Annotated in this window: 99 protein-coding genes, 1 rRNA gene and 1 other RNA gene (1 of these 101 running past the window's edge); 64 read left to right on the forward strand and 37 right to left on the reverse strand. The window is 47.0% G+C overall.

The annotated features are described in order from the left end of the window. The first annotated feature begins 80 nt into the window (after positions 1-80). Positions 81-196, forward strand: a 5S ribosomal RNA gene (gene rrf / locus Q4Q54_RS12005). A gap of 310 nt (positions 197-506) precedes the next feature. After that, positions 507-1,781, forward strand: a complete 1,275-nt coding sequence (locus tag Q4Q54_RS12010) for a CinA family nicotinamide mononucleotide deamidase-related protein (protein WP_311988541.1) — start codon at positions 507-509, stop codon at positions 1,779-1,781. 123 nt (positions 1,782-1,904) lie between these two features. Here Q4Q54_RS12010 and Q4Q54_RS12015 read toward each other — a convergent pair whose 3' ends face one another. Together Q4Q54_RS12015 and ppc are read right to left on the reverse strand one after the other, a co-directional pair. Next, positions 1,905-2,450 (reverse strand): DUF1439 domain-containing protein, encoded by a 546-nt coding sequence (locus Q4Q54_RS12015; protein WP_261273266.1) that lies wholly within the window; start codon positions 2,448-2,450, stop codon positions 1,905-1,907. After that, complete coding sequence (ppc, locus tag Q4Q54_RS12020; protein ID WP_311891933.1) at positions 2,450-5,119, reverse strand: phosphoenolpyruvate carboxylase; 2,670 nt, start codon at positions 5,117-5,119, stop codon at positions 2,450-2,452. The genes Q4Q54_RS12015 and ppc overlap by 1 nt, the downstream gene beginning before the upstream one ends. A gap of 620 nt (positions 5,120-5,739) precedes the next feature. Between ppc and argC the strand changes: the two genes are divergently transcribed. The 5 genes from argC (at position 5,740) to argH (ending at position 11,228) form a co-directional block, all read left to right on the forward strand. Continuing rightward, the gene (gene argC / locus Q4Q54_RS12025; RefSeq protein ID WP_107402874.1) at positions 5,740-6,720 is read left to right on the forward strand and encodes an N-acetyl-gamma-glutamyl-phosphate reductase; all 981 of its coding nucleotides are present in this window, start codon (positions 5,740-5,742) and stop codon (positions 6,718-6,720) included. A 31-nt stretch (positions 6,721-6,751) separates the two neighbouring features. After that, positions 6,752-7,534, forward strand: coding sequence for an acetylglutamate kinase (gene argB, locus Q4Q54_RS12030; protein ID WP_106649098.1), 783 nt, complete (start codon positions 6,752-6,754; stop codon positions 7,532-7,534). 12 nt (positions 7,535-7,546) lie between these two features. Continuing rightward, positions 7,547-8,452: an ornithine carbamoyltransferase gene (locus Q4Q54_RS12035; protein ID WP_311988542.1), complete on the forward strand. Its 906-nt coding sequence runs from the start codon at positions 7,547-7,549 to the stop codon at positions 8,450-8,452. Positions 8,453-8,512: 60 nt separating this feature from the next. Further along, a complete protein-coding gene (locus tag Q4Q54_RS12040) occupies positions 8,513-9,751 on the forward strand; it encodes an argininosuccinate synthase (protein ID WP_311988543.1) in 1,239 nt (412 codons plus the stop codon). A 109-nt stretch (positions 9,752-9,860) separates the two neighbouring features. Then, the gene (gene argH, locus Q4Q54_RS12045; protein WP_311988544.1) at positions 9,861-11,228 is read left to right on the forward strand and encodes an argininosuccinate lyase; all 1,368 of its coding nucleotides are present in this window, start codon (positions 9,861-9,863) and stop codon (positions 11,226-11,228) included. Between the two features lie 100 nt (positions 11,229-11,328). On the opposite strand, the gene Q4Q54_RS12050 is transcribed toward argH, so the two are convergent. Continuing rightward, entirely contained in the window at positions 11,329-13,863 is a 2,535-nt protein-coding gene (locus Q4Q54_RS12050; RefSeq protein WP_311988545.1) for a PBP1A family penicillin-binding protein, read from the reverse strand. A gap of 188 nt (positions 13,864-14,051) precedes the next feature. On the opposite strand from Q4Q54_RS12050, the gene Q4Q54_RS12055 reads away from it, so the two are divergent. From Q4Q54_RS12055 to Q4Q54_RS12095, 9 genes are all read left to right on the forward strand, one after another. After that, on the forward strand, positions 14,052-15,131 hold the full coding sequence (locus Q4Q54_RS12055) for a pilus assembly protein PilM (protein ID WP_106651741.1): 1,080 nt from the start codon (positions 14,052-14,054) through the stop codon (positions 15,129-15,131). Next, entirely contained in the window at positions 15,119-15,703 is a 585-nt protein-coding gene (locus Q4Q54_RS12060; protein WP_106649103.1) for a PilN domain-containing protein, read from the forward strand. Before Q4Q54_RS12055 ends, Q4Q54_RS12060 begins: the two co-directional genes overlap by 13 nt. Next, complete coding sequence (locus tag Q4Q54_RS12065; protein ID WP_311988546.1) at positions 15,700-16,323, forward strand: type 4a pilus biogenesis protein PilO; 624 nt, start codon at positions 15,700-15,702, stop codon at positions 16,321-16,323. The genes Q4Q54_RS12060 and Q4Q54_RS12065 overlap by 4 nt, the downstream gene beginning before the upstream one ends. After that, on the forward strand, positions 16,323-16,838 hold the full coding sequence (locus Q4Q54_RS12070; RefSeq protein WP_106649105.1) for a pilus assembly protein PilP: 516 nt from the start codon (positions 16,323-16,325) through the stop codon (positions 16,836-16,838). Before Q4Q54_RS12065 ends, Q4Q54_RS12070 begins: the two co-directional genes overlap by 1 nt. A gap of 21 nt (positions 16,839-16,859) precedes the next feature. After that, positions 16,860-18,911, forward strand: coding sequence for a type IV pilus secretin PilQ family protein (locus tag Q4Q54_RS12075; RefSeq protein WP_311988547.1), 2,052 nt, complete (start codon positions 16,860-16,862; stop codon positions 18,909-18,911). Positions 18,912-19,127: 216 nt separating this feature from the next. Further along, positions 19,128-19,643, forward strand: a complete 516-nt coding sequence (aroK, locus tag Q4Q54_RS12080; RefSeq protein ID WP_006083542.1) for a shikimate kinase AroK — start codon at positions 19,128-19,130, stop codon at positions 19,641-19,643. A gap of 9 nt (positions 19,644-19,652) precedes the next feature. After that, positions 19,653-20,729, forward strand: coding sequence for a 3-dehydroquinate synthase (gene aroB, locus Q4Q54_RS12085; protein ID WP_311988548.1), 1,077 nt, complete (start codon positions 19,653-19,655; stop codon positions 20,727-20,729). Between the two features lie 18 nt (positions 20,730-20,747). Then, on the forward strand, positions 20,748-22,196 hold the full coding sequence (locus tag Q4Q54_RS12090; RefSeq protein ID WP_311988549.1) for an AAA family ATPase: 1,449 nt from the start codon (positions 20,748-20,750) through the stop codon (positions 22,194-22,196). Positions 22,197-22,244: 48 nt separating this feature from the next. After that, complete coding sequence (locus tag Q4Q54_RS12095; protein WP_220776799.1) at positions 22,245-23,084, forward strand: Dam family site-specific DNA-(adenine-N6)-methyltransferase; 840 nt, start codon at positions 22,245-22,247, stop codon at positions 23,082-23,084. A gap of 18 nt (positions 23,085-23,102) precedes the next feature. Here Q4Q54_RS12095 and Q4Q54_RS12100 read toward each other — a convergent pair whose 3' ends face one another. Next, positions 23,103-23,288: a DUF2970 domain-containing protein gene (locus Q4Q54_RS12100; protein WP_220591367.1), complete on the reverse strand. Its 186-nt coding sequence runs from the start codon at positions 23,286-23,288 to the stop codon at positions 23,103-23,105. Next, a complete protein-coding gene (locus tag Q4Q54_RS12105) occupies positions 23,288-23,653 on the reverse strand; it encodes a hypothetical protein (protein ID WP_311906219.1) in 366 nt (121 codons plus the stop codon). Before Q4Q54_RS12105 ends, Q4Q54_RS12100 begins: the two co-directional genes overlap by 1 nt. A gap of 276 nt (positions 23,654-23,929) precedes the next feature. Between Q4Q54_RS12105 and rpe the strand changes: the two genes are divergently transcribed. From rpe to trpS, 3 genes are all read left to right on the forward strand, one after another. Then, positions 23,930-24,604, forward strand: coding sequence for a ribulose-phosphate 3-epimerase (gene rpe / locus Q4Q54_RS12110; protein ID WP_311988550.1), 675 nt, complete (start codon positions 23,930-23,932; stop codon positions 24,602-24,604). A 2-nt stretch (positions 24,605-24,606) separates the two neighbouring features. Further along, complete coding sequence (locus tag Q4Q54_RS12115) at positions 24,607-25,284, forward strand: phosphoglycolate phosphatase (protein ID WP_311988551.1); 678 nt, start codon at positions 24,607-24,609, stop codon at positions 25,282-25,284. Positions 25,285-25,353: 69 nt separating this feature from the next. Further along, positions 25,354-26,352, forward strand: a complete 999-nt coding sequence (gene trpS / locus Q4Q54_RS12120; protein ID WP_311988552.1) for a tryptophan--tRNA ligase — start codon at positions 25,354-25,356, stop codon at positions 26,350-26,352. A 63-nt stretch (positions 26,353-26,415) separates the two neighbouring features. On the opposite strand, the gene Q4Q54_RS12125 is transcribed toward trpS, so the two are convergent. Next, positions 26,416-27,288 carry a LysR substrate-binding domain-containing protein gene (locus tag Q4Q54_RS12125; RefSeq protein WP_006084499.1) on the reverse strand — a complete coding sequence of 291 codons (873 nt, stop codon included), beginning with the start codon at positions 27,286-27,288 and terminating at the stop codon, positions 26,416-26,418. Between the two features lie 120 nt (positions 27,289-27,408). Here Q4Q54_RS12125 and Q4Q54_RS12130 point away from each other — a divergent pair, with 120 nt between their 5' ends. Continuing rightward, positions 27,409-28,293, forward strand: a complete 885-nt coding sequence (locus tag Q4Q54_RS12130; RefSeq protein WP_261273279.1) for a DMT family transporter — start codon at positions 27,409-27,411, stop codon at positions 28,291-28,293. A 92-nt stretch (positions 28,294-28,385) separates the two neighbouring features. Here Q4Q54_RS12130 and dolP read toward each other — a convergent pair whose 3' ends face one another. The 4 genes from dolP to Q4Q54_RS12150 form a co-directional block, all read right to left on the reverse strand. Then, positions 28,386-28,952 (reverse strand): division/outer membrane stress-associated lipid-binding lipoprotein, encoded by a 567-nt coding sequence (gene dolP, locus Q4Q54_RS12135; RefSeq protein ID WP_106649115.1) that lies wholly within the window; start codon positions 28,950-28,952, stop codon positions 28,386-28,388. Further along, entirely contained in the window at positions 28,949-29,542 is a 594-nt protein-coding gene (locus tag Q4Q54_RS12140) for a phosphoheptose isomerase (RefSeq protein ID WP_006083530.1), read from the reverse strand. The genes dolP and Q4Q54_RS12140 overlap by 4 nt, the downstream gene beginning before the upstream one ends. A 109-nt stretch (positions 29,543-29,651) precedes the next feature. Next, positions 29,652-29,978: a YraN family protein gene (locus Q4Q54_RS12145; RefSeq protein WP_006084496.1), complete on the reverse strand. Its 327-nt coding sequence runs from the start codon at positions 29,976-29,978 to the stop codon at positions 29,652-29,654. Further along, entirely contained in the window at positions 29,975-31,879 is a 1,905-nt protein-coding gene (locus Q4Q54_RS12150) for a penicillin-binding protein activator (protein WP_311988553.1), read from the reverse strand. The genes Q4Q54_RS12145 and Q4Q54_RS12150 overlap by 4 nt, the downstream gene beginning before the upstream one ends. An 88-nt stretch (positions 31,880-31,967) precedes the next feature. Here Q4Q54_RS12150 and rsmI point away from each other — a divergent pair, with 88 nt between their 5' ends. Together rsmI and rnpB are read left to right on the forward strand one after the other, a co-directional pair. Beyond that, positions 31,968-32,810, forward strand: a complete 843-nt coding sequence (rsmI, locus tag Q4Q54_RS12155) for a 16S rRNA (cytidine(1402)-2'-O)-methyltransferase (RefSeq protein ID WP_220591361.1) — start codon at positions 31,968-31,970, stop codon at positions 32,808-32,810. 65 nt (positions 32,811-32,875) lie between these two features. Further along, positions 32,876-33,227: RNase P RNA component class A (gene rnpB / locus Q4Q54_RS12160), an RNA gene on the forward strand. 45 nt (positions 33,228-33,272) lie between these two features. Here rnpB and Q4Q54_RS12165 read toward each other — a convergent pair. Then, on the reverse strand, positions 33,273-34,301 hold the full coding sequence (locus tag Q4Q54_RS12165) for an AraC family transcriptional regulator ligand-binding domain-containing protein (protein WP_311988554.1): 1,029 nt from the start codon (positions 34,299-34,301) through the stop codon (positions 33,273-33,275). Positions 34,302-34,505: 204 nt separating this feature from the next. On the opposite strand from Q4Q54_RS12165, the gene Q4Q54_RS12170 reads away from it, so the two are divergent. The 6 genes from Q4Q54_RS12170 (at position 34,506) to Q4Q54_RS12195 (ending at position 40,618) form a co-directional block, all read left to right on the forward strand. Beyond that, positions 34,506-36,242, forward strand: a complete 1,737-nt coding sequence (locus Q4Q54_RS12170; protein WP_311988555.1) for an amidohydrolase family protein — start codon at positions 34,506-34,508, stop codon at positions 36,240-36,242. 182 nt (positions 36,243-36,424) lie between these two features. Beyond that, positions 36,425-37,963, forward strand: coding sequence for an arylsulfatase (locus Q4Q54_RS12175; protein ID WP_409438290.1), 1,539 nt, complete (start codon positions 36,425-36,427; stop codon positions 37,961-37,963). Positions 37,964-38,056: 93 nt separating this feature from the next. Continuing rightward, entirely contained in the window at positions 38,057-39,340 is a 1,284-nt protein-coding gene (locus tag Q4Q54_RS12180; RefSeq protein WP_311988557.1) for an anaerobic sulfatase maturase, read from the forward strand. Between the two features lie 193 nt (positions 39,341-39,533). After that, the gene (locus Q4Q54_RS12185) at positions 39,534-39,857 is read left to right on the forward strand and encodes a DUF883 C-terminal domain-containing protein (protein WP_311988558.1); all 324 of its coding nucleotides are present in this window, start codon (positions 39,534-39,536) and stop codon (positions 39,855-39,857) included. Between the two features lie 9 nt (positions 39,858-39,866). Beyond that, complete coding sequence (locus tag Q4Q54_RS12190; RefSeq protein ID WP_311988560.1) at positions 39,867-40,376, forward strand: hypothetical protein; 510 nt, start codon at positions 39,867-39,869, stop codon at positions 40,374-40,376. Further along, positions 40,370-40,618, forward strand: a complete 249-nt coding sequence (locus Q4Q54_RS12195) for a hypothetical protein (protein ID WP_011848121.1) — start codon at positions 40,370-40,372, stop codon at positions 40,616-40,618. Before Q4Q54_RS12190 ends, Q4Q54_RS12195 begins: the two co-directional genes overlap by 7 nt. A 130-nt stretch (positions 40,619-40,748) precedes the next feature. Here Q4Q54_RS12195 and Q4Q54_RS12200 read toward each other — a convergent pair whose 3' ends face one another. Continuing rightward, a complete protein-coding gene (locus tag Q4Q54_RS12200) occupies positions 40,749-42,395 on the reverse strand; it encodes a hypothetical protein (RefSeq protein WP_311988561.1) in 1,647 nt (548 codons plus the stop codon). A gap of 180 nt (positions 42,396-42,575) precedes the next feature. Further along, entirely contained in the window at positions 42,576-43,796 is a 1,221-nt protein-coding gene (locus Q4Q54_RS12205; RefSeq protein WP_311988562.1) for a threonine/serine exporter family protein, read from the reverse strand. Positions 43,797-43,953: 157 nt separating this feature from the next. Here Q4Q54_RS12205 and Q4Q54_RS12210 point away from each other — a divergent pair, with 157 nt between their 5' ends. The 3 genes from Q4Q54_RS12210 to gntR all read left to right on the forward strand — a co-directional run bounded on the left by Q4Q54_RS12210 (position 43,954) and on the right by gntR (position 48,431). Then, positions 43,954-44,364 (forward strand): MAPEG family protein, encoded by a 411-nt coding sequence (locus tag Q4Q54_RS12210; protein ID WP_006084485.1) that lies wholly within the window; start codon positions 43,954-43,956, stop codon positions 44,362-44,364. A 216-nt stretch (positions 44,365-44,580) separates the two neighbouring features. Continuing rightward, on the forward strand, positions 44,581-47,031 hold the full coding sequence (locus tag Q4Q54_RS12215; RefSeq protein ID WP_311988563.1) for a YgiQ family radical SAM protein: 2,451 nt from the start codon (positions 44,581-44,583) through the stop codon (positions 47,029-47,031). 401 nt (positions 47,032-47,432) lie between these two features. Beyond that, entirely contained in the window at positions 47,433-48,431 is a 999-nt protein-coding gene (gene gntR, locus Q4Q54_RS12220) for a gluconate operon transcriptional repressor GntR (protein WP_311988564.1), read from the forward strand. Positions 48,432-48,491: 60 nt separating this feature from the next. On the opposite strand, the gene gntU is transcribed toward gntR, so the two are convergent. Continuing rightward, complete coding sequence (gene gntU, locus Q4Q54_RS12225) at positions 48,492-49,835, reverse strand: gluconate transporter (protein ID WP_311988565.1); 1,344 nt, start codon at positions 49,833-49,835, stop codon at positions 48,492-48,494. A 70-nt stretch (positions 49,836-49,905) separates the two neighbouring features. On the opposite strand from gntU, the gene Q4Q54_RS12230 reads away from it, so the two are divergent. Then, entirely contained in the window at positions 49,906-50,481 is a 576-nt protein-coding gene (locus Q4Q54_RS12230) for a gluconokinase (RefSeq protein ID WP_409438291.1), read from the forward strand. Positions 50,482-50,964: 483 nt separating this feature from the next. Here Q4Q54_RS12230 and Q4Q54_RS12235 read toward each other — a convergent pair whose 3' ends face one another. The 4 genes from Q4Q54_RS12235 to speFL form a co-directional block, all read right to left on the reverse strand. Next, positions 50,965-52,119 (reverse strand): porin, encoded by a 1,155-nt coding sequence (locus Q4Q54_RS12235; RefSeq protein ID WP_311988567.1) that lies wholly within the window; start codon positions 52,117-52,119, stop codon positions 50,965-50,967. A 118-nt stretch (positions 52,120-52,237) separates the two neighbouring features. Next, positions 52,238-53,557 (reverse strand): putrescine-ornithine antiporter, encoded by a 1,320-nt coding sequence (gene potE / locus Q4Q54_RS12240; protein WP_311988568.1) that lies wholly within the window; start codon positions 53,555-53,557, stop codon positions 52,238-52,240. A gap of 86 nt (positions 53,558-53,643) precedes the next feature. Further along, complete coding sequence (gene speF / locus Q4Q54_RS12245) at positions 53,644-55,806, reverse strand: ornithine decarboxylase SpeF (RefSeq protein WP_311988569.1); 2,163 nt, start codon at positions 55,804-55,806, stop codon at positions 53,644-53,646. 320 nt (positions 55,807-56,126) lie between these two features. Beyond that, the gene (gene speFL / locus Q4Q54_RS21660) at positions 56,127-56,243 is read right to left on the reverse strand and encodes a leader peptide SpeFL (RefSeq protein ID WP_100199882.1); all 117 of its coding nucleotides are present in this window, start codon (positions 56,241-56,243) and stop codon (positions 56,127-56,129) included. Positions 56,244-56,712: 469 nt separating this feature from the next. Here speFL and Q4Q54_RS12250 point away from each other — a divergent pair, with 469 nt between their 5' ends. The 7 genes from Q4Q54_RS12250 to Q4Q54_RS12280 all read left to right on the forward strand — a co-directional run bounded on the left by Q4Q54_RS12250 (position 56,713) and on the right by Q4Q54_RS12280 (position 63,130). Then, on the forward strand, positions 56,713-57,252 hold the full coding sequence (locus Q4Q54_RS12250; RefSeq protein WP_311988570.1) for a YbhB/YbcL family Raf kinase inhibitor-like protein: 540 nt from the start codon (positions 56,713-56,715) through the stop codon (positions 57,250-57,252). Positions 57,253-57,276: 24 nt separating this feature from the next. After that, positions 57,277-58,035 carry an AraC family transcriptional regulator gene (locus Q4Q54_RS12255; protein ID WP_311988571.1) on the forward strand — a complete coding sequence of 253 codons (759 nt, stop codon included), beginning with the start codon at positions 57,277-57,279 and terminating at the stop codon, positions 58,033-58,035. 49 nt (positions 58,036-58,084) lie between these two features. Then, positions 58,085-58,435, forward strand: coding sequence for a YkvA family protein (locus Q4Q54_RS12260; protein ID WP_006083509.1), 351 nt, complete (start codon positions 58,085-58,087; stop codon positions 58,433-58,435). A 193-nt stretch (positions 58,436-58,628) separates the two neighbouring features. Then, a complete protein-coding gene (locus Q4Q54_RS12265) occupies positions 58,629-60,026 on the forward strand; it encodes a hypothetical protein (RefSeq protein WP_311988572.1) in 1,398 nt (465 codons plus the stop codon). Between the two features lie 2 nt (positions 60,027-60,028). Continuing rightward, the gene (locus Q4Q54_RS12270) at positions 60,029-61,066 is read left to right on the forward strand and encodes an acyltransferase (RefSeq protein WP_311988573.1); all 1,038 of its coding nucleotides are present in this window, start codon (positions 60,029-60,031) and stop codon (positions 61,064-61,066) included. A gap of 94 nt (positions 61,067-61,160) precedes the next feature. After that, complete coding sequence (locus Q4Q54_RS12275) at positions 61,161-61,766, forward strand: hypothetical protein (protein ID WP_311988603.1); 606 nt, start codon at positions 61,161-61,163, stop codon at positions 61,764-61,766. 227 nt (positions 61,767-61,993) lie between these two features. Then, the gene (locus Q4Q54_RS12280; RefSeq protein WP_311988574.1) at positions 61,994-63,130 is read left to right on the forward strand and encodes a GGDEF domain-containing protein; all 1,137 of its coding nucleotides are present in this window, start codon (positions 61,994-61,996) and stop codon (positions 63,128-63,130) included. Between the two features lie 196 nt (positions 63,131-63,326). Here Q4Q54_RS12280 and Q4Q54_RS12285 read toward each other — a convergent pair whose 3' ends face one another. The 4 genes from Q4Q54_RS12285 to Q4Q54_RS12300 form a co-directional block, all read right to left on the reverse strand. After that, complete coding sequence (locus tag Q4Q54_RS12285) at positions 63,327-63,911, reverse strand: YSC84-related protein (RefSeq protein WP_006083498.1); 585 nt, start codon at positions 63,909-63,911, stop codon at positions 63,327-63,329. Positions 63,912-64,063: 152 nt separating this feature from the next. Then, entirely contained in the window at positions 64,064-64,978 is a 915-nt protein-coding gene (locus tag Q4Q54_RS12290) for a hypothetical protein (RefSeq protein ID WP_311988575.1), read from the reverse strand. A gap of 57 nt (positions 64,979-65,035) precedes the next feature. Next, a complete protein-coding gene (locus tag Q4Q54_RS12295) occupies positions 65,036-65,434 on the reverse strand; it encodes a nitrous oxide-stimulated promoter family protein (RefSeq protein ID WP_012090453.1) in 399 nt (132 codons plus the stop codon). A 146-nt stretch (positions 65,435-65,580) separates the two neighbouring features. Next, positions 65,581-65,940 (reverse strand): DsrE/DsrF/TusD sulfur relay family protein, encoded by a 360-nt coding sequence (locus Q4Q54_RS12300; protein WP_006084469.1) that lies wholly within the window; start codon positions 65,938-65,940, stop codon positions 65,581-65,583. Positions 65,941-66,214: 274 nt separating this feature from the next. On the opposite strand from Q4Q54_RS12300, the gene Q4Q54_RS12305 reads away from it, so the two are divergent. The 7 genes from Q4Q54_RS12305 to Q4Q54_RS12335 all read left to right on the forward strand — a co-directional run bounded on the left by Q4Q54_RS12305 (position 66,215) and on the right by Q4Q54_RS12335 (position 71,812). After that, positions 66,215-67,063: a hypothetical protein gene (locus Q4Q54_RS12305; RefSeq protein ID WP_311988576.1), complete on the forward strand. Its 849-nt coding sequence runs from the start codon at positions 66,215-66,217 to the stop codon at positions 67,061-67,063. Between the two features lie 144 nt (positions 67,064-67,207). Further along, positions 67,208-67,519 carry a hypothetical protein gene (locus tag Q4Q54_RS12310; RefSeq protein WP_012090451.1) on the forward strand — a complete coding sequence of 104 codons (312 nt, stop codon included), beginning with the start codon at positions 67,208-67,210 and terminating at the stop codon, positions 67,517-67,519. A gap of 9 nt (positions 67,520-67,528) precedes the next feature. After that, positions 67,529-68,983 carry a protein adenylyltransferase SelO family protein gene (locus Q4Q54_RS12315; RefSeq protein ID WP_311988577.1) on the forward strand — a complete coding sequence of 485 codons (1,455 nt, stop codon included), beginning with the start codon at positions 67,529-67,531 and terminating at the stop codon, positions 68,981-68,983. 13 nt (positions 68,984-68,996) lie between these two features. Next, positions 68,997-69,329, forward strand: coding sequence for a DUF3630 family protein (locus tag Q4Q54_RS12320; protein WP_311988578.1), 333 nt, complete (start codon positions 68,997-68,999; stop codon positions 69,327-69,329). Between the two features lie 2 nt (positions 69,330-69,331). Then, entirely contained in the window at positions 69,332-70,354 is a 1,023-nt protein-coding gene (locus tag Q4Q54_RS12325) for a serine/threonine protein kinase (RefSeq protein WP_263147576.1), read from the forward strand. A gap of 129 nt (positions 70,355-70,483) precedes the next feature. Further along, positions 70,484-71,092, forward strand: coding sequence for a thiol:disulfide interchange protein DsbA/DsbL (locus tag Q4Q54_RS12330; RefSeq protein ID WP_311988579.1), 609 nt, complete (start codon positions 70,484-70,486; stop codon positions 71,090-71,092). A gap of 507 nt (positions 71,093-71,599) precedes the next feature. Continuing rightward, positions 71,600-71,812 (forward strand): DUF1107 domain-containing protein, encoded by a 213-nt coding sequence (locus Q4Q54_RS12335; protein WP_106649149.1) that lies wholly within the window; start codon positions 71,600-71,602, stop codon positions 71,810-71,812. Here Q4Q54_RS12335 and Q4Q54_RS12340 read toward each other — a convergent pair. Next, positions 71,809-72,030 (reverse strand): cell division protein ZapB, encoded by a 222-nt coding sequence (locus Q4Q54_RS12340; RefSeq protein WP_006083484.1) that lies wholly within the window; start codon positions 72,028-72,030, stop codon positions 71,809-71,811. The two genes, Q4Q54_RS12335 and Q4Q54_RS12340, sit on opposite strands and share 4 nt — an antisense overlap. A 179-nt stretch (positions 72,031-72,209) precedes the next feature. Here Q4Q54_RS12340 and Q4Q54_RS12345 point away from each other — a divergent pair, with 179 nt between their 5' ends. Then, positions 72,210-73,703 carry a Na+/H+ antiporter NhaC family protein gene (locus Q4Q54_RS12345; protein WP_311988580.1) on the forward strand — a complete coding sequence of 498 codons (1,494 nt, stop codon included), beginning with the start codon at positions 72,210-72,212 and terminating at the stop codon, positions 73,701-73,703. Between the two features lie 80 nt (positions 73,704-73,783). Continuing rightward, positions 73,784-74,134: a RidA family protein gene (locus Q4Q54_RS12350; protein WP_311988581.1), complete on the forward strand. Its 351-nt coding sequence runs from the start codon at positions 73,784-73,786 to the stop codon at positions 74,132-74,134. Positions 74,135-74,178: 44 nt separating this feature from the next. Here the strand turns inward: Q4Q54_RS12350 and Q4Q54_RS12355 are convergent, their stop codons facing one another. Next, positions 74,179-74,451 carry a Rho-binding antiterminator gene (locus Q4Q54_RS12355; RefSeq protein ID WP_311988582.1) on the reverse strand — a complete coding sequence of 91 codons (273 nt, stop codon included), beginning with the start codon at positions 74,449-74,451 and terminating at the stop codon, positions 74,179-74,181. A 130-nt stretch (positions 74,452-74,581) separates the two neighbouring features. Between Q4Q54_RS12355 and Q4Q54_RS12360 the strand changes: the two genes are divergently transcribed. After that, entirely contained in the window at positions 74,582-75,673 is a 1,092-nt protein-coding gene (locus tag Q4Q54_RS12360) for a branched-chain amino acid aminotransferase (protein WP_006083479.1), read from the forward strand. 72 nt (positions 75,674-75,745) lie between these two features. On the opposite strand, the gene Q4Q54_RS12365 is transcribed toward Q4Q54_RS12360, so the two are convergent. From Q4Q54_RS12365 to Q4Q54_RS12390, 6 genes are all read right to left on the reverse strand, one after another. Continuing rightward, positions 75,746-80,272, reverse strand: a complete 4,527-nt coding sequence (locus tag Q4Q54_RS12365) for an EAL domain-containing protein (protein ID WP_311988583.1) — start codon at positions 80,270-80,272, stop codon at positions 75,746-75,748. Between the two features lie 372 nt (positions 80,273-80,644). Then, positions 80,645-81,850 (reverse strand): 2-methylaconitate cis-trans isomerase PrpF, encoded by a 1,206-nt coding sequence (gene prpF / locus Q4Q54_RS12370; RefSeq protein WP_311988584.1) that lies wholly within the window; start codon positions 81,848-81,850, stop codon positions 80,645-80,647. A 139-nt stretch (positions 81,851-81,989) separates the two neighbouring features. Continuing rightward, positions 81,990-84,593, reverse strand: a complete 2,604-nt coding sequence (gene acnD / locus Q4Q54_RS12375) for a Fe/S-dependent 2-methylisocitrate dehydratase AcnD (RefSeq protein WP_311988585.1) — start codon at positions 84,591-84,593, stop codon at positions 81,990-81,992. A gap of 95 nt (positions 84,594-84,688) precedes the next feature. After that, complete coding sequence (gene prpC / locus Q4Q54_RS12380; RefSeq protein WP_311988586.1) at positions 84,689-85,816, reverse strand: 2-methylcitrate synthase; 1,128 nt, start codon at positions 85,814-85,816, stop codon at positions 84,689-84,691. A 275-nt stretch (positions 85,817-86,091) separates the two neighbouring features. Further along, entirely contained in the window at positions 86,092-86,970 is an 879-nt protein-coding gene (gene prpB / locus Q4Q54_RS12385; protein ID WP_311988587.1) for a methylisocitrate lyase, read from the reverse strand. 57 nt (positions 86,971-87,027) lie between these two features. Further along, on the reverse strand, positions 87,028-87,795 hold the full coding sequence (locus Q4Q54_RS12390) for a GntR family transcriptional regulator (protein ID WP_012090443.1): 768 nt from the start codon (positions 87,793-87,795) through the stop codon (positions 87,028-87,030). Between the two features lie 300 nt (positions 87,796-88,095). Here Q4Q54_RS12390 and Q4Q54_RS12395 point away from each other — a divergent pair, with 300 nt between their 5' ends. Next, positions 88,096-88,566, forward strand: a complete 471-nt coding sequence (locus Q4Q54_RS12395) for a DUF523 domain-containing protein (protein WP_311988588.1) — start codon at positions 88,096-88,098, stop codon at positions 88,564-88,566. Between the two features lie 31 nt (positions 88,567-88,597). Here Q4Q54_RS12395 and Q4Q54_RS12400 read toward each other — a convergent pair whose 3' ends face one another. From Q4Q54_RS12400 to Q4Q54_RS12410, 3 genes are all read right to left on the reverse strand, one after another. After that, positions 88,598-89,542 carry an acyltransferase gene (locus Q4Q54_RS12400; RefSeq protein ID WP_311988589.1) on the reverse strand — a complete coding sequence of 315 codons (945 nt, stop codon included), beginning with the start codon at positions 89,540-89,542 and terminating at the stop codon, positions 88,598-88,600. A gap of 13 nt (positions 89,543-89,555) precedes the next feature. Then, on the reverse strand, positions 89,556-90,452 hold the full coding sequence (locus Q4Q54_RS12405; protein ID WP_311988590.1) for an acyltransferase: 897 nt from the start codon (positions 90,450-90,452) through the stop codon (positions 89,556-89,558). 109 nt (positions 90,453-90,561) lie between these two features. After that, positions 90,562-92,088, reverse strand: coding sequence for a YifB family Mg chelatase-like AAA ATPase (locus Q4Q54_RS12410; protein WP_311988591.1), 1,527 nt, complete (start codon positions 92,086-92,088; stop codon positions 90,562-90,564). Between the two features lie 214 nt (positions 92,089-92,302). Between Q4Q54_RS12410 and Q4Q54_RS12415 the strand changes: the two genes are divergently transcribed. The 4 genes from Q4Q54_RS12415 (at position 92,303) to Q4Q54_RS12430 (ending at position 99,115) form a co-directional block, all read left to right on the forward strand. Next, positions 92,303-93,448 (forward strand): DUF1963 domain-containing protein, encoded by a 1,146-nt coding sequence (locus tag Q4Q54_RS12415; RefSeq protein ID WP_311988604.1) that lies wholly within the window; start codon positions 92,303-92,305, stop codon positions 93,446-93,448. A gap of 737 nt (positions 93,449-94,185) precedes the next feature. Next, on the forward strand, positions 94,186-95,214 hold the full coding sequence (locus Q4Q54_RS12420; protein WP_311988592.1) for an ABC transporter substrate-binding protein: 1,029 nt from the start codon (positions 94,186-94,188) through the stop codon (positions 95,212-95,214). A 45-nt stretch (positions 95,215-95,259) separates the two neighbouring features. Then, the gene (locus Q4Q54_RS12425; RefSeq protein ID WP_311988605.1) at positions 95,260-97,044 is read left to right on the forward strand and encodes a GGDEF domain-containing protein; all 1,785 of its coding nucleotides are present in this window, start codon (positions 95,260-95,262) and stop codon (positions 97,042-97,044) included. A gap of 754 nt (positions 97,045-97,798) precedes the next feature. Beyond that, positions 97,799-99,115 carry a hemolysin family protein gene (locus tag Q4Q54_RS12430; RefSeq protein ID WP_107946304.1) on the forward strand — a complete coding sequence of 439 codons (1,317 nt, stop codon included), beginning with the start codon at positions 97,799-97,801 and terminating at the stop codon, positions 99,113-99,115. Here Q4Q54_RS12430 and ilvY read toward each other — a convergent pair. Further along, entirely contained in the window at positions 99,112-99,984 is an 873-nt protein-coding gene (gene ilvY, locus Q4Q54_RS12435; protein ID WP_259583266.1) for an HTH-type transcriptional activator IlvY, read from the reverse strand. The two genes, Q4Q54_RS12430 and ilvY, sit on opposite strands and share 4 nt — an antisense overlap. A 261-nt stretch (positions 99,985-100,245) precedes the next feature. Between ilvY and ilvC the strand changes: the two genes are divergently transcribed. The 7 genes from ilvC to Q4Q54_RS12470 all read left to right on the forward strand — a co-directional run bounded on the left by ilvC (position 100,246) and on the right by Q4Q54_RS12470 (position 109,657). Continuing rightward, a complete protein-coding gene (gene ilvC, locus Q4Q54_RS12440) occupies positions 100,246-101,724 on the forward strand; it encodes a ketol-acid reductoisomerase (RefSeq protein ID WP_011848076.1) in 1,479 nt (492 codons plus the stop codon). 735 nt (positions 101,725-102,459) lie between these two features. Further along, on the forward strand, positions 102,460-104,133 hold the full coding sequence (ilvG, locus tag Q4Q54_RS12445) for an acetolactate synthase 2 catalytic subunit (RefSeq protein WP_006083460.1): 1,674 nt from the start codon (positions 102,460-102,462) through the stop codon (positions 104,131-104,133). Continuing rightward, the gene (gene ilvM / locus Q4Q54_RS12450) at positions 104,130-104,387 is read left to right on the forward strand and encodes an acetolactate synthase 2 small subunit (protein ID WP_006083459.1); all 258 of its coding nucleotides are present in this window, start codon (positions 104,130-104,132) and stop codon (positions 104,385-104,387) included. Before ilvG ends, ilvM begins: the two co-directional genes overlap by 4 nt. A 136-nt stretch (positions 104,388-104,523) precedes the next feature. Continuing rightward, entirely contained in the window at positions 104,524-106,398 is a 1,875-nt protein-coding gene (ilvD, locus tag Q4Q54_RS12455) for a dihydroxy-acid dehydratase (RefSeq protein WP_311988593.1), read from the forward strand. 1 nt (position 106,399) lies between these two features. Beyond that, positions 106,400-107,995, forward strand: coding sequence for a threonine ammonia-lyase, biosynthetic (gene ilvA, locus Q4Q54_RS12460; RefSeq protein WP_311988594.1), 1,596 nt, complete (start codon positions 106,400-106,402; stop codon positions 107,993-107,995). A 266-nt stretch (positions 107,996-108,261) separates the two neighbouring features. Next, complete coding sequence (locus tag Q4Q54_RS12465; RefSeq protein WP_259583270.1) at positions 108,262-109,395, forward strand: pyridoxal-phosphate-dependent aminotransferase family protein; 1,134 nt, start codon at positions 108,262-108,264, stop codon at positions 109,393-109,395. Position 109,396: 1 nt separating this feature from the next. Then, positions 109,397-109,657, forward strand: a complete 261-nt coding sequence (locus Q4Q54_RS12470; protein WP_115336048.1) for a hypothetical protein — start codon at positions 109,397-109,399, stop codon at positions 109,655-109,657. Positions 109,658-109,715: 58 nt separating this feature from the next. On the opposite strand, the gene Q4Q54_RS12475 is transcribed toward Q4Q54_RS12470, so the two are convergent. Then, a complete protein-coding gene (locus Q4Q54_RS12475) occupies positions 109,716-109,844 on the reverse strand; it encodes a hypothetical protein (protein ID WP_012090428.1) in 129 nt (42 codons plus the stop codon). A 201-nt stretch (positions 109,845-110,045) separates the two neighbouring features. On the opposite strand from Q4Q54_RS12475, the gene Q4Q54_RS12480 reads away from it, so the two are divergent. Both Q4Q54_RS12480 and Q4Q54_RS12485 read left to right on the forward strand, forming a co-directional pair. Beyond that, a complete protein-coding gene (locus tag Q4Q54_RS12480) occupies positions 110,046-110,963 on the forward strand; it encodes a DUF2971 domain-containing protein (protein ID WP_259586190.1) in 918 nt (305 codons plus the stop codon). Between the two features lie 509 nt (positions 110,964-111,472). After that, on the forward strand, positions 111,473-112,336 hold the full coding sequence (locus tag Q4Q54_RS12485) for a TIM44-like domain-containing protein (protein WP_311988595.1): 864 nt from the start codon (positions 111,473-111,475) through the stop codon (positions 112,334-112,336). Between the two features lie 237 nt (positions 112,337-112,573). On the opposite strand, the gene Q4Q54_RS12490 is transcribed toward Q4Q54_RS12485, so the two are convergent. Both Q4Q54_RS12490 and Q4Q54_RS12495 read right to left on the reverse strand, forming a co-directional pair. Further along, positions 112,574-113,938 carry a sodium-dependent transporter gene (locus Q4Q54_RS12490; protein WP_311988596.1) on the reverse strand — a complete coding sequence of 455 codons (1,365 nt, stop codon included), beginning with the start codon at positions 113,936-113,938 and terminating at the stop codon, positions 112,574-112,576. A 368-nt stretch (positions 113,939-114,306) separates the two neighbouring features. Continuing rightward, positions 114,307-114,807 (reverse strand): Lrp/AsnC family transcriptional regulator, encoded by a 501-nt coding sequence (locus Q4Q54_RS12495; RefSeq protein ID WP_006083449.1) that lies wholly within the window; start codon positions 114,805-114,807, stop codon positions 114,307-114,309. Positions 114,808-114,997: 190 nt separating this feature from the next. Here Q4Q54_RS12495 and Q4Q54_RS12500 point away from each other — a divergent pair, with 190 nt between their 5' ends. Continuing rightward, on the forward strand, positions 114,998-115,343 hold the 5' end (the start) of the coding sequence (locus Q4Q54_RS12500) for a transporter substrate-binding domain-containing protein (protein ID WP_311988597.1). The gene runs 380 nt beyond the window's last position; only the first 346 of its 726 coding nucleotides appear in the window; its start codon is at positions 114,998-115,000; the stop codon falls past the right edge of the window.

A 115,343-nucleotide genomic window follows, 5' to 3' on the forward strand; every position in this document is an offset into this window, starting at 1 on the left:
CTAACTCAAACAAAGAAAATCAGCTTTCCGAATTATTATTAACGTGTTTCAGCGATGGACACGGTAATAAACAGAATTTGCTTGGTGACAATAGCCTTGTGGAACCACCTGATCCCATCCCGAACTCAGAAGTGAAACGCAAACGCGCCGATGGTAGTGTGGGGTCTCCCCATGTGAGAGTAGGTCATCGCCAAGCGCCTAATTATCTCATTGAGATGTAACGAAGCCAGCTGAATAAGCTGGCTTTTTTGCATCTGAAATTTGTGAAATCAGCCTAGTTTGATTTCAATTTATAAATTTCTCTCCTATTTTTTTTCCAAAACTCCCTCTTTCACGCTCCACGACATTAATAATCCATGCCGTTTGGATTTTATTTCAGCCGTTATTCTGACAATGCTCCGATTTCGCTACAGTGATCTGAGTTCTAGATCGATCCTCGCTATTGCTATTAGTTAAGCGGTTACTTACCTTATGTTTTAATTTGTTGGGGTATATAAGGATCTGAGATGAAGTTAGAGATGATTTGTACTGGAGAAGAGGTGCTGGCGGGGCAGATTGTTGATACCAACGCCGCTTGGTTTGCCAGTACTATGATGGAGCATGGTGTCGAGATCCAGCGTCGAGTGACTGTCGGCGATCGCCTCGAGGATCTGATTGCGGTGTTCCAAGAACGTAGCTTACATGCTGATGTTATTCTCGTTAATGGTGGCCTCGGGCCGACGAGTGATGATATGTCTGCTTTAGCGATGGCGAAGGCGAAGGGCGAACCTCTGGTCGAGAATGCGCAGTGGCGTGAGCGTTTAGAAGACTGGTTTACCCGCAATAACCGTGAAATGCCCTTAAGTAATCTGAAGCAAGCCATGCTGCCAGCCTCGGCTGTGATGGTTGATAACCCAGTGGGAACCGCTTGTGGTTTTAGAGTTAAGCTTAACCGCGCTTGGTTATTCTTTACACCGGGTGTGCCTTTTGAGCTGAAGCACATGGTTACAGAGCAGTTTGTGCCTTTTATCCGCGATGAGTTTAACCTTGATGCTAAGGTTGCCTTAAAGAAACTATTGACCATAGGCCAAGGCGAGTCGGCGTTGGCAGATAAGTTAGAACCGCTAGAGCTGCCAGAAGGCATTACCATTGGTTACCGCTCTTCTATGCCGCATATTGAGATTAAGATTTTTGCCCGTGGCGAGAAGGCGATTGCGGTATTACCTCGGGTCGCTGGGCACATCAAAATGGTGCTGGGTACTGCGGTTGTTGCGGAAGATAAAGCCACTCTTGCCGAAGAAATTCATTATAAGTTACTTAACTCTGGCTTGACCTTAAGTGTTGCCGAGTCCTGCACTGGCGGCATGATCACCAGTCAGTTGGTTGATTTCCCTGGTAGTTCATCTTACTTGCAGCACGGATTAGTGACTTACAGTAATGAATCTAAAGTGCGCGTTTTAGGCGTCAATCCTTCTACCTTAGATGATCATGGCGCAGTCTCGATTGCGACTGTGGAAGAAATGGCAAAGGGGGCAAGGCAAATATTGGACAGTGATTATGCGCTGGCAACCAGTGGTATTGCGGGACCCGATGGTGGCACAGATGAGAAACCTGTTGGGACTGTGGCGATCGCTTTAGCAACTCGCGGCGGTGTTTATAGTCAGATGATTAAACTACCGAGACGTTCACGGGATCTGGTACGCAGTTTAAGTGCTGCTGTAGCTTACGATATGCTAAGACGTGAGCTTTTAGCTGAAGCTGTGATCGTCGATTATCAGTCGATTGCTCGATTCAGTAAGTAACTTTTTATACAAGCTTGAAGATTATACAAGCTTGAAGATTTATTGGTTTACGGCTGTTTAAACGTATTAACAAAAATGCTCCCGAGGGAGCATTTTTTATGGAGTGTGATCCCGAAAAATCAGTTATTTAGTGAACTTAAGCACTAATTTGCCAGGGGCAACTTGAATGCTTTCGGTCATTTTTGCCATCAGTGCTTGGTTACTGTCCTTAGTATCCAGCACATATACAGGCTGGTTTTCTAAGAATTGTCTTAGATAGCCCATTACCTGCGGCGTGGCACTGCTGATGGCTTTTTCAATATCTTTTGGTGTTGACTCCACTTTGACTAATTCGAGCTGGCGCAGATAGACACTGTGCGTTGCGCTGTCATACCAAGGCTTGGCTTCGAAAGTCGTAGTGAGTTTTGCACTCAATGGAAAGATTGGATTCTTAATTGATACTTGCGTTGCGGCACTTACGCTCATAGTGTCAGGTTTTGCACCTAGTCTGACATTGATGTCGTTAATGCGCACTTCTGCGCCAACTAATTGATTGCCTTGTTTTATCTCAAAATGGATCTCTTTACTGAGGTACTGCTCCATTTCGTGCTCGCTGATACTGTACTGCGAGACGCAGCCGCCAAGCAGTACAGTGATCCCTAAGCAAATCGTGCGGGAAAGTTTTTTCATTAACCAGTGTTTCTCATTCCCGCTGCCACACCTGCAATAGTCAGCATTAGCGCTAGCTGCACATGTTCAGACGCGGGAGTTTCGGTTGTTTCCTTACGTGTCCGCGCTAATAGCTCGGTTTGTAAGAAGTTTAATGGGTCGATATACGGATTTCGCAGTTTTACTGACTCGCGATTCCACGGCGTATGCGCCATTAAGCTATCTGATTTTGTCAGTTCAAGCACGACTTTAATGCCCAGATCTAAGCGTTGGCGCAAGGTTTCACCTAAGTGATGCAAGTCTTTCGGTACTAAGCAGGTTTCGTAGTAACGGGCCAAATTAGGTTCTGCTTTGGCGTAGACCATTTCTAGCATTGAAATGCGTGTGCTAAAGAAGGGCCATTCCCGTTCCATGTCTTGCAGTAAGCCCATTTCACCGCGTTCACTGGCGGCCTGAAGTGCTTCGCCGGCGCCGAGCCATGCCGGTAACATCAAACGGTTTTGAGACCAAGCAAAGATCCACGGAATTGCCCGTAGGCTTTCAATCCCACCATCGACACGACGTTTGGCTGGGCGGCTGCCGAGTGGCAGTTTTCCTAATTCCACCTCTGGCGTTGCCGCGCGGAAATAAGCCACAAAATCAGGTTCATCACGCACTATGCCACGGTAAGCACCCACGGATTCTTCAGCGATACGTTGCATGCAATCGCGCCATTCTTGTTTAGGCTCTGGCGGTGGTAGCAGGGTTGCTTCCAATACGGCAGAGGTATACAAGGCCAAGCTTTGAACCGCGAGTTTTGGCAAGCCAAACTTGAAGCGGATCATTTCGCCCTGTTCTGTCACACGAATACGGCCATCTACCGAACCCGGAGGTTGGGATAGAATCGCTTTGTGTGCAGGACCGCCGCCGCGACCAATGCTGCCGCCACGGCCATGGAATAGTGTGAGCTTGACGCCCGCTTGTTTACAGACAGCCACTAACTGCTCTTGAGCGTGATACTGAGCCCAAGCCGCCGCCATAACACCGGCATCTTTAGCTGAGTCAGAGTAGCCAATCATGACCTCTTGCATGCCTTTGGTATAGCCACGATACCAGTCGATATCGAGCAAATCGGTAATACAGGCCGCGGCGTTGTTTAAGTCGCTTAAGGTTTCAAACAGTGGTACCACGCGCATTGGATGCGAACAGCCCGTTTCTTTGAGTAACAGTAAAACCGTTAAGACATCCGATGGTTTACCTGCCATCGAAATCACATAGGATCCAAGCGCTTTAGCTGGATGTTTAGCAATTAAACGACAGGTATTAAGAACTTCGGCCACATCGGCTGACGGCTGCCAGTTGCTTGGGATTAGTGGCCGACGGTTACTGAGTTCGCGTAATAGGAAGGCTTGTTTCTCGGTTTCATCCCAATGGTTAAAATCCCCCATGCCGAGATAACGAGTTAATTCGGCGAGCACATCGCTGTGACGGCTGGCATCTTGGCGAATATCGAGTCTGAGCATGTGAATGCCAAAACAGGCGAGACGACGGAGAATATCGAGCAATAATCCGTTGGCGATTAAGCGCATACCGCAGTCGGTTAAACTCTTATAGAGCATTTCTAACGGCGTTTTGAGATCGCTCTCTTGCCAAATCAGGCTCGACTTATCGACTTCAGGATTGTGGCCTTCGATGCGCGCATTTAAATAATCTATGGTATCGCGCAGTCTTTGGCGAAGTGAGCGCAGCACATGGCGGTATGGCTCGCAGCTGTTGTTGGTGTAAGCCTTTAACTCATCATTGGCTTCTTCCATCGACAGCTCGCCAACCAGTAGGACTATGTCTTTTAAGAATAATCTGGCGGCGGCATGGCGGTTGCGATCGAGCACCTCTTGGGTGACTTTCGCGGTAACAAAGGGGTTGCCGTCGCGATCGCCGCCCATCCAGCTTGAAAAACGCACTGGCGCGATATCAATCGGTAATTGCTGACCCGTGCGTTGTTGCACTTGGTCGTTAAGCTGTCTTAAGAAGTCCGGCACCGCATGCCAAAGTGACTCTTCAATGGTCGATAATCCCCAGCGGGCTTCATCAACAGGTGTTGGGCGCTCACGGCGGATTTCATTGGTGTGCCAAATTTGTGCGATCAATTGGCGCAGGCGCAGACTGATTTGCTGACGTTCTCTATCCGATAATTGATCGTTTTCTTGCTCAGTTAAGCAGTCGACAATGGCGGCATACTTTTGGATCAGGGTGCGACGGGAAATTTCAGTGGGATGCGCTGTCAGCACTAGATCGATATCCAGTGTCTTAAGGCAGTCGAGCATTTTCGTTTGGTCTACACGGCCATTTAACATGCGGCCTAGCAGCTGTTCCACGGGATCTGGTACGCAGACGAGTTCGTCACAATTGCGGCTAATGGTATGAAACTGTTCAGATAAATTAGCTAAGTTGAGGAACTGGTTAAATGCCTTTGCAAACGGAACTAATTCTTCGTCTGGCAGGGCGGTAAGTAACTCGAGCATTTGCTCTCTAGCGGCTTGATCGCCCCGGCGTGAATCTTTAGCAAGTTTACGGATCTGTTCAACCTTCTCGAGAAAAGAGTCCCCGAGGTGGGTGCGCATAGTGTCACCGAGGATTTGTCCTAACATACTCACGTTCGATCTTAATGACGCATACATATCGGTCATATTGTCTGCCTTGGTTACAACCATAGTTACTCCGAATAGAAAAACATGAAAATCCTGCCGTACATTTAGCCCGTTAGCACAATACCTATCACTTGGGTCAATGGTCAACAGCAGAACTTATAACTTATACGACTGGCTTATCTAATATGCAACTAATCGCAATGTTCATTGAGGAATATTCAATATAAATGCGAAGCTACGCAATATTTTGTGATGATTAGCGTAAGTGAATATGAAGTGCATCATTTTAGGCTTTGCAGGCATGTATCTTAGCTGTTAATAAAAAGGACTGATTTTGCATGAATTTGCCACGGATAACTGAGTTATTAACGAGTTAGCTGAATAAGTGACTGGCTGGCCAGATCGGCATTTTAGTAAAAAACATAAAAATAAATTAAAAATATATATTCACATATATTGCATAATTAGATCTTTGTGGTAGTCTAGCCTGCAGTTGAGATGAGTCACCCTCTGTGACCTGTAGAGTAAATATCATGATTCAGAGCATTAACCTGACAGTGAATAAAATAACAACCAATTACGATTTCCTGCGACGATAATCTTGTCATCATAGATATGCGCGGATGCGTGTACGCTATTCATCTATTCTTTAAGTTTGTTTGATTCGGTTAATAAGACAACACATGAAAAATATCGCCATTATTGGTGCCAGTGGTTACACAGGCGCACAACTGACCGCTTTAATCCATGCAGAAGCAGAACTGACGATTCAGGGTTTGTATGTTTCTGAAAACAGTTTAGATAAAGGTAAGCCTTTAGCGGATTTGTACCCTAGCTATAGCCATATCGCATTAACGCTGTCGCCATTGTCCGATGACGCTAAGGCAAAAATCGTTGCCGAAGCCGATGCCGTGGTATTAGCGACTGAGCATTCAGTGAGCTTACATTTAGCCGCTTGGTTTTATAGCCAAGGGTTAGCGGTATTCGATTTAAGTGGTGCTTATCGTTTCAGCGATGTGGCGCAATATCCTAAGTGGTATGGCTTTGAGCATGAATATCCTGAAGTTTTAGCCAAAGCCGTATATGGCCTTGCCGAATGGAATGCTAAAGAAATCGCGGCGACTAAGATGATTGCCGTGCCAGGTTGTTACCCGACCGCATCGTTGACAGCGTTAAAACCGCTGGCGAGTTTACTGACATCGGCTTATCCGGTGATCAATGCTGTGAGCGGCGTAACGGGTGCGGGCCGTAAGGCGCAGTTACACACCAGTTTTTGTGAAGTGAGCCTGACACCTTACGGCGTATTAGGCCACAGACATCAACCCGAAATCGCCACTCAGCTTGGTCAAGAAGTGATATTTACCCCGCATCTTGGCAACTTTAAGCGTGGCATTTTAGCGACTATTACCGTGCAGCTAAAACCAGGCACTACGACTGCCGATGTGGCAGCGGCCTATAGCGTATATGACCAGGCGCCATTGGTCACAGTGAAGCATAATCAGTTCCCTAAAGTGGACGATGTGGTGCTGACACCTAACTGCCACTTAGGTTGGAAGTTTGATGAGAATAGCGGTTACTTAGTGGTAGCCAGTGCAATCGATAATTTGATGAAAGGTGCTGCCAGCCAAGCGCTGCAATGCATAAAGATTCATTTTAACCTTTAATTGTTCATCCTTATTTAAGAGAGTCGTCAAGATGTCTACAAACAACTCAGTATTAGTTCTTAAAGTTGGTGGCGCGCTGCTGCAGTGTGAAATGGGGATGGCGCGGTTAATGGATACGGCTGCGGCTATGTTAGCCAATGGTCAGCAAGTGTTGATGGTGCATGGCGGTGGCTGTTTGGTGGATGAACAGTTAGCGGCAAACGGCATGGAAACCGTCAAGTTAGAAGGTTTACGTGTGACTCCGCCTGAGCAAATGCCGATTATTGCCGGCGCACTTGCGGGTACTTCGAACAAGATCCTCCAAGGCGCAGCGACTAAAGCTGGGATTGTGAGTGTGGGCATGAGCCTCGCCGATGGCAATACTGTATCGGCAAAGATTAAAGATGAACGTTTAGGCTTAGTGGGCGAAGTCACTCCAAACGATGGCACTTATCTTAAGTTTATCCTCGCCCAAGGTTGGATGCCGATTTGTAGCTCCATCGCCATGATGGACGATGGCCAAATGCTTAACGTCAATGCTGACCAAGCGGCGACGGCCTTAGCCAAATTAGTGGGCGGCAAGTTAGTGCTGCTGTCGGATGTGTCTGGTGTGCTCGATGGTAAAGGCCAGCTCATTCACAGTTTAAATGGCAAGCAGATAGCAGACCTTGTTAAACAAGGTGTGATCGAAAAGGGAATGAAGGTCAAAGTTGAAGCTGCGCTCGAAGTTGCACAGTGGATGGGGCAGGCGGTTCAAGTTGCCTCGTGGCGTGATGCAAGCCAATTAATCGCATTAGCAAAAGGTGAAGCCGTAGGAACACAAATCCAACCATAAGTGGAGTAGGTTATGAAGCATTTACTATCGATAAAAGAGTTAACCCAGCAGCAGTTACTCGATCTGATTGCCTTGGCAAAAACGATCAAAGCCAATCCGGCTGAGTATCGCCACGCGCTGGATGGCAAGAGTGTGGTGATGTTATTTGAAAAGCCCTCGCTCAGAACACGCGTTAGCTTTGATATTGGTATTAATAAGCTTGGTGGCCACTGTTTATACCTAGACCAACAAAATGGTGCGCTAGGTCAACGGGAATCGGTTGCTGACTTTGCTGCTAACCTGTCTTGCTGGGCCGATGCGATTGTGGCGAGAACCTATTCGCACGACACCATAGAACAATTAGCCGAGTGTGGCACAGTGCCCGTGATTAATGCCTTGTCGGATCTTTATCATCCTTGCCAAGCATTAGCCGACTTTTTAACACTGGCCGAGCAGTTTAAGGATGTCAGCAAAGCCAAATTAGCTTATGTTGGTGATGGTAATAATGTCACTAACTCGCTGATGTACTGTGCGGCTATTCTCGGTGCTACCATGACAGTGATCTGCCCAGCGGGTCACTTTCCTGATGGCTACGTAGTGGCAGAAGTGCAAGAGCTTGCTAAGCGATATGGCGGTAAGCTGGTACTGACTTCAGATATCGATGCGATTGAAGGTCACGACGCTATTTATACCGATACTTGGATTTCAATGGGCGATCCAACACCGCTGGCGGATATCAAAGCGAAGTTTGCACCATACCAAGTAAACAAAGCCTTGATGGCGAAAGCGGGCGCTAACTTCTTTATGCATTGTTTGCCCGCCCACCGTGGTGTAGAAGTAACAGATGAAGTGATGGACGGTGCAGGCTCCTTAATTCTGCAACAAGCCGAAAATCGGATGCATGCCCAAAATGCGGTACTGGTAACCTTATTTAGTTAAATTAACCCTGTTTAGCAGCCTGTTTTCTCCTAGGTGAGAAACGAGTCATAGGAATTTAAGATGTCTAACGAGATAAAAAATACTGGCGTGAAAAAAGTGGTTTTAGCCTATTCAGGTGGTCTAGATACCTCGGCCATTATTCCTTGGTTAAAAGAAAACTACGATAACTGCGAAATCATCGCATTCTGCGCCGACGTTGGCCAAGGCGAAGAAGAGCTGGTTGGCTTGACTGAAAAAGCCTTAGCTTCGGGTGCGTCTGAGTGTCATATCGTCGACCTGAAAGAAGAATTCGTTAAAGAATATATCTACCCAACGATTGCGAGCGGTGCGATTTACGAAGGCACTTATTTACTCGGTACGTCAATGGCGCGTCCTATCATTGCCAAAGCGCAGGTTGAAGTGGCCCGTAAAGTGGGCGCCGATGCTTTATGCCACGGTTGTACCGGTAAAGGGAACGATCAAGTACGTTTCGAAGGTTGTTTCGCTGCATTAGCGCCTGATTTAAAAGTGATTGCACCATGGCGTGAATGGACCATGCAGAGCCGTGAAGATCTACTGGCCTATTTAGCCGAACGTGACATTAAGACGTCAGCGTCAGCGACTAAAATCTATAGCCGTGATGCCAATGCTTTCCATATTTCCCATGAAGGTGGTGAGTTAGAAGATCCATGGAACGAGCCAAGCAAAGGCGTGTGGACTCTGACAGCCGATCCTGAAGATGCACCGAACAAGCCTGAATATGTGTCGCTAGAAGTAGAACATGGCCGTATCACTAAAGTGAATGGTGAAGCCCTAACGCCTTATGCTGCGCTGATGACATTAAACGCGATTGCTGCGCCACACGGTGTGGGTCGTATCGACATCACAGAAAACCGTTTAGTCGGCATGAAGTCTCGTGGCTGTTACGAAACACCCGGCGGCACTGTGATGTTCGCTGCGCTGCGTGCGATTGAAGAACTTGTACTCGACAAAACCAGCCGTAACTGGCGTGAGCAAGTTGCCGCACAAATGGCGCATTTAGTGTATGACGGTCGTTGGTTCACGCCACTTTGTAAGTCACTGCTGGCAGCATCTGAGTCATTGGCTGAGTCAGTTAACGGTGAAGTCGTGGTTAAACTCTACAAAGGCCAAGCAACGGCAGTGAAGAAACGTTCACCTAATAGCTTGTACTCTGAAGCGTTTGCCACCTTTGGTGAAGATCAAGTGTACGATCAAAAACATGCAGAAGGCTTTATCCGCCTGTACTCATTAGCGAGCCGCATCCGCGCACTCAACGCTAATGACGTTAAGTCTAAGTAATAGGTCGTTTAAAAGGGCGCCTAGCGCCCTTTTTTGTTTCTAGGTTTTGATCAAGTTTTTTGATTCAGATGAGTCGATTTCAAATCAGCAGTGAGTAAGGGGAGTTAGCATGGCTTTATGGGGTGGAAGATTTCAGGGCGAAACGAGCGCGCTATTCAAATTATTCAACGATTCTCTACCCGTGGATTATCGCCTGTTCGAACAGGATGTGGTCGGCTCTATCGCTTGGGCTGATGCGATTGCTAGCGTGGGTATTATCACGGCCACTGAATGCAGCGACTTGAAAAAAGCACTCAATGATTTGCTGGTGGAAGTGAATGGCGATCCAGCGATTATTCTTGCGTCGGGCGCTGAAGATATTCACAGTTTCGTTGAGTCGGCCTTGATTGCCAAAGTGGGCGATCTCGGTAAGAAATTGCACACCGGTCGGAGCCGTAACGATCAAGTCGCCACCGATTTAAAGCTTTGGTGTCAATCCGAAGGGGCTATATTACTGGCGCGCCTTCAAAGTTTACATGCTGAATTGCTGGCGTTGGCTGAACGTGAGTTTGATGCGGTAATGCCTGGTTACACTCACTTACAACGTGCACAACCTGTGACATTTGGTCACTGGTGTTTAGCTTATGTGGAAATGACTGAGCGGGATATCAGCCGTTTAGCCGATGCGTTAACCCGCGCTAACACCTGTCCATTAGGTTCGGGTGCCCTTGCTGGCACAGCCTATAAAATGGATCGACATGCACTGGCTGCCGCGCTGAATTTTGCCTCGCCGACACTCAATAGTTTAGACAGTGTGTCAGACAGAGATCACGTAGTAGAGCTTTGTTCTACAGCATCGATCAGCATGATGCATTTAAGCCGTATGGCCGAAGATTTGATTTTCTTTAACTCGGGCGAAGCCAACTTTATCTCTCTGAGTGATGAAGTGACCTCGGGTTCATCTCTGATGCCACAGAAAAAAAATCCTGATGCATTAGAGCTTATCCGTGGTAAAACGGGCCGGGTTTATGGCAGTTTAGTGGGCATTCTCACCACCATGAAAGCGCTGCCTTTGGCATACAACAAAGATATGCAGGAAGATAAAGAAGGCCTGTTTGACGTAGTTGATAGCTGGGCAATTTGCCTCGATATGGCGGCGTTAGTGTTATCGGGTCTGAAAGTTAATCGTCCTAATGCGCTGTTAGCTGCACAGCAAGGTTATGCCAACTCTACTGAGTTAGCTGATTATCTAGTTTCTAAGGGTATGCCTTTCCGTGAGGCGCACCACGTTGTGGGTGAAGTAGTTGTTGCCGCTATAGCGAAGCAAATTCCGCTGGAGGAATTCTCCTTGGCCGAATTAAAAACCTTTGCCGCCATCATTGAGGATGACGTTTATCCCAACCTCACCATTGAAGCCTGTTTAGCGAAACGCGATGTGCTTGGTGGGACTGCTCTGCCGCAAATTCAGCAGGCGATCGCGGCTAAGAAAGCCCGCTAAGGCAAGTTATTCAAATCAACAAGCCAATAAAAAACGCGACTTTAAGTCGCGTTTTTTATTGGGTCATTATCCGTATGGGCAATGACTTTCTATGAGTCGTTTATTGGAATAGATCGTCAGTTGGCGCATCGATGAAGATGTTGTTCTCATCCTGAGTTTCGCTGATGTATTCCTTCGGCTCAGTGCCCGAGATGAAGTATTCGAACGCACTGGTATAGTCGGTTTTACGCGTGAGTTTACCCGTTGCTAAATCGATCCGTACCGAGACAATGCCTTCTGGTGGAATCGATGTGGTTTCAGGTGTGCCTTGTAAGACACTGTTCATAAACTCGTTCCAACCCGGACCTGCCGTTTTCGCGCCGGCCTCGGCGCCGGTTATCTGATCTTTCTCTGCGCTGGCATTCCATGCAGTTCTGCCCAGTTGTCGACCGTGATCGTCGAAGCCGACCCAGAACGTACTGGTGAGCACAGGGCTAAATCCACTGAACCACGTATCGCGAGATTCGTTGGTTGTCCCTGTTTTACCTGCAATATCATGGCGTTTAATTAATCTTGCAGCACGCCAAGCCGTACCTTGCCAGCCAGTACCGTGACTCCAATCACCGCCACCCCAGATCACGCTCTTTAACGCTTCGGTGATGAGGAATGCCGTTTGCTCTGAAATGATCTGTGGTGCAAAGCGACCCGTTTGCTCGAAACACTGGGCAACAGGTGCACTCGGTTCAGCACTAGAGTCTCCACTAACACTGAACGCCATAGGATCGCTCGGTGTAACTGGTTGGCTAAGACTTTGGCTAGGCTTACAGGCCAATGTTGGATTCGCTTTCTCAATCACATTACCGTAGGCATCTTCGACGCGATCGATGTAGAAAGGTTCGAGTAAGAAACCACCGTTAGCAAACACGTTAAATGCCGTGACCACTTGTAATGGCGTTACTGAAGACGAACCTAATGCAATCGACTCGTTACGCGGTAAGTCATTAGGGTCGAAACCAAATTTAATCAATTCTGCAATGGTCGCATCGAGTCCAACATGGCGCATTGCACGCACAGACATCACGTTGATTGATTGCGCTAAGCCCACACGTAAGCGGGTTGGGCCGCCATAGATATCAGGCGAGTTTTTAGGGCGCCATGCGGTGCCTTGGCTGATATCGGGTTTATTGATCGGTGCATTGTTGATGAGGGTCGCTAAGGTAAAGCCTTTCTCTAATGCGCCAGCATAGATGAAAGGTTTGATATTCGAACCTAATTGGCGTTTTGCTTGAGTGACACGGTTGTACTGGCTTTGGCTAAAGCTATATCCGCCGACTAAAGAACGAATCGCACCATTTTGTGGGTCGAGTGACACAGTCGCGCTGGCAACTTCTGGTACTTGCGATAACTGCAAATATTGGCCGTTATCACGGATCCAAATACGCTCACCAACCTTGAGCATGTCAGAAGCTGACTTAGGTACACTGCCTTGACGTTTATCAGTAATAAATTTACGCGCCCACTTCAAACCATCCCAAGTGATGACTTTAGTCTCGCCCTTGGCGGTCATGACGCTGGCTTGTTGATCTGCAACGCTGATGACGGCTGCGGGTTGCAGTTCTTGAATCGAAGCCACCTTGGCGAGTTCAGCTTTGATTTGGGCTTGATCTGGTTTTTCGTCTGTCCACAGTACGGCGGCAGGACCACGGTAGCCATGACGCTCATCATAGGCATAAACATTATTACGTAATGCTTGCTGAGCTTTCAGTTGTATATCCGATGAAATGGTCGTGTAGACGTTGTAGCCATTGGTATAGGCTTCTTCTTCGCCGTACTTTTGTACCATATAATCCCGTGCCATTTCAGAAATATACGGGGCATAGAGATCAATTTCGGCGCCGTGGTATTTAGCGATTAACGGTTCTTGTAGTGCGGCTTGGTACTCAGCTTGGCTGATGTAACCCACTTCATTCATCCGCATGAGGACGACATTACGGCGAGCGACGGCACGAGAAGGTGAGGTCACAGGGTTGAGTGTCGAAGGCGCTTTGGGTAAGCCTGCGATCATACTCATTTCTGAGAGTGTAAGGTCTTTAACATCTTTACCGAAATAAACTTGTGCAGCGGCACCAACACCATAGGCGCGTTGGCCTAAGTAAATGCGGTTTACATAGAGTTCTAAGATCTCATCTTTGGTAAGTAATTCTTCAATGTGATAGGAGATAAAGATCTCCTTCACTTTACGAATAATCGTTTTGTCGCGGGTTAAGAAGAAGTTACGTGCGACCTGCATGGTAATGGTACTCGCACCTTGCTTCTTCTCTCCTGTGGTTAGCATGACTAATGCTGCGCGAAGTACGCCAACAGGATCAATACCACCATGTTCGTAAAAACGCGCATCTTCAGTTGCAATAAATGCCTGAAGCAAGGGTTTTGGTACTTCGTCTAGCTTCAATGGAATGCGACGTTTCTCACCAAATTGTGAAATAAGTTTGCCGTCACTGCTGTAAATGCGTAAAGGTGTTTGAAGTTGCACATTTTTTAGTGTTGAAACATCCGGCAAATCCGGCAAAACATAAAAGTATGCTGCCACAATGGCGCCTACTCCCAAAAGGGCTAGACTGAATAGTGCTATAACAATACGTTTTAACCACTTCACCAAAATTTATCCTAATGTTCCGTTAAGTGCGACAGTATATAAGGCGTACACCTCTTGGTGAAGTAAAAACGTGAGAAGCCTAAAATAGCATTTGTAAAATGACGAAACATTCGATACAAGTAAGTATAACAAGTTGATTTTGTGCTAATCTCTTTTACTGAAATATAAATAAAAAAGTGACAATGGATATGCTTTCAAATTTATGGAAGCGTCAGGCTCCGCAGATGGTCGGAATCGATATCGGTTCCCATGAAGTTAAGGCCATTTTGTTGAGTAAGACTGCTGATGGATACAAGATAGTGAGTCATGCGGCGGTACCTATTAAAAAAGGGGCCGTTAACGATCATGATATTCGTGATGCTGATGCCGTTGTCGAATGCCTTAGGCAAATAAAACGTAATTTACCTAAATCGGTTAAATATGCTGCGGTTTGTGTTTCAGGCTCTGCAGTCATGACTAAAGTCATTTACATGGACGCCTCGCTGAGCGAGGAGGAAATGGAAGCACAGATCGAAATCGAAGCCGATAACCTTATTCCGTATTCACTCGATGAAGTCAGCATAGATTTTGAAACCCTCAGTGTAAACAGTACAGATCCTACCAAAGTGGATGTGTTGTTGAGCGCATGCCGCACCGACAATATTGATGTCAGAGTCGATGCGCTCGATAGTGTAGAACTTGAGGCTAAAGTGGTTGATGTAGAAGGTTATGCTTTAGGTCGTGCAGCTGAATTAATTCTGGCGCAGCTACCCGAAGGAGCGAAACATAAGGCCGTTGCTATGGTCGATATTGGCGCCAATATGACGACTTTTTCTGTAGTTGAAGCGGGAGAGACGACTTTTATTCGTGAACAAGCCTTCGGAGGTGAGCAATTTACTCAGTCAATATTATCCTTTTATGGCATGTCTTATGATCAAGCCGAAAAAGCAAAAATTGAAGGCGACCTACCACGAAATTATATGTTTGAAGTCCTATCACCTTTCCAAACTCAGCTATTACAACAAATAAAACGTACGCTGCAAATCTATTGTACTTCGAGTGGAAAAGATAAAGTTGACTACCTCGTATTATGTGGTGGGACCTCTAAATTAGAAGGTATGGCCAATTTACTGACGAATGAATTGGGGGTCCACACTATTATTGCCGATCCTTTTCAAGGGTGCCTGCATGCTGATGAGTCGGTTAAAACTGTACTGCAACCTACAATCAGTAAATATATGGTTGCATGTGGCTTAGCATTGAGGAGTTACGGTCAATGGCGAACATAAACCTACTCCCTTGGCGAGAAGAGGCGAGAGAAAAACAAAAGCGCGATTATATTGGTATTCTAGCTGCGGTATTTTTAGCGTCGGCAATCTTGGTTTATGTGGCTGTATCTCTTTTGGACGTGATGACTGATGAGCAAAAAGCGCGTAATGCCTATTTGCAATCGGAAATTAGCCTGCTAGAAACACAAATTTCTGAGATTAAGAAGATTACCGAGCGTAAGAAGGATATTGAACGCCGCACCGAAATTATTTTGAATTTACAACAATCCCGTAATTTACCGACCCATGTGCTAGATGAGTTAGTGCGAATTGTGCCCCCAGGAATCTACCTTTCTAGCTTAGAGAAAAAGGGCAGCTTGTTACTGATTGAAGGACGCAGTGAATCAAATAATAACGTTGCCAATATGATGCGTAAGGTTAAGACCTCGGAGTGGCTAACCGATCCCAATATGCAGTCGATTGTGACTCAAAATGAAGAATTACGGCAATTACAGCGATTCAGTTTAAGAGTCACGATTAAAGGCGCGAATGTGGGCGAGCCTGAGAAAATGACAAAAGGAGCGAGTAAATGAAACTCGATCTAAGTCAATTTAATGATATCGACTTTGAAAATATTGGTGGTTGGCCTAAACAAGTTAAAAGTTTTTTCGCGATCCTGTTGGCACTGTGTGTTTTTGCAGCGGGTTATTTCTTAGTCGTTTCAGATTCGATTGACTCTTATACCGCAGAGCAAGATAGGGAATTTCAACTCAGAGATGATTTTAAGAATAAGTATCAACTCGCAGCAAATTTAAAACTTTATCGTGAGCAGTTAGCAACGATGGAAGTGCAATTTGCCGAGTTACTGAAGATGCTCCCCTCAGAAAATGAAATGCCAGGCTTGCTAGATGATTTAACCTTTGTCGCCACCGATGCAGGACTTCGAATTAAGAGTTTAGATTGGGAGCCGGAAATTCAGCGGGATTTTTATATTGAATTCCCTATTAAAATGTCTGTTACAGGTGATTATCATCAGCTAGGTAATATGGTAAGTGGCGTAGCAAAACTGCCGCGTATTGTCAGTCTGCATGATTTTACGATTAAGCGCGACGATGCTGGTAACTTGGCCATGGATATTTTAGCTAAGACCTATCGCTTTAAAGAAGGGGCTGAATTACCGCCTGAAAAGCCTGCTAAGAAGGGGAAGAAATAATGAAATTCTTACCTCTATTGGCGTTGAGTCTTTTTTTAATGGGTTGTGTTGGCGATCGCAGTGATTTAGAGCTATTTGTTACTACAACTAAAGCGCAACACGTTGCTCATATTCCACCTTTAAAAGAACCGCCAAAGTTTGAGCACTTTGCCTACCAGGCAGAGTTAATGCGTAGCCCATTTGTACCTCCTTCACGTGAACTAACTGAAGAGGTTGTTGATACCAGCAAAGATTGTTTACAACCAGATTTAAAGCGTCGAAAAGGGCGGTTAGAAACTTATCCTTTAGATAATTTAAAAATGCGCGGCACCTTAAGTGAAGCCGATACGACTTGGGCACTAGTCGAAACAAACGATGGCAGTGTGTATCGGATGGGCGTTGGTGAGTATTTAGGTCTGTTTAATGGACGCATTTCTAAAGTTACTTCACAAAATGTCGAAGTAGTAGAATTAATTCCAGATGGTTCTGGTTGTTGGTCCGAAAGGACAAGCAATTTAGAACTTTCTGGAGAATAACGAGCGAAGGATGAGGGAATAATGAAATCTTCTGCCGCGATAAAAGTCCCGTTAATTTCTTCAGGCTTAATCAAGTCTGTTATAGGGATCGCACTGGTATTTGGAATTTTGCCATCGAGTTTTGCGGCAAATCGATTAATGGATGTTAAATACCATGCTCTGGTTGATCATCAATTGGAGCTAGAATTGGTCTTTGAAGATGCGGTCGCTCCGCCTGCAATAGATTCAAATGCTTCGCCCGCCGAGCTAGTGCTGACCTTCGATAATAGTATCTCGGGTTTATCTAAGGATCGTTTACCTATTAATCAGGTTGGGGTTGCAGATATCACCACTGAGCAGCAAGATACCCAACTAAAAGTCATCTTAGGTATGTCCAAAGTGAAACCTTACCAAGGTTCAGTAATGGGCAATTCATACCGGCTTACGATTAACGATGAAGTGTCAGGGACTCAAGCCCAAGCTGAAAACCCCTTCGTTAATAGCATTAAAAATATCGATTTCCGTCGTAATGATAATGGTGGCGGTGAGTTATTGGTCTATCTAAATAATCGCTCTGTTGCGGCTAATGTCGAGCAAGTGGGCGCTAAGCTTGAAGTGAAGTTGTATAACACAGATATTAATAACGATCTTCTGTATGTTATGGATGTGAAAGACTTCTCCACACCAGTAAAAAGCTTCGAGACATTTAAAGAAGATTTAACAGCGCGTATTGTCGTTGATATTGCGGGTGAATATGATTTCACTTACAAGCAAGAAGATAATCTCTTTAGACTTTCAATGAATAAAGTCGAGAGAGTCGCCGCCAAGAAAGATGTTAAAAAATACAATGGCCGTACCTTGTCGCTTAACTTTCAAAATATCCCTGTACGGACTGTGCTGCAAATCATTGCCGACTATAACAATTTTAACTTAGTCACCAGTGATACTGTGGAAGGCAATATCACTTTAAGATTGGATGATGTGCCTTGGGATCAAGCTTTAGAACTAATTCTTCAAACCAAAGGATTAGATAAGCGTATCGAAGGTAATATCTTAATGGTGGCGCCGAGCGAAGAACTGGCAATTCGTGAAAGCCAAAACCTCAAAAACAAACAAGAGGTTAAAGAGTTAGCACCGCTCTATTCCGAGTATTTACAAATTAACTACGCGAAAGCGGTCGATATTGCAGAGTTATTAAAAAGTACGGATTCAAGCTTACTTTCACCACGCGGTTCAGTCGCGGTCGATGAACGTACTAACACAGTGTTAGTGAAAGATACGGCTGAAACGATTGAGAACATTCACCGTTTAGTCGAAGTGCTCGATATCCCCATCCGCCAAGTGTTGATCGAGTCACGTATGGTGACAGTGAAAGATGATGTCTCCGAAGACTTAGGTATTCGTTGGGGCGTTACAGATCAGCAGGGTAGTAAGGGAACCTCAGGCACATTAGAAGGTGCACAGAGTATTGCCAATGGGATTATTCCTACTCCCGATCAGCGTTTGAACGTTAACTTACCCGCGGCAGCCACTAATCCAGCGAGTATTGCCTTCCATGTCGCTAAATTGGCGGACGGTACCATTCTTGATTTGGAATTAAGTGCGTTAGAGCAAGAAAACAAAGGTGAGATCATCGCTAGCCCTCGTATCACCACCTCTAACCAAAAGGCGGCTTATATTGAGCAAGGTGTCGAGATCCCTTATGTGCAGTCGACTTCGAGTGGTGCAACGTCAGTCACGTTTAAGAAGGCGGTGTTGTCTCTACGGGTTACACCACAAATTACGCCAGATAACCGAGTCATTTTAGATTTAGAAATCACTCAAGATTCTCAGGGTAAAACCGTTGATACTCCAACGGGTCCCGCAGTTGCAATCGATACTCAACGTATCGGCACCCAAGTGCTCGTTAATAACGGCGAAACCATAGTGCTTGGTGGCATTTATCAACAAAATCTGATTAGCCGTGTGAGTAAAGTGCCAATTCTAGGTGACATTCCTCTGGTCGGTTTCCTGTTTAGGAACACAACAGACAAAAATGAGCGTCAAGAGCTACTTATTTTCGTCACCCCCAAAATAGTCGGTGAGAAGATCTAAGCACTTGCTATGTATCGACTAAAGCCAGCAGTGATTGCTGGCTTTATTATTACTGTTATACAATTCTTTGCATAAATAGCGCACATGGCTTGCCATAGTAGACCCTAAGCTGAGATAATCCTCGGTCAAGTCTCATAAGAGCAAGGTAACATATAGGTCGGCTTGATGTTGAGTCGATATAGGCATACTTTTCAATAAGATTCAGACGTACAAGAAATGGCTGAAAAACGTAATATTTTTCTGGTAGGCCCTATGGGCGCAGGTAAAAGCACAATTGGTCGCCATCTGGCGCAAATGCTGCATTTAGAATTCCACGATTCAGATCAAGAGATTGAGCAACGCACAGGCGCTGATATTGCTTGGGTGTTTGACGTCGAAGGTGAAGAAGGCTTCCGTCGTCGTGAAGCTCAGGTTATTGCTGATTTGTCTGAAAAACAAGGTATCGTCCTTGCCACCGGTGGTGGTTCAGTACAAAGCAAAGATATCCGTAATCATCTGTCTGCTCGTGGCATTGTGGTTTATCTGGAAACCACTATCGACAAACAGGTCGCTCGTACTCAAAGAGACAAGCGACGCCCATTATTGCAAGTGGATGATCCTCGAGAAGTGTTGGAGAATCTTGCAGAGATCCGTAATCCATTGTACGAAGAAATTGCCGATGTGATTGTCAAAACCGATGATCAAAGCGCAAAGATTGTCGCCAATCAGATCATTGAGCAATTAGGTTTTTAGGCAGAATTTATGAAGCAAATTCAGGTTGATTTAGGTGTACGTAGTTATCCCATTTACATTGGCCAGAATTTGATGAGTGATGGCGAGACCTTGTCTCGCTACCTGCTTAAAAAACGTATTCTTATCGTCACCAATGAAACTGTCGCGCCTTTGTATCTTAAAAAGATACAAGAGACGATGGCTTCGTTTGGTGAGGTAGAGAGTGTTATCCTCCCCGATGGCGAGCAATTCAAAGATTTAGCACATCTAGATACTATTTTTACTGCATTGCTGCAGCAAAACTATGGTCGAGATTCTGTGCTGGTGGCTTTGGGTGGCGGCGTAATTGGTGATATGACGGGTTTTGCCGCGGCATGTTATCAACGTGGGGTCGATTTTATTCAAATTCCGACAACCCTATTGTCGCAGGTGGATTCTTCCGTCGGCGGTAAAACGGCTGTTAACCATCCTCTTGGTAAAAACATGATTGGGGCCTTTTATCAGCCACAAATCGTGCTTATCGATACTTTATGTTTACATACGCTTCCAGCGCGCGAGTTTGCGGCGGGAATGGCGGAAGTCATCAAGTATGGCATCATGTGGGATGCTGATTTTTTTCAATGGCTTGAAGATAATGTAACGGCACTAAAAACCTTAGATGCCCAAGCATTGGTTTATGCTATCTCCCGTTGCTGTGAGATTAAGGCCGATGTGGTTAGCCAAGACGAAACTGAGCAGGGTGTACGTGCTTTATTGAATCTAGGTCATACCTTTGGTCATGCGATTGAAGCCGAAATGGGCTACGGTAATTGGTTGCATGGTGAAGCCGTGTCAGCTGGCACAGTCCTTGCTGCTCAAACAGCTAAGGCACTGGGGCTTATCGATGAGTCAATAGTTTGTCGTATCATACAGTTACTACAAGCTTTTGATCTTCCAGTGAGTGCGCCGGAATCTATGGATTTCGACAGTTTCATTCAACATATGCGACGCGATAAAAAAGTTTTAGGCGGTCAGATTCGACTGGTGCTCCCAACGGCAATAGGCCGCGCGGATGTGTTTAGTCAAGTCACTGAATCTACCCTTGAACAGGTTATTCGCTGCGCATAAACACTGTGTGGTGGGCGAGTGACGTTTCAAGGTTCTGTCTTGCTTCCTTCTCAGGAAGCCCTCATACAAAGAATGCATCATGTTGCCAGTTATAGCGATCAGCTGCTGGTGCTTTCTGGTGTCAGCGGTTCAGGAAAAACCACCTTAGTGACCGGATTGGCGACCGATTTTGACGAGTCAAATGCAGCATTTGTGATTTGTCCTATGCATGCCGATAACGCTGAAATCCGCCGTAAAATTTTGGTTCAGTTAATTTCATCCCCGATTTTTGACGACGATATTCCCCTCGCCGATACCCTGTTGCGGCTTGCTAGCACGCAAACTAAACCCTTACATATCATTATCGATGATGCGCATTTATTGCCTAAGGCTTTGTGGGCTGAGTGCATTATTCTCAATCAAATTCAGTGTGCGGGTAAGAATATTGCCGTCACACTCACGGTTCCACCGGCATTTTTAGCAGATCTACTTCCACAATTACCGGAGCAGTTACGGCGGCAGATATTGCCTATCAGTATTGAGCCGTTAACCATGCCTGAGCGTGAGGCCTTGTATCAAACGCTACTGAGATACAGCGATCAAAATCCTTTTACCCCAAGGGAAATTGTGCGCAGTCAGCTTGAGAAACAAACCGGTACGCCGCAGGAAGTGGTTAATCTATTAGATAAAGCCTTGCATAGCGCGCCTGAGAAGACATCTTCTTGGATGAAATATAAAGCTGTGATGGTGACTGCTGTGAGTATGTTACTCGCCTTAGGCATTTGGTTTGGCGTTACTCAGCCTTTTTCTGAGGAGCAAGCCTTAGAGGCTGCGACTTATCCTGCGATAGATTCACCCGCCTTCTTGTCCTACGGGCAAAAAGTTTTAGCGCCCTATTTTATGCTGCGCGCTGAGCAACTAAAGCTCGCTGCGGAGACTGCGAAAGTGATTGAAATCGAGACGGCAGAAGCCAAAACTGAACAAGCCGTTGATCCTTTAAGTGAATTCCACGGTGAAGCGCCACATCCTGTGCCTGACGATGCCGCTTTGGTGAGTGTGGGTGAGGTGAGTAGCAAGTCTTTTGGTGAGGATAAACCGCCTGAAGAGACCAAATCACAAGCCAAAGTCGCAGAGATTCAACCTGTAACGGCTGCGACTGCAAAGGTTGAAAAGCCGATAACTAAAGTATTCTTTGATACGCAAAAGCCGCTCAAGGGTTACACAATACAGATTGCCAGTGTTGCTCAATTGGATACCCTGCGTTCGACACTAAAGAGTATCGAGCATGTCGAGGGTGTTCGCGTTGCACGACATAAGCAACGCTGGGTTGTCCTTGTTGGCAACTACAGCAATAGCAAGTCAGCTTCGAATGCCGCCGCACAATTGGTTAAAGAGTATCATCTCGATCAACCTTGGGTTCGCAAATGGGCCGATTTGAAAGATTATCAACTAGAAGAAAGTCTGCCAAATCGTGAAATTTCAGAATAAACAGAGTACAATCATGGCCTTTATTTTTGTCGGCATTCATCAAGTTAAATGATAAAAAAACACAGAGCCTTCCTTAAGTGGGCTGGCGGTAAATTTAAATTGGTGGATGAATTGGCCAGTTATTTACCTACTGGAGACCGTTTGGTCGAGCCATTCGTGGGTGCTGGATCCGTTTTCTTAAATACGGATTATCCTAGCTATCTGCTCTGTGACATTAATCAGGATTTGATCGAGCTATACCAGATTGTGAAGCATCAACCAGAAGCTTACATTGCCGCAGCTAAGGCGTTGTTTGTTGATGAGATGAATCAAAAAGATGCTTACTATAAGGTGCGGACCGACTTTAATAAATGCCGTGACCCTTTCCAGCGTTCCGTGTATTTCCTCTATCTAAACCGTCATGGTTTTAATGGTTTATGTCGTTATAACCGTAAGGGCGGTTTCAATGTGCCTTTTGGTTCCTATAAAAAGCCGTATTTCCCCGAAAAGGAAATCTGGGCCTTTTCTGAAAAAGCGCAACGTGCCGAGTTTAAATGCATAGGCTATGAAAAAGCCTTTGAACAGACGCGCAGCGGCGATGTGGTTTATTGCGATCCACCTTATGCGCCATTGTCGACTACATCCAGTTTTACGACATATGTTGGTGCGGGTTTTAGTCTAGACGATCAAGCACTGCTGGCCCGTCATTCCCGCCATACAGCACTGGAGCGTGGCATTCCGGTATTGATCAGTAATCATGATATTCCATTGACTCGCGAGTTATACCGCGGCGCTCACTTAGCGACAATCCAAGTGCAACGTAACATTAGCCAAAATGGCAGTGGCCGGAACAAGGTGGATGAGTTAATGGCGTTATATGATGAAAACTATGATCCAAAGGAAGATTAGGTTCGACATAGCTTAGGTTTAGCTAAGCACTTGTCCTACGAGAAACATCAGACTTGCCACTAAAACGATTGCCAATACGATTCCCATAGCTATGTAAGGTAACGGTGAACCCGTTTGGAAGTCTTTTTTACGATTTTCGTCAGTCTGTACCCCGAAAAAGGCGGCGACGGTACTGTGGAATACTTGCCAGATACGGCTAAGCATTAATAGGCGAGATGCGATGTAGTGGGCTTGAGGTCATCCATAGGTTTATCTTGATGGCCGTGTAATAGCTCAAGCAGATCGACAAAGTGGAACTGACTCGAACGGTTTTTTCCTGTGAGCCACGTTTTCCAGCTTAGGGTTTGTGCTTGATCGGCGCAGCGATTATTAGGATGACTACTAGGCAGAGCATTATTGTAACGGATGTCACTGCTACAAGCGCATGAAGCTGTTTCGGTATTTTCCGTAAGTTTTTCAACGCCAAAAGCTAACGTGGCCACGACAACAGCAGTGAATGCCAACATCATAGATGACTTAAATGTCACTGACTTAACATAGTGTGAAAACAAACTAAACCGCCCCTTCATAACGCTTCCTTTGAAATGAACCAGCATTGCGCCTCGAGTATAACAAACTCGCCTAGTTTATGAACAAAAATTTATCAATTGCCGCCAAAATGCTCGAAAATATTAGCTTATTTTACCGAATCCAAGCCCCAATTGACTGCGATAGTTACAGAATGTGCTGCTTTGCTGACACGGGCATCGCGTATCAATTGCCAGAAATGTGGCTTTAGCTATAGAGGCTTAGCTTGGCTCAGGGTAAAATAAGGCACTTTTTATCCAAATAGCAGCGAGTGTTTTATGCGTCCATTCTTGATTGCTCCATCGATTTTATCTGCCGATTTTGCCCGTTTGGGTGATGATGTAAAAGCCGTGTTAGATGCGGGGACCGACGTAGTGCATTTTGATGTGATGGATAATCACTATGTTCCTAACTTAACAATTGGCCCCATGGTGTGCCAAGCGCTGCGTAACTACGGTATTACCGCCGATATTGATGTGCATTTGATGGTTAAGCCAGTTGACCGTATCGTGCCTGATTTTGCTAAAGCGGGCGCATCTATTATTACTTTCCATCCAGAAGCCTCAGAGCACGTCGATCGCACACTTCAGTTGATCAAAGAATGTGGCTGTAAAGCGGGTCTCGTGTTTAATCCTGCCACACCACTGCATTATCTCGACCATGTGATGGATAAGCTGGATGTGATTCTGTTGATGTCGGTCAACCCTGGTTTTGGCGGTCAATCTTTTATCCCATCGACCTTAGATAAACTGCGTCAAGTGCGTGCGCGTATCGATGCCAGTGGGTTCGATATTCGCTTAGAAGTGGATGGCGGCGTTAAGGTCGACAATATTGCTGAAATCGCCGCCGCCGGTGCCGACATGTTTGTTGCGGGCTCTGCCATTTTCGGCAAGCCAGATTACAAAGCTGTTGTTGATGGGATGCGTGCCGAACTTGCTAAAGTTGGGGCATAGGCATGTGGGATAAGATTAAAGCGATAGCGTTTGATCTTGATGGCACGCTGATCGACAGTGTGCCGGACCTAGCCGTTGCCACGCAGCAAGCCTTAGCCGAGTTAGGTTTGAAGAGCTGCTCTGAGGCGCAAGTGCGTACTTGGGTCGGTAACGGTGCCGAAATGTTAATGCGCCGCGCCATGACCCATGCCTTGGGAGCGGATGTTGAGCAAACCCCGCTGGATGCGGCCATGCCGATTTTTATGCATCACTATCAAGAGAATCTTGAAAAACACAGTGCGCTGTATAGTGACGTGCATCAAGTACTGCAAACCTTGTTCGATGCAGGTTTTAAGCTCGCCGTTGTCACCAATAAACCCTATCGTTTTACCTTGCCATTACTCAATGCCTTTGGGATTAATGACTTTTTCAGCTTAGTGTTAGGTGGCGATACCCTAGCTAAGATGAAGCCCGATCCTTTGCCGCTGCAGCACTTATTGCATGAGTGGCAATTGGATAAAGAGGCGTTATTGATGGTCGGCGACTCTAAAAACGACATTTTAGCGGCGAAAGCGGCTGGGATAGCGTCAATCGGCTTGACCTACGGCTACAACTACGGTGAAGATATTGGGCTCAGTGGCCCAGATGCCGTATGTGAGCAATTTAGTGAGATTTTGAACTGGGTAAAACCTCTCAAGTAATAGGTGTTTACCCGTTCTTTAGTCGATTTTTTATAGTCTTTTTAATATAGATAGTGGAGCAATGACGTAATGACCAAACCCATAGTACTCAGCGGTGCACAGCCGTCCGGCGAATTAACCATAGGTAACTACATGGGTGCATTGCGTCAATGGGTTGCGATGCAAGATAGCCACGACTGCCTCTATTGTGTGGTCGACTTGCATGCCATTACCGTGCGTCAAGATCCTAAAGCGTTGCGTGAAGCTTGTTTAGACACCTTAGCCCTGTATTTGGCCTGTGGCGTCGATCCTAAAAAGAGCACAGTGTTTATCCAGTCACAGGTGCCACAACATACGCAATTGGGTTGGGCACTAAACTGCTACACCCAAATGGGCGAGTTGAGCCGCATGACGCAGTTTAAAGATAAGTCACAAAAGCACGCTAACAACATCAACGTAGGTCTGTTTGGTTACCCTGTGCTGATGGCGGCGGATATTTTGATTTATCAAGCGAACGAAATCCCAGTTGGTCAAGATCAGAAGCAACATCTTGAGTTAACGCGTGATATCGCGACTCGCTTCAATAATGCTTACGGCGATACTTTCACTATTCCTGAGCCGTTTATTCCTGAGCATGGCGCGAAAGTCATGTCGCTGCAGGAGCCGCTGAAGAAGATGTCTAAGTCAGACGAGAACCGTAACAACGTCATCGGCCTGTTAGAAGATCCGAAATCTGTGCTGAAGAAGCTGAAAAAAGCCATGACAGACAGTGATGAGCCGCCTGTCGTGCGTTTCGACATGGAAAATAAACCAGGCGTTTCTAACCTACTGAGTCTCATGTCGGGTGTGACGGGGCAAAGCATTGCAAGCCTAGAAGCCGAGTTTGAAGGCAAGATGTATGGCCATTTGAAAGGTGCAGCAGGTGAAGCGGTTGTGAGCATGTTAGAACCGCTGCAAGAGCGTTACCGCGCCATTCGTGCCGATCGTGCATACTTAGACCAAGTGATGAAAGCGGGCGCCCAGTGTGCACAGGCGCGCGCCGAAGTGACGCTGAAAAAAGTGTACGAGAAGATTGGTTTGTTAGTGTAATCAACCGATAGCGATAAATTAAGCCGACGTCAGCGTCGGCTTTTTTGTGTCTGTATGCTCACCTTAGGCCTGTGATTTTAGCCAAGAGGAGAAGGCGGCAATTGCAGGTTCTGATAAACGGCGTTGCTTACAAAAGAAAGTAAATTCAAATCCAGTATGCACATCGGGAAGATTCAAGGCGACCAAACGCCCCGTGGTGATATCACCTGCCACCATAAAGTCCGGCGCTAGGGCTAAGCCTTGGCCTGCAATCGCCGCCTCAATCGCCATCACAATATGACTAAACACATGTTGTTGTTCGTTATCGAGTGGGATTTGGTGCGCCGATGACCACTTGTGCCAGTCGAGTCCGAGTGGGCCTTCATCGACAACCAGCAGGGCTTGTTGCTGGAAATTATTCAGGCTTATGTCGCGCCATTTAAGGTAGAAATTTGGGCTGCACACTGGGATTAGCCGTTCTTTGTGTAGTAACTGTTGCCAATAGCCGCGTTGATTCAGTTTTCCTGCGATAAAGATATCTGCCGTGCTAGTGCTGAGATCAGGATCTTGGGTGATCATCTCAAGGCGGATTTTTACGCTCGGATATTGGCGGCGAAAATCGGCGAGTCTGGGGATCAACCATTTCACCGAGAAGGAACTGTAAACTGCTAAGCACAGCTGCTGATTGGGCGTGTCGCGCACCTTCAAATTAAGATCACTTAACTCGTTGAATATCCGCTCTAACTCTAGAAATAGTCCGTGTCCCTTCGGGGTTAACTGCAGTTTACGCCCCTGGCGGTCAAACAGTTGCTCGCCAAAATACTCTTCTAATACTCGTACTTGGTGAGACACCGCACTTTGGGTGATGCACAGTTCATCGGCTGCCTTAGAAAAATGCTGCTGTCTGGCGGCGGCCTCAAACACTTGCAGTGCGCGTAATGGTGGTAGCTTTCTCATTATTTTCAATATCTAAAGGCTTTAGTATGAATTTAATTCATCCAGCATGAGAAAGCATCATTTCAGCTTAAGTTTTGGAAGGATTATCATGCCGCCATTGAGATTTATGGATGTTAAAAAATGCAACGCCCAGTTGTTATCGGTTTGATTTTATTGATAGTAGGTAATCTATTTAGTGCCTTCTATGATGTGTCGATAAAGTGGTTGCCGGACGATGCGAATGCCTCGACTTTCCTTCTTGTCAGGCAAATCTCCTCAGTCTTTATGTTGTTGCCAGTGTGGTTGTATTCACAGCGGCCGATGACGACACATATTTCAGTTCACCTTTGGCGTGCCAACATAGGCTCAGTTGGCGCGCTTTTTTTAATTATTGGCTTGATGGCATTGCCACTCGCGACGGTTAGCTCATTGTTTTACTCGGCACCTTTGATGATCATCTTGATGGGGTATTTTTTCCTGAGGGAGCGGATCACTGTTGCCCAGACCATCTGCACTGGCTTAGGTTTTGTTGGTATTTTGATTATCCTGCGGCCGAGTGAGATGAACTGGTATGGCATTGCTGTGCTATTTTCGGCTTTTACCTTTGCGGTGAATCAGTTAGCGCTGAAAAAAGTGCCTAATGCAGAGCATCCCGTGTTAACGCTGATGTTGTATAACTTACTGGGTATTCCAGCGACGTTAGTGATTGCGGCGTTTCAGGGCATCGAAGGTTTGAGTTGGGAGCTGGTGGGCGTGGCATTGCTGAGCAACGCATTTTTACTTGTGTATCATTGGTTTTGCGTGCTGGCCTACCGTAAAGCACAGGCAAGCGATATCGCGATTGCGGAATACACTGGCTTGTTATTTATTGTCTTTTTAGGCTGGTTGTTATTCGATGAGTGGTTGGATAACTTAAGCTGGCTCGGCGCTGCTTTGATTGTGTTGCCTTCGTTGTGTTTACCTTGGTTAGGGTCGCTGTTATCAAAATCGACGCCTAAAGTTGCGGATACACTAACGGGGAAATAACGCTGAGCGTTTAAGCCTAAGTATGCGAGTTGACTCGCGACTTAGGCTTCACTGCCAAAATACTCACATTTCAACATACTTGAATTGTAAAGTTACTCTGTATATTCAAATACTTTCACCACTTTTCGCACGCCTGCTGTATTGCGGGCGATATCGACAGCTAAATCTGCTTGCGAGCGATGGATAACACCAAGTAAGAAGACTTCACCATTTTCAGTGATGACTTTAATGCGAGTCACATCTAAATCTTTCTCGTTTAACATGCGGCCCTTCACTTTGGTGGTGACCCAAGTGTCGTTGCTGCGTGTAGTGAAAGAAGTCGGGTTGCCAATGCGGATCTGATTGTGGATCTTGCCGCCTAGTTTAAGGTCTTGCACAACCTTGATGGCTTTATCCCTTAACATGGAGTTAGGGGCTTGGCCTATCATAAGCACATTGCCATTGACGGACACGCCAGTGATATTGGTTTGTTTTTTAAGATCTTCTTGCTCTAGCAGTGCGCTAGTTATCCTAAAATCCGTATTAGTATCATCAATCTGTGTCTTAACAGTGCGCTCATCATTGGCCATCATGGCGCCACTCACTGCGCCCACCATAACGGCACCGGCGCAGCCTTGTAGCAGCAAGCAAACCATTAACAGTGGGGCAGCGTGTCTCATTGCTGCTCGTCCTGCGGGAAGAGTGTGCGGTCAATGTTGTCACACAGGCAGTGGATCACCAGTAAGTGCACTTCTTGAATTCGTGCGGTGACGTTAGAAGGCACGCGGATTTCTACGTCGCCCACGCTCAGCAGGCCAGCCATAGCGCCGCCATCTTTACCCGTTAGTGCAACGATAGTCATGTCGCGGCTTAATGCGGCTTCCATGGCTTTGATTACGTTACCTGAATTACCGCTGGTGGAGATTGCCAGCAGAATGTCGCCCGGTTGACCTAAGGCAAAAATCTGTTTTGAGAAAATCTCATCATAGCTATAGTCGTTGGCGATAGCTGTAATGGTTGAAGTGTCAGTAGACAGGGCGATGGCCGGTAAGGGTGGACGTTCAATCTCGTAGCGGTTTAGCAGTTCGGCTGAGAAATGTTGTGCATCGCCAGCACTGCCGCCGTTACCGCAAGCAAGGATTTTATTGCCACCCAAAAGACAGTGCACCATCATCTCGGCCGCTTTGGCGATTGATTCTGGCAGTGCTTCGGCTGCATCGATTTTTGTCTGGATAGATTCAGTAAAGCTGTCTTTAATGCGTTCTAACATGGATAAATCCTTTCAGGATAAAGTGTTGCTATCATGCCATATTTCCACAAGCGTGTTGAGGCACAGACGTTAAAAATAATTTGTGTTGCCACTCTCGCACTATTGGCGCTTAAAAGGCATCGACGAGCCAATGAATTTGATCGGCTTCCATGGCGATGACATCGAAACGACAGGGCACATCGAGCCGATTGAGTTGCAAATAGTGGTTGGCCGCTTTGCGAATCCGCGTTATTTGCGCCGCGCTTAAAGCCTGTAATGCGCCGCCATATTGGGTTGCCGAGCGATACTTCACTTCAACAAATACCCAATGGCTTTTATGGCGCATGATTAAATCAATTTCCCCAAACGGATAGCGGACATTACGTTCGACAAAAGTTAACCCTTGCTGTTCAAGGTAACGTTGTGCGTGCGCTTCTGCCTGTTGTCCGAGTGTCATAGCTGGCGGAAGCTGCCTCTTTGGTAACGTCCCCAGCTTAATTGGCGGTTTACTATGCCATCTGGACTAACCGATAAAGCGCCGCTGCGGCCATTGAATTGGTAACCCGTAAATGAGCGCATTTGCGCTAAGCGGCCGATCAAGTCCATTGCATCATACCCCATAACAAACAAACGTTTCTGACTGTTATTCCAGCCCGAAAATAATGTGTTAACCATGAGGTTTTCTTCGCCGTTTTGCATCAGCCAAGGGGCATCACTGAGGGTGAGGTTATTTAAATCCTGCGCCGTTTGTGTGCTTTCGTTCTCAACTCGGCTGCGGCTTGAGGTATACAAGGGCACAGGTTGAGTGAATACGCTAAAGTTTACGTCGATAAAGGCCTTGAGCAGAGTCAGATCCTGCGGCGTTGAAATCATATAAATGGCATCAATATCTTGGCGTGAGCGGAAGTCAGCCTGCACAGAGTTACCCAGCAGCTCCTTGATGCGTGCGATACGGGCTTGGCTATCACGCACGCCAAGGGCATCTTGCACTGTGGTTTTCATTTGGTCGCCGCCATCGTAATAATAGACTTCGACGACGTTATCGCTCTTCTTTTTCCACGCTTGAATAAAGCTTTCGGCCATACGTTTACCAAGGGCATCATTGCTGGCGAGCAGCAATGGCATAGTGACGCCATCTTGATATAAATGCTCGGCGGCATCGGCTGCTTCTTGGGCTGGTGATAGCGCAAAGTAGAATTTGTTTGGATCGGGGGTGAATTTATCAACTTGATTCAAAAACAGTTGTGGTACAGGCACCGCAGGAGCTGCAGCAACCGTATTGGCCGTTTTGTCTGGGTTGGCAGCATTGGCCACTGCATTAGTGGCGGCAGTATTTGCCGCATTCATCACTTGCAGTTGTTCGATTTCAGTCGGCAGTAATGGGCCAATAATAAACTCGGCTCCCGCCATCAGCGCCTGTTGATAGGCACTCGCCGCATCGTTGGCTGTATCGTAAAAATTCACTGCGACTTTATCGTTTTGCTTCGCCATATAGCTGGCTAATATGCCTTGGCGAATCGCATTGGCGGCGTTCGCTCTTGGGCCAGTCAGCGGCAACAGCACTGCAATGTTTTTCGGTGTAAAAGGCTTAGCGTTGAGGGCTCTGTCTAAATCGGCAGGCAACTTTGCCGCAGCTGGGTGATAAGGGTTCTGCTTTTGCCATTCACCTAAGTAGCGCACTAACTGGGTGGGATCGACGGCATAATGCTTAGCGATATAAGCCAGTTGTAACCAGCCTGCAAACACAGGACTTTTAGCATCTTGCGTAAACGTCTTTATGGTTTGTTCGTGCATCGGCTGCAGCACTTGCCAAATGGTGTTATTCACTTCGTTGGCTTGGGCGGGTGGCAAGTAAGTTGTCAGTAAACTCAACTCGCGTACTTGTTCAATTGGCTGTTTATTCAATTGATATAAATGCGCTTTGAACTGGTGATAGGCCGTCATCTGCCAGCTTGGCAGGCTCCAATTACTTGGATAATTTAAGGTTTTAAGGGCATCACTGTAGGTGGACGTGTGTTCAAGCACACGTGCAGTTAAGTATTTATGTTCGGCCAGTAATGTTGGGCTCTGAGTTAAGCTCGGCAGTATCGATTTTAGTAGCTTCTGCGCTGCGGCATAGTCATTGGCATTAATATAGGCATGGGCTGCTAGCAGCAGATTAGTATCGCGCTGCTGCGGATCTTTACTATTGGCCGCTTGCGCCAAATAGACATTTGCCGCCAAAGGTGCGGATGCTAATGAGGTAGCCAATGTGGCGGTTGTTCCAGTGGAATTGGGCGATGAAACACCACAACCCGCCAAGATTACCGATAAAATGGCCACGGAAACGAACTTAGTTGTATTCAGGCTTTTTAACACTGGGCTTCACTCTGGTAAGATGCGGCCTCTAGTTTAACCTTCTCTCGCGCTTGACGAAAGTCTTGGCACTGTCATTACAGAGGTATATATGGACCAAAGCGTCGCACTCTACATAGTTCCTACTCCCATAGGTAATTTGGGCGATATGAGCTCACGGGCAATAGAAGTGCTGAATCAGGTTTCATTGATCGCCTGTGAAGATACTCGCCACAGCGGTAAGTTATTGAGCCACTTTGGCATTACCACTAAAACCACGGCCTTGCATGACCACAATGAGCGTGCGCGTGCCCAGTGGATTGTCGATCAGCTTGCCGCTGGACAGTCGATAGCATTAATTTCCGATGCGGGTACGCCGTTGATTTCCGATCCTGGTTACCACTTAGTCTCCCATGTGCGCCAATCTGGGTTTAATGTGATCCCTCTTCCCGGCCCTTGCGCGGCGATTACCGCCTTAAGCGCCTCAGGTTTGCCATCGGATCGTTTTTCTTTTGAGGGTTTTCTGCCATCAAAAGAAAAAGCCCGCGCCGATAAGTTATTGGCACTGAAAGAAGATCCGCGCACGCTGATTTTTTACGAATCACCCCACCGCATCGAGCACAGTCTAACGACTATGGTCGAAGTGCTGGGCGGTGATCGCCATGTGGTGATTGCGCGCGAAGTGACCAAAACCTTCGAAACCTTTTTATCTGGCCCTGTCTCAGAGGTGCTTGCCACCGTAAGTACTGACCCGAATCAGCAGAAGGGTGAAATCGTGCTTATGGTGCATGGCTACCATTTGAGTGATGACGAAGCGATTCCCACGGTCGCTATTAATACGCTCAAACTCTTATGTGAAGAATTACCATTGAAGAAAGCCGCAGCAATTGCCGCGCAAATTCATGGACTTAAAAAGAATGCTCTGTATAAATACGGCCTAGAGTCTGATTTATAAGCGCTAAAACGGTTACGAGCGGATTATCTGTGGTGCATCAGGGTGGCTTAGGCTATAATCCGCGCCGAGTTGGCCAGACAGTCGCCGCGTTCGCAAGAACGGGGAGGAAAGTCCGGGCTCCAAAGAGCGGGGTGCCAGGTAACGCCTGGGCGGTGCGAACCGACGACAAGTGCAACAGAGAGTAGACCGCCTGCCTGATTTATCAGGTCGGTAAGGGTGAAAGGGTGCGGTAAGAGCGCACCGTGCGGCTAGCAATAGTTCGTAGCAAGGTAAACTCCACCCGGAGCAAGACCAAATAGGGTTCCGTATGGCGTGGCTCGCGTTGGAACCGGGTAGGTCGCTTGAGCCTGTGAGCGATTGCAGGCCTAGATGAATGACTGTCCAAGACAGGACCCGGCTTATCGGCCAACTCACCTCATTCAATAAAAAGCCCGTTTGTCGTAATGACAAACGGGCTTTTTGTTATCTAGCGTTAGGTTTATTCGCCGTACTTTGTTTTTTGTTGCGCCATTGCAGTGGCGAGCATCCATGTTGTTTCTTAAAGGCTTTTGAAAATGCACTACAGTCGTGGTAGCCCAGCGCGGCACTGATAGCGGTAATACTCATTTGACTCGCACTAAGGTACCAACAGGCTTTAGTTCCCTTAACATGTGCCACAAGATCCTTAAAACTTATGTTTTGCGTTGTCAGGTGGCGTTGTAGGGTTCTTTTATTCATCTTGAGTACGGTAGAAATACTGTCCAGTAATGACTGATTGGTTTCTATTCCCTGTGAAATTAAGCTAATTATTTTGCGTTCGATGTTATCAAAGGGTTGGGTTGCAAGATTAATGTAATTTTCTAAATATTGACTTCTCTCTTTGCTATGGAATATTACGGGATAATCGAGATATTTTTTATCAAAAATAATTCTGTCTGCATCTTGATTGAATTTTACATCCGTTTTAAAAATGTGGCGATAAATTTTAATGTCAGAAATTGCACTATGGGATAATTCAAGCCTGATGGCATTGAATTGATTACCTATGAATAAAGTCAGCATCTTGTAACATGCCCCCAGCGCTAATTCTTTGACTTGTTTTACTGGGATGGTATTGGTTGCGTATTCAAAGCGAGTGATGGATGCGGTATTGCCTATTTCACTTAATATCCAATTTTCTGAGGGAGAGTGGGCAGACATATATCGCTGCACCGTATAGATTGCTTCTTTTATTGTGTTGCAACTCGCCATTAATAATCCTAAAGGCCCAAGCATCTCAATATTTTGTCGCTGTGATAGTGTGAGTCCAAAATGGGGCATATTAAGTTGACCGGCACTAATTTCTAGTAGCTTTTGCATTGAATTGAATGAAATGAGTTTTTCATGGGTTTTAAGATCGTCAATGCATAAGTTCACCTGTTTTAACAGCGCATGAGTATCACCCTGTAAAGATGTCATTAGCTCGGCATAACCTTGAAGAGATCCGCTGCGGATCAAATATTCCTGCTCCATTGGCCTCTTTCCTCGGCACAGTTTTGCTGTCTTATATTTTCCATAAAATCGACTGCGAAATTGTTAAGTCACTGTTTTTATTGTTTATTTCATGTTTTTAAATGTCGTCAAATGACAAGAATTTTGAATTAGCAAAGCGTAATCTAAATGTTGTTACCTTACAAGGCAGGTTGGACTAATAACAATAACAAGGCGAGGCTTAGGATGCAATTTGACATAATTATCAAAAATGGACTCTATTTTGATGGCATGGGGAATACTGCCACAATTCAAAATATCGGTATTAAATCCGGCAAGATTATGCGAGTTAGCGATACGGCTCTAGATGAATCTCAAAGTCACCGAGTGATAGACGCCAATCACAAGTGGGTCATGCCTGGTTTTATTGATAGTCATACACATTATGATGCAGAGCTTATCGTAAGCCCGAGCCTATCTGAGTCAGTGCGTCATGGGGTAACGACTGTGCTGGTGGGTAGTTGTTCATTGAGCATGATTTGCAGTGATTATGAAGATGCCGCCGATATCTTTACCCGAGTAGAGACTGTGCCGAGGGAAAAAGTGTTGCCTATTTTAAAGCAGCATAAAACCTGGAGTACACCTAAGGAATGGGTTGATTTTGTTAAGGGGCATCCGCTTGGACCAAATGTCATTACTATGTTGGGTCATAGCGATTTAAGAGTCGGTGTTATGGGGCTATTAAGGGCCACCGATCGTAATGTTGTGCCTAGTGCTAGTGAAATCAAAAAGATGGAGGACTTGCTCGAGGAAGCGTTAGAGATTGGTTTCATTGGACTGTCGACTATGCGGTTAAAGTGGGACAAATTGGATGGTGATAGGGCTTGGTCTAAAAGCTTGCCGAGTACCTATGCGCCATGGAAAGAGATCTCGCGTCTAAATGCGCTGGTGCGCAAGTTTGATCGTGTGCATCAAGGGGCGCCGAATGCTGCCGCTATATTGCAAGTTAATCAGTATATGCGTGAATGCATGGGACTGTTTAAAAAGCCGTTAAAAACAACGTTAATTAGTCGAATGGATCTAAAGGGCAGTGTTTATTTAAGCAAGATCACTAATATTGCGGCGCAAGTGACTAATTTCTTTAGGGGGGATTTTCGCTGGCAAGTGTTGCCTACTCCTTTTACCGTTTATGCCGATGGCATTGATGTGGTGTTCTTTGAAGAGTTTGGCGCGGGTGAGATGGCTTTAAACTTAAAAGCCGAAGTGGAGCGTAACGCATTATTAAAAGATGAAACCTATCGCAGAAACTTCAGGAAGTTTTATGGGGAAAAGTTAAGTCCGAGAGTGTGGCAGCGGGATTTTGGCGACGCGATTATTTTAGATTGTCCCGATAATAGCATCATAGGCAAAAATTTTTCTGAGGTGGCTAAGAGCCGTAATGTGCATGTTGTTGATCTATTTCTTGATTTAGTCGTTGAATTTGGCACTAAGCTGCGCTGGTACACTACAGTCGCGAATCATCGAAAAGACGTGCTGAAGAAAATGGTCGGGGATGATAAGTCGCTGATCACCTTTAGCGATGCTGGTGCGCATATCCGAAATATGGCTTTTTATAATTTACCGTTAAGAATGCTGAAGTTAGTTAAAGAAAGCATGGATGAAGGTAAAGCCATTATGACCATGGAAAAAGCGGTGTGGAAGATGACTGGTGATCAGGCCGATTGGTTTGGTATTGACGCTGGGAAAATTCGTCAAGGTGATCGAGCTGATATTGTCATTGTTAATCCTGAGTATTTTAATCTGGATTTAGAGCAGGTCAGTTGGGCTGAAATGGAAAACTTTGATTTACAACGTTTGGTCAATCGAAATTCACATCTAGTTGATACCGTAATAATTAATGGCAACATAGCTTTTGAAAATGATGAAATTAATCATGATTTAGGTGTGGCCAATGAATTTGGTCAGTATTTACCCGCAAAGTAATTTATAAAATTATCTCATCAGGGTGATATCAAATATTGAACGATGGCACAAAGCCTTGTGGAAATGTGTAGAGCCTCTGTAGAGGGGAACAGTTTTAATTACAGAGTGCTGGTTATTATATTAATCGATGGCTGCGGCATAAAAAATAAATTTATTATCACAGCAAGGAGAGGGAAAGGATTATGCACATGCAGAAAAAATTACTTACCACAGCGGTGACGTTAATCTTGGGCGGTAATATAACTAATATCTACGCTGCAAATAAACCGAATATATTAGTGATTATGGGCGATGATATTGGTTATTGGAATCTCAGTACCTTTAACCAAGGTATGCTGGGTTACAGTACACCTAATATTGACAGGATCGCCAAAGAAGGCGCCAAGTTTACATCCTATTATGCTCAGCAGAGTTCGACTGCGGGCCGCTCGGCATTTATTACTGGACAAATGCCTATTCGTACAGGGCTGAGTAAAGTTGGTTTTCCAGGGGCGAAGGTGGGTATTTCAGAGCAAGATCCGACCATGGCTACTTTGTTGCGAAATCTGGGCTATGCCACGGGCCAATTTGGTAAAAATCATTTGGGCGATCGGGATGAGTATTTGCCAACTCGACATGGATTCGATGAGTTTTACGGCAATTTATATCACCTCAATGCCGAGGAAGAACCGGAGAATGCGGATTATCCTAAAGATCCCGCGTTTTTGAAAAACTTTGCGCCAAGAGGGGTGTTGAAAGTAACCGCAAAAAGTGCCGAAAAAGACAGTCCTAGGGGCAGCGTAGCGCCAACTCAGGGGGATGTGGTTGATACCGGCCCTTTAACGCGTAAGCGCATGGAAACAGTAGATGATGAGTTCATGTCTGCTGCTGCTGATTTTATGACCCGTCAAGTGAAGGCCGATAAGCCATTCTTTATGTGGGTGAATCCTTCTAGAATGCATAATTGGACGCATGTTCCCCCTGAATACAAAGATAAAACGGGCTTAAATACTTATGCTGATGGCATGCTGCAGCATGATGACCAAGTGGGGAAGCTACTCGATAAAGTGGGGCAGTTAGGCATAGACGACAACACTATCATTATCTATACCACAGATAACGGTCCTATGATTGCCACTTGGCCTGATGCGGGTATGGCACCGTTTCGCGGTGAAAAAAATACTGGCTGGGAAGGCGGTTTTAGGGTGCCCGCGATGATTAAATGGCCTGGGCATGTTCAACCGGGTTCAGTGATTAGGGAGATGTTTGCCAGTGAAGATTGGTTTCCTACATTATTGGCCGCTGCTGGTGACGCTCAAGTGAAAGACAAGCTGCTCAATGGCTATAAAGTTAACGACATAACTTACAAGGTTCATCTTGATGGCTTTGACCAGAGTAAACTCATCGAAGGTAAGGGGGCAACCGCACGGGAAAACTTCTTCTACTGGAGTGATGATGGCGACTTATTAGCTATGCGTTATGGCCGTTGGAAGATACATTTTAACATTCAGAAAAGTAACGGAATGGATGTGTGGCGTGAGCCTTTTACTCAGCTACGTGCGCCCTTGCTCTTTGATATGGAAACAGATCCTTTCGAACATGGAGACACTGGAATCGGATACGAACGTTGGTGGTATGACCATGCATTTATTATGATGCCAGCACTGGCGGAAGTCGCCAAAATGAAGCAAACATTAGCCGCTTACCCGCCCAGGCAAAAGCCAGCAAGTTTTGTAAAGTAAACAAAGTAACGTGTATTCATGTGTCCTGCGTGCGATTGCATTCAGGGCACTTGTTATATTGGATTAATTTAAAGGCGCGATGGTGTTATTTCCATGAAAAAGAGCACGTATATGCCTGTGATTCCCCTATTGACAGCCAAGAAAGATTTGAGTGACACCCCAGAATATGTGCGACGTTTTCATGCGATGGCTAAGCCTAGTGGTTCGAAATGTAATATTGATTGTCAGTACTGTTTCTATCTGCATAAAGCTGAGTTGTTAGGGCAACCGAAGCAGACATATATGCCCGATGATACACTGGCATTGTTTATCGAAAATTACATTAACAGCCAAGATGGCGATGAAATAGTGTTCTCATGGCAGGGCGGTGAGCCTACCCTCATGGGGCTGGATTTTTTTAACAAAGTCGTCCAGCTACAGAAAGTTTACGCGCCTAGTAATGTAAAGATTAAAAATGACTTACAGACTAATGGCATTCTACTTGATGATAACTGGGCGATTTTCCTCAAAGAGAATGATTTCCTCGTCGGCTTGTCAATTGATGGTCCACAAGCATTACATGATAAATATCGCGTCACCCGTAGCGGCAAACCCACATTTGAGCGAGTAATGGCTGCGGCTGCTCTGCTGAGAAAGCATCAAGTTCCCTTCAATGCCTTGACCGTCATCAATCGTCATAATGTGATGTATCCGTTAGAGGTTTATCGTTTTCTTACCCAAGAACTCGGCGCCACCTATATTCAATTTACCCCTTGTGTTGAGGCGAATAATTTTAAGCAAACCGCACCACAATTTTGGCAAGAGCAGATGTTACCTATCATAGGTACGGAGCTTGCTAAACCTGGGCATCCTATGTCTGTGGTCACTGATTGGTCTGTTGATCCCGATGAGTGGGGGCGCTTTTTGATAGCCGTGTTTGAAGAGTGGGTGGACCATGATTTAGGCCGAGTACTAGTGAACTTATTTGAGACCGCAGTCGCGCAGGTGATGGGCTTGCCGGCTCAAATTTGTGTGATGGCGGAGTTTTGCGGCAAAGGCATTGCGGTAGAGCACGATGGCAAAGTGTATTCCTGTGATCACTATGTTTATCCTGAATACGAACTTGGCGACATTGCCAAAGACGGTTTGAATGATCTGGTTTTTTCGACTCGCCAAGAGGCCTTTGGGATGGCAAAGCGCGATAATCTGCCCAGTTATTGTTTACAGTGCTCGCATCTCAAATTGTGCTGGGGAGAATGTCCTAAAAATCGTCTCATTCGAGCACCAGATGGCGAACTTGGTTTGAACTACTTGTGTTCTGGATTTCGTGCTTTTTTTGATCATGCTACGCCTATACTCTACGGCATTGCAGCGTTACTGCAGCAAGCGAATAAGTGACGTATTGATAGGGTAGGTAAAAATTACCCTATGTAGGTAACATCTACCGTTAACTGAGGGCAAGGATATAAATGATTTTAATCTAAGACTTTGTTTTTATATGCTTATATCAATTGGCTTAGCCATTGCATTGGTTTATATGCAAAGTGCAGCATTTTGTTGCATTGCACTCAGTTCATCAAGGAGTCTGCTAATGGCCAGTTCAAAAAGTGTAACAGAACAAACTAACAGTAAAGATAACGGCGCGTTAAATTCACCAACCACAGCGAAAGCCAGCGAAGTGACGCATCATGCCGTTGACGCTGTGGCAGAGAAAGCCGCTGTTGCAGAGGATGCTTTGCGTAAAACCGCCGCTAGCTCGCAGGAAACACTGGCGCACAAGCAAGAGGAAATTAAACAGCAACTGCAAAGCTCTTACAGTAAAACCCGTGAGCTGGCAGCGCAGAATCCTCTGGCCACAGCTGGGATAGCGTTTGCTGCTGGTGTAGTGTTGACGGCTTTGTTACGCCGTCGCTAAGGTGGGGTTATGCAAAACCGTGCACAGTCAGAGGCGCCAGAGCAAAGACCTGTCCAGCATGCTGAACCCACTGGACAGCCCGCATCAGCTGCCCAGAATAAAGTGGTTGATCAGGCCATTGAGCAATTGGCTGAGATAGCGGCACTGAGCAGCTCGGTGAAGCAAGCCTATATCAATCAGTTAAATTTGGCAGGGAAAATAGCAACGGCAGAATGGCAGTTAACGGGTCGCAGCTTGATTGTTGCTGCGGCTTTGGTCGTCTGTTTTGGGACGGGTATTACCCTATTCTGGGGCAGTATCTTGTTGTTGCTGGGTTATTTGCTGTTTCAACTGAGCGGCTCGCTGTTGATTACCGCGAGCGCGTTAGTGGTATTGCAGTTTGTGTTATTGATTTGGTGTTGGCGTAGTCTGAGCTATGTGCTGTCGCAAGCGGGTTTTTCAAAGACTTGGCAGCAGTTACGGCTGTTGTTTTCTACTCGACACTCAGCCAATAAACAACAGGAAGATCAACAATGCTAGTGCAACAGTTACTGAAAAAACAGCAATTGAAGCTCACTGTACTGACAGAACAAGGTCAGCTGCAGCATGAGTTATTGCAGGTGAGGAAACAACAACTAGCGCAAAGCGGTCGTGCTTTTATCGGTTCGACCCCCGGCCTTATTGTCAGTTTTAGCTTGGGTTGTCTGTTTCAAATGCGCCACAACAGCACAGTAAAACTGCTGCGTAGTACCTTCGGTCTGCGTTGGATGACCAAACTCTAACTGCCCAGTTATTCTCTGGACGGTTAGCGTTTGGTTTTGTTGGGCTAAACGGCATGACTCTGTAGATCAACATCTTATCAATGCGCTTTAACTCAGCGCCCTACCTTATTCGCAATTCGTAAATCAGCCGCTAAAAACTGCGTTTCACTAGGAATCGCCATTCCCAACTGTTCACTGACTCGCCGCCCGTGTAAGGAATCGAAAAATCGATATGGGCGACGTTGCCATAGCTGGAGCGTGAGGAATAAATCCGCGCGCCTATACCTATGCTGCCCAGTGGGCCACTGACTTCATTATTCTCGGCAAACTGGCCGCCGGAAGCTTGACCCAAATCAGTAAAGATGGCCCAGCCCAATTCAGCCAATTGGTATAAGTTGATGTTGGGGTAATTACGTATCTCGGCGGTCAATAACCACTGATTGTCCCCTTGTTGGTATTCGTTTGGATAACCGCGCACGCCAGTTTCATCTCCCAGCCCTTTGGTCAGATCCAGATAAGTGTTCTGTGAAAGGCTGGCCCATGCTTTGCCGTAGGCTGTCCACTTCGGATTGATTTGATAGAAGTACTCGGCTTGGACATCGACCTTGTAAGTGTCTTTTTGGGTTGTACCTATTGTGCTAGTGCCGCCCATTTCTAACAGCCACAGTTGGTCGTCAAACTTATAGCCGCCAGTACTTTGCCAATTGACGTGGTAGCCGACAGGATTGTTATCGCCTATGTCATTGGTTTCTATGCCGAGTTGCACATAGTGATGCCAGCCTAAGTTAAAGTCTTCGTTGTTGGTGATCAGGTGAACGTTATTCAGTACATGGAAATCATCTTGGATAAACTCGTAGGCGACCCAAGGGTACATAAAATCCCTATCTTGAGGCAGCATCGAATTAGGGTAGAGATCTGAATTGGCAAACTCGTGTTTATCTTGGGTAACACCGGTAATAAAGCGAGAAAGATGCTCACTGTTCTTATTAATTAACCAGCCATATTGCAGATTAAGGTAGTCGACTGTGTGTTCGAATTCATTTATCTCTTGCCCATTTTGCCTCAGGGTATCAATACGGTTATCGTCTAAAAACTCTGCCGAATACATGGTATTGGTATCGAGAGAATAGAAAGGCTTGCTCACATAAACGTGCTTAGCTTGGCCGTCGCTATTGTCGTAAAACTCGGCGGCAACTGTGCCGTGTTCGATAATGCTCAGCGGAGCTTCGAATGCAAATTTGTAGCCATTACGGGATTCGTTGGACTGGTACTTGAGTCGAGTGCGGATACCTGTTCCGAGTAAGTTGTCTTCTTTAACACCAAAAGAATAACGAGTGTCGCCACCTGAACTGCTCAGGCTAGCAGTGGGCAATAATGACCAGTTATCCCAGGTTTCGACGACAACGGACTCAACCGTGGGATCGGTATCGGCGAGGGGATCTTTTTCGGCGACATAAATTTTGGCGTCGCGGATATAGGGCACAGCCCGTAATAGCCGTTGCGATTCGTCGAGGTCTTTCTGGGCGACAGTATCATTTTCGCCGAAGGTCAGTTTATCGAGCACCACATATTCTTTGGTGTTGATGTGTAAAGCGTTCGCCCAGCGGTGGATGAAAAAAGCATCGGGATCGGATTCATCAAAAATAGGATTGTTAACTACGACGATCTTGCTGACTTTTTTGGTTGCTTGAGCCTGTGTTGCGGGATCGGTGAGCTTAGTGTCTTCTGCTTGGGCAGCACTGATTAGGCTGCCAACACAACAAGGTAGGATGCATGCATACTGAATGAATTTCTGCATAAAAGGCCACTCCCATGAAATTGACGACTGCAGCGAAAACAATCTCACTCTGCAATTCACAATTTAATAACACATGGAAAGCGGGTGTTAGTCAAGAAAACATTTTAATAAGTTTCTGATTTTACTTAAGGTTAACTTAAGGTGGCGGCTGGGCGCGGGCTCCAGCCGAATTCACAATTGTTACAATGTTCGCCTTGGCGGGACGGCGACGTTGGCAAAAATCAATCCCGCGATTAGAGACATAAAAATCAAAAAGATTTGCGAGCCAATATGGGACTGGTTAAGCATGGTCTCACCTGAGATTAAGGCATTGAGTCCGATATAGGTTTTACTGCCGGGCACTAAGATCACTATGCCTTGCAACAGGGCAATGGAGGCGGGAGCTTTCATCCAGCGGGCGAAGAGGTTGGAGTAAATCCCGACAGCCAAGGCGCCAAAGAAAATGCCCACCGAATCACCAAAATAATGTCCGCCGAGCATGGCCGAGAAAAACGCCACAATTCCAGCTAATACGCCCCAAGGCGAATCCTGCATCCGTGCCTTGAAGATAAACACTAACGCCATAGATAAAATCGGTACCGCCGACCAAATTGCCCAGCGCGGCAACCCTTCTGGCTCGATATGAATCGCTTCGCCAAACACGGCTTTACCAATCGCCATGCCGAGCACTGCACCAAAGTACAGTTTAAACAATTGCATAATCGCATCCATGATGCGCGCCGTGCCGGAAATCAAATCCCGCGCGGCAAGTTCGGCCAGACCTAAGGTTAAGGCTAAGCCGGGAATAAAAATAATGATCGAGGAGAGGATCACCACTGGGATATTAATGTTGGGATCAATACGCGCTATGCCGCAGGCGGCAATGGCACAAAGAATGGTGGCGAAGGGTTCGAGCACTTCGGCCATGCGTGCCGAGCGTTCGGCGCGGTATACCAAGCCATAGACAAATAAGCCTAATAACCCCGACCCAAATACATCGTTCCAACCTGTGCCCATCAACATGGCAAAGGCAGCGGCTGAAGTACCAAAGGAAAAACAGGTTAACACTGGGCCATAGGGATTGGGTTTGTTGGCGATTTCTTCTAAGCGGTCTAAGGCCTCGGCCAAAGTGCGCTTGCCCGAAGTTAATTCATCGACTAATTCATCGGTGCGGGCGAGTGAACCTAAATCGAGTTCGCCGGGCTTCACCCGAGCGGCATGGTTATATTCTTGATCTGTATCGTGTTGTAAAACGAAGGTCATCGAAGTTGGCGAGATAAGGAAGTAGCCTTCGATACCTAAGGTGCGCGCAACGGTTTGTAAGTGGGTTTCTAGGCGATAAGCGGGTGTGCCAAACTTATGCAATGCCTTGCCTAGCTTGATGATAAATCTGCGTTTTTCGATAAACTCGTCGTTATCCAATCGGGGTCTTCACTGTATAAAAAGTTGTAGGGATTAACGCGCGCATATTAACCTATCTTGTCTATAAAAGGTTAACGGCTTTTAACCTTAATACAAATAAATTGCTGAATTTTTGCAGCTCGGGCTATAGTCAGCTTTTTGATAAGGGGAAATAGATATGTCTTTGATGGTAACGGGTCTTTACGCTAGCCTCACTGGGCTATTAATTGTCGCTTTAGCCTATCGCGTAGTGAAGGTCAGAAAAAGTCACAAGATTGGCCTAGGGGATGGCGGTAACAATGCGCTTGCCTTAGCAAATCGCGTCCATGTAAACCTGATCGAAAATGCGCCTATCGTATTGATTCTCATGCTGGTGGCCGAAGCCGGTGGCTTACCTGTATTTTATCTCCATTGCTTTGGGACTGTGTGGATAGTGGCGCGCTTACTCCATGCTATCGGCTTAACTCAAGGCCAAGGGGGTTATCATTTTGGGCGTTTCTGGGGCGTATTGCTCACTTGGCTAGTGATCATCAGTCTGGCGTTGGTGAATTTGCTGCATTTTGCCCAAGGATTAGGAAAGGGTCTCTAGACGCTTGGAATTGGGCGGTCAATTCCGCCCTAAGCCATATCCATAGCGGATTTAGGGGTATTACGCTTCTGGCTCAAATACCCCTGAAAATGCCTCGATTGGTGTTTTTTTAATCGCACTTATCCCCCATTGCCTGCTATACTCCGCGTCCCTAAATTGGCGTAACTTATTTTCAGTGGCGCCTTTATTTGACATTACGTTTTCGGGTCACAATCGATGCAAGTTGAATCCACACTCTTTAGTCATCCCAAGTATTGGGCTACAGGCGACAGCACTGCGCCTTTCTTACCTATGTCCCGCAAGGAGATGGATAAGCTTGGCTGGGATAGCTGTGACATTATCATAGTCACAGGCGACGCTTATGTGGATCACCCAAGCTTTGGCATGGCAGTGATCGGCCGTATGTTAGAGGCCCAAGGTTACCGAGTCGGCATTATTTCCCAACCTGATTGGTCGAGCAAAGACGCCTTTATGCAATTGGGTCGTCCAAACCTGTTTTTTGGCGTCACCGCCGGCAACATGGATTCGATGATCAACCGTTACACCGCTGACCGTCGTTTACGTTCTGACGATGCTTATACCGCGGGCGATATTGGCGGTAAGCGCCCAGATCGCGCTGTGACTGTGTACACCCAGCGCTGTAAAGAAGCCTTTAAAGATGTGCCCGTGATCATTGGCGGTATCGAAGCCAGTTTACGCCGCATCGCCCATTACGATTATTGGTCGGACAAAGTGCGTCGCAGTGTGATTTTCGATGCCAAGGCCGACATTCTGATGTACGGCAACGCCGAGCGTCCTTTAGTTGAAGTGGCACGCCGCTTAGCTGCCGGCGAACCGATTAGCTCGCTGCACGATGTGCGCGGCACTGCTGTTATCCGTAAAGAGCCGCTGCCCGAATGGCGCGGTATGGACTCGCGCAAGATTGACCAACTGCATAAGATAGAGCCGCTACCGAATCCTTATGGTGCCGATGATGTGGGTTGTGCTAACTTGTCTGGCCCGTCGGATGTGAAGATATTCGATAACGAAGCCCCTAAACCAATTAGCGTTCAGCCGCCTAAACCTAAACCATGGGATAAGACCTATGTGCTGCTGCCAGCGTTTGAAAAAGTCTCTGAAGACAAATATTTATATGCCCATGCTTCACGGATTTTGCACCAAGAGCAAAATCCAGGTTGTGCCCGTGCGTTATTCCAACCTCATGGCGATCGCGCCGTTTGGGTGAATCCGCCCGCATGGCCGCTCAATACCGATGAGATGGATGCGGTATTCGATTTACCTTACCAGCGTATTCCTCATCCTATCTATGGCAAGGAAAAAATCCCTGCCTATGACATGATCAAGACTTCTATTAACATCATGCGTGGCTGCTTTGGTGGTTGTTCTTTCTGTTCGATTACCGAACATGAAGGCCGAATCATTCAGAGTCGTTCACAAGAATCGATTGTTAAAGAAATCAAAGATATTCAGGAAAAAGTGCCAGGCTTTACTGGGGTGATTTCCGATTTAGGCGGCCCAACCGCCAACATGTATCGTTTAGGTTGTACTAGCGAAAAAGCCGAAAAAACCTGTCGCCGTCTTTCTTGTGTGTTCCCATCGATTTGCGGCCACTTAGGCACAGATCATAAACACACTATCGACTTGTACCGCGCGGCGCGTGCTGTACCTGGCATCAAGAAAGTATTGATCGCCTCTGGCGTGCGTTACGACTTGGCGATCGAAGATCCGGCTTATGTAAAAGAGTTAGTGCAGCACCATGTGGGCGGCTACTTAAAAATCGCCCCTGAGCATACCGAAGAAGGTCCGCTCAGCAAGATGATGAAACCCGGCATGGGCGCCTACGATAAGTTTAAAGAATTGTTCGACAAGTTTTCGAAGGAAGCGGGCAAAGAGCAGTTCCTGATCCCTTACTTTATTTCGGCGCATCCGGGCACGACCGACGAAGACATGGTGAACTTAGCGCTGTGGTTGAAGGAACGTAAGTTCAAGCTCGACCAAGTGCAGAACTTCTATCCGTCACCGATGGCGAATGCGACCACGATTTATCATACCGAGTTAAACTCGCTGAAAAACGTCAAGCATACTAGCGAAGTGGTATCAGTGCCGAAGAAAGGGCGTCAACGTCGTCTGCATAAAGCATTGCTGCGTTATCACGATCCTGCGGGTTGGCCATTGATCCGTGAAGGGTTAACCGCCATGGGGCGTGAAGACTTGATCGGTAATAGTCCGCATCAGTTAGTGCCACCAGAAGGTCGAAATGAGCGCGGACCTAAATGGATGAAAGATGCCAACCAAGGCCAAAAAGCCTTTACTCGCTTCTCGGGTAATCAGTTTGATGACCGCAAGGGCGACGGTAAATCTAAAAGTGCAGCTAAAGGCGGCGCGCAAGCTCAGGCTGGTGCTGAGTCAAAACCGGCCAGCAAAGGTGGAAAACCTGCAGCGAATGGCGCTAAGCCTGCCGGTTCTAAGCCAGCAGGAGCTAAACCAACCGGCTCTAAACCTAGCGGAGCTCATTCGAGCCGTCCGGGAGCGAAAGCGCCTTTCGGCCAGTCTGGTTTTAAGGCCAGCGGTTCTCAGGCTAAAGGCGGCGCTAAAGTCGGAAACCCATCAAAGAGTGGTGGTAAACCTGCAGGTAAGCCCGCTCATGGTCGCCAACAGGCTAAGTAATCACTTTTAGCCATTCAAATAATGTTAAAGGTCGCTCCAGACATAAGTTTGGAGCGGCCTAGCTAGCAAGATCGTCCCGCGATACTTTTCTTTTTATTCTCCTTTTTTACAATCCTTTTTGATTTCGCCACAATTTTGCCAGTATGTTTACCTTAGCTCAGTCTCAAATAGGTTAATGCATATACGTGCTAGCACTTGAGCTTTTTGTTATCAGCCCCTCATCATCTTTACCGATAAATGCTTACAATGAGCGGCGCCGCGATAAAAGAGTCCTAACTGGTATCGCAGGGCGAACTATTATAAAATCTCGTCTGATGCTTATGTCTACTATTTGTTTATATTCGATATTTTAGCTATACATCTCACCCATATCCGCGGCTTGTTAACTAACATTAGATACTATGAATAAAAAGCGTAGACCCACTCTTCAAGACGTTGCCGATCAAGTTGGGATCACCAAAATGACGGTGAGCCGCTATTTAAAAAATCCAACAAGGGTGGCGCAAAGCACCCAAGAAAAGATAGCTATCGCGCTAGAAACCTTAGGTTATATCCCTAATCGTGCGCCGGAAATTTTGGCGCAAGCAACCAGTCGAGCCATTGGCGTATTGGTGCCTTCGTTAACCAACCAAGTATTTGCCGAAGTATTACGCGGTATCGAGAATGTGGCTGGTCAGCGCGGTTATCAAACTATGCTAGCTCACTACGGATATCAGCCCGAATTAGAAGAGGAGCGGGTGGCGTCACTGCTCTCTTACAATATCGATGGCTTACTTTTATCTGAAAGTTACCACACACCGCGTACCGTGCGAATGATTGAAACGGCGGGCATTCCTGTCATCGAAATGATGGATAGCGTGTCGCCTTCGATTCAACAGTGTGTGGGTTTTGATAACACAGCGGCCGCATGCGAAATGGTTAAGGCCATGATTGAAAAAGGCTATCGCCACATTGCTTACTTAGGCGCGCGCATGGATATTCGCACTCAGCTTAAGATGCGAGGCTACGAGTTAGCGATGCAGCAAGCCAAGCTCACACCTTTGGCTATGACCACCAATGAGGCTTCGTCGTTTTCCTTGGGGGCGTCGTTATTGCAACAAACCTTAGCGAAATATCCCTATGTGGATAGCTTTTTTTGCACCAACGATGATTTAGCGGCGGGGGTGATATTTGAGTGCCAAAGACAAGGCATCAAGATCCCAGAAAAAATAGGCGTTGCAGGGTTTCATGGCCATGATATAGGGCAATCCATGACGCCAAAATTGGCGAGCATTATTACCCCGAGAAAGGAGATTGGCCGAATTGCTGCCACTGAGTTATTAGACCGATTAAATGGCAAAGAGATAGCAGAATCGGTTATCGATCTGGGCTATCGTATTGATCTAGCGGAAACATTGTAGACTTCCCCTCGATCTTTCGCTTAACGGCTAATGCCTAATGTTTTTGATCACTGGCTAGCGTCAGAGAAACGCTGAGATGATGACTGCGACTATGCCGCCCGTCGTGCCAATAATGGTTTCCATTACCGTCCACGTTTGCAGCGTTTGTTTTTCTGACAATCCAAGAAAACGGTTTGCGAGCCAGAAGCCTGAGTCATTAACGTGCGAGAGCACAATCGAACCACCGCCAATGGCAATCGTAATCGCCGCCAATTGAGCACCATCTAAGTTTAGTGGTTCAAGTATCGGGATGATAAGGCCGCAAGCTGTTAACATGGCCACGGTTGCCGACCCTTGGATCACGCGCACCGAAGCCGACAAAATAAATGCCAGTATCACAATCGGTAATCCCGAACCTGCCAGCATATTCCCTAACGCATCGCCGACACCCGAATCAATCAGCACTTGTTTGAACACGCCGCCAGCACCGGTGACGAGAATAATAACCCCAGCAGGTTGGAGCGCACTGCTACAGATTTCCATGATGCGCTCATTGGGAATATTGCGTCTCACGCCCAGCACATAGAATGCGATTAAACAGGCCAGCAAAATGGCAGTAAAGGGATGACCAATCAAGGCGAGCCAGTTATGCAGATCGGATTTTTCATCAATAAAGCGCGACACAACGGTTTTTAAACCGATAAGCAGCAGTGGGAACACCACAATACTGATTGATAGTGCGAATGAGGGGATAGGTCCGCCTTCTCGTTCGCTTTTTTCTTGCTGCTCGTGGGCGGGTAGCTCAACATGGACTTTTTGCGAGATGAGGCTGGCAAAGAGTGGGCCGCCTAGAATCATAGCCGGAATCGATGCCAATAGACCGAAGACTATCATGTAGCCAAAGTCAGCATTGAGCTGAGAAGCGACCAAAATAGGCCCAGGTGCGGGGATAAGGAACGCCTGACAGGTGGCAATACCCGCGAGCAACGAAATACCAATTTTAACGACGCTGCCACCCCCTTTACGAACCACGGCAAAGGCGATGCCAATCAGCAGCACCACTGCAACGTCGAAGAAGAGGGGGAGCGCACAGATAAAGCCAGTAAAAGTCATGGCCCAGTGGGCTTTGTCGTTACCAAATTTATTCAGCAGTGTATGGGCTATCTGATCTAGCGCGCCAGTCTCTTCCATTACTCGGCCAAACATGGCTCCCAAAGCGACCACTACCGCCACAAAGCCCAGTGTTCCCCCCATACCTTGTTGAATAGTATTGGTGATATCGGCTGGGTTCATACCAGAGAAAAGGCCGGCAATGATCGACACCAGTATCAGTGATACCACTGCATGTAATCTCACTTTCATCACTAAGAACAGTAGCAGGGCGATTGAACCCAGCGCTGTCAGAATCAATGACATATCAGACATAAGAGGACTTTTCCTTGTTAGTTAAGTTGTCCACATTTTTGTAGGTTACCGGTAACATGTTACCCGTAATATGATAGAGTGGGAAGTGACTAAATTCGAGAATTGGCATGAGGTTAACAAAGTGACTGAGAGAAAAAAAGGCAATAGCTATGTGTTCATGGGCGTCTCTAGTTGTGGCAAATCTTCGATTGGTGCAGCGGTCGCAAAGGCGTTAGAGACGAAATTTATCGATGGTGATGACCTGCATCCTAGAGCCAATATTATCAAGATGAAATCTGGCTCACCGCTTAACGATAGCGATCGCGCTCCTTGGCTTGAGCGCATCAACGATGCTGTGTTTAGCATTGAACAAAAAGGTGAACAGGGGGTGATTGTCTGCTCTGCGCTGCGTCGTCAGTATCGTGACTTAATCCGTCAGAACAACAGTAAGCTGGTGTTTATTCATCTATATGGTGATTTTGAATTAGTCAAAGAGCGCATGTTTGCCAGAAAAGCCCACTTCATGCCGATTGAGCTACTCAAGAGTCAGTTCGATACGCTGGAAATGCCCGCCACCGATGAAGCTGACGTTATCCAAGTGAGCATAGATGGCTCTTTCGAAGAAGTCGTGCAGCGCTGTATTCAGGCGATAAATGGCGAAGCATAAGCATAAGCATAAGCATAAGCATAAGCATAAGTCGGTCATGGGATCTTAACGCGAGGCTTGGCTGCTTTATCATGATGTTGCAGATTAGCCTTTAAAGCGAAGGGGGAGCTGAACGACAGTCGTCGGCATTAATAAGTGACGCTGAAGGTCGAAGCAAATCTGGATCTAGCCGCTCGACATTGAAAAAAACCACTCCAGAAACTGACTTGGAGTGGCGTAGAGATAATGGTAAGCCTGCGGTACCATCCAATGAGTGTTACGGCGAGCGTTTGTAGACGAAACGTGCGCCGCACCTCAGCCTCAAATAGGCTCACGCATATGAGCGATGACGCGAGCTGCTTGTCCTGCAAAACATGGTTAATTCAACATGTGACTAAAACAGCCACTGAAGACTGTTATTTAAAACAGTCTCGCTATATATGACCAAGGAATGCCAAAGTTGAATGAGCGCTTTAGCCACCTTGGTTAATATCCCCTTGAGCCTTAAAAGAAGTAATTAATCCCGACTGCGAAGCTGTTGTCTTCCTGCGCTTCAAGCGCGGCATCATCCATATCACTGAAATCTAACTTCATTTCAGCAAACATCACAGTGTCGTTGCTATAGCGATAGTGCAGTCCCAGCATAGCAAATTGGCGGGTCCAATTACCTTGGATGGGCGTAGTTGCATCTGTGTCTAAATCTAAATAACTGAGTACGACCATAGGCACAAAACCGTTGTCGAATTGATAGGCCGTCATCAACTCGGCACCAGTGGCGTCGTAGAGATCACCATTGACCAGTTCATTACTCTTACTTTGGTGAGCGTTAAAACCCACATAAAGACCGCTGGCTTCGCGTCCTTCGGCATAGTGGTAGTAGTCACCATACATGGCACCAATGCCGATGATTTCATTGGTTTCATCGACTTTGGTATTGCCTAAGTGGCCTTCAAAATCACCGCGGTTAAAGCCTGCGAGTAGCTTGAATTTGTCGGTTGCCGCATAGGTGATGCTGGCGCCGTAACTGCTGTCGAAACTCAACTCAGAGTTACTCATCTCGCTGCCGTCATCATTTTTTAAGCTGACATCGCCATTGGTTTTGGCGGCATATTGCAGGGCAATTTGCACTGGGCCGACACTATTGCGGTAAATAAAGGCGGAGTCGGCACGACCAGTGCCGGTGAGGCCGCCATCGCCAAAGGTGTAAGCGCCAACGCTGTAACCTGCGAAAACGTTAGGTAAATCTGTGGTGCCGGCGACATCGTAATAGGCGCCCCATTGTTTACCAAAGCTCAAACTCCCCCAGTCATCGTGGGACATGCCGACATAACCTAAGCGGTTATAGAGAAAATCATCGGTCTTTTCGGCGGCGAGTTTGCCCCCTTGCATCACTAGTCCATCGTCGCTGGAGACCATATTGATCCCCCATTCCGTGGTAGCAAAGGCGGTCCAGCCGTTTCTCTCACTGCGCTCGAAACTAAATCTGAGGCGCGAAGAATCGTCGATAACCGAGGTGTCGTGGCTGTCATTCAGGGCGGCAAACCCCAACCAACCGGTTAAATCTAATGTATTTTTTTGATCTTTATAAAGCTCAACCGCCTGACTGCTGGTGGCCGTTAATAGCATAGGTAACACTAAGGCGAGACAAGTCTTCTTCATAAATCCCCCGATAATGAGCAAGTATTCTCCAGGGGATCATAGGCTTGGCCTATGATCCCTGAGTAACCGTTCTTTTAGATGGTGTAATTAATCGTTTTCGATAATGCGCTAGCCGGATTTAGGCTGGACGCGTATCGGCAACGGGTGCTTTGTTTGAGATCACGCCGAAGATAGTCCAACCGAAGAAGGTGGCCATGGCGCCAAGCATTACTGCGGTTTCGCCTGAGCTATACAGGGCATAGAAGCTATATAAGGCACCGATCACGGCAATCACGTTGGCAATACGGGCTTTATTAACTGGTACTTTTTGCTGTCTTTGCATTATGCCAAGGGCGGCCATCGATAGTATGTAAGGCACAATGTTGGTGACGACGGCGAGGTTAACGAGTGCTTCGAACTGTTTGCTCAGTGATGGGCTAATAGTCATCAGAGATAAAACGGTTTGAATACAAACGATAATGGTCATACCCCAAATTGGCGCATCGGCTTTACTGACTTTAGAGAAGATTTTAGGGAAAAATCCTTCATCTGCAGAGGCTTTAAACACTTGGGCAATAGTGAACTGCCAACCTAGCAGCGAGCCAGTACAAGAGATAATGGCACAGGCCATCACGATTTTACCGACCACAGGGTTAAACATTTGCGCGAAGGCTAAACCGAAGGGCGCGTTTGACATGGCAAGTTCGGCGTTTGGTACGATACCTGCAATCACGTTAGTAGAGACGATATAAATCACCGCCGCACCTAAGGTACCGCCCATCACAGCGATAGGGACGTTTTTCTCTGGATTATCGACGGCTTCTGAGTTGGCGCAGGCCGATTCTAGACCGAGGAACGCCCATAAAGTCATCGCGATAGAACCGCCTAACGCTTTGAAGAATGGCATATCATGCGGGTTCCATGCGCCTTTGTAGAGGTCGATGTCGAACCAGAACCAACCAATTAACGACACGCCAATCACAGGCAGAATGATCCCCCATACAGTCACGCTACTCACACGGCCCGTGATGCGGGCGCCACCGAAGTTAGCAATGGTTGCCAACCAAAGTACGCCAATGGTCGCAAGACAAATTGCCATAGGGCTTAAGTTAACTTCCAGCAACACGGCTGCGTAACCCACGGCAGAGATGGCAATCGCGACGTTGGCGATTAACAGCGAGACGGCATAGGTGTAGTTGGCCATAAAGTTGCCTGAACGGCCGAAGGCATACTCGGCATAACCGCCCATACCACCGGATTTTTTACTGAACATACCGCATTTAGCAAAGGCGAAGGCGAGGGCTGTAGAACCCGCCGCTGTGACTAGCCAAGATAAAATTGAAATGGTACCGACTTGAGCGAGTTGGGTTGGCAGCATAATAATGCCTGAGCCCATCATGTTGACTATGGTGATAATCGTTAATTGGATTACACCAATTTTATTTGCTGATTTACTCATATTAATAACCTAATTTAGGTGACTTATTATAGGAGGTTTGAAATTGACTGCAGAGCGGGGTTAATTAACTCTGCAGTCAGTTTTCATTATTTATTTAATACATATCCCATAGCTTGAATTTTGCCGTCTGCGGTATTTTCAAGATAAACACCTTGCAGTTCTGGCGAGAATCCAGGTAATAGGTTGATACCTTCTTCGAGAGCGAGGAAATAACGTTGCACCGAACCGCCCCAAATTTCACCCGGTACCATACACAGCACACCTGGTGGATAAGGAAGTGCGCCTTCTGCGGCAATTCTTCCCTCAATTTGCGACAGCGGAACGAGTTCGACTTTGCCACGAATAAATTCTAGATTTGCTTCCTGTGGGTCCATCACTTTGGTTGGGAAATGCGCTTTACGGAACATTTCTTTCTGCAGTTGTTTTACGTCATGACTGACATAAAGATTGTGCATTTCTTGGCAAAGTTGGCGGATGGTATAGTCTTGGTAACGTGCTTTATTCGCGTTGTAGACGTTAGGTAATACTTCAGATAAAGGCGCATCTTCATCGACTAATTTCTCGAAACGAGATATTTGCGAGACCAGATGTTGCATCTTGGCCATATCTTCTGCAGGTGTCATCAGGAATAAAATTGAATTCAAGTCGCACTTCTCAGGAATAATATTATTTTCCCGTAAGAAGTTAGCCAAAATAGTGGCTGGAATACCAAATTCGGTATATTTACCGGTTTCTGCATCTATACCGGGTGTCGTTAATAGGAATTTACAAGGGTCAACAAAGTATTGGCCTTTTTCATAACCTTCGAAGGAGTGCCATTTCTGACCGGGTTCGAATTCGAAGAAACGTAAGTCATCGGCCATTTGTTCAGTTTCATAATCTTGCCATAGGCGACCATCTATCATAGTGGGCACAAATGGTTTGATATATTTACATTTTTTAAGCAGTAGCTTACGTGCTTCAATACCCGCTTTTACCGCTTCACGCCACAGATAACGACCACTCGCGCCTTCGTGCATTTTCGCGTTCACATCTAGCGCCGCAAATAATGGATAGAAGGGGCTAGTAGAGGCATGCATCATAAAAGCGTTGTTGAAGCGTTTATGGTTACAATATCTATCTTGTCCTTTGATATGCTTGTCTTTTTTATGGATTTGCGATGTTTGCGAGAAACCCGCCTGTTGTTTATGCACCGACTGAGTCACGATAATACCGGGATCTTCGGCGGTCAGTTCGAGCAAGAGTGGCGAGCAGTCATTCATCATAGGGATGAACTGTTCATAACCGACCCAAGCCGAGTCAAATAAGACGTAATCACACAGATGACCAATTTTATCAATTACTTGGCGAGCATTGTAGATAGTGCCGTCATAGGTGCCGAGTTGGATAATCGCTAAACGGAAGGGGCGTTTTTCATCGGCTCTTTCTGGGGCGACTTCGCGAATTTGATCTCTTAAATAGGATTCTTGGAAGCAATGGGCATCGATACCGCCAATAAATCCGAAGGGGTTACGCGCGGTTTCTAAATAAATCGGCGTGGCACCTGCTTGAATTAACGCGCCATGGTGGTTTGATTTGTGGTTATTGCGGTCGAATAAAACGAGATCGCCCTTAGCTAATAGCGCATTAGTCGCCACTTTATTTGAGGATGAAGTGCCGTTAAGTACAAAATAGGTTTTATCGGCATTAAAGACTTTGGCTGCGTATTTTTGTGCATCGAGTGGTGCGCCTTCATGGATCAGTAAATCACCCAATTTGACATCGGCATTACACATGTCGGCGCGGAAAATCGTTTCGCCAAAAAAGTCGAAGAATTGACGGCCCACAGGATGCTTACGGAAGAATTGTCCGCCCTGATGACCCGGGCAAGCAAATGTGGAATTACCCATTTCAACGTACTTTTTCAGTGTGCCGAAGAAAGGCGGTAATAGTGCTTGTTCATATTTATTGACTGCCGTTTCAACCTGTTTTCCGTAGAAGTCAGTGTTATCGCCGCAGAGTTCAAATACCCCAGTAATAGATGAGCAAACATCGTCTGGGAAAGTTTCTTCACAGCAAACTGAAACGAATATCGGTAGTTTCAATCCGGTGTTTTTAATCTTTTCAACAATACCATTTCTAACATCATCAACAGAGACTACAGCCGCGCCCACATCACAAAAATCTGTGGTTAGTACATTGACGACTTCTCTGTCGATATCGAAACAAGATCTAACAGATAAGCTAGCGGCTACTTTTAATGATTTCATAGTTAATTTCCCTTTTACTTTTTAAAAAATAGATACAAGTGTGCCTATACCTAATTAAAAACATTAATGGCATGAAAATTAGATATAGCTATTCCGTGTGCAAATTAGATGTGGTTATGCCAATGTCGCGAAATAAATAAAACTAAAATATATTTATTTGACGTGCAAATAGCTTAGCCGCAGTAAAACTGCACTGATAAAAGAATGCTTTGATAGTGACGCAAGATAATAAACCAAAAAAAGACAGTACATTAAGTGTTTGCAAAATTTAGCGCAATAGCACTTTAGACCTGTTTATTGGCTTACAACCTGCGCTGAGATTAGCGGAGGAAGATAAAGGAATGATCGAAATAGTCACGTTGACTAGGCATCATGATATGCCGCGTGCGCCGGATATGCGCCATTATTTTAGATTTCCTCTTCATATACGACTCCATTATGACTTAGAGAAAACAGTTAGGTTTTATTACGGAGTGAAGTTTATATGCGAGTTATAAATAAAATCATGACCTATGTCTTACTTTTTAATAATTGGTACTTAAATTTAACTTGTTTTATCAATATTAAATTGAGTCAATCATACTTAAGTATCTTTATCTAAATTATGAAAGTAAATATTGTCAGTGTTATTTAAGTAATATTTTTTGCATAAAATTTCTTATTGTTTTTTTCTAATCTTAATTAACATGCTGTGGTAATAAGTATCTTAATTTATACCGCATGACACCCTTGCATGGTTATGCATAAATTCTCTTTACAAAATCACATGCATGCTGAAAGATTGCAAAAGTGACAGTTTTTTTCTCACATTTGAGCATTTGGGGCAGAAAGTTGCCGTTTTAGGGCAGATGTGATCTTTTGGATTGACGTAGATTAGTCAGGTCGAAACATCAATGGGAGATAGACATGAATAAATGGTGGCTAGGGGCGAGTTTAGTATTGGGCTTATTTGGACAGGCACATGCTATGACGTTAACGAGCAAAGATATGAGCGAGGGCAATAAACTCACATCGCAATTAGTATTTAATGGTTTCGGTTGCCAAGGTGACAACATTTCGCCGCAACTGACTTGGACTGAAGTACCTGCGGGGACGAAAGCGTTTGCGGTGACGGCTTATGATCCTGATGCGCCAACGGGCAGCGGTTGGTGGCACTGGGCGGTATATAACTTACCCGTAGCGCAAACATCATTGGCGCAAGGCGCGGGCTCGCATGCTGATGCACTGCCCAAAGGCGCTATTGCTTTGAAGAACGACTTCGGCACCACTGACTTTGGTGGCGCTTGTCCGCCCGAAGGTCATGGCGTACACAGGTATGAATTCACTGTGTGGGCATTGCCCAGTGCATTAGATCTGCCAAAGGACGCTAGCCCTGCATTATTAGGCTTTATGCTCAGAGCACAAGCCTTAGGTAGCGCCAAGTTGACTGCGGTATATAACCGATAATCCATTGATAATTAGGCTGGTGTCATGATCCGTTTGTTTGAATATGATTCGAAGCAGGCACAATCTTTATCTCAAGTACCTGTGCACCAGCCGTCGATTATTCGGGTTATCCATGGGGAAAAGTCTTTACTCTGGCAAGATGAATCCGTTTTGGTGGGCCAAGGTCAGTTACTGTTAATTCCGGCGGGTTCGCATATCAGCTTTGTGAATCGGCCTTTTCTTGGGCGCTATCGGGCAGTGCAGTTATTGCTTCCCCACGATTTACCCCAAGGCATTTTATCGAGAACGGCCGATTGGCGCGATCCTATGCCAGTCCAAAACGTATCGCGCGCGGTGGACTTAGCTTGGAATGCGTTATTACAGAGTTTGAGCTTGTCTCTGGCTGATTCTGTTCAGCTGCATTATCTGGCTGCGTTACTGCTCAGTTTGCCTGATAAACGCAGTGTGAACTGGTTGTATGGCCACACGCAACGCAGCGTGACTCAAGCGGCCTTGGCTTTGATGAGCGTGAGTCCTTCGGCGCCATGGCAGCAGGAGGAGATTGCCGACAAGTTACACATGAGCACGGCCAGCCTTAGGCGTAAATTGGCGTTAGAAGACACCAGTTTTAGGCAGTTGTTAGTCGAAGTCCGGCTGAGCCATGGTTTGGCCATGCTGCAACACTCGGGCGAGCCATTACTACAAGTGGCCTTAGCCTGTGGTTATCAATCGGCGGAAAAGTTTTCCTTACGTTTTAAGCAACAATTTGGCCTGACCCCTGCGGCTTATCGTCGTACACTGTGAGGAGGAATAGATTGATACTCAAACAATCTCAAGCTGCAGGAGCGATATAATGGCGGATGAGCAATTTACCGACAGCGGATTTTGGAACAAGGTTAAACTCTTTAGCCGTCAGGCGGGCAGGGAAGTGATCGAGCGTGCCCTGTGGCTTTATTATGCGGCGCAGCAGCCGAATACCCCTAAATGGGCCAAGTCTGTCATCTTCGGCGCCTTGGCGTATTTTATTTCTCCCTTAGATGCGATTCCCGATCTCACACCTTTAGTGGGTTTTACCGACGATTTAGGGGCGCTTGCCGCCGCTTTGACTATGGTGACCTTATATATTGATGACGAAGTCAAATCCCTCGCGGCGGATAAACTGGCACTCTGGTTTGGCGATAAACCGACGGAACCTAAGGTTTAAGCCTAATGTGCTCGCCAAGACCTAAGTGATGCTAAATTGCGCTAAAAATATGATTTTATTAGGAGTCGTTGATTTGGTTTTTACTTAGATTTTCTGGGGTAAAAATATTTTTTTGCAAACGTTTCACTATTGCTTGATTGCGCTATATGCTAGCGCTGTTTTGTAAACCCCTTGTGTTTGTTTAGGCAGATAAATGAAAAATATTATGGTAGTGATCCTATGGCTTTTAGGTGTCTCTGCCGCTACCCCCGCGTTTGCCGATGAAGCCTCTCCGGAACAACTCGCCCGTCTTTACCTCGATTTTATGGCGCAGAATAGTCGCCAGAGCGAAGCTTTGTGGCCGGGTTTTCGCCTCGAAGATAAAGTGCACCTCTTTAGTTATGGCGGCAACGTCTGGCTGCGTCAGCCCGGTGGCGAAATCATTCAAGATAATAGTGTCTTAGAGTCAGTCAACCTGCAGTCTGGTTTGTCTGTTAATTTCGGTTTTCCGCAATATCAAGGTCAGCCAGGGGTACTAATCCAACTCGAAGCGCCGAACATCCAATTTACTGCCGACACTAAGCCTACGGATTTAGCCTTTTTAATCTGGGCCAGTAATGGTCTGCATGAAGCTTTTCACTTTTATGCGCAATCCGAATGGCGAGTTTTAGAAGATGGCAGGCGTTACGAGGGCGAAGTGTTCCCGCTCAGCCTCGATGCCCGCTATTACCGTTTACAGTTATTTGATGCCTTAATGGCGGCGCTGGCACAACCCGAGCAGCAGTCATTACACTTGAGCCATGCGGCCTATTGGTTGCAGCAATGGCGTCAAATTGCGCCAAACGAGGATAGAGTCGGTTACATCAACGACCTCGTCGAAGGCAGCGCTAAGTATGTGGAATTGGCCGCTGGCGCACGTATCTTAAGCCAAAATCAAACCTTACTCGGTTATCAGCAAATACTGACCCAATATGTGCACGACTATTATCAGCAGAGGAAAATGTTGGGTGGTTGGACGGCGGAGGCGGAAAACATCGGTGCTCTGGCGGGCATATTGTTGGATAGCACTCAAGACCCTTATGTGTGGAAAGAGTCTGTCATGTCGGGCATGTTACCGCTAGATTTACTGTTAAATCGCGTGAAACCAGTGCCGCCGGTGGAAAGAAAAGACAATAAACTGAAGAAGCCGTTACAGCAAATGCTAGCGTATTATCCTGCCACTCAAGCGAAATTGTCGCAGCTATTATTGAATGCGCAAGACGTTAGAGTACCGTTATTGGTGATGCCGAGCGTGAGCGATAGCAGTAGTTTTATTGATGTGGGTGATGTGCGTTCTGGTTTTTATGTTGTGCCGTACCAAGATGAAATGACGCAAGCCTATCTAGGGATGAGCGCGCAATTTAGTAACTTGTCAGTGAGTGGCAGTCCATTACTCGATGTTCCTGTACAAAATTATTGTGAGGGCATTGAGGCTGCAACTCTGTTACCTTTGGCATTCCCCTTTCAGCGTGAGGGTCAGTATCTGGTATTCAATGAAGCAGAAGTCCATGGAACTATTAGGGTTTCTGCGAGTGTTGTTGATGGAAGAACCCTCTACTGTGCGATGAATTAATAATGAGAAAAAATCAGCTCGAATTTACCTACATGCGTGGCATTGCGATTATCTTTATCGTGCTTGGCCACAGTATTTACAACTCTGGAGAAGGTTTCCCGCTGCTGTTGGAAAACCTATTACGCGGTGGCACGGCTTTGTTCGTGTTTATCTCAGGGTACTTTTTCCATCGTATTTTTTATAAGGATTTCGACTACAGCAAGTTCATGAAGAACAAAGTACAGAACGTACTTTATCCTTTTTTAGTCGTGTCTCTGATCGGTTTATTCTGTTTGTGTTTGCGCTGGATTTTTATGGAGCACCAGTCGCTCGACAAACTCTTGCTGAGTATTTTTTACACCATACGTAACGGTTATATCCTGTATCCGCATTGGTATATTCCATTCATCATGGCGGTGTTTTTATTTTCGCCAATATTTTTGTGGTTTATCCGTTGCTCACAGCAGATGCGTTGGACGCTATTTGTTCTGAGTTGTGTGGTGGCTATTCTGCTGCATAGACCCATAGGCAACGTCAATTTCATCCACTCAGTGGTGTATTTTATGCCTTTCTATTTGATTGGTATTTTATATTCGCAAGATGAACATATTGTGACGCGCTTTGGTTCTATCTTTACTGCCCTCGCGATGATTTTTTTAGTGGTGAGCTTAGTCGAGCAAACTTACATAGTGCAGCATATTGGTAACTACCATAAGGCTCCGTTTGAATATAACGGCATTGATTGGCAGTTTATTCAAAAACTCTGTTTATGTGTGTTAGTGCTGAATTTCTGCGAATGGTTGTCGGGGCGCAGTCGATTGCCTTGGTTAGTGGAAGTGGCTGAGATGAGTTTTGCGATTTTCTTTATTCATCCGCTGTTCGACATGATGTTTAACGCCACTGCGACCTTAATGCGTTACCGTTTACCGCCGGGATCTTGGGTCACTAGCGTGCTCTTCTCCGCGGGGATTTTTATCTTCCTGATGGTGGGAAGTATTATCACGGCTCGCTTTATCAAGAAGCGTCTCGGTAACCGTTCACGTACTTACATCGGCTGGTAATCACTTGGCTTATCATCACTAACACTAGGTGAAATTCAGTTTGAATTTATTTCCTAGTGTTAGGGTGTTTTTCATCTAAAAAATGGAGAACATGATGAAGTCCAGAATTGCCCTACAGAGTCTCGCGCTCGCCAGTTTGTCTTCGATTGCTTTACCATCCATAGCGGCTCAAGCTGAGCCCTTATCCACTGAGACCCAGAATACTTTCTTTGCGCAAATTGCCGCCCATTGTGGCCAAGCTTTTGCGGGCAAAGTTGTTTCGGGTGACACTGCGGACTCAGCCTTTAGCGGTAAGTCTTTAATTATGCACGTGCGCGAATGCAGCGACACTGAGCTTAAGATCCCGTTCCATGTCGGTGATGACCATTCACGTACTTGGGTGCTGACTAAAACGCAGCAAGGACTTAAGTTGAAACACGACCATCGCCATCAAGATGGCAGCGAAGATGCTGTGACTATGTATGGCGGCGATACCATGAATGATGGGACAGTGCTGAAACAGTCGTTTCCCATTGATAGGGAATCTATCGATAATTTCGTTAAGAATGGGCTAACCCAGTCGATCACGAATGTGTGGCACATGGAAATCACCCCAACGACGTTTAGCTATCAACTTACGCGCGAAAACCGCGATTTCAAAGTCGATTTTGATCTCACTCAACCTGTCGCATTACCGCCAAAGCCTTGGGGGCATGAGTAGTTTAGCTGGGCCTATAATTGGGCTGATGTTGCTATAATCTGATGTATTTCGCTTTATTATATGTATTTTATTTGTGATTTGCTTTCAGCATAAACTTTGCTGAAAGCATGCTTTGACATTCTCTATCTGAACCCTTGTCAGCATTGCGGAATTACTTCTTACCGTATGAGTATCGACTCTGATACTATTTCTATCTAAACCTAGATATGAACTTATCAGTCCAAAACATGATAGAACTCGATTCTCCAACGCTAATCATCGCACAAGCTATTGTTCAATGGCTGCTTGCAATATTACTGATGGCTGAGAGGGGAATGGATAAAGGGACAAAATACTGGGTTATTGCACTGTTTATTCACGGGATTGCTAATTTACTGCTGTTTTCTCGTCCTTATTTACCTCCCGTTGTTGCGGTTATTTTTTATAATTTTTGCGTCACTACTGCGTTTTCATTCAGTTATCTGGCGTTTGCTCGCTTAGTGGGTAAACAAGCGCCGCTTTGGCTCGTTTTATTCCCCATATTCGTGATGATCCTGACTATGTCTATTTATATTGATGACATAGCCATGCGAGTTATTTTTGCAAGTATTATTACGGGTACTCAATTGATCTTAATGGCATTTATTTTAACGAGAGGCAATTGGTCTGGAAGTGAAAAGCTAAAGGGCTGGTTGATGTATTCTACTGGCTTATTCGGGGTAGGCTTTATCGTAAGAGCTTTATTTTGTTATGTAAAACCAGAATTATTTATTCATTTAGTCGCCAAAAGTTCTTTTCAGAGTGGTTTAGTGATTGCTGGAATGATTTATATCATTTTCAGCACCGTTGTCATTCTGTTAGTTAGATTGGATAGATTAAACAAAGAGTTATCCACATTAGCTTCGCAGGATAGTTTGACGGGTTTATTTAACCGAAGGGCTTTTATGCATAATGCGACGAGTATCATCGCCAGTGAAAACTTTCCCGTTAGTGTGCTTATGTTAGATCTTGATAATTTTAAGAAAATTAATGACGTACACGGACATAATGCCGGCGATACTGTGCTTAAGCTCTGTGCTAATGCTTTGCAAGATGGACTAAATCAATATGGCATTATTGGCCGTTTCGGTGGCGAAGAGTTCGCCGCCATTTTACCCAGAGCTGATAGCGAACAAGCATTAGTTGTATCCGAAAAACTTCGATTAGCTATTGAAAAAATTAATGTAAATCCAGATATACGGTTATCAATTAGTATTGGTGTGGCGACGTCTAGTAGTGTTTCGAGTATTGAGCCTTTGCTTATTCGGGCTGATAAGGCTTTGTATGAGGCTAAATCTAAAGGTCGCAATCAGGTAGTTCATGCAGATCTATTAGTACTTAATTAGTTTTTTATTCAATGGCTTATTTATTCTGTTATTTCATGTATTCAGCCTTTATATGACCAAGTCACTTGGGAACAAGCTAAAAGTGGTTTGAAACATTGTTTACTTTTATCTTTAAATCATAACGTTATAAAAGACCTAACAAAAAAACGGCGAGCACTGAGGCTCGCCGTTTGAGTTAACCGTTTAATGGTTCGTATTAGTTAGCTTTAGGCTCGAAGCTAAAGGCTTGACCCGCAAGCGCTGCTTCAAACATCAAACCGCCTTTCGCTGCGGTAAATACCGCCATGCCGTTAATGTACGAGCCACTGGCCGAGCGATTTCCTCCCGATTGGCCTGCGCCTGCTGAGTTGCCTGTGGTTCCCGCTTGAGCACTTGCGCCCATGTTGATGGCAACCGCCGAGGCTTGGGCATCAAACTCGAAACTGCCGCTCGTGAAGGCTTCATAGGATTTAGCATCTTTAAAGAAGATGATCTCGCTGTAGGCTTGTCCACCTAATTGAAAACCGATGGATAATTGAGTCAGGCTCGAATCACCCATATAAACACCGCCTTGGTAGACTCGGCCCTTGCCATAGGCTGCGCCAATGCCTATGCCGCCTTTACCCACAGTCGGGAATAACGCATAGCCATAGGCTGTGTCGAAAAACTTACTGGTTTCTTTCGCTTTTTGGAAATTGACTACCGCCTGATCATAGCTTTCATCCGCATGTGCAGTGGGCGCTGCAAATAGGCTCACGATAAGGCATGTCGATGCCGCAATGGCAGTTAAAAATGATTTCATGGTAACGCCTCTTCAAGTCTTCGGTTGCTCCAGACTAGCCTTTATCGACACAAATGACAGCCAAAAGTGACATATGTGTCAGCTTAGGTTCAGTGTTCGGCTTAATGCTTGGAGTGATATTGGTGGTGATGATTGGAGTATGGTTTCGCTAATTAGTTCTTAGGTGCTGAAGAAGCTTGGGGATTTTCTGCGTCGTCCTGCTGAATTTGATGTAAGAATTCATACTCCTCAGGGGTGAGCACATTTTCAATCGCGATCGGGCGTGGCTGTGGTTGGGGTTTAGCCAGGCGACCTTTTAGATAGGCAGAGCGGGTGATTTGTTTCAGGCCGTATACGGCCAACATATACATGCTCAGCAGTAAGGTGAGTCTTGGTAACGCATGGGATAGCAACGATAAGTTATCACCAAGATAGAAGGGCAAAATCACCACAAACACGCGGATCAACCAGTTCAACAACATGGCTAAAGTCAAACCTATCAGCCACCGAAACCGAATGGTACCGAGCGCCTCTTGGGTTAATGTGGCATCACTTTGATTGCGTTTATGCCGACGAAACAGCACCCACAGCGCGATAAAGTAACAACAGGTTTGTATTGATAGCAGTGCGGGCAGTATGGCGCCCCATTGGCTAATGCTAATTTCCTTCAGCATCTGGGTTAAAGGTTGCCACTCCCCGTTGGGATGCGCGCTTAATCTTAGGGCGATATCTAAAATGGCGAAAACTAAGGTGAATGCCGACGGCCAGTAATGTTTTGAAAACCCTAGTGGTTTATTAGTTGGTACTAAGCTGCGTTTGCAGTAGAGATAGAGCAAAGGCATAAGCAAAAAATAGATAGGGTTAATCAGGTTGAATAGAATATGGATCGGAATTGGACTGTTATCGCGGTTCAATAAACCCGTTAGGAAGTACAGGGCGATGAGACTTAAGAAAGCGGCGAGGAGTTTTTGGTTACCGTCTGGGTGATAAAAGTAGCGAATATAAATAGCTAACGCGAGGCAATGTACGCCTCCGAATAACGACAACCACCAGTAAGCTTGAGCGAAAAAAGTATTAAAATCGTTCATATGCGATACCTCGAGCCCTGTTATATCAGGGAAATCGGCTCGGTAAAAGTATCGCCGTTAGTTTTTCTGCTGGCTTGCTATGCGCTGATGACGATTTGAAGCCGCCTCGGGCACAGCGCTGGGAACGGGAATGCGTTCCGCGAGTAAGTGTTTGATTGCGCGAATGGGATGCGGTAACAGCATCCTAGGACCGGAGAAGATCATGATCTCTTTGACGATTTGTTTCTGCGCTGGTTTGTAGCAATGTACAGGGCATTTATTACATGTGGGTTTGCTTTGTCCGTAGGGGCAGCGATCTAGGCGCGTTGCGGCATAATCCAATAACTCAATGCAATCTGCACATAGGCCTGTCGCGTCTTGGCCTTGGTGTTTCGCCTTGCAATAAATCGTTACCATAGCGGCAATGGTTTGGTGTTCGTACAGGAGTTTGCCCGTAAGCAGTGTGGCTGTGCCCATTGAAATACCTTAGCTTGTTACTCGGATATCCCATCATAGGCAGTGAAATTGGCGCTGACAAAACGAAAGCGCCAATTTATGAAGGTGCGCACAAAATAGGGCTTTAAATAATCCTTCATCCTCAATGTCGCACTTACAAGTCAACCTTAGATATGCATCACTTTGTCGGCAGCTAATGTCCAGCGGGTTAAATCTTGCAGCGTACCTATATGCGCGCCTTCGATGATCATTTCCGCGGTAACGCCTCGCGCTTGAGCACAGGTCTTACAAAGCAGGATTGGCACTTGCTGCGCCGAGAGGATCTCGAACATCTGTTGTAGGTTGTAGCTTAAGTCGGGTGTGGTTTGATTTTTGAGCGCGCCAAACACGGCATCTGACATGAGGAAGAGTTTGAGATCGACCACTTGTTCGTCCTGATCCTTCAGTGCTAATGCGATGCGTAAGCTGTTAAATAGCTTTTCTGTCCCGTAAGGGCTGGCGTGGGCCACGATAAGAATACTTTGCATCATGTTTTCCTTATATTTGTCGTAAACTGGGCGATTGGGGTGATAAGGCAATACGGTTGCGTCAGTCTAGCGCAATTGACTATAACTATTTGAGCGCAAGATCGTATAAAAAGGCATAAATACTTGATTTGCACCGACACAATGGACTTTAATAGCGGTTAATCTCTGCTCAATTTTTAGCTAGACTCGGTTGCCATGGACACTGTCCTAATGGACGTTGGCAAACCCATTGACACGGCTTCTGATGAGAAGCGGCCATCAAAGGTGAACAAGAATGAAGATCTTAGTCGTATTTATACTGATTGCTGTCGGGGTGTTTTTATTCCTTCGCGCGCAGCGATTAGCGAAAGAAGAACAAGAGGCGATGAAACCTAAATCGACCACGGTAAAACCTGTTGTTCCTACCGAAGAAGTACCAATTTCCTCCGCTGCTGAGCCCGAGCCTGTTGAGCCTGAACCAGTTGAGCCGGCAGAGGACGCTCGTGTGGTGGAAGTTGAGCCCGTCATCGAAGTGGAAGCCGAATTAATGCCCCGTGAGACGAATGAGCCAGCGAACATTTCGGTGGCGCTAGACACAGATATTATCGAAGTCGATATTCCTGCGGCTCATAATGAAGAGGCGGTGATTATCTTAGGCACCACGCCAACAGATGAACAAGCTGACACCGAAGGTGATGTTAAGACGGAAGCAGAGCCAGCATCGAGCACGCGTTCAGAGGTCGGTGCGCCAGGGGCTTGGGCGAATGTAACCTTAGTTCGGGCCTTTGAAGAGTATCAAGGGGCGACATCCGCCAGTGCTCGCTATACCGCGCTGCAAAATATGGTCGCAGAGTGCTACAAGCAGCGTAAATCGGCGGATTACCTCAACTATGGTGCTCAATTAGCGGAAGAGTATGTCGCACTGTTCCAAGCGGCTAGCGCCGAGCAAGGCAAAGATACTGAGCTCAAATCTTCCGGTTTCTTGCATTTAGCCACCTTGCTGAATGATACCCAAGCCTTCGATGCCGCTATTGTCATTTGTCGTAAAGCATTAGCGCTTGGGCTGAGCGATGGCACTGTCACTGGCTTTGAGGGCCGGATAAATCGGATTGAGAAAGCACAGGCTAAAGCCGCCACGGCTTAACACTTTGGCTGGGAGCGCTTAGCGGGTAAATACTTAAACGAAAAGCGGTTATTTCCCTCGTCTAAGCAGTGTAGAATCCCTGCTAACTGAATGCGCAAAAGGCGAACTAAGGTTCGCTTTTTTTATGGGCTTGATAGGGGAAAAATGAAACTAAGCTATGCCTTACCGAATGTCTTATTCGGGCTTGGATTATTGCTACTCAGTGGCTGTACTAAAACCCCAGAATGGACCCTATTTTATTATCCCGATGTAAGTGCCATTCCGGTGACGCCTTTGCAGGCTGAGGATATTAATGGCTACTACGACACCCTAGCGCAATGCCAGAGCAAGGCCCACGGCATGCAGCGTCTAAGCAGCTCTGGCGTAAGTGGCTTTGGCCTTGGGGTGTATCAATGTGGGCACCTATGTGAGTTCGACGATAAGTCGGTGCTGGTTTGTAAGACCATGAGCCAATAGGTGGACAAGATGAAGTTTAAACAGGATTTTTTTACACAGTTACCTGAGTTTTACTCGCAAGTGTACCCGCAAGGGATAACTAAGCCTGAATGGCTGGCATGGAGTGATGACGCTGCGCAATTGATTGGCTTGAGCCAACCCACAGATGAGCTGTTATTGGGCTTGTCTGGCAATGCCGCCGTCGATGGCGCAACTTACTATGCTCAAGTGTATAGCGGCCACCAATTTGGCGGTTACACGCCGCGCTTAGGGGATGGACGCTCGATCATTTTAGGTGAAGCGATTGGCCCAAATGGCGCATGGGATGTCGCCCTTAAAGGCGGCGGTCCGACGCCTTATTCGCGCCATGGTGATGGCCGCGCTGTGATGCGCTCTGCCGTGCGTGAGTTTTTAGTCTCTGAGGCGTTGCATCATTTACATGTGCCGACGACCCGCGCCTTGGCCGTGATTGGCTCTGACCTACCCGTATGGCGTGAGAGCCAAGAAACCGCAGCTATTACAGTGCGTTTAGCCCGTAGCCATATTCGTTTCGGTCATTTCGAGTTTTTCTGCCACAGTGAGCGCGGCCGTGCCGATAAGCTGATTCAATTACTCAACTTCACTATTACTCAGCATTATCCCCATTTGAGTTGTGATGCCGCAGGCTACAAAGCGTGGTTTTTACAGGTAGTGCAAGATACCGCCAAGATGATTGCCCACTGGCAGGCGGTCGGTTTTGCCCATGGCGTGATGAACACAGACAATATGTCGATTCTGGGTGACAGTTTTGACTTCGGTCCCTTTGCGTTCCTCGATACATTTCAAGAAGATTTTATCTGTAATCATTCGGATCCCGAAGGTCGCTATGCCTTTGGACAGCAGCCGGGCGTTGGTTTGTGGAATTTGCAACGCTTAGCGCAGGCGCTCACACCTGTGATCCCATCCGATGACTTAATTGCCATTCTTAATCAATACCAAGAGGCGCTAGTGCAGCCTTATTTGCGCTTGATGCGGGCGAAATTAGGTCTCTCTGCAGTTGATGTCCCGTCGGTAGAGCAGGACAAACAGGATCTCGACCTCATAGGTCGATTCACTGTGCTGATGGAGAAAAATCAGCTTGATTACACTCAGACTTGGCGCCAATTAGGCAAGTTAGATCCGACCAGCAAACACAGTGCGCTACGGGATGACTTTATTGATGTCAGTCAGTTTGATACTTGGTATCAAGCCTACCAACAACGATTGGGCGCAGTAGCGGATATTCCAGCGTGGCAAACTGAGCGCAATAGTGTGAATCCCAAATATATTTTGCGTAACTATTTAGCCCAAGAGGCGATAATCGCGGTGGAAGAGGGTAATCTTGCGCCGCTGCATTTGCTGCAAAAAATCTTAACTCAGCCCTTTGCCGAACACGCAGAGCATGAAGACTTGGCCAAGCGTCCACCGGATTGGGGCCAAGGTTTGATCATGTCATGTAGTAGTTGATTGGATAACAAGCATGAAATTACCAAGCACGCACCTAAAAGCCATTAGCTTAGATACCATTAGCTTAGATAGAAGCGCCTTAAGTTTAGTGGTCAGTGCGGATATCGATTTTGATCGTTTCGCCGACTTTGCCGAACCCTTAGCCGCGGCGCTCGATTGCACTGTGCGCGAGCGTCAGTGGGGCGCCGACAGGCATCAATGGTTATTAGAATTTGAAGGCAGCCAGTTATGGCTCAATTATGAGTTTTACGGCAACATTTGCTGGCTCTCGACCGAACGAGAAGCCGATTTTGAGGTGCTGGAATACTTAGCCACTTTGCTGCAACCTCACCTAAGAGTGAACTGAATATGAGTCAGAATATGACGCCACCGACCACGAGTTCTAGCGGCGCTGAGTTCCATTTTCAAGCCCTAACGCCGGATTTGATCTTAGATGCGATCGAAAGTCTGGGCGTGTACCCGGAAACGGGCCTGCTCGCGCTGAACAGTTACGAGAACCGCGTGTATCAATTTCGCAGCGATGAAGGATTGCGTTATGTGGTGAAATTCTATCGCCCCGACCGTTGGAGCGACGCGCAGATCCAAGAGGAACATGATTATGCGCTCGCACTCGCGGCAGAAGATATCCCGATTGCCGTACCTGTGATCATCGAAGGTCATACGTTACACAAGTACCAAGGCTATCGATTTACCCTGTTTCCTTCCTTGGGTGGCCGCGCCTTTGAAGTTGATAATTTAGAACAGCTGGAATTAGTTGGCCGATTCATCGGTCGTATACATCAGTACGCGGCGCAAACGGTATTTGCTGAACGTGAACCGCTGAATCCGCAGATTTTAGGCGCCGAGCCGCTCGCATGGTTAAAGCAATCTAATCTAGTGCCTAACAGCCTACGCTTGCCGTTTTTTACCGTCGTTGAGCAAGTGTTGGCTAAGGCGAATGCGATTTGGGATCGCCAAGATTTTGCGGCCATTCGTTTGCATGGCGATTTACACCCAGGCAATATTTTGTGGACGCCAGATGGTCCCGGATTCGTCGATTTAGACGATGCTCGCATGGGGCCGGCGATTCAAGATTTATGGATGATGTTAACGGGTGATAGAGCGCAGCAGTTGATGCAGCTTGAGATATTACTCGAAGCCTATGAAGAGTTTTGTGAGTTTGATACAAGGCAGTTAGCCTTGATTGAACCGTTGCGAGCGCTGCGTATGGTGCATTACAACGCGTGGATTGGCCGTCGCTGGGACGATCCTGCTTTCCCGATGAACTTCCCGTGGTTTGGGGATGAAAAGTATTGGGAACAGCAGATTTTGGCGTTCAAAGAGCAATTATTTGCCCTTAGCGAACCACCACTGAGCCTAGTGCCGTATTAGCATCGAGCAAAATATGATGTCACAGACGTATCTTGTGACATTAGATTGAACTCTTAAGCTTGAGTTACACTCAAAAAATGGAATATGTTAGTCTCCAGCCAATTTATCAAAATGATTTAAGGAATTTGCATGAAAAAAGTATTACTTATGGCCGCGGCTTTGTTACTGGCGCCACTGGCTGTATCGGCTGTGGAATACCAAGAAGGTGTGCATTACACAGTGATTAACGATGGCCCAGCAACCGCTAAGCCAGAGATCACCGAGTTTTTCTCTTTCTATTGCCCACACTGCTTTAATTTCTCTAAAACGGTAGTGCCAAAAATTCTCGCCGAAAAGCCTGAAGGCGTAGCGTTTAACCAAGCACACGTTGATTTTATTGGTAAAGAAATGGGCGTTGAAATGTCACGCGCATTCGCAGTTGCGCATCAGTTAAACGTCGATGATAAAATGGATGCGGCGTTATTCTCTGCCATTCATGAGAAAAAAGAACACTTCACTAGCCTTTCTGATATTCGTGCCCTTTTCGTGGCTAACGGTGTCGATGGTAAAACCTTCGATGCGGCGGCAGAGTCTTTCATGGTGAAGGCGCAAATGGCGAAAATGAAGCGTGATACTGAAAACGCTAAGCTGACTGGCGTACCTGCTCTCGTGGTTAACGGTAAGTATCGTGTTGAAACCGGTGCGATTAAATCCTACGACGAACTGTTAGATATCGCTTTCTACCTAGCGAAAAAATAGTTCGGGTGACCTTATCACACCGCTGTCATCTGAGCGGTTGATAATACTGCACGTACAGCGTTTTAAAGGGAGCCTTAAGGCTCCTTTTTTATTGCGGCAAAGAACAACAGTAAGGCGAAATGAGCAGAGGCTGGTGTTATAGGGCACACGGTAGGCGGCTGTAGCGGTTAGTCGTTTGAACTTATTGAATAAAGGCGAGGCAAAAAATGGGCAAAAAAAACCGTACTTCTTATAACGGAAAGTACGGACTTGAGCCAGAGGACTCATTTTTACCCTGAGTAACGCTGCTAATTTAACAGAGCGTCAAAAAATTGGCAAGTGACATTATTATGGCGCTTTGTTTATTTGGGTTACAGCGTGGCAAATTGATAAGTTAACTAAATCAGATGATTAACTGTTTTTGGCAATAAATTATGAAAAAAAGCACGCTAACGATGAAACTCAAGTGGTAAAGCTTCTGTCAAACAACTGTAATCAATAACAACAAGAATGCTTGTAGGTGGTCATATGAGAGTTTTTCCTGTCTACGCACCTAAGCTTATCGTTAAGCACGCGCGTATTTTTCTTACTGGTGTTATTTGGGTTAAAGACTTAGGACGATTGGAATTTGAGAAGGGACGGTTTTTGCTGCCAAGAAAAAGCCTGCCAAAAGTGAAGCAGGCTATTTTAGAATTGAACGAACTGATCGAAGCGCAGCATCATCAAACAAAGGCTGTTTAGATTTCGCTGTTTAACAAGCCAACAAGGCCAGTCACTTTTTCGTTCCAAGAAGTGAGTTCTTCTTGTAGTTGCTGGTTTTGCGCATTCAATTGTTGATTGTGCTCACTCAGCGTAGACGCTTTTTGCTTCTCTTCTTCAAGCTCCATTTTTAGAAGCTCGATAGTTTCGAGTGCAGCCTGGATTTTGGTTTCCAGTTTGGACAGTAATTCAAGGCTCATCTGGAGAGTCCTATGGTTTCTGGATGGGACTGTGATTCTAGCAGTGCCTAGAACTTAAGGAATAGCGATTCTTGTCGTTTGGTCAAAAAACACCCTATTACTGGGTTCTAAATTAAGTTTTTTTGCATTTGTTATTAACTCGTTAGTATTCTTGGTTTTATTTTTTATCGGAATGGTCCATGTCGCCTAGTCTGCTCGCCATACTCCCGCTACTGTTGACCTTAACCTTAGCCCTGTTTTTACGTCGTACACTGGTGGCGTTAGGCGTCGGCATCGTCTCTGGCGCGCTATTGATCGCCCAATTTGATCCACTGCAAACTGGGCGGTATTTGCTTGATATCGGCGTTAAACAATTCTATGCCCAAGGTGCTTGGCAAGCGTGGCACCTCAATGTGCTATTGGCCATGTTGCTGCTAGGCAGCATGACGCAGTTATTAGCACGTGGCGGCGCCGTGGGTCAGTTTGGTGATTGGCTTTATAGCCGTATCCGCACTGAACGTCAGGCGCGTCTGGGCGTCGTTTTCCTCGGTTGGTTAGTGTTTATCGATGGAATTTTCAGTTGCCTTGCCGTCGGCCATGTTTGTCAGCCATTGAGCCAGCGTTATGGCATTCGTCATGAGCAGCTCGCCTATTTGGTCGATTCCAACGCTTCACCTCTGTGTGCGCTATTGCCTTTCTCCAGCTGGGGCCCCTATGTGATGGCTCTGATTGCGGGGATCAGCTTTTTGCCCGTGTCACCGCTGGAAGCCTTTATCGATGTGGCTTTATTTAATTTTTACGCCATAGTGACCTTAGGTTTATCCGTGCTTGTCGCTTGGTATGGCGTGGGTTTTCGCTCTTTTGTCGCCGCTACCGTGGTGGAATCTTCAAGTACAGTCGAGACCAAGGGCAATCCTTGGCTGCTCGCTATTCCTATGCTGACTCTGTTATTGGCTTCAGTGGGATTAACTTTGTGGTCGGGGGCTCAGCAGGTCTCTTCTTGGGATGTGTCGCTCTGGCTGGCTAAGGCCGATATTGGCGCCTCTATGCGCGATGCTTGTTTGTTGGCGACCTTGGTCACTCTGATTATGTTGGGCTTGTCTGGGCGACGTTTAACGGCGTTAGTGGGGGATTTGAGTCACGGTGTGCGCATGATCGCCTTCGCCATTGCGATCTTGCTCTGCACTTGGATGATTGGCGCTGTGATCCAAGATCTGGGCGTGGCGAAATTGTTGGCCGCTTGGGCTAAATCTTATCTTTCTCCGCACTTGCTGGTGGCGGGCATGTTTTTACTCTGCGCGATAATGGCTTTTGCGACGGGCTCGAGTTGGGGCACATTTGCGATTATGATCCCGATTGGCGCTGAGATTGCTCATAACCTTGATCCTCATCTGTTGTTACCAGTATTGAGCGCTGTGATGGCGGGGTCAGTTTTTGGCGATCACTGCTCGCCCATTTCAGATACCAGCGTGCTCAGTGCGACCAGTTCAGGTTGCGCTCCCCATGACCACGTGGTGACTCAGTTGCCTTTCGCGTTAATCGCGGCGTGTTCGGCCTTGGTTGGATTCCAATTAGTGAATTTAGACGTGACGACGCCGTTAGTGTGGTTGGCCGTGGTGAGCTGTTGTCTCGGTTTATTTGCCTTGATGGCGCGCTTCTATTCGCCTTGGCCTAAGTTAGTACCGCAGACATAACGCCTGTTTATCGTTAAAATGGCCTATTCGGTTTGAGCTGAACCCTTTATTTCAATGTACTGATTTAAGAGATGATCAATATGAGCATTACCCGTTTAGACGTTGGCACCCGCATGAGCAGCATAGTCATTCATCAAGGTACTGTGTATCTGTGTGGCCAAGTGGCGAAGGATAAGTATCAAGATATCACTGAGCAAACCGTCACTATGCTTGAAGAAGTCGATACCTTGTTGGCGCAGGCGGGGAGTTCGCGTGAGCATGTATTGTCAGCGACTATCTATCTGAAAGACATGGGTGATTACGATGCGATGAATGCCGTATGGGATGCTTGGGTGCCTAAAGGCCATGCACCAGTTCGCGCTTGCGTGCAAGCTGCTATTGCTGAGCCCGAATATTTGGTTGAAGTGTCTGTGATCGCGGCGATCCAGTGACCGATTTCAACCGATAAAATAATAGTTGCCATGTGTTGCCACTGTTAATCTTGTTTAGTGGCAATTAGCACCCTGCTAAATTCAGCATTCGCATCGGCAGGCGTGATGGCAACGATATGGTCGAGCCTAAGGGCGTGTTTAGTGTATTGCTGCTGGATAACAAACCACTCGGTTTTGTCGGCTCTGGTCTGCGTGGTGATGGCTTGACCCTGGCACTGGGTGCCATCAATAAGCTCAATCTTGAGCTGATAACCGCGCAGGCAGGCAAGTTCGAGGTAATCGTAGTGCTCACAGGGGATCATCTTATAGTCAGACATAGGTTTATCTCATCGGGAGTTCGACCCCATTGTGGCAAAAATACTTGCCATTGGCATTATATGCGCGCCCCTCTTGACTTTATTCCTGTCGCTCCCTAGTCTGCTTGTTCAGTAATCAAGGTGGTATGCGATGGAAATAACTTACAATTTAAAACCTGCGTCCGAGCGCCGTACTGAGCAATTCAAGCCCGAGGGGAATGTGGGCTTTGGTAGCCTCAGAACCGATCATATGTTTTTGATGGATTATCATGATGGGCAATGGTGCGATCCACGCATCGTTCCCTATGGTCCATTTGAAATGGCACCGGGTGCAATGGCGTTGCATTATGGGCAGTCGATCTTCGAAGGCGCTAAAGCCTTTATGCATGAAGATGGCGAGATTTATACTTTCCGTATTAATAAGAATGCCGAGCGGATGAATCGCTCCGCCGATATCGTCTGTATTCCTAACATCGATGAACAAGTGCAGATGGATGCGATCAATGCGTTGATCGATGTCGATCGTCTGTGGTTCCCGATGCAAGAAGGTGCGTGTCTGTATATTCGCCCCTTTATTTTTGCGACCGAAGACCGTCTCTCTGTGAGCCCAAGCACGCGTTATACCTTCTGTGTGGTATTAAGCCCAAGTGGTGCTTATTACGCCGCTGGCGTGAACAAAGGCATACGCTTACTGATCAGCAAGACTTTCCATCGTGCTGTATCGGGTGGCACTGGCGCATCAAAAGCGGCGGGTAACTATGCGGCTTCGTTGCGTGCGGGTAAAGCCGCGGCAGCCTTTGGTGCATCGCAAGTGTTATATCTCGACTCGACCAATCAACAGATTGAAGAAGCGGGCGCGATGAACCATTTCCACATCTTAAAAGATGGCACTGTGATTATTCCTACCTTCACAGATACCATTCTTAAGTCGATCACCTCGCAATCCATCATGGAATTGGGTGAGATGCTTGGATGTGAAGTGCGCCAAGAGACTGTCATGCTTGATCAATTTATCGCCGATATCGAATCGGGTGAAATTATCGAGGCGGGTGGTTTTGGTACGGCAGCCGTGGTTTCAGCCGTGGGCTCCTACATTTTTGAAGATGGACACATAGTCACTGTCGGTAACGGTGAAGTGGGCGAGCATGTTCAGCGCATCTACAAACTGTATACCGAAATCCAAAAGGGCCACATTCAAGGTCCTGAAGGCTGGGTTAAGCGTGTTGAACGTTTAGCAAAGTAAGGATGTTGTGGTGATGATTAAAGGCTCCTAGGAGCCTTTTTTATTGGCTGTTTTTGTCGATAATGCATTAAATCAAAGTGGCTGTGGCTTAGATTGATTTTTGAGTAAGGTTAAACAATCTTCGGCATTTAAGGGTTTACTCAGTAAAAAACCTTGTACTTGATCGCAACCCTGCATCGCCAAGAAGTTGAGCTGTTCTTGGGTCTCTACGCCTTCGGCGACGACATTCAGTTCTAAGCTGTGAGCGAGGGCAATAATGGCGCTGGTGATGGCGGCATCGTCGGGATCGTTGGTGATGTCTCTGACAAATTCTCGATCGATTTTGAGTGTGTCTATCGGGAAGCGTTTGAGATAGCTTAGGCTCGAATAACCCGTACCAAAATCATCCACGGCTATGGTCAATCCTAGAGCCTTGAGTTTAGATAGGATGCTGACCGACTCCTGCGGCTTGCCCATGATCATTGATTCAGTAAGCTCAAGCTCAAGGGATTGTGCTGGTAGACCAGAAACTGCCAAGGCCACTTCTATGGTGGAGATAATGTCCGCCTTCAGTTGGCGAGCCGATAGGTTGACGGCGATAGTGATACCATTGAATCCTAAGCTGTTCCATTCGGCTAATTGCTGGCAAGCATGATTGATTACCCAATGGCCAATTTGGGTGATTATGCCAGTTTCTTCCGCGAGTGGAATAAATTCCACAGGTGAAATAGGACCAAGTTCAGTGTGATACCAACGTAAAAGTGCTTCCAGTCCTGTGAGTGAACCATCTCGTAAACAGAATTTAGGTTGATAAACCAAGCTTAGTTCTTTGCGTTGGATAGCTTCCTTTAAACCGCTTTCGAGTTGTACATGACGGGTGGCGATTTCATTTAACTTAGAGGTATAAAACTGAAAGTTATTTCGACCTGATGATTTTGCGTGGTACATGGCGGTATCGGCAAATTTAATCAGTGAGTCGGCGTTGTCGGCATCGTTTGGATAGAGACTGATACCGATGGAGGTCGAAATGGTCAGCGTTTTATCGTCTAATAAAAAGGGCGTTTGGAATGCTCTGAGCACTTTTTCTGAGATCAAAGTAGCGGCTTTGGTTTTGGCCACTCCTTCTAAAATAATGGTAAATTCGTCACCGCCTAAGCGTGTAACCGTATCGCCATCGCGCACTGCATTTTGCAGTCTTCTGGCAACGGCTTTGAGCAGTAAATCGCCGACATGGTGACCCATGGAGTCGTTGATATGTTTAAAGCGGTCGAGATCTAAAAACAGTAAGGCGACGATATTGTTCGCTCTATGCGCTTGGGTTATCGCGTGATTAAGCCTGTCTTGGAACAAGGTTCGGTTGGGTAGGCCAGTTAACGTGTCGAAACTGGCGAGGAAACGCAGATCTTCTTCGGCTTTTTTTCGCTCTGTAATGTCGGTAAATACCGCAACGAAGTGGCTGGTTTCACCTTTAATGTCGATAACTTGGTTGATCTCTAGCCAGACTAGAATTGCCTGCCGTTGTTTATTGCGGATCCACAGTTCCCCAACCCAATGTTTATGACGCAGCAGCTGCTGTTCAATGGTATTGAACAATTCACGCTGTTGGCGGCCAAAGGCTAAGTGAGTAAAATGTCTGTCGCTGATTTGGCGTTCTGTGTAACCTGTTATCGTGCAAAATGCAGGGTTTACCGAGCGAATGCGATAGTCTAGGCCCGCTACGACAACGGCTTCATTCATGCTGTTGAGCACTTGTGAGGACAAGACCAACTCGTTCTCAATCAGTTTACGAGAGGTGATATTACGATTAGTCCCTGTCATGCGGATTGGGTTATCTAGGCTATCTTTTTCAACCACTTTGCCACGGTCTAAAATCCACACCCAATTACCCGGTGAGCGTTCGACACGGTACTCGGCTTCGAAGAAAGGCGAGCGGCCTTGAAGGTGCTCGTTTAGCTCAAGTTTGAATCTCTCTCTGTCTTCAGAGTGCATGCTCTCATGGGCAATATTGTTGCTGTTCCAATGGGGAATCGAAGAGTCCATATTGGTACGATAGACTTGGTTTTCGGCTATGTTCCAGTCCCACATGCCATCGCCAGACGCCCAAAGTGCCAGCTTTAGCCGCTCTTCTGAGGCGCGGATACTGGTTTCAAATTCACTTTGTATGTGACGTTTCTTTTTACGCCAGCGAATAATCCAAACCAGCAAGCCTAATGTGAGTAAGAAATAAAGGGCGTAGGCGAACTGAGTGCGATAGAAGGGGGCTTGTACATTCAGATCGACAAGCAGTGCATAGGCACCTGCTGAGTTGTATTGCAGCCCATGGCGAACATGCAATCGGTAATGACCAGGATTGATGTTAGTGAAGGTGATTTCATTGCCTGTGGGTAGCTCATGCCATTCGTTATCAAATCCTTCAAGATAATAGCTAAAACGATTTTTACCTGTGTAGCTGAAATCCAATGAGGTCACCTCAAAACTGATCAGCTGATCGCTATAGTCCATCACTATGCTAGGAGGATGACTTAAGTCGAGAATCGTATGGTCTTTTCCCGCAATGTTATAGCCTGTGAGCGCGACTTTAACATCGGGTCGTTGATCCGGAATCAACTTGGGATTAAAACGATTGATACCATTAATGCCACCAAACCAGAGATCGCCATCGCTGTCTTGCAGTTTTACACCACCGTTAAACTCCAGCGCCTGTAATCCCTCTTGCTCGTTGAATATGATGACACGATTGGTTTTAGGGTTTAGTTTGCCTATGCCCGCATTACTGCTAAACCAAATATTATGTTGTTGGTCTTCTAATAAGGCGTAGATAGTATCGCTTGGTAATCCCTGATCGCGGGTGTAATGGGTAAAGTCTGCATTGGCATCTTGAGAAGGTAATATACTGATGCCACCATGGGTGGCGAACCATACCTCGCCCGCTTGAGTCACTAAAATATCGCGGACACGGTTATTGATTAAGCTTTTCTTATTAGCAGCTTGATGGAAGTAAGATTTCCCTATACCCGTCTGCATGTCCAGTTTCAACAAACCATCGAGTGTACCAATCCATAGCGTATCTTTATGTGCTCTGAGGATTAAAAGTTGGTTTTGTGCTGGAGAGAAATGGTCAATATTCGCCAATGAGATAAAAGTAAACTCATCGTTACCTATAGCCTTGCGATAGAGGGCGTGAGTCGTTGCTACCCAGAGATGGCCTTGATCATCAATTTCTAGATTACGAATATAATTGGCTTCAGAGCCTTGGTCCGTACTTGCAGTGACCTTGAGTAATTGGAATTCTCCCTCTGGCGACAACCGGCCGAGTCCATAGTTAGTCGCAAACCAGAGCACGCCTGCTTTGTCTTGATCAATATCTCGCAGGGTGAGATTTAAATTGCGTTGATGCATCCCTAAGGCGTTCGCAAATCTCTCCGTAAAGTGCTCATATTGCCCGTTCGTTAACATGCGCTTAAGCCCAGCGCCTTCAGTACCTATCCAGAGGGCATCATCTTTACTGCGGAACAAGGTGCGAATATTGTTACTCTGTTGCGACAGATCTGGGGTGTATTCGAAAATATGCTGAAAATACTGGCGGCGGGTATTTATTTTATCTAAGCCCGAATAACTGGCGCCTAACCATAAATTACCAAAGGGATCTTGCAGCAAACTCAGTATGTTGTTTTCACTGATACTGTTGGTGCGCTTAGGATCATACCTGTGGTAAGTCGCATTAAATGCTTTGTTGTTTCTCTCCAGTTGAATAAGACCCGCTTCAGGCCCGACGACCCAAAAATCACCCTGTTCAGTTTGGATAAAATCCTTGATATAAGGCACGTTATCGTCGGTCTGCCAAAGGATTTCGCCCTGTTGCGAGGCTAAGTTGTAGTGCCATAGCTGTCCACCGAGCGCTAAGCTGATCGAATAGGCCGAGTTCGCTTTAATTTGATAGGCCGTGACATTTTGCGGCACGTTCAAGCGGGTGATGGTATTTGCACTGACAGCAAAGGTGCCGCTATCTTGGGTTCCAGCTAACAGATAAGTGTTTTCAACATTGGCTAGGCTTGTGATATGGGGTTCGACACTATTACCTAAACTCACTTGGGTAATGCGTTTAGTTTTGATCGATAGGGAAAATAGTCCTGCTTTAGTGCCAATCCAGAGTGTATTACCCACTATGCTGAGTTTAGTGGTGCGGGGATCGGTTAAGCCTTGTTCTTGGCCAAAGTGTTCAAAGGTCCCAGTGCTCAAATCGAGTCGATTGACTCCTTGGCTGAACGTGGAAACCCAGATGTAGCCTTCTGAATCTTGAATAATGTCAGAGACATAACTTTCAGAAATACTGTTAGGATCGTTGGGTGAGTGGGTGAAAATATTGAAGTTATGACCATTATAGGCATGCAAACCATCTTGAGTGCCAATCCACAACATGCCAGCACTGTCCATAAACAGGCTGGTAATTGTATTCTGGTTGAGACCATCTTCACTGCGAATATGTTCAAATTTAAGCTGTGTAAAAGCCGCACTCAAGGGTTGCGTTAATCCATTGCACGATATCCCCCACAAACTTAGGATACAAAGCGCGCTTAGCACAAGCTTGTGGATTAGTTGACTCAAATTTTCCCCTACCAAAAAACGGCCCCATCCTGATTAGGTTTCTATTTAGTTTAGTTCTTAGCCTAGACCTTAAATGCCATTTTGTTGTAAAAATTTAGTTTAAATAACTGACTTGGTTTAAAAATAACCAAAATCGATGGGCACGATTCTGTAATAGATCATGCAATATATTAACTGTACCGTTTTACTGCCAATATTCTTTTTATGACGAGTTTGTATTCTGGCGTTTTTGCTAAAGGATCTTAGCATTGTTTCAGGTATGTCAACATATCATGCTAAGACAAATACGGGCGAAGCAGATTAAAATGATGGGCGAGAATAGAAAAAAGACCTTGCCGGAAGGGGGAGAAGCAAGGTCTTTGGTTGAACTGTTTTACTTAGATAAAGTTACGCAGCGGGCACGCGCACAAAACCTTCCATCAGCACCCGAGCGCTGCGGCTCATAATGGCTTTGACGACTGTCCATTCACCGTTGACCATTGACGCCTCAGCGCCAACGCGCAAGGTGCCAGAGGGATGGCCAAAACGTACCGCATCAATTTTATCCTTAGTGTCTCCGCCTGCGGCTAAGTTGACTAAAGTGCCGGGAATTGCCGCCGCCGTACCAATCGCAACGGCAGCCGTGCCCATCATAGCGTGGTGCAGTTTGCCCATAGACAAGGCGCGTACCAGTAGGTCAATTTCATCTGCATTGACGGTTTTACCGCTCGATGACACATAGGCTTTAGGCTTAGCGACAAAGGCGATCTTAGGCGTGTGTTGGCGTGCACCTGCTTCATCAATATGCGAAATCAAGCCCATACGCACGGCGCCATAGGCGCGAATGGTTTCAAATTTGGCAAGGGCGGCATTGTCACTATTAATATCATCCTGTAGCTCAGTGCCTGTGTAGCCTAAGTCTTCTGCGTTGATAAAAATGGTGGGAATGCCCGCGTTGATCATAGTAGCGTTAAAGTTGCCAATGCCCGGCACTTCTAGCACATCGACAACATTACCCGTAGGGAACATGCAGCCCCCTTCACCGTCTTCATCGGCGGCGGGGCTCATAAACTCGATTTGCACTTCGGCGGCGGGAAAAGTCACACCATCGAGCTCAAAATCACCGGTTTCTTGCACTTCACCCTTGGTGATTGGCACATGGGCGATAATCGTTTTGCCTATGTTGGCTTGCCATATTCGGACTGTGCAGACGCCATTGTGTGGAATACGGGCCGTATCGATTAAGCCATTGCTGATGGCAAAGGCACCGACAGCTGCGGTCAAGTTGCCACAGTTACCGCTCCAATCGACAAAGGGCTTGTCGATAGCCACTTGGCCAAAGAGGTAATCGACATCGTGATCGGTTTGGGTGCTAGGGGAGAGGATCACGGTTTTGCTGGTGCTCGAGGTTGCTCCGCCCATGCCATCGATTTGTTTACCGTAAGCGTCTGGGCTGCCTATCACTCGCAGTAACAAGGCATCACGGGCGGCACCTGCAACTTGTGCGGCCTTAGGTAAATCCTGCAGACGGAAAAACACGCCCTTGCTGGTGCCGCCGCGCATATAAGTCGCGGCGACTTTGATTTGTGGCGCGTGGATTGTTGAAGCATTCATTCATTAACTCCAAAAGGACTCCCAATGGAGTCCAAATGAGCGCCAGTAACTTAATGGTGAAGTCGCTGGCGCTCGGTTTCGCTAGCTGATATTTAAGAGTCGTCTCTAACCAGATACGGGCGTCGATTCAAATCTCGACTCAAGCCTGATTTGACTCAAGAAAGTCCTGTGCGAAGCGTTGCAATACGCCGCCCGCCTCGTAGATAGACACTTCTTCGGCGGTATCGAGACGACAGGTGACGGGCACTTCGATGCGCTCACCGTTTTTACGGCTGATAACAACGGTCAAATCCGCTCGTGGCGCTGGCGTGCCGAGCACATCGAACACTTCGGTGCCGTCTATGCCATAAGTTGCACGGTTTTCACCCGCTTTAAATTCCAGTGGCAGCACGCCCATACCCACTAAGTTAGTGCGATGAATGCGCTCGAAACCTTCGGCGACAATGGCTTCTACACCCGCTAAACGTACGCCTTTGGCAGCCCAGTCGCGCGACGATCCTTGGCCGTAGTCAGCGCCCGCTATGATGATCAGCGGCTGCTTACGTTCCATATAGGTTTCAATCGCTTCCCACATACGGGTCACTTGGCCTTCGGGTTCGATACGGGCCAGTGATCCTTGCTGTACTTTACCGTCAACCAGCGCCATTTCGTTTTTAAGCTTAGGGTTGGCAAAAGTCGCGCGTTGGGCGGTTAAGTGATCGCCGCGATGGGTGGCATAAGAGTTAAAATCTTCTTCTGGCAAGCCCATCTTGTGCAGATATTCGCCGGCGGCACTGTCCATCATAATGGCATTCGATGGTGATAAATGGTCGGTAGTGATGTTGTCACCCAGTACTGCTAACGGGCGCATGTCTTTTAACGTGCGTTCACCCGCCAACGCGCCTTCCCAATAAGGAGGGCGGCGAATATAAGTCGACTGCGCTCGCCAATCGTACAGCGGGCTAATTTGGTCACCGTAATCGACGGCTAAATCGAACATAGGCTCGTACACTTTACGGAACTGCTCGGGTTTAACACTTTTAGCGATCACGGCATCGATTTCTTCATCCGATGGCCAAATGTCGATAAGTTTGACTGGATTGCCATCATGATCTAATCCCAGCACATCCTTTTCGATATCGAAACGTATGGTGCCAGCTATCGCGTAGGCGACGACCAATGGCGGCGAGGCCAAAAAGGCTTGTTTGGCATAGGGATGAATACGGCCATCAAAGTTGCGGTTACCCGATAGCACAGCGGTGGCGTACAAGTCGCGGTCGATCACTTCTTTTTGAATCACAGGATCCAGCGCGCCGCTCATGCCGTTACATGTCGTGCAGGCAAAACCAACAATGCCAAAACCGAGCTGTTCAAGCTCAGGCAATAACTTGGCTTCTTCCAAATACAACTGCACCGCTTTTGATCCGGGAGCGAGTGAGGTTTTGACCCAAGGCTTGCGACTTAAGCCTTTGGCGTTGGCGTTGCGGGCAATCAGACCCGCGGCAATCACGTTGCGCGGGTTACTGGTGTTAGTGCAGCTGGTAATCGCCGCGATAATCACTGCGCCATCAGGCATTAAGCCAGGCTCGTTTTCGACTACGCCGCTAATTCCACGCTCAGCAAGCTCTGATGTTGGCACCCGTGCATGTGGGTTTGATGGCCCTGCAATCGTGCGCACCACCGAGGATAAATCAAAACGCAGTACCCGTGGATAGTGCACTTCGGTCAAGCTGTCGGCCCACAAACCTGCGGTTTTGGCATAGGTTTCAACCAGTTTTACTTGCTCGGCTTCGCGGCCCGTTAAGGTTAAATAATCCAGGGTTTGCTGGTCGATGTAGAACATGGCTGCTGTGGCGCCAAATTCAGGCGTCATGTTCGAAATCGTGGCGCGATCGCCTAATGTCAGCGCCGCTGCGCCTTCACCGAAGAACTCTAAGTAAGAGGAGACAACTTTTTGTGCGCGTAAAAATTCGGTCAAGGCTAATACTATGTCAGTGGCCGTAATGCCAGGCTGCGGTCTGCCTGTGAGCTCGACACCGATAATGTCCGGCAGACGCATATAAGATGCGCGTCCCAGCATCACGCTTTCGGCTTCTAAGCCGCCGACACCAATGGCGATAACACCCAGTGCATCAACGTGCGGCGTGTGGCTGTCGGTGCCGACTAGAGTATCGGGGAAGGCCACGCCATTGCGAGCATGCACCACAGGCGACATACGCTCTAAGTTAATCTGGTGCATGATGCCGTTACCCTGAGGGATAACGTCAATGTTTTTAAAGGCTTTTTGCGTCCAATTAATAAAGTGGAATCTGTCTTCGTTGCGTCTGTCTTCGATAGCGCGGTTTTTAGCAAAGGCGTCTTTATCAAAACCACCAAACTCAACGGCGAGCGAGTGATCAACAATGAGTTGTGTTGGCACAACAGGGTTCACTTTAGCGGGATCGCCACCTTTAGCGGCAATCGCATCACGCAGGCCCGCAAGGTCAACTAAGGCGGTTTGCCCCAAAATGTCGTGGCAGACCACGCGGGCAGGAAACCAAGGGAAATCCAGTTCTTGCTTAGATTCGATAATTTGTTTCAGCGAGGCGGTTAAGTCCGCAGGTGTGCAGCGGCGGACTAAGTTTTCAGCCAGCACGCGCGATGTATAAGGTAGCTTGGCGTATGCGCCAGGAGCGATCGCTTCTATGGCTTCGCGGGTGTCGAAATAATCGAGTTTGGTGCCGGGTAAGGGCTTGCGATATTGGGTATTCATAGCAGTGTTCATAACATCATCCATTTCGGAAAATGAAGTTGGCGCGAGACTGTCTATTCACAGACATTTCTTTAACAGAAGTCTCGCGCCAGAGTCGTTAGCTTGGCTTAACGGTTGGCAATGGGGACGACTTTGCGTGGTGCAACGCCCACATAATCGGCACTTGGGCGGATGATGCGGTTGTTAGAACGTTGCTCCATCACGTGCGCAGCCCAGCCCGTTACCCGTGAACACACGAAGATTGGCGTGAACAACTTAGTCGGAATGTCCATGTAGTGGTACGCGCTGGCGTGGAAAAAATCTGCATTACAGAAGAGTTTTTTCTGTTCCCACATCAGGGCTTCACAGGCAACCGATACGCGGTATAGACGGTCGTCACCGTTGGCGGCAGCCAGTTTTTCTGACCATTCTTTGATGATGGCATTACGTGGATCGCTGTCGCGGTAAATCGCGTGGCCAAAGCCCATGATCTTATCTTTACGCTCCAGTTTGCCCATCAAGATGTCGCGCGCATCGGCTTCATCTTTCATGTCTTTGATCAGTTCCATCGCCGCTTCGTTCGCGCCGCCATGCAGCGGGCCGCGCAGTGAACCAATGGCGCCAGTGACGCATGAATGCATGTCTGACAGAGTTGAAGCACAGACGCGAGCGGTAAAGGTTGATGCGTTAAATTCATGTTCTGCATAAAGAATTAACGATACGTCCATTACTTTAGCATGCAGTGCCGACGGCGCTTTACCATGTAATAAGTGCAGGAAGTGTGCGCCAATTTGGTCGTCATCGGTTTCAGTGTCGATACGCACGCCATCGTGACTAAAGCGATACCAGTAACAGATGATCGATGGGAACGCAGCCAATAGGCGGTCGGTGATTTCACTCTGCTCGCTAAAGCTGTGTTCGGCTTCTAAGTTGCCTAGCATAGAGCAGCCAGTACGCATTACATCCATAGGATGAGTCTCGGCAGGAATGCGCTCTAATACTTCTTTTAATGCTTGTGGCAGACCGCGAAGGCCTTTGAGTTTTGTTTTGTAGGCATCAAGCTGGGCTTGAGTGGGCAGCTCGCCGTAAAGAATGAGATAGGCGACTTCTTCGAAGGTGGCATTTTCACCGAGATCTTTCACATCATAACCGCGGTACGTGAGGCCGCTGCCTGACACGCCCACTGTGCTCAATGCCGTTTCGCCTGCGCTCTGGCCACGTAATCCTGCACCGCTTAGTTTTTTAGCTTCTGACATAATCCTTCCCTTCCGTTAACTCTGTGTGGTTATTGCTGGTGGATGAATGCACTTATTTTTGAGTGTTCATTCGCCGACATTTATTGGTTAAGGCTGCACTTTTTATGTAACTTGTTTAACGTTAAATCTGCTTTAACGCCAAACCCTGTAGGGTTGCAGCTTTTCGGTGACGCCTTGCTGCTTGGGGCAAAGCGTCTGGGTTTCAGTAACAACATGAGCTTGCGCTTCTACTGACAATCCATGGTCTTGTGTATTTTGCTTTCTCGCTTGTTTAGCTATTTATCTTGGCTAAACAGTTGATCTAACTTGTCTTCAAAGGCGTGGTAGCCCAAGTACTTATACAAGTCTTTACGGGTCTGCATAGTGTCGAGCACGTTGCGTTGATGACCATCATTCATCAGCGCTTGCATGACGTTCAGTGCCGCTTGGTTGGCTGCACGGAAAGTACCGAGTGGATAGAGCACCATGTCGGCGCCTGCCTGCGCGAGTTCTTCTTTATTGAACAATTGGGTTTGACCAAATTCAGTCATGTTGGCCAAAATCGGCGCTTTGACTTGGGCTTTAAAGTGGCGATATTGGTCTAGCTCAGTTAAGGCTTCGGCGAAGATCATGTCGGCACCGGCGGCGATATAGGCTTTTGCGCGTTCGATACCTGCTTCTAAGCCTTCAACGGCAACCGCATCGGTACGCGCCATGATCACAAAGTTAGGATCGGTACGGGCATCGACGGCCGCTTTAATGCGATCGACCATTTCTTCAATGCTCACGACTGCTTTGTTAGGTCTGTGGCCGCAACGCTTTTGCGACACTTGGTCTTCCATGTGCACAGCGGCGACGCCGACTTTTTCGAATTCTTTGATGGTGCGAGCAATGTTGAATGCGCCGCCCCAGCCAGTATCGATATCGACCAATAAAGGCACTTGTGTGGCTGAGGTGATACGACCGGCATCGATTAACACGTCGTTCATTGAGGTCATGCCTAAGTCAGGCAAACCGTAGGAAGCATTGGCAACGCCAGCGCCCGAAAGATACAAGGCTTGGAAGCCAGTTTGCTCTGCCATCAAGGCAAAATAGGCATTGGTGGTGCCAACGATTTGTAACGGTTTAGCCTTAGCAAGAGCTTGGCGAAAACGTAATCCTGCGCTTTGGGTCATGGTCTTGTCCTTATCCTTTTCCATTTATGGGAAGTGGGCATATTGAGCCGTATAAACTTAGCTGATGTTGGCTAAGGTTTCTTTTGCGGCTGCATTGGCTTGCAATTCAATTAAGCGTAATTCGGTATTTTTACGCCCCTGCTCGATATGGCGACGCATCAGCAAACTGGCCAACTCACCATCGCGCTGGGCAATGGCTTCGACTATGCGTCTGTGCTCGGCAATTGCCTTCACGGGGCGATTTTTATTGGTGCACTGGTAGCGGTACATACGCAGCAGGTGATACAGGCCGCCGACTAAGGTTTCCTGCAGATGTTTGTTACCGCTGGCTTGAATAATTTGGTAGTGAAAATCGACATCGCCTTCCTCTTGGAAGTAGGTATCACCCTTAGCGAGCGCCGCATCTTGCGTTGCGAGTAAATCTTCTAACTTGGCTAATTGTTCTGGAGTGATACGACTGGCGGCGAGTTCGCAGGCCATGCCTTCAAGCACGCTACGCAGTTGATATAAATCGTTAAGTTCGCTCACTGTCAGTTGTGCGACGCGGGCGCCAACATGAGGTGCGCGCACTACTAAGCGTTGTCTTTCTAAGGTTTGCAGGGCTTCGCGGGTCGGGCCGCGGCTGATACCGTATTTTTCGGCCAGCGCTTGCTCGTTAATCTTGCTGCCTGCAGGCAGTTCGCCCTTGATGATGCTGGTTTGGATCTGCACCAAAATTTGATCGGCGAGTGTGGTCGACGTTTTATCTGCTGAGGTCGATTTGACCTTATGCAGGTGGGAAACATGTGTGTCATCAGAAACGAACGTCGTGTCTTGCTTCAACATAGAGCGCATCACTATTAATAGGATTGTCGACAATGGGTAAAAAATAGCCCTCTCTCAGTGGATTGTCAACAATGTGTTTACTTAGACGTAAGTCTACATTCTAATTGCTTTTTATTTATCACTATGATTTTTATAGTTTTATTTTAATTCGTTCGTTTTTAATATTTTAGCTTATGAATTTTTAAATATTAAATTGTCAACAATGAAGTGGTTTTTGCCGTCCGTTCTTGTTGCAGGTGTTGATGGCTTTGGGGGAAATCGTCCAAATGCATTTTGCATGTTTGTCCTTCGCGTTATGCTATGGGCGGAATGACACGCTTGGAGGTGACAGTGGAAAAAGTGTTAGTGAGCAGTTGTTTACTCGGGCAAGCGGTGCGCTACGACGGTGGTCATAACTTGATGGAGAGCGAACTTGTACAGACGTGGCTTGAGCAAGGACGGATTGTAGCGATTTGTCCCGAATGTGCAGGCGGTTTGCCAACACCCAGACCACCTGCGGAGCGGGTTGGGCGGCGTATCTTAACCGCTCAGGGTGAGGATGTGACCCACGCTTTTAGTCTGGGAGCCGATATCGCCCTTAAGCTGGCGCAGCAAGAAGGGATTAAAGTGGCGATTTTAAAAGCCCGCAGTCCATCCTGTGGTAATAGGCAGATTTACGATGGTCAATTTATAAAACAGTTAATTGCGGGACAAGGATTAACGGCTGAAAAACTCAGTGCCGCAGGGATAACTGTATTCAATGAATTGGAGTTATCCGCTGCAGCGGCATGAGTTGTTGAACTAGAGCAAAGCTAGAGGCGAGCTAGCTTGCTTGAGTGTGATTAGTGCTGGTGGCGCTATCCGCGACATTTTGATTTGTTTGCAGTAAGGCATGAATTTGTTGATCTTTTTCCGCCCACACTTGGTTTAACCAGCGTTGGAACTCGACGCGATACTCAGACTCAGAGAAGTAACGCGTTGGATCGACTTGAGGTACGGGCAGGGCGTTGATCCGCACAATAATCTTGCTTACCTTGCCGTTCATCACCCCAAACAGAATATCGTCAGGCGCATCTGGGTAGACAATTGTCATATCCAGCAGGTTAGTAAATTGCTCACCCATGGCCGATAGGGTAAAAGCGATTCCACCTGCTTTAGGGCGTAACAAATGTTGATAAGGCGAGTTTTGGCGTTGATGTTTATCACGGGTAAACCGGCTGCCTTCAACATAGTTAATGATTGATGTGGGCATATTTTTAAATTTTTCGCAGGCGCGGCGTGTGGTCGCTAAATCTTTGCCCTTAAGCTTTGGATTCTTCTTGAGTTTTGCTGGGCTGGTTCTGTTCATAAATGGCATATCCAGCGCCCAACAACCCAGTCCCATAATCGGCACATAGATGAGTTCTTTTTTGAGGAAGAACTTCAACATAGGAATATGGTTGCGTAACACATAAGTTTGCGCGGCGATATCGAAGCCACTGAGGTGGTTGCTGATCAGCAAGTACCAGCTGTTTTTATCGAGTCCTTCTAGGCCTTCGACGTCCCACTCAATTTTAGCGATCAAATACAAGATGCCACCGTTGCAGCAGGCCCACGCCCACATAAAACGATTCATAACCGCAGTCACCGCATTACGTGCACTTTGCGCTGGCATCACGAGTTTTACGACTCCGCCTATGCTGATAAGCGAGCCCCATACGGCGGTATTAATGATCAGCAAGCTTAAGCTCAGCATAAACAGCACTGAACCAGGCAGGAAATTCAACATAGTGGCGTTACCTTTATTCTTTATTCGCTTGGCTAGCGAGTTGGCTTAACACTTGATCCTTAGTGAGCCAGAGTTGATTCAGTTGTTCTTGGAAGCCAATTTTAAAATCGCGGTCATTCATATAATCGCCGCGCATCGCAGGATCAATATCAGAAACCTTGATGTGTACTTTAACGCTTGGCAACTTGCCTGTCAGGTAGTCCCAATAGCTTGGCACTGTGTCTGGATAGTAAATGGAGACATCGACGAGCTTGTGGATCTGTTCACCCATGGCTGATAGCGCGAAGGCCATGCCGCCCGCTTTGGGTTTTAACAAATGTTGGAACTGTGAGTTCTGCTTTTGATGTTTAGCTTTGCTGAAGCGCGTGCCTTCGACAAAGTTCATCACACTTACCGGTTTAGCCTTGAACTTAGCACAGGCTTTACGAGTAATTTCAATGTCTTTGCCCTTTAGCTTAGGATTTTTACGCAACTCTGCCGTGCTGTAACGGCGCATAAAAGGAAAATCGAGCGCCCACCAAGCTAAGCCTAAAATCGGCACAAAAATCAGTTCTTGCTTGAGGAAAAACTTCAAGAAAGGGATTTTTCGGTTAAAAACCCGCTGCAGGATCAGGATATCCACCCAAGACTGGTGATTGGCAATCACCATATACCACTCTTTAGTGGAAAAGTCGGTGTCACCACTCAGTTCTATCTTAACGGGATGCAAGCAGCGCTCAATCACACCATTGACGCTGATCCAAGCGCTGGCACAAAAGTCGAGCACATGGCTCGTCGCAGTCCTTAATGGACTGATGGGTATCAGTTTTATAAAACTGATCAACACGATTGGGATAGTCCAAAAGACGGTATTTATAACGTAGCCTAAAAATGCGATACAGCCTTTTATCTGTGAAAACAGCGTTCCCATCCGAGCCCCCTGACAAAAATTGGAGGCCTATGTTACTCGGTGTCGGCGTTTGGCTCAATCTTAGGCACTGCTGGTCGGTGCATTTGTTAACATTTGTTCCCGCGAAAACTCAATATTGCTGGGATAAGCGGGCGAGTAATCTATCCATAGCGCGATAACCCAGTGCTTGGGCAATATGGCGGCGTTCCGTGTTAGGCACTTGTTCCAGATCGGCAATAGTACGCGCGACTCTTTGTATACGGTGGAAGCTGCGAACCGAGAGGCCAAGCTTTACCACGCTTTGTTCCAAAAACACTAAATCAGCATCACTGATCCCGCTAAAGCGTTTCAATTGCTTCCCTGTGAGCTCGCTATTGAGTAGGCCTGAACGGGCGAGTTGCAGCTCCCGCGCCCGTTTGACCCGCTTAGCGATATCTTGGCTGGTTTCTGTTTGCGGCGCGGCTTGAGTCAAGGTACCCGCGGGGAGTTTGGGCACTTCAATGGTTAAATCGAAGCGGTCGAGAAATGGGCCTGAAAGCCGCGAAAGATAACGTTGAATCTGTTCGGGGCTCGATCTGTGTTGGCTATCAATATCACCGCTCGGGCTGGGATTCATCGCCGCGATCAATTGGAAGCGACTCAAAAACGTTAGCTTAGCGGCGGCGCGGGAAATTACCACTTCGCCGGTTTCCATCGGCTCGCGCAGGCAATCTAAGACTTTACGCGGAAATTCAGCCACTTCATCTAAAAACAGCACGCCACGGTGGGCGAGGGAAATTTCACCGGGTTTGGGAATACTGCCGCCACCCACGAGGGATATCGACGAACTCGTGTGGTGCGGCGCCCGAAAGGGTCGCTGTAAAAAATGCTGCGGCTTAATGTCGAGTCCAGCAACGGAATGAATTGCTGCTACTTCTAATGCTTCCTCATAATTAAGCGCAGGTAATAGCGCCATCATTCGGCTGGCAAGCATGGTTTTGCCCGTACCTGGCGGGCCAAGCATCAGGAGGTTATGGTTTCCCGCCGCGGCAATTTCGAGTGCTTGCTTGGCCTGATATTGGCCAATCACATCGCTCAGGCAAGTACGGGACTCAGGCGTCTCTTGGCTTATCCATTCTAATTGCGGCGCTAACGTCGGCAGTTGGTTTTGCCCCTGTAAATAAGCGGCCAGACTCTGCAAGTGCGAGCCAAACAACACATTAGGATAGCCGACTAACTCGGCATCGTGGCGATTATCCAGCGGCAATATCAAGGTATGGTCTTGGCGCTTTGCGGCGATAATCGCCGGTAATAATCCTTGGCAATAACGTATGTGCCCAGACAATGCCAGTTCACCGACAAACTCGAGATTTTTTAGGCTATTAAGGGGGATTTGTTCTGATGCAGCCAATATGCCTACGGCTATGGGTAAGTCGTAGCGGCCACCTTGTTTAGGTAAATCTGCTGGCGCGAGGTTAACGGTTATCCGCCGCATTGGAAACTCGAATCCCGCATTGATCAGCGCGCTGCGCACCCGCTCGCGAGCTTCTTTTACCGACGCTTCGGGTAATCCCACCAGATTAAATGCCGGTAAGCCATTGCTCAGATGCACCTCAACTGTGACTTGGGGCGCTTCGACCCCACAACTGGCTCGGGTATTGACGCAGGCAATCGCCATAAACAAATCCTTTTGTTGTTCATTTCGCACAGAATTTGAGTGTAGCAGTAATTGACGTTAGGGGTTTTCGATTAACTTGGTCATTCGCCTCATCAGTAAGCTGCTGAATCTGGCTTTACCGTTCCCGTGATAGCTTTGGCAAATTGCCATATTGGACGATAGCAAATATTTGATAGAAATGATAAAAAGCAAACATTGGAGTCCTGAGGTCAATATGGATATGTTGTTAGCAGAAAATTCCCCCATTCGTCAGCAGCAGCTCGAGCAAAAGTTGGCGCAGTTTAAAGACCCGCATCTTGCCCATACGCTTTCGGCATTTATTCGCAGTAGTGTCGATCTCTATCCCTGTGCAATCGAAGATTATGCTCAGTTAGGCAATAGTAGGCTGGGTGGATTACCGGATTTGCCTGTCGGCATGGATTATCCGGTGACTTTGGTCGGAAGGGAGGAGATGTTGGATGGCTATGTTGAGAGTTTTGGCCATACCCGCGAGTTTATAAATGAGCATTGGCGGGAGGACTGGCAGGACGATTGGGAGACAGATGAGGCGCATCTTTGGGACTGGGACGAGGCGGCGCAAGCCTTCCGTGTGCCCATGCAATTTATCGCACAGCTCAACTGTAGCGACCTGAAGGTGTTTCAATCTTATTTACCTCGAGAAGGGCGATTGTTGTTCTTTGTGGAGCGCTGGCGATTCTCGGAAATGCTTCGCGGCCATGTCTATTATGTCGCTGAGGATCAGCAGCTTAACTCTGTGGAAGCGATTGCCGAACTTAAGTTCGACGATGCGGTATGTGCAAACTATGAGTATGAGGCGGCTTATCAACTTCAGGGGATTGCCAGCATTAAGATGATAGCCCCTGACATGATTAATAGTGACAACCCGCATTTAGTAAAGTTAGCCAAGGCACGTTTACAAGCGCTACCAGAACCGCAACAAGCTATGGTGCTGGAGGCTCTAGCGGTTGTGGATGATGAATTGGCACCAGAGTGGCAAGATCAGCTCAAGGGCTATGAGCTGATACAATTGAATGAGCACGGGTTCATCCCTGGCCAGATTCTCACTCAATCGCAATGGGCTAATACCGAGTGGCAGCCATCCAGCTTGCAGTCATTGCTGGTCCCCGAGCAGCCGCTGCCGTATTACAATGGTATCGCCAGCATTAATGGCCATGGTGATAGCCGCTATAAAGCACCCGAGCTCCACGCTGCGGCTGAGTTAGGCGGCAATGGCGAAGATTATCTAGTACTGTTCAAAGTCGTCTACAGTGAGCATTCTATGCAATTGAATTTTATTATCCACAGGGATGATTTAGCGTTAGGAAAATTCGATCGCATTTACTGCATATATGATTATTAGCGCATTGAAAGGTTGGCTATAACCAACCTTTTGTTTGGCGATGCGGGCTACACAGCACTTGTAGTACATAGAGATGATTGGAGATGTATGTTGCGACCGACTAAAATAAGAATCGCACAATTTCGTGCCTTTGAGTGTATATGAGTTATAAAGGATTGATTCTGGGATTCTTGAACCCGACTGAATAGATTAAACGATTGATAGTTATATTTAATTTTTTCAATCAGTTAATGGGAATTAGTCAACCTATGCCATTATATGAGGGCATCGTTGAGCAGCCTCATTTGGTTTACCCTCCAATGAAAATCATGGTTCTCCTCACGATATTCATTCACCTCGGCCGTTTGGCCGCATTAACGGCTAGAGTGAACTCGTGTACCTTGTGACTCTTTATGACGAACCAAGACGAACCAACAACTTCCCCTTTTAAAACGTTTAGGTCCCTCTCATTTTCTACGTGGTTAAGCCGTAAGACTGACCCATAAGATAGTCTGCAATGACTCATAAATATTCTGCTACGGTTCCACGCGATTTCCTTATACAGACAGGGTGTCGGAATAAATAGTCAGCATATAAAGTATACTTTGTATCATTTTGTGGTTTAATCGAAACATCTGCTGCTGGTTTTAGCAACATTTTGGGCGGCGATGCGGTAACAAGGTTGTGAATCGATAATAATAAAGTGACCTCTTGTGAAGGATGACATTTGAGGGAACATGGTCGAGGAGAACTCGCCTATGCGTTCGTGGATGTTAGCGTGTGTGTTTATCTGTACTGCGGGGTTTGGTGGGGCAGTTTGGGCTAAACTCGATGTCGTATTTTTTAATCCCGGGGCTGTCGATGACAGTTTTTGGGGGGACGTCGACCAATTGATGCTGGAGGCGGCGACGACACTCGATATTAAGCTCGAAATCATTCATTCCGATCGCAATCATTTCAAGATGATCACCCAACTCGATGAGTTGTTAGCTTCCACAAAGGTACTGCCCAATTACGTTATTCTGGTTAATGAAAAACAATCCGCGATAAAAATGCTGCAAGCGCTTTACTCCCATCCCATCTATGTGCAATTGATTTTAAACGATATTTCTATCGGTGAACGTGATGTTTTACTGCAAGATCCCCATTGGCAAGAATATCTGTTACCCGCCATTATTCCCGATAATTACGCTATAGGTTCGGCGACCGCTAAAGGCTTAATGGACGACTTAGAGGGAAAGCAGGCTAAAGTTTTGTTGATTTCGGGCGATAAATCGACGCCTGCTTCAGTACTTCGTACCCAAGGTGCCAGCGATTATTTCTTTATGCAGCCCAATGCCACTCTGACTCAAACGGTTTATGGCCAATGGAGTGACGCAGTAGCTTATGGTCAAGCGCTCACTCTGCTGAACCGTTATCCCGATCTAAACGTGATTTGGACCGCCAGTGATCGTATGGCAATTGGAGTGCTTAAAGCATTGAAGGAAAAAGGCTTAGTCTCGGGTAAAGATGTATTTGTCAGTACGATCAATACGTCACCTGAGATTTTACAGCTTTGTCGCCAACACGCGGTGAGCATTATTGGTGGCGGGCACTTTATGGCTGGCGCGTTAGCTTTGGTTGAGTTGCAATATTATCAGCAGCATAAGCGCTATATTCCCTATGACAATGTCACCTTGTTCGGCGTTTTACTGCCTGATTCGGCATTTTATCAAATGTTAGTTGCTCGGGATTGGCCACAGATTTTCCAGTCTCAGATTTTGAATAAGTTGCCCTTCAAGGCGTAATAACGGGTGTACATGAAGCATCGAAATCATTCTATTAGTCATAAGATGACGCTGACAATTATCGGGGTGAGCTCATTTTTTGCTGTGTTAACTATGCTGGTGCAGCTGATTTGGAACTATCAGGATAGTATCGACAATGCCACGTCGGATATCCGCGAATATTCAGAATCTATTCTGCCGAGTGTGGCGAAGTCGCTTTGGGACGTTGACCGCAGCCTGCTATCTGATTTGCTCTCTGGTTTAGGAATGATGCCGTTAGTGTCGAGCGTGCATTTAGACAGTATCGACGGTGTCACTATGCAGCTGGGTAAACCGCTGTTAACCGACGACGAGTCGCAAACCCTGTTTCATTATCCTGTGACTTATCAAGATCAACTGATCGCAACTTTAACCGTAGGCTTAGACACTAACCAGCTTTACTACGAGCTGTGGCGACAGTTGATTTTTATTGTGCTCGGCAATGGCTTAAAGACCCTGCTGATGATCTATTTGATCTTGACCTTAGTGCGACTCATGGTAACAGATAGACTGTCGGCATTGGAAGATTTTACTAATAAAATCAATCTAAAATCGTTAAAAAAGTTGTCTGTTCCGGAAACGGTGACCGCCAGTCCTGACGAGATTGCTCATGTTGCATTGTCGCTTAAGGCCATGTATCAAAGGATACGCAACGACCTCGCTATCAATAAACGCCATCAACGTGCGTTACAGCAACAGCAGCATTTATTGTCGGACTTAGTGAAAGAGCGGACCAAAGAACTGGACTGGCAGTCGCAGTCGAATCAGTTGCTGGCAGAGATTTCGTTGCAATTTTTGAGTATCGATACCTGCAATGTAGATAAAACCTTAACTGAGGTGTGCCACAAAATAGGTCAGTTGTTTGATGTTGAGAGGGTGAGCATTCTCGAATTTCATCAACAGCATGCTTATTACCGCAGTTTTTGGACCAGCGAGTTACATGCTAACAAGGTCCAAGGGATTTCGGTGGACAACATTACTCAGCTTGCTAAAAAATTCGAAACAGAATCGACCTTAGTGATTGAGGATCTTGAGGCGTTAAAGGCATTGTCACCACAGGAATATGAGGTGATGAAATCCGTGGGCATTTGCTCTATTGCTGCCTTTGCGATTAAAAATGCCGGAGAGTTATTGGGATTACTCTCGCTGTCGACGGTGTCGCGGCCCTTGAATTGGAACGCCCAGAAAAAGAATATGCTGACTCAGTTTGCCTCCGCATTGAACGAGTTACTGCTGCGCGAGCAAAAAGAGCGGCAGATGATAGTGCTGCAACAAGCGCTGGTTACTGCCAATACTCAATTGAAAGAAAAGGCCGAAACCGATGAGTTGACTGGGTTAGCGAATAGACGTCCTTTTACCGAAAGGCTAGAGACTGTGCTACAGACCAAGACGCCAGCGGGGCTGTTGATGTTGGACGTCGATTATTTTAAATCCTATAACGACACTTATGGTCATATTGAAGGTGACCTAGTGCTTAAGCGTGTGGCGGATGCCTTAGCGCAGTGCGATATCCTGCCGCACAATGCTTTGTTGGCGCGCATCGGGGGCGAAGAGTTTGCCTTAGTCGTTGAGCACGTCTCACCTGCGCAGTTAACGGCTATTGCCACGCAACTGTGTTATCTCGTCGAGCAACTCAGTATTCCCCATCAAGCATCACCGTTGGCAGCGGTAACGATTAGTATTGGCAGCGTGTTTTTGCCATTAGATAAGGTCTCGGGACTTAAGATGCCCGACGTGTTACGCCGTGCCGATGTTTGTCTCTATCGCGCTAAGGATAAAGGGCGTAATAGGGTCGAAGTTGAAGTGATTTAATGGCAGCATAGGGGCAAGTCAGCCTTGTACCTATACCTGTTGCAGTCTTTTGTTGCTCGGCACCAGTTGAGTATTGCTCCATCATTAGGTGCTCTCTGCGCTTAATGATTGGGATTAAGCCTCAAATTGTCCTATCTCCATGCTTAAGCAATGCTTAGGCCATCAGCGTTCGTCATTTAGTAATCCGGCGATATTTAGGCTAAATCAGCTGAGCCTCTTTATGTCACAGACCGCATTCAATCATGCTAACTAATTGATAACATTTGCATGAAACTGTGCTGTAGATCCATCGTTAAGATAAAAATTACTCAAGGTGAGGTAATATTAGGCGGCAAATGAGATATAATCTGTCGCCCATAGTCGATTTAGCGATGCACTCTGAGTGACATCCATGCTGCCATTCTGGACGTATTTCTCGTAACGCAACTAAGCAAAAGCCACGACTGCCTAGTCAATTCCATTGGCTTAAATGTACGTTCTAGCAGCTCAATATCAAAGCCACCGCACTGAGATGTCTTAATGATGTCGAGTCGCGCCTAAGCCGTGAATTTGCAGATATACTCAGAGCAGCCTAAAACGGCAATGTAAGTGCTTTTTATCTTAGGGTAGCAAGGAGCTGGCACAGCCGTTTGAACGGTTTGTAGACTGGATAACCCCTAGCAAACTGTGCCCCAATTAAATGAATTCAGCTGACTCGCGAGCCATAAAGCGCGGGTTGGTCCTAGTTAGTCCAGTGTTAAATGAAAGGTGTTACATGAGTCTCTTTGATAACGTGATGATTATATTGTGCCTAATCGGCGCGAGTTGTTTCTTCTCTATGTCAGAAATTGCACTTGCCGCTTCACGTAAAATCCGTTTACGTCAATTGGCCGATGAGGGCGATGCCCGCGCAGAAAAAGTGTTGCAGTTACAAGCCGTTCCCGGCAGCTTTTTTACTGTGGTACAAATCGGGCTTAATGCCGTTGCCATCATGGGGGGTATCGTCGGTGAGTCGGCATTTCGACCTTATTTCTATGAATTACTATCGCCTTTGCTGACCGATCCTTGGTTGAGCCAACTGAGCTTTATTTTATCCTTTGTTGTCGTCACCAGTGCCTTTATTCTGGTGGCCGATTTGATGCCAAAACGCATTGCGATGGCGATGCCTGAGCCCGTCGCATTAGCCGTTGTTGGGCCTATGTCTTTCTGTATTGTGCTATTGCGTCCATTAGTATGGTTTTTCAATGGTATGGCGAGCGGCATCTTTAAACTGCTGCAAATCCCAACCGTGCGTAACGATGCTATCACCTCCGATGACATTTATGCTGTGATGAATGCGGGCGCCGAAGCTGGAGTTTTAGATCGCGGTGAACAACAGATGATGGAAAATGTGTTTGAAATGCAAACCGTTTCTGTAACCTCTGCCATGACGGCCCGTGAAAGCTTAGTGTACTTTTTACTGCAAGACAGCGAAGAAGATATCAAGCGTAAGATTTCTGAAGATCCCCATACTAAGTTCCTCGTCTGCGATGGTCAGTTAGATATGATCAAAGGCTTTGTGGATGCAAAAGAATTGCTGATCCGTGTGATCAACGGTGAGAATATCACCTTAAAAGGCAGTAACTTAGTCCACACTTCGCTGATTATTCCCGATACTTTGAGCCTATCTGAGGCGATGGAATATTTTAAGAATAGCCGCGCCGATTTTGCCGTAGTCATGAACGAATATGCCTTAGTGGTGGGTATTGTCACGACCAACGATTTACAACGCGCCGTGATGGGGGCTTGGTCATTGCACGAGAGCGAAGAGCAGATTATCGCCCGCGATGGTAACTCTTGGTTAGTCGATGGGGTAACACCGATTACCGACGTGATGCGCGCCTTCGGCATCGAAGAATTCCCGCATAATCAAAACTACGAAACCATTGCCGGTTTTATGATGTATATGCTGCGTAAAATCCCTAAGCGTACCGATTTCGTCAACTATGCGGGTTATAAATTTGAGGTGGTCGATATCGATTCTTACAAGGTCGATCAGCTATTGGTGACCCGTATCGATCCTATCGATAAGCTCAACTCGCCGGATGTTTAAATCACATCCAAAAACGCATTGACTATGGGATCGTCGAGCCGCTTTACTTTGCAGCAGCAACCTAACTCGAAGGGCGGTATTGCAACGGGAGAGGCGAGTAACTGAATGCGATCCCGCACTGGGCTGTTATTGATTACCACTTCTGGGCTCATGCTCACGCCGCAGCCCAACGCCACCATAGAGGCGATCGCTTCTTGGCCCGACACTTGGGCGTAAATATTAGGGCTGATGCCCATTTGTTTGAACCAGTTATCGGCGCGGCGACGTCCGGGGCCATGGTCCGGAATGATAAAGGGCACGCTCGACCAATCGATGGGCGTTTGGGAAATCTGCTGCTGCACCGCGCAACGTATGGTTGGGGCGATAATCGACAGCGGCACATCGTCGATTTTGGCAAAGTGTAAGCTGCTCGGAAACGGATCGGGCAGGGCGGCGATGGCGATATCGGCGCGATTCTGTTGCACTTCTGCCAGCGCGTTCGCCGCATCTCCCGTGGTTAAGGCGATTTCGACGAAGGGATGTTCTTGGCGGAATAAATCCAATAAACCCGGTAAATGACTGTAGGCGGCGGTGACCGAGCAATACAGATTTAACCGACCGCGCAGTACGTCCTGCTTGAGATCGATACTGTGCTTGAGCGTGCTCCAATGGTTCAAAGTTTGCTCGGCGAACCGCTTAAACTCGTGTCCCGCGTGGGTTAAGGTCACGCTGCGATTATCCCGCTCTAACAGCTTAGCGTTTACTTCCTCTTCTAATCTTTGCAGGGCTCGGCTTAAGGTCGATGGGCTCACATGCATCTGTTCCGCTGTCTTGGCGAAGTGCAAACTGTCACATAAGTGCAGGTACAATTTGAGGGTACGAATATCCATGATCTTATCCTGTTTAGTCTGAGCTTGAGCCTTGGCTTGAGTGACGGCGTGATTGGGGACCGCATATTGGCGCCGATGTTACTGTCAGTGTTACTGATCCATGATTACAGTTGACGTTGCGCAGAATGCAATATGAAGTTCCGAATATATCATTTTAAGCAATGATAAGCATGGGTTATAGTGATTTCAATCACAACCAAGCCGTAACATTATGTTAGTTTGGTTGCGTCCAAAATTTCTGACTTATAGGTGGTATATCAGATGGCTAACTATTTTAACTCTCTGAATTTACGTCAACAATTAGCACAGCTTGGCCAATGTCGTTTCATGGATCGTTCTGAGTTTAGCGACGGCTGTAACTACATCAAAGATTGGAATATTGTTATTTTAGGTTGTGGTGCTCAAGGTCTTAACCAAGGCTTGAACATGCGTGATTCGGGTCTGAATATCTCTTTTGCCCTGCGTCCTGAAGCGATTGAACAGAAACGTGCCTCATGGCAGAAAGCGACCGACAACGGTTTCCGTGTCGGTACGTTTGAAGAATTAATCCCCGCGGCGGATCTGGTACTTAACCTGACGCCGGACAAACAGCATTCCAACGTGGTTAACGCGGTTATGCCACTGATGAAGCAAGGTTCTACCTTGTCTTACTCACACGGCTTCAATATCGTTGAAGAAGGCATGCAAGTTCGTCCCGATATCACTGTGGTGATGGTTGCCCCTAAGTGCCCAGGCACTGAAGTGCGTGAAGAATACAAACGTGGTTTTGGTGTGCCAACCCTTATTGCGGTTCACCCAGAAAACGATCCAGACGGTGACGGCTTAGAGATTGCTAAAGCCTACGCTAGCGCAACGGGTGGCGACAGAGCCGGTGTTTTACTGTCGTCTTTCATCGCCGAAGTGAAGTCGGATCTAATGGGCGAGCAGACCATTCTGTGCGGTATGTTGCAGACGGGTGCCATCTTAGGTTACGAGAAAATGATCGCCGATGGCGTTGAGCCAGGCTACGCGGCCAAGCTTATCCAGCAAGGTTGGGAAACGGTCACTGAAGCGTTGAAACACGGCGGCATCACTAACATGATGGACCGTTTGTCTAATCCAGCCAAGATTAAAGCATTTGAAATTGCAGAAGATTTAAAAGAAATCCTCCAGCCATTATTTGAAAAGCACATGGATGACATCATCAGCGGCGAATTCTCTCGCACTATGATGGAAGACTGGGCGAACGATGATGCGAACTTACTGCGTTGGAGAGCGGAAACTGGCGAAACAGGTTTCGAAAATGCACCCGTATCGAGCGAGCATATCGACGAACAAACCTATTTCGACAAAGGTATTTTCCTTGTCGCTATGATCAAAGCGGGTGTGGAACTGGCGTTCGACACTATGGTGTCTGCGGGTATCGTGGAAGAGTCGGCTTATTACGAGTCACTGCATGAAACTCCACTCATCGCCAACACGATTGCCCGTAAGCGTTTGTACGAAATGAACGTAGTGATTTCAGATACCGCCGAATACGGTTGCTACCTGTTCAATCACGCCGCCGTACCTATGCTGCGCGATTACGTTAATGCCATGTCATCTGAGTATTTAGGTGCTGGCCTGAAAGACAGCGCAACCGGTGTCGACAACCTAACGCTCATCGCAGTTAACGAAGCGATTCGTGAAACGGCAGTGGAATATGTTGGCGCTGAACTTCGCGGTTACATGACTGATATGAAGAGCATTGTTGAGGCTTAATTGATCGTTAGTTAAGCCCAGCATTGGGGGAGAGGGTTGAGACTTAAAGGACTTAGGTCTCAGCTCAGTTCCCAAGCAATCTCATGATGGTGAAACGCGCATCTTGAGCTTGCTTAGTGATAAATCAGTTTAGTGGAAACCAAATTTTTTCCTGTTCAGTGGGTTATCGAGCGGGCAAAAACGACATTGTTAGTGAGTTAATAGTTAGTGAGTGAATCTTCAGTGAGCGTTCGATGGTAAATGCGCGTTCAGTGAATGAATCCTGCGGTAGGTGAATCGCGCCGACTGAGGATCAACAGTTAACGTTTTACTTTGTTGTTTTGCATTGTCTCGGCAGGGAAGCTGAATTTTTTTTGACAAAAGATATTTTTTATTGTGTTTGGCTGTCGCTTTATGGTAAAGCTAATAGCTCGCGGTAGGGCAAAGTCCAAAGCGAAACTAACTTTCATGCAATATCCCAATTTTAGAAACACCGATTAGGAATCCATATTGATGTTTAACCAAGCTGCCAAGCTCATTCTCGTGATTATTACCGTCGTGATTATTAAATCACAGCGGGGGCGGCGCATGGCGAACTGATAGACCTAAAAGGTTAGAAGTTTCGAAAGAACCCCCCGCTCCGAAAGGACCGGGGGGTTCTTCGTTTTAGGGCCTAGAGCAAGGTCCTAAGCTTCGAAAGAGTAAAAAATTAGCGTCGATTTTCGGCAATTCAGGACTAACGTAGCGAGAGAGAATATGGAACCAGGGCAGATGATCAGAGGCGCAGATGCGGTAATTAAAGTGTTAGCAGCACATGGAGTCACCACAGTGTTTGGTTACCCAGGTGGTGCCATTATGCCAATATACGATGCCCTCTATGGAAGCCCTGTCGAACATCTGCTCAGCCGTCACGAACAAGGCGCCGCCTTTGCCGCCGTAGGATACGCAAGAGCCAGCGGTAAAACTGGCGTGTGCTTTGCGACTTCAGGCCCTGGCGCGACTAACCTGATCACTTCCTTAGCCGATGCCCTGTTAGATTCTGTACCTATGGTGGCCATCACAGGCCAAGTCTCTACCGCCGTTATCGGCACCGACGCTTTTCAAGAAATCGACGTGCTGGGCATGTCACTGAGCTGCACTAAGCACAGTTTTATGGTGACAGACGTCAACGACCTGATCCCAACCTTGTATCAAGCCTTCGAAATCGCTGCATCCGGTCGCCCTGGCCCTGTGCTGGTCGATATCCCGAAGGATATCCAAATCGCCCAATTGGAATATCGCACCCCTTTGCTGGCCGTGATGAACGAACCCCAAGCCGAGATGAGTGATATCGACGCCGCCCGTGCGCTGTTGGCTGAGGCTAAACAGCCTATGTTGTATGTAGGCGGCGGTGTAGGCATGGCTGGCGCGGTCGATCAACTGCGTGAGTTTATCAAAGTGACGGGCATACCTTCGGTCGCAACCTTGAAAGGGCTGGGCAGTATCGCCCACGGCACGCCCGGCTACTTAGGCATGTTAGGCATGCATGGCGGCAAGGCCGCTAACTTAGCGGTACAGGATTGCGATTTACTGATCGTGGTGGGTGCCCGTTTCGACGACCGAGTCACTGGCCGTTTAGCGAGCTTTGCCGACAAGGCCAAAGTGATCCATTTAGACATCGACGCCGCTGAGCTGGGTAAATTGCGTATGCCTGAGGTGGCAATCGCCGGCGACTTACGTCAAATACTACCTGCTTTAGCCATGTCGATGAACATCACCCCTTGGCAGGCTGAGGTGGAGCATTTATCCCGTAAGCATCAATGGGATTATCAACACCCCGGCAGTTTGATCTATGCGCCTGCGCTGCTGCGCCGTTTAGCCAATAAATTACCCGAAGACAGCGTAGTGTGTTGCGATGTGGGTCAGCACCAAATGTGGGTGGCCCAGCATATGTGGTTCCGCCGCCCAGAAGATCATCTGTCCAGCGCGGGCTTAGGCACTATGGGCTTTGGCTTACCCGCCGCCATTGGTGCGCAAGTGGCCCGTCCCGATGCCACTGTGGTGACAGTGTCTGGCGATGGGTCTTTTATGATGAATGTGCAGGAACTGACCACCATCAAACGCCGCAAGCTGCCAGTGAAAATCGTGCTGGTTGATAACCAAAAGCTTGGCATGGTGAAGCAGTGGCAGCAGCTATTTTTTGAAGAACGCTACAGCGAAACGGATTTATCCGATAACCCAGATTTTGTTTTATTGGCCTCCGCCTTTGATATCCCCGGCCGTACGATTTTCTCTTCCGACGAAGTGGAAGAAGCCTTAACCGAAATGTTAGCGGCTAAGGGCCCGTATTTGTTACACGTTGCAATCGACGATGCTTTTAACGTTTGGCCACTGGTGCCCCCCGGCGCATCAAACAGCGATATGATGGACGAAATGGAGAAACAAACATGATCCACTCTCTGGAATTAACGGTTCAACAACGCCCCGAAGTGCTTGAGCGTGTTTTGCGCGTGACTCGACATCGTGGCTTTACGATTACCCAAATGCAGATGCGCATGAATGACGATGCGAGCCTGTCGCTGGATATGGAGGTCGATAGCGAACGTGCCATCGAACTGTTAAGTAATCAGCTGAATAAACTGATTGATGTGACTCAATGTAAGGTATTGTTACCGCTGAGCTTGCAACAAACGGCGAATGCTTAAGGCCTTGCTTAGGTGCATTTTAGTCCATGATGTTGAGTGACTATGAGTGCCAGATATTGAGGGGAATGCGGCAAGTGCAGCATTCGCCATGTGAATTAAGAATACGATTTTCGATTTGAGATAAAGGATACAGTCAATGCCAAAGTTACGATCAGCTACCAGTACCGAAGGCCGCAATATGGCGGGTGCCCGTGCGTTATGGCGCGCCACAGGGGTGAAAGACAATGATTTTGGTAAGCCAATTATCGCTATTTCTAACTCCTTTACTCAGTTTGTACCGGGCCACGTGCACTTAAAAGATATGGGCTCACTCGTCGCGAGCGCCATTGAAGACGCGGGCGGTATCGCAAAAGAATTCAATACGATCGCCGTCGATGACGGTATCGCCATGGGCCACGGCGGCATGCTTTACAGTCTGCCATCGCGTGAACTTATTGCCGACAGTGTGGAATACATGGTTAACGCCCACTGCGCCGATGCCTTAGTGTGTATCTCCAACTGCGACAAGATCACCCCCGGCATGTTGATGGCGGCGCTGCGCCTCAATATTCCCGTCGTGTTTGTCTCTGGCGGACCGATGGAAGCGGGTAAAACTAAGCTGTCGGATAAGCTCATCAAACTCGATTTAGTCGATGCTATGGTGGCGGGCGCCGACTCGAACGTGAGCGATGAAGACAGTGCCAAAATCGAGCGTAGCGCGTGTCCAACCTGTGGCTCTTGCTCAGGCATGTTTACCGCCAACTCAATGAATTGTTTAACCGAAGCGCTAGGATTATCGCTGCCGGGTAACGGCTCTATGCTGGCAACCCACGCCGATCGCCGCGAGCTGTTTTTGGAAGCGGGTCGTCGCGTGATGGCGCTGGCAAAACGTTATTATCATCAAGATGATGAATCGGCATTGCCACGTAATATCGCCAACTTCAAAGCCTTCGAAAATGCCATGACCTTAGATATCGCCATGGGCGGTTCATCTAATACCGTATTGCATTTATTGGCCGCCGCGCAGGAAGCCGATGTTGATTTTACCATGGCGGATATCGACCGTATGTCGCGCCTTGTGCCGCACCTTTGTAAGGTTGCGCCATCGACGCCTAAATACCATATGGAAGACGTGCACCGTGCGGGCGGCGTGATGGGGATTTTAGGCGAGCTCGACAGAGCCGGATTACTGCATACCGATGTGTTCCATGTGGCGGCCGATAATGACGGCACGCCGGGCAGCGGGACCTTGAAATCAGTATTGGCCCAGTACGATGTGATGCAGACCCAAGATGAAAAAGTAAAACATTTCTTTATGGCGGGGCCTGCGGGGATTCCGACCACTAAAGCCTTTAGCCAAGATTGTCGCTGGCCGTCACTGGATAACGACAGACAAGAAGGTTGTATTCGTAGCCGTGAGTTTGCTTTCAGCCAAGAGGGTGGCCTTGCCGTATTGTCGGGCAACGTGGCCGAGAACGGCTGTATCGTTAAAACAGCGGGCGTGGATGAATCGAATCTGACCTTCATCGGCTCGGCTCGCGTCTATGAAAGCCAAGATGACGCAGTGGCGGGTATCTTAGGCGGCGAAGTGGTGGCGGGTGATGTGGTTGTTATCCGTTATGAAGGCCCGAAAGGCGGCCCGGGTATGCAAGAAATGTTGTACCCAACCAGTTACTTAAAATCTCGCGGCCTAGGCAAGGTCTGTGCGCTGATCACCGACGGGCGTTTCTCCGGTGGCACTTCAGGTTTATCGATTGGCCACGTTTCACCCGAAGCGGCAGCGGGCGGCACAATCGCCTTGATTGAAAATGGCGATCGCATCGAAATCGATATTCCCAAGCGCAGTATCAAGCTGGCGTTAACTGATGCTGAACTCAATGCTCGCCGCGAGGCCATGTTAGCGCGTGGCCCAATGGCGTGGAAACCTATAGGTCGCCAGCGTTATGTGTCACTCGCGCTTAAGGCCTACGCCATGCTCGCCACCAGTGCCGACAAAGGCGCGGTGCGCGATCGCAGTAAACTGGAGGACTAATATGTTGCCACTTGCATCGCAAGCTCGGACGGATTTAGCACATTTTCAGTTGGCACAAAGCTATCTGCAAAAAATCCTGTTGTCATCTGTGTATGACATAGCGAAAGTGACGCCGCTTTCAAGCATGAACAAGCTATCGGCGCGTTTAGGTTGTCAGGTATTTTTGAAGCGCGAAGATATGCAGCCAGTGCATTCCTTCAAGTTACGCGGTGCCTATAACCGTATCGCCCAGCTGACGAAAGAAGAATGTCAACGCGGTGTGGTGTGTGCTTCGGCAGGCAATCATGCTCAGGGTGTGGCGATGTCGGCGGCGAGTCGCGGTGTGGATGCTGTGATTGTGATGCCAGAGACAACGCCCGATATTAAAGTCGATGCGGTGCGCCGTTTAGGTGGCAACGTGGTATTGCACGGCCAAGCCTTCGATCAAGCCAATGGCTTTGCGATGGCGATGGCGAAAGAAGAGGGCCGAGTCTATATCGCGCCCTTCGACGATGAAGCGGTGATCGCAGGCCAAGGCACTATCGCCCAAGAGATGTTGCAGCAGCAGCGTGATCTCGAAGTGGTATTTGTGCCCGTAGGCGGTGGCGGGCTTATCGCGGGTATCGCTGCCTATTACAAAGCGGTGATGCCGCAGGTGAAAATTGTCGGCGTCGAGCCAGAAGACGCGGCCTGTTTAAAGGCAGCGATGGAAGCGGGCGAACCTGTGACACTGGCGCAAGTCGGTTTATTTGCCGATGGCGTGGCGGTTAAACGTATCGGCACTGAGCCGTTTCGAGTCGCGAAACTTTATGTCGATGAAGTAGTGACTGTCACTTCGGATGAAATCTGCGCCGCGGTAAAAGATATCTTTGAGGACACCCGTGCGATCGCCGAACCCGCAGGGGCCTTGTCCTTAGCTGGGCTTAAAAAATATGTCAGCGCTAATGCCAATGGTGATTGCGGCAATGGTGAGAAAGTCGCGGCGATTTTAAGTGGCGCGAATGTGAATTTTCACAGTTTGCGTTATGTGTCTGAACGTTGTGAACTTGGCGAGCAAAAAGAAGCTGTACTGGCGGTGAAAGTCCCTGAGCGTCCGGGAAGTTTCTTAACATTCTGTGAGTTACTCGATAAGCGGGTGATGACAGAGTTTAACTATCGTTTCAGTAGTCGTGATCTTGCCGTGGTGTTTGCCGGCATTCGTTTAAGCCGAGGCCAAGGTGAGCTAGAACAAATCATTGCCACCTTAGAGGCCAATGGTTTTGAAGTTCAGGATTTATCCGGGGATGAAACCGCGAAATTGCATGTGCGTTATATGGTCGGTGGTCATCCACCAGAGCCTTTAGAGGAGCGTTTATTTAGCTTTGAGTTTCCTGAACATCCCGGTGCGCTGCTGAAGTTTTTAACGACCTTGCAGAGCAAATGGAACATCAGTCTGTTCCATTATCGTAACCACGGCGCGGCCTTTGGCCGAGTGCTGGCGGGATTTGAAGTACCCGCGAGTGATGCTTTGCCGTTCCAACAGTTTTTAACTGAGTTGGGTTTTGTCTATCAAGAGGAAACCCAAAGTCCTGCCTATCAGCTGTTTTTAAATGCGGGTAACGGCAGCAAAGTCTTATAGGGTTTGCGGTGATGCACGTAGCTTAGATCGACGCGATGACATGTTAGGCAAAGTTAGGCACAAGTTAAGTCAAAGTTAGGCTAAAGGAGGGGCGCACAGGCGCCCTTTTTTGTGGTAGTTTTGTAGACTTAATACTCTAGCCGCCGATTAATACGTCACAGTTAAGTTACTGACTTAACCCGTTAACGATTAACGGGCAGTTTCTGAAAACAGAACGGCTAACGAATAACAACGAGACCTCGACCTGCACGCATTAAGGAGACATGATGTTACCAGCACCGCGTTTTACCGCTTTTAATCCTCCTCGCCGTATTTTGATGGGCCCTGGCCCGTCGGATGTTTATCCCGAAGTGCTTGCGGCGCAGTCCAGACCGACAATTGGCCACTTAGATCCGCTATTTGTCGGCATGATGGATGAGCTTAAGAGCCTGATCCAATACGCCTTCCAAACTAAAAACGAAATGACCATGGCAGTATCCGCGCCGGGCAGTGCGGGCATGGAAACCTGTTTCGTAAACTTAGTCGAGCCGGGTGAGAAGGTGATTGTCTGTCGTAACGGTGTGTTTGGTGAGCGTATGCGCCAAAACGTCGAGCGCATGGGCGCGATTGCTGTGTTGGTGGACAATGAGTGGGGCGCGCCTGTCGATCCTGCTGCGGTTGAAGCGGCGCTTAAGGCCAACCCCGATGCCAAGTTTTTAGCCTTTGTGCACGCCGAAACCTCAACTGGCGCTTTGTCCGATGCTAAAACCTTGTGCGCATTAGCCAAACAATACGGCTGCTTATCGATTGTCGATGCTGTGACTTCCCTTGGCGGCGTCGAGTTAAGAGTCGATGAATGGGGCATAGATGCCATTTATTCTGGCAGTCAAAAGTGCCTCTCCTGTGTACCGGGTTTATCACCTGTGTCTTTCTCGAGCGCAGCGGTAGAAAAACTCAAGAATCGTAAAACTCCTGTGCAAAGTTGGTTCCTCGATCAAAGTCTAGTGATGGCCTATTGGACCAGCGCGGGCGGCAAACGCAGTTATCATCACACTGCGCCAGTGAACGCGCTTTATGCACTGCATGAATCCCTGCGTATGTTGGCGGCTGAAGGCTTAGAGAATGCGTGGCAACGCCATCACGAAATGCATTTAGTGCTGCGTGCTGGGCTGGAAAAGTTAGGGCTTAATTTTGTGGTTGCCGAAGATTATCGCCTACCGCAGCTGAATACGGTTTATATCCCCGCAGGTGTGGATGATGCTGCAGTGCGCACTCGTTTGCTGAAGGATTACAACCTCGAAATCGGCGCAGGCCTTGGCGCCCTTGCGGGTAAAGCATGGCGTATCGGTCTAATGGGCTTTGGTGCCCGCCGTGAGAATGTTTCTTTATGCCTCAAGGCATTAGAAGAAGTGTTGAACTAATATGCCAAGATTACGCCTTGCCCTTTGCGGCCTAATGATCGCTTTACTCAGTGCCTGCTCGGTGAACAATACCAGCAATGCGTCCTGCGATTTTGTACGTGGAACCAACAATAATCAAAGTATGCGTGAGGCGAGCGGCCACGATACGGGCAGCGCCGATGAGCGACAAAAAGATGTCAGTATTGGCTTCTTGAGTGTCATCTTCGGCGGCATCAGCCGAGCACTTTCTTCCGATAAGTCATCGGATGGGAAATGCGTGTAACGCTGTGAGTGTTAGTTGTCTTTGAAATATTGAAAATCCCCGTAATGCGGGGATTTTTTTATTTTGTTAATAAAGTCACTTTTGGCAGCAGGTGATATTGATTAAGCACTGTCATTCCAGTGACACGCCATGAACTCATCCCTGAGGGCTCGACGGCGGCATCCATGCCGCCAACGGTCACTTCCATGACAGTGCTTAATCCAGTTAAACCCTTGGTAAACCTGATAGTCTGCTATTTACTACTACACATCGAGAATGTTTAATAAATGAGATATGAAGTTGTGGGTATATTATCTGAATTTAAAGTTCTTAATTGGATACGATATTCTGTCGCTTCGATGTTTATCAATTTATGCGTATGTACACGATGTTATTAGTACGGAGTAATATGAAGAAAATTTATAAATATATGCCTTATCGACGAGAGTTTTTTTCTAACTTTTGTCTCCGTGCTAGTCAGCGAGGAGTTTTAAATGACCCATTTGAACTCAGTCCGGCTCAAGACCTAATCGACAAGATACTTCGTGATGGACTTGGAGATGACTTTTTCGAGCAAGCGGAACAGTTCTCCTCGGATCGTAATTTCAACGAAGTCGGCGTAATTTCATTCACGGAGAACTACAACAATTTACTAATGTGGTCGCATTATGCGAATGAGCATAAAGGTATCGTTATAGAGTTTGATTATGAAAAGTTGAATGATTATTTTAACTATAAATTATCAATGTCAGACACAGTTGAGCGAGTACTCTACAACCGAGAACGTTATTCACTTCTACAGAAGGATGTTTGTGTTAAAGATTTGCTGCTTGCTAAAAGTGATGACTGGATTTACGAGAAAGAGCACCGGATCTTACCTAAGTTGAGAAAAGCGGATGCCGTCCGAGTCGACCGAGAACTATTTGAGCAACTTCATGAATTTTATGACAACCACTATGTAAATTTGTTTAGCATTGTTTCAGAGGATGAGTATTCGATTACTTTTAAGGTCAATCCTGTCGAATATGAACACTTTGACAATCAAGAGAAGGATGGCAATTCGACTGATGACAATGAAGAAATGAAGTTTAGTCCTAGTGAAACAATCCTTAACGAAATTTATGGTTCATTAGCAGTTGTGCCTTCCTCGGTATTTTTGTTTCAACTACCAGCGGACTGCATATCAGCAGTATTTGTTGGCTGTAGGGCTTCTTCAGTTGATATCGAGGAAATTAAGCTTTTAGTGAATTCTAAGAAGATTCCAATATATCAGGCAGAGTTAAGCAAGACATATTTTACCTTAGGATTTAATGAGCTGTACTTATAGAAAGGGATAGATAGGACGGGTATATCTTTTCTCTATGGCATTGCGTCTTAGCTATGATTTAGCGGTAAAAATACAGAATAGTCAGATTTCTTTTAGTCTCAATTCATTTCTAATGTTGCAGAATACGGCTCCCCTCGGAGTTGCCGCAGGGCGAATAGACAAATTGCGTGAGTTCGGTCATGGATGACCGACTAGCTTTCGCAGGTGCAGGGACGCATCCTTCGGAAGCGATAGCAAATTTGGCAATGAGTACAAGGGGCTTTCAACTCCGTAGGGGGCGTCATGGAGCATCCAAGGAGGATAGGACGAGCAGTCCTCCTTGGTCGGGTGTGGGGTGAAGCCCCACGACTTTGATTTCGATTTAGAAGAACAAACGAAGTTTGGCTATGTCGTTTTTTTTAGGCCGAAAAATGAAAGCCTGTACAGGCTGCCATCTTTTGATAGTTGACATATAATGTCATCCCGCTATGATGCCGATACCACAGGTTATACAAACAAAGATCTTATAAATGAAAAAGTTATTAATTATGTTTGCGATGATTTTTGCGGTTAGCTTGGTTGCTAGTCCAGTCGCAGAAGCGAAAAAATTCGGCGGTAGTAAGTCTATCGGCAAGAGTCACCAAACGGCGCCTGCTCAACCAGCGGCGACCAACACACCGACTACGGCACCAGCGGGAGCGCCGGGCAAGAAAGGTATGATGGGCGGCATGTTAGGCGGTTTATTAGCGGGTGGCTTATTGGCGGCGCTGTTTATGGGCGGTGGTTTTGAAAATATTCAAATTATGGATATTTTGATAATCGGTTTGCTGGCATTCGTACTATTCAAAATTGTCCGTACTGTGATGGCCTCAAAAGCGGGGGCGCAGCAAAGACCAGCCTACGCGGGTGCAGGCCAACCCAATCCTAATATGCAGCGCCAACAGACTGAACAAACAGGTTTTGCCACCAATACAAACAGCGGCAGCAATGGTTTTGGTCAAGCGACAAGCGCAGTTCCTTTCGATTTGCCAGCCGGTTTTGATTTACCCGGCTTTTTGGAAGGTGCTCGTAGCCACTACAAAACCTTGCAATTGGCGTGGAATGAAAACGACTTAAGCAAAATCCAAGAGTATGTTTCTATTGATCTTTACAATGAACTCAGCAACCAACGTCGCGAGTTAGTTGGCGATCAGCACACTGAAGTGATGTTTTTGGATGCAGAACTTGTCCGCGCCACACACAATGCAAATCTTGCGGAAGTGAGTGTTAAATTTAGCGGCCGCTATCGCGATACCGTTGAAGGCGTAGAAGAGGACATTAAGGAAATCTGGCATTTAGAGCGTAACGTAACACAAGCCAATTCACCTTGGTTAATTGTGGGTATCGAACAGTAATCAGCTCAGTGTTTAAAGCAGCCTTAATCTCTTAAGGCTGCTGTTTACATCCCCTTTCGTTTCAATCCAGCCTTCCCTAATAGTTCAACGTCATCGATAGATTGAAAAAATCCGGCTGTTATCGCATTCACTATTGGCGGCAGCAAGCCTTGATGATTATTTAAAAAAGTTAATTAGATCATCAATTGCTAAATAAAAAATCCTCGCACTCAGCGGGGATTTTTGCTTTTTACAGGGTTACACAAATTGCCTGATGGCGATCGCGATAATCAGTACTGGGCATACATACTTCACGTACCTTGGCCAAATGCGCCAGAAGAGTCCTGTGGTATCGACACCCTCTTGTCCACTTATCGCCTTGAGTAACTGGCTTTGGCGCCAAATCCAACCTAAGTAAATCGCAAGGCCGAGTGCGACCAGCGGCTGGGCGATTTGGGTGGTGAGCATAATAGTGAAGCTAAATAGCGTCTCAAAAAATACCGCCAGCAATAGGGATAATGAGGTCAGTAATAGGCCGATGATCAAGGTGGCGCGCTGGCGGCTGAGTCCGAATTTTTGCATCACATAGCTAGTCGGGACTTCGGCGATGGAAATGGCTGAAGTCAGGCCGGCGATGATCAGCAGAATAAAGAACACCACGCTGATGATGAGGTTGGCGGTGTCACCTAAGGTCGAGAATAAGGCGGGTAAAACAGTAAACACCAGCGCATCTGAATCGAGTAATTTCCCCTCGGCGTTAAAAATCTCCACGCCATTGTGCTGTGCCACATACATGGCAGGGATAATCAAGAAAGCGGCGAGAAAGGCGATGCCGCTATCGGTAAAGGCAACCCAGACGGTTAGCTTGGCGATATTCTCTTTTTGGCTCAAATAGCTGCCATAAACCATCATGGCACCTGTGCCTATGGTGAGGGAGAAGAAGGTTTGTCCGAGCGCGCTGATCAGGGTATCTGGCGCCAGTGCCTTAGCAAAGTTAGGCGTTAATAGTGCGGTAATGCCTTCGCTCGCACCATTAAGGGTGAAGATATACGCCACGCCCGCGATCAGCATGATCAACAATAACGGCATCAAGCGTTTCGACCATTTTTCTATGCCTTCTTGTACGCCTTGCAGCAAAACCAGAAACACGAGTGTGCTGAAGATCAGCGTGAACACCAGATTGCGCGACAGCGAGAAATCCACTAACCAAGCGGCGGTGTCGTTCGAGCCTAAAGCTGTGGCAATCGGGGCGATGGCGTAGCTGACAAACCAGCCAGAAAGAATGCTGTAGAAGGTATAGATTAATCCCGCGGTGACGATGGAAATCAAACCTATCGCCTTGCCTAAACTGCGAGTTAGGGTGTTGAAGCCGAGTTTGCCCATGGCATCGGCGGGGTTGGTCTGTCCGTGGCGACCTATCATGAGTTCGGCCATTAACATGGGAATGCCTAGGATGAAAATCAGTACCAGGTAAACCAGTAAAAAGGCACCGCCGCCATGGGTGGCTGCTTGGGTGGGGAATCCCCAGATGTTACCTACACCAACGGCGCTACCGGCTGCCGCCATGATAAAACCTAAGCGTGAGCTGAAGTGGTTAGTCGAACTTGTATTGGCCGATTGCATTGTGCCTCCCGTAAAAAGAAGGCGTATCTTAGGCGGATAAATAAGAAGTTCAACGCAATTTTAGTGCGTTAAAATGATGTTAATCGGCAATTTATATTCTCATTTTGCTGATATTTTGGTGTTGTGTTTCGCCATTAGGCTTTATGCGAGACTATATTGCGAGTGACGACAACTCGCGACCTCACTTTAGCGAATAATTGCGATGATAAAAATGCAATGAATTGTGATCTTATGGTCAAAAAATACCGTATGGCAGAAGCTTAGTGGGTATTTTGATGCTATGACTTTACTTGAGTCACGATAGTGACTGGATAAGTCTGAGTCATGTCGCAGCACTTTGTGTCTGAACGCCGTATCTTTTACATAGCCTATGGTTGAATGGTGATGTGGCTTAAGGGAATGGCCGTGTGGTCTTTGACCTTTTTCAACACAAAGCTGGAATGCACACCTGCGATATGTACATTGGTCGTGAGTTTATCTAACAGGAAAGTGCGAAAGTGCGCCATATCTTGTACTAACACTTTAAGTTGGTAGTCGGCTTCAGAACCTGTGATCAGCGCGCATTCTTGGACTTCTTCGTAGGCTAGTACATTGGCTTCAAATTGATTGAGGATTGCTGGCGTGTGTTTTTCCATCCGCACATGGATATACGCGGTCAAATGCAGGTTGAATTTATCCGCCGACAGACGCGTTGCATAATCGGCAATATAGCCCGCTTCTTCTAGGGCTTTAACACGGCGCGAGCAAGGGGACGGCGATAGGCCGACTTTATTGGCCAGTTCGAGGTTGGACAATCTGCCGTGGGTTTGCAGTAAACGCAAAATGGTTAAATCGAGTTGATCGAGTTTGTATGGGTGAGTTTCTGTCATCGAAAGCTTAGGGTTGGCTGGGTCTGCCCCTAGTTTGCCAGCCTTAGCCAAGTTTGCCAAAAATCTTGAGTCATCAGGTTGTAAAAGTTGGGGGAGTGATCACCTTTACTGATTGTGAGTGAGGGCGCGCTGTCTGGATCTCCCTGCATTAACCGCTATAGTTATGATACTAATAAGAGTGAGACACTGTATGCGCTTGAGTTTGCTGTTAATCTGCCTATTAATCTTACCGACGTATGCATTTTCTGCCTCGATAACCATTGGTAGTGCGTTAAATCGCCCACCCTATATTATCGAAGATGCCGAATCGGGACTTGAGATTGATATTATTAAGGCCGCTTTTAAGGAAATGGGCCAGTCAGTTAACTTCAAATTTTACTCTCGTAAGCGCCAAATCTTATATTTCAACAAAGACAGATTAGATGCTGTGATGACCATGAATCCCGCAAATGGTGTCGATGGCTATTGGTCTAATGATTATGTCGACTATACCAATGTGGCAATTAGCTTGGCTGCGCAACACCTTGAAATAAAAA

The organism is Shewanella sp. SP2S2-4 (assembly GCF_031932025.1).
GTDB lineage: Bacteria > Pseudomonadota > Gammaproteobacteria > Enterobacterales > Shewanellaceae > Shewanella > Shewanella baltica.

Coding starts and splice junctions, on each gene's coding strand:
- Q4Q54_RS12010 (WP_311988541.1), top strand. CDS start 507: ATGAAGTTAGAGATGATTTGTACTGGAGAAGAGGTGCTGGCGGGGCAG.
- Q4Q54_RS12015 (WP_261273266.1), bottom strand. CDS start 2,450: ATGAAAAAACTTTCCCGCACGATTTGCTTAGGGATCACTGTACTGCTT.
- ppc (WP_311891933.1), bottom strand. CDS start 5,119: ATGGTTGTAACCAAGGCAGACAATATGACCGATATGTATGCGTCATTA.
- argC (WP_107402874.1), top strand. CDS start 5,740: ATGAAAAATATCGCCATTATTGGTGCCAGTGGTTACACAGGCGCACAA.
- argB (WP_106649098.1), top strand. CDS start 6,752: ATGTCTACAAACAACTCAGTATTAGTTCTTAAAGTTGGTGGCGCGCTG.
- Q4Q54_RS12035 (WP_311988542.1), top strand. CDS start 7,547: ATGAAGCATTTACTATCGATAAAAGAGTTAACCCAGCAGCAGTTACTC.
- Q4Q54_RS12040 (WP_311988543.1), top strand. CDS start 8,513: ATGTCTAACGAGATAAAAAATACTGGCGTGAAAAAAGTGGTTTTAGCC.
- argH (WP_311988544.1), top strand. CDS start 9,861: ATGGCTTTATGGGGTGGAAGATTTCAGGGCGAAACGAGCGCGCTATTC.
- Q4Q54_RS12055 (WP_106651741.1), top strand. CDS start 14,052: ATGCTTTCAAATTTATGGAAGCGTCAGGCTCCGCAGATGGTCGGAATC.
- Q4Q54_RS12060 (WP_106649103.1), top strand. CDS start 15,119: ATGGCGAACATAAACCTACTCCCTTGGCGAGAAGAGGCGAGAGAAAAA.
- Q4Q54_RS12065 (WP_311988546.1), top strand. CDS start 15,700: ATGAAACTCGATCTAAGTCAATTTAATGATATCGACTTTGAAAATATT.
- Q4Q54_RS12070 (WP_106649105.1), top strand. CDS start 16,323: ATGAAATTCTTACCTCTATTGGCGTTGAGTCTTTTTTTAATGGGTTGT.
- Q4Q54_RS12075 (WP_311988547.1), top strand. CDS start 16,860: ATGAAATCTTCTGCCGCGATAAAAGTCCCGTTAATTTCTTCAGGCTTA.
- aroK (WP_006083542.1), top strand. CDS start 19,128: ATGGCTGAAAAACGTAATATTTTTCTGGTAGGCCCTATGGGCGCAGGT.
- aroB (WP_311988548.1), top strand. CDS start 19,653: ATGAAGCAAATTCAGGTTGATTTAGGTGTACGTAGTTATCCCATTTAC.
- Q4Q54_RS12095 (WP_220776799.1), top strand. CDS start 22,245: ATGATAAAAAAACACAGAGCCTTCCTTAAGTGGGCTGGCGGTAAATTT.
- Q4Q54_RS12100 (WP_220591367.1), bottom strand. CDS start 23,288: ATGCTTAGCCGTATCTGGCAAGTATTCCACAGTACCGTCGCCGCCTTT.
- Q4Q54_RS12105 (WP_311906219.1), bottom strand. CDS start 23,653: ATGAAGGGGCGGTTTAGTTTGTTTTCACACTATGTTAAGTCAGTGACA.
- rpe (WP_311988550.1), top strand. CDS start 23,930: ATGCGTCCATTCTTGATTGCTCCATCGATTTTATCTGCCGATTTTGCC.
- Q4Q54_RS12115 (WP_311988551.1), top strand. CDS start 24,607: ATGTGGGATAAGATTAAAGCGATAGCGTTTGATCTTGATGGCACGCTG.
- trpS (WP_311988552.1), top strand. CDS start 25,354: ATGACCAAACCCATAGTACTCAGCGGTGCACAGCCGTCCGGCGAATTA.
- Q4Q54_RS12125 (WP_006084499.1), bottom strand. CDS start 27,288: ATGAGAAAGCTACCACCATTACGCGCACTGCAAGTGTTTGAGGCCGCC.
- Q4Q54_RS12130 (WP_261273279.1), top strand. CDS start 27,409: ATGCAACGCCCAGTTGTTATCGGTTTGATTTTATTGATAGTAGGTAAT.
- dolP (WP_106649115.1), bottom strand. CDS start 28,952: ATGAGACACGCTGCCCCACTGTTAATGGTTTGCTTGCTGCTACAAGGC.
- Q4Q54_RS12140 (WP_006083530.1), bottom strand. CDS start 29,542: ATGTTAGAACGCATTAAAGACAGCTTTACTGAATCTATCCAGACAAAA.
- Q4Q54_RS12145 (WP_006084496.1), bottom strand. CDS start 29,978: ATGACACTCGGACAACAGGCAGAAGCGCACGCACAACGTTACCTTGAA.
- rsmI (WP_220591361.1), top strand. CDS start 31,968: ATGGACCAAAGCGTCGCACTCTACATAGTTCCTACTCCCATAGGTAAT.
- Q4Q54_RS12165 (WP_311988554.1), bottom strand. CDS start 34,301: ATGGAGCAGGAATATTTGATCCGCAGCGGATCTCTTCAAGGTTATGCC.
- Q4Q54_RS12170 (WP_311988555.1), top strand. CDS start 34,506: ATGCAATTTGACATAATTATCAAAAATGGACTCTATTTTGATGGCATG.
- Q4Q54_RS12175 (WP_409438290.1), top strand. CDS start 36,425: ATGCACATGCAGAAAAAATTACTTACCACAGCGGTGACGTTAATCTTG.
- Q4Q54_RS12180 (WP_311988557.1), top strand. CDS start 38,057: ATGAAAAAGAGCACGTATATGCCTGTGATTCCCCTATTGACAGCCAAG.
- Q4Q54_RS12185 (WP_311988558.1), top strand. CDS start 39,534: ATGGCCAGTTCAAAAAGTGTAACAGAACAAACTAACAGTAAAGATAAC.
- Q4Q54_RS12190 (WP_311988560.1), top strand. CDS start 39,867: ATGCAAAACCGTGCACAGTCAGAGGCGCCAGAGCAAAGACCTGTCCAG.
- Q4Q54_RS12195 (WP_011848121.1), top strand. CDS start 40,370: ATGCTAGTGCAACAGTTACTGAAAAAACAGCAATTGAAGCTCACTGTA.
- Q4Q54_RS12200 (WP_311988561.1), bottom strand. CDS start 42,395: ATGCAGAAATTCATTCAGTATGCATGCATCCTACCTTGTTGTGTTGGC.
- Q4Q54_RS12210 (WP_006084485.1), top strand. CDS start 43,954: ATGTCTTTGATGGTAACGGGTCTTTACGCTAGCCTCACTGGGCTATTA.
- Q4Q54_RS12215 (WP_311988563.1), top strand. CDS start 44,581: ATGCAAGTTGAATCCACACTCTTTAGTCATCCCAAGTATTGGGCTACA.
- gntR (WP_311988564.1), top strand. CDS start 47,433: ATGAATAAAAAGCGTAGACCCACTCTTCAAGACGTTGCCGATCAAGTT.
- gntU (WP_311988565.1), bottom strand. CDS start 49,835: ATGTCTGATATGTCATTGATTCTGACAGCGCTGGGTTCAATCGCCCTG.
- Q4Q54_RS12230 (WP_409438291.1), top strand. CDS start 49,906: ATGATAGAGTGGGAAGTGACTAAATTCGAGAATTGGCATGAGGTTAAC.
- Q4Q54_RS12235 (WP_311988567.1), bottom strand. CDS start 52,119: ATGAAGAAGACTTGTCTCGCCTTAGTGTTACCTATGCTATTAACGGCC.
- potE (WP_311988568.1), bottom strand. CDS start 53,557: ATGAGTAAATCAGCAAATAAAATTGGTGTAATCCAATTAACGATTATC.
- speF (WP_311988569.1), bottom strand. CDS start 55,806: ATGAAATCATTAAAAGTAGCCGCTAGCTTATCTGTTAGATCTTGTTTC.
- speFL (WP_100199882.1), bottom strand. CDS start 56,243: ATGGAGTCGTATATGAAGAGGAAATCTAAAATAATGGCGCATATCCGG.
- Q4Q54_RS12250 (WP_311988570.1), top strand. CDS start 56,713: ATGAATAAATGGTGGCTAGGGGCGAGTTTAGTATTGGGCTTATTTGGA.
- Q4Q54_RS12255 (WP_311988571.1), top strand. CDS start 57,277: ATGATCCGTTTGTTTGAATATGATTCGAAGCAGGCACAATCTTTATCT.
- Q4Q54_RS12260 (WP_006083509.1), top strand. CDS start 58,085: ATGGCGGATGAGCAATTTACCGACAGCGGATTTTGGAACAAGGTTAAA.
- Q4Q54_RS12265 (WP_311988572.1), top strand. CDS start 58,629: ATGAAAAATATTATGGTAGTGATCCTATGGCTTTTAGGTGTCTCTGCC.
- Q4Q54_RS12270 (WP_311988573.1), top strand. CDS start 60,029: ATGAGAAAAAATCAGCTCGAATTTACCTACATGCGTGGCATTGCGATT.
- Q4Q54_RS12275 (WP_311988603.1), top strand. CDS start 61,161: ATGAAGTCCAGAATTGCCCTACAGAGTCTCGCGCTCGCCAGTTTGTCT.
- Q4Q54_RS12280 (WP_311988574.1), top strand. CDS start 61,994: ATGATAGAACTCGATTCTCCAACGCTAATCATCGCACAAGCTATTGTT.
- Q4Q54_RS12285 (WP_006083498.1), bottom strand. CDS start 63,911: ATGAAATCATTTTTAACTGCCATTGCGGCATCGACATGCCTTATCGTG.
- Q4Q54_RS12290 (WP_311988575.1), bottom strand. CDS start 64,978: ATGAACGATTTTAATACTTTTTTCGCTCAAGCTTACTGGTGGTTGTCG.
- Q4Q54_RS12295 (WP_012090453.1), bottom strand. CDS start 65,434: ATGGGCACAGCCACACTGCTTACGGGCAAACTCCTGTACGAACACCAA.
- Q4Q54_RS12300 (WP_006084469.1), bottom strand. CDS start 65,940: ATGCAAAGTATTCTTATCGTGGCCCACGCCAGCCCTTACGGGACAGAA.
- Q4Q54_RS12305 (WP_311988576.1), top strand. CDS start 66,215: ATGAAGATCTTAGTCGTATTTATACTGATTGCTGTCGGGGTGTTTTTA.
- Q4Q54_RS12310 (WP_012090451.1), top strand. CDS start 67,208: ATGAAACTAAGCTATGCCTTACCGAATGTCTTATTCGGGCTTGGATTA.
- Q4Q54_RS12315 (WP_311988577.1), top strand. CDS start 67,529: ATGAAGTTTAAACAGGATTTTTTTACACAGTTACCTGAGTTTTACTCG.
- Q4Q54_RS12320 (WP_311988578.1), top strand. CDS start 68,997: ATGAAATTACCAAGCACGCACCTAAAAGCCATTAGCTTAGATACCATT.
- Q4Q54_RS12325 (WP_263147576.1), top strand. CDS start 69,332: ATGAGTCAGAATATGACGCCACCGACCACGAGTTCTAGCGGCGCTGAG.
- Q4Q54_RS12330 (WP_311988579.1), top strand. CDS start 70,484: ATGAAAAAAGTATTACTTATGGCCGCGGCTTTGTTACTGGCGCCACTG.
- Q4Q54_RS12335 (WP_106649149.1), top strand. CDS start 71,600: ATGAGAGTTTTTCCTGTCTACGCACCTAAGCTTATCGTTAAGCACGCG.
- Q4Q54_RS12340 (WP_006083484.1), bottom strand. CDS start 72,030: ATGAGCCTTGAATTACTGTCCAAACTGGAAACCAAAATCCAGGCTGCA.
- Q4Q54_RS12345 (WP_311988580.1), top strand. CDS start 72,210: ATGTCGCCTAGTCTGCTCGCCATACTCCCGCTACTGTTGACCTTAACC.
- Q4Q54_RS12350 (WP_311988581.1), top strand. CDS start 73,784: ATGAGCATTACCCGTTTAGACGTTGGCACCCGCATGAGCAGCATAGTC.
- Q4Q54_RS12355 (WP_311988582.1), bottom strand. CDS start 74,451: ATGTCTGACTATAAGATGATCCCCTGTGAGCACTACGATTACCTCGAA.
- Q4Q54_RS12360 (WP_006083479.1), top strand. CDS start 74,582: ATGGAAATAACTTACAATTTAAAACCTGCGTCCGAGCGCCGTACTGAG.
- prpF (WP_311988584.1), bottom strand. CDS start 81,850: ATGAATGCTTCAACAATCCACGCGCCACAAATCAAAGTCGCCGCGACT.
- acnD (WP_311988585.1), bottom strand. CDS start 84,593: ATGAACACTGCTATGAATACCCAATATCGCAAGCCCTTACCCGGCACC.
- prpC (WP_311988586.1), bottom strand. CDS start 85,816: ATGTCAGAAGCTAAAAAACTAAGCGGTGCAGGATTACGTGGCCAGAGC.
- prpB (WP_311988587.1), bottom strand. CDS start 86,970: ATGACCCAAAGCGCAGGATTACGTTTTCGCCAAGCTCTTGCTAAGGCT.
- Q4Q54_RS12390 (WP_012090443.1), bottom strand. CDS start 87,795: ATGTTGAAGCAAGACACGACGTTCGTTTCTGATGACACACATGTTTCC.
- Q4Q54_RS12395 (WP_311988588.1), top strand. CDS start 88,096: ATGGGCGGAATGACACGCTTGGAGGTGACAGTGGAAAAAGTGTTAGTG.
- Q4Q54_RS12400 (WP_311988589.1), bottom strand. CDS start 89,542: ATGTTGAATTTCCTGCCTGGTTCAGTGCTGTTTATGCTGAGCTTAAGC.
- Q4Q54_RS12405 (WP_311988590.1), bottom strand. CDS start 90,452: ATGGGAACGCTGTTTTCACAGATAAAAGGCTGTATCGCATTTTTAGGC.
- Q4Q54_RS12410 (WP_311988591.1), bottom strand. CDS start 92,088: ATGGCGATTGCCTGCGTCAATACCCGAGCCAGTTGTGGGGTCGAAGCG.
- Q4Q54_RS12415 (WP_311988604.1), top strand. CDS start 92,303: ATGGATATGTTGTTAGCAGAAAATTCCCCCATTCGTCAGCAGCAGCTC.
- Q4Q54_RS12420 (WP_311988592.1), top strand. CDS start 94,186: ATGCGTTCGTGGATGTTAGCGTGTGTGTTTATCTGTACTGCGGGGTTT.
- Q4Q54_RS12425 (WP_311988605.1), top strand. CDS start 95,260: ATGACGCTGACAATTATCGGGGTGAGCTCATTTTTTGCTGTGTTAACT.
- Q4Q54_RS12430 (WP_107946304.1), top strand. CDS start 97,799: ATGAGTCTCTTTGATAACGTGATGATTATATTGTGCCTAATCGGCGCG.
- ilvY (WP_259583266.1), bottom strand. CDS start 99,984: ATGGATATTCGTACCCTCAAATTGTACCTGCACTTATGTGACAGTTTG.
- ilvC (WP_011848076.1), top strand. CDS start 100,246: ATGGCTAACTATTTTAACTCTCTGAATTTACGTCAACAATTAGCACAG.
- ilvG (WP_006083460.1), top strand. CDS start 102,460: ATGGAACCAGGGCAGATGATCAGAGGCGCAGATGCGGTAATTAAAGTG.
- ilvM (WP_006083459.1), top strand. CDS start 104,130: ATGATCCACTCTCTGGAATTAACGGTTCAACAACGCCCCGAAGTGCTT.
- ilvD (WP_311988593.1), top strand. CDS start 104,524: ATGCCAAAGTTACGATCAGCTACCAGTACCGAAGGCCGCAATATGGCG.
- ilvA (WP_311988594.1), top strand. CDS start 106,400: ATGTTGCCACTTGCATCGCAAGCTCGGACGGATTTAGCACATTTTCAG.
- Q4Q54_RS12465 (WP_259583270.1), top strand. CDS start 108,262: ATGTTACCAGCACCGCGTTTTACCGCTTTTAATCCTCCTCGCCGTATT.
- Q4Q54_RS12470 (WP_115336048.1), top strand. CDS start 109,397: ATGCCAAGATTACGCCTTGCCCTTTGCGGCCTAATGATCGCTTTACTC.
- Q4Q54_RS12475 (WP_012090428.1), bottom strand. CDS start 109,844: ATGGAAGTGACCGTTGGCGGCATGGATGCCGCCGTCGAGCCCTCAGGG.
- Q4Q54_RS12480 (WP_259586190.1), top strand. CDS start 110,046: ATGAAGAAAATTTATAAATATATGCCTTATCGACGAGAGTTTTTTTCT.
- Q4Q54_RS12485 (WP_311988595.1), top strand. CDS start 111,473: ATGAAAAAGTTATTAATTATGTTTGCGATGATTTTTGCGGTTAGCTTG.
- Q4Q54_RS12490 (WP_311988596.1), bottom strand. CDS start 113,938: ATGCAATCGGCCAATACAAGTTCGACTAACCACTTCAGCTCACGCTTA.
- Q4Q54_RS12495 (WP_006083449.1), bottom strand. CDS start 114,807: ATGACAGAAACTCACCCATACAAACTCGATCAACTCGATTTAACCATT.